Source organism: Agrobacterium sp. LAD9, assembly GCF_003031125.1.
GTDB classification, from domain to species: Bacteria; Pseudomonadota; Alphaproteobacteria; order Rhizobiales; family Rhizobiaceae; genus Agrobacterium; species Agrobacterium radiobacter.
Window position 1 is genome coordinate 1 of the sequence record NZ_PHGS01000031.1, and the last position, 115343, is coordinate 115343.

Here is a 115343-nt window from a genome sequence, read left to right on the forward strand (position 1 = left end):
TCGTTCTGAGCCGCGTCAGCGGCGTCGTGCTTGTCCCGCTCAGCGCAGTGGAAGGGGCGTCCCGGGCCGGCGATACGGCGCGTGTCCGCATACTGGACGCGGTGGGCGAGGTCCAGATCCGGGAGGTCCAGGTCGGTATCGACAACGGCGCGGACATCCAGATCCTTAGCGGTCTTCAGGCAGGCGAGACCATCGTCCTGGGAGCATCCACGGACGAACGCACGAATGGCCAGGCTCAACTGGCCGCGGCGAAGCGGTAGGGCGCGCCATGACGGAACCACTGATCCGCGTACGTGGGGTATCCCGCGCTTTCCCCGCAGGCGACGAGATGGTGCAGGTGCTGAAAGACGTCGACCTCGACATCGAGGCCGGCGAGATGATGGCCATCATCGGTGCTTCTGGCTCCGGTAAGTCGACGCTGATGAACATCCTTGGTTGCCTCGATCGTCCGACGGACGGCAGCTACTGGATCGAAGGACGCGAGACCTCGAAGATGTCCGTGGATGAACTCGCGGCACTACGCCGTGAGCGTTTTGGTTTCATCTTTCAGCGCTATCATCTGCTTGGCGATCTCAGCGCGGCCAGCAACGTCGAGGTGCCGGCCATCTATGCCGGACGCAGCCGATCCGACCGGCACAAGCGAGCGATCTCCTTGTTGACCCGGCTGGGCCTGGCCGACCGGACGGGCAATATCCCGGGCAAGCTTTCGGGCGGCCAGCAGCAGCGTGTGTCGATCGCCCGCGCCCTGATGAATGGCGGCGAGATAATTCTGGCCGACGAACCGACCGGAGCGCTGGATACCCACAGTGGCGCCGAAGTCATGAAGATCCTGCGCGAGCTTCACGCCGAGGGGCACACCATCATTCTCGTCACTCACGACAAGAAGATCGCCGAACACGCGGATCGGGTTGTGGAGATCAGCGACGGCGTAATCATTTCCGACGAGCGCAATATATCCAAATCCGCCGCGACGGCTCGGCCCATCCGCGAACACGCGCCGGGCGCTGGCTGGCGTGGCGCAATTGACCGGATGACTGAGGCCTTTCGTATGGCGGGCGCGGCAATATGGGCGCACAAGATGCGCTCGCTTCTGACCATGCTCGGTATCATCATCGGTATCGCCTCGGTAGCGGCAATCTCGGCACTGGGAGCCGGTTCGCAGCAACAAATCCTGAGTAGTATCAGTTCGCTCGGCACCAACACGATCGAGGTGCGGGCCGGTAAAGGCTTTGGCGACCTGGAAGCGGGCAAGATACGGACGCTGGTTCCCGCCGACGCCGAAGCGCTGGTGAACCAGCCCTATGTCGACAGCGTGACACCAACCGTCACGACGAGCGTAACCGTCAAGCGCGCCGCCGTGGCCGTCAATGTGTCAGTCTCCGGAGTTGGCGCCGACTTCTTTCGTGTACGGGGCCTTGAGTTGGCGTATGGACAACTGTTCGACGCCCAGGACGTTACCGCTTACAGCCAGAATGTGGTGATCGATGCAAACGCCGCGCGAGACCTGTTTCCAGACCGGGTAAACCCGGTGGGACAGGTCATCCTTCTGGGCACAATGCCGGCGAGGGTTGTGGGTGTGACGAAACGGGAAAACTCCTTCGGCCCGGCGGTTGATACGTTGACCGTTTATGCGCCTTACACAACCGTCATGGGCCGCATGCTGGGTCGTCCGAACGTCGACGGCATAACGGTCCGTATCAGAGACGATGTCGATCCGGGCAATGTCGAGGCCGCGGTTTCGCGCCTTCTCGAACGTCGGCATGGCGCGAAAGACTTCTTCCTCACCAACTCGGCGACCATTCGCGAGACTATCGAGACCACCACGCAAACCCTGACGCTGCTGATTTCGTCAGTCGCCGTGATCTCGCTGATTGTCGGCGGCATCGGCGTGATGAATATCATGCTGGTGTCCGTGACCGAACGTACCAAGGAGATCGGCGTTCGTGTGGCTGTCGGCGCGCGCCGCAGCGACATCCTTTCCCAGTTCCTGATCGAGGCCGTCATGGTCTGCCTTGTCGGCGGCTTCATGGGAGTGATGCTCGCCCTCGGGATCAGCGCTCTTTTCAATTTGCTGAGCCCCGACTTCAAAATGATCTTCTCTTCGGGCTCCATCATGGTGGCCTTCACCTGCTCGACCCTGATCGGAATCGTCTTCGGCTTCCTTCCCGCTCGCAATGCGGCAAAGCTGGACCCGATCGAGGCCCTAGCGCGTGACTAATGGCTGGAAAGCATGCGCGATGGCCTAGTGAAGGGAGTTCCGATTGGAAATCAGGCTCGCAAGTAGCTGGAGAACTGGCTGCTTCTGAGTTCATGGCCTGGTAATCGGCGGTGTTCACAGTATGGTCAAACGACACATCTGAATCGAGCCGCTGCCCCCGATTCATTTCCGTGATGAATGTCCGTTGGAGATTGCGAAGTGTTAGGCCGAACCGGCTGAAGCCGGCCGGTTGCTATTCGCTGTCGCTCACGGAGCTCGCAAGCGGTTTCTGCCTCCGGTTACGCCCCCTTTCGCAGGCCGATTAAGCCGGCATGCGGTCGCGCTTTTGGCGCAGGGGGCGGCCAGATTTGGTCGGCTCGTTATGTCAATCGAGCAAACATCAGTCGCCCTCCGGTGCGTTCTATCGCCAGCGAGGCCGTCTTCTACGAGCATTTCAGCAATGGAGCGATCGTTGCTTGCCACGGAGCTGAGTTTGCGGCCATTTCGACAGCTGTCCCGCCATCCCGACACCAGCGAGAACCATCTGCTGGCGGTTGATTGCCCTGGTCAGGCCCCTCCATGGTTGTCAGAGATTGGTGTTGACTAGGCGGGATAGGACAGACGCTGGCGATGACCCGTTTCACTGGCCTTTGTGATCGCCTCGAGCACCCGGTGACGATCGAGTGCGACCGCGAAGCCCGGCGCATCTGCGGTTCCGTCGCGGAGGTCCGCGGCGAGCTGGGCGTAGAGGCGGGCAACGCCGGCCGCAGGCGCTGCGAGTTGCAGGTCCGGAGCCGCATATGCGGGCGGGACCTGTAGCTGCTCGACAGGCTCGCTGCCGCGGCGCAATGTGATAGTCACATCGCCGAAGTGAATGTAACCCGACGCAGTCTCCACGTGTAGACTGCCTTCCGTGCCCTGGATTTCCCACACCAAGCCGGAGGACTGCCCGGCACTATAGTGCAGCGAAGTGACGATCCCGCCTTCGAGAACGCCGGCGACGATGATCTCGTCCGGCGCGTCCTTCAGGAGGGACGTAGCATCCGAGAGGCGGACGCCGTCGCCGCGCTGATTGGCCACGACGGCGGACAGGGTCTGGAACGCGCCGAGTACGTGCGCGAGCGGTTGGAGCGCGTGGCCGAGCATGATGCTTTGGAGCGTGGCGCCATTCTCTGCGCGGGCCATGTATTCGAATGGCGGGTCATATCGGCCGACCCACATTTCGTCGTTCAGATGTGCCCGAACGCTCGTGCTGAGCGGCATGCCGATCACGCCTTGCCGGACGAGGTCGCGGAGATAGCGGATCGGCGGGTGGAGGCCGCCCTGCAACCCGATAACTGTGCGCAGCCGCCGTTCGCGGGCGATCCCCTCCAGCGCTTCGGCTTCCGATAGGTTTCGCCCGAGCGGCCATTCGCAGTAGACCATCTTGCCAGCGGCGAGCGCGTCGGAAACGATCTGCTTGTGATCCGGCACCTTGACCGCAACCACCACCAAGTCGACCTCCGGTCGCAGGACCAGCGCCTGATGTGTGTCAAAGGCAAGATCGGCGCCCAGTCGGCTAGCGGTCGCGTTCGCACTCTCCATACGGGTCGTGCTGACGGCGCGGATCTGGAATGCATCGAGGGCCCGCAGCGCGGGGACGTGGGCAATTCCGCCCCAGCCTCGATCGGCACTGGCACCGATGATGCCGACGCCAACCCGGGTGTTTGCTGAGTTTGTCATGTAGGCGTGCTCCTTTCTGGTGCAGCCCCGGGGCAATGCTCGCCGTGCTGCTTCACCATGGTTTCGTTTTCGGACAAACGCGGTGCTTAGCGAGTGACCAAGCATCGCCGTTCGCGTTGCGGCTGCGTGGGTTTGAGCCCACGTGATGCAAGCGCAGGGAGTTAAACGTGAGTCCAATGGGCCTCGAGTTCGCGCGCGACATCGGCCGGGCGCTCTATCATCGGCCAATGCGAGGCGCGCAGCTTCACGACAGCGCGTGCGTGTGTGGCATTGCCGAGCTCGTCAGCGAAGCGGTGCGGCAGGAACGGATCGTTCAGGCCCCAGATCACCAGCGCTGGCGCAGTTATGCTACTCAAAGCCGGTTTCCACTCCGCCCCGACCTCGATTGCGGAACGGTAAAGTGCGAGAATGCTTGCCCGCATAGTGGCATCGAGATGCCGAACCGATTCATCCGCCGCATCTTTCGGCATCTGGGCCTCGACGAGTTTCGCCGCAAATTCCTCGAGGTCGAGATCCTTCATCCATTGCTCGCCCTCACCTGGGGTCTGCCAGATCTTGGCGAGATAGTGCCACGGATATTCCGGATCAATCGGCCCGCTGATGCCGGTCCAGGTCCGCACCAGATCCGGTCGGATTGACGTGAGACGGCCTGTCAGCAGGCAGCCCCAGTCATGACCGACCAGATCTACGGGCTCGCCGATCTCAGCGATCCGGTGGATAAGCCAGTCGAGATACTCTTCCTTTGTTGACCTGAAGTCCCGCGGCAACGGATTGCCAAAGCCGGGGAGATCGATCGTAACGATATCCTTGCGTTGAAGATGGGAGCGGACGGTGTCCCAGAGTCGGTGGGTGTCAGGTACGCCATGGACGAGTACTGCAGGCATGTCGGGATCTCCAAATAATCGATGTCAGGATGATACTGATACCCAGGTGTCGCAGAAGCCGACATTTGAGGAACCTTACGTTGCTATCTCAGGAACCCACCCAACATGCGTGTCACTCCCCGTGCGAGTTCATGTTCCAACATGACATATTGGGTCTGACCCATATGTGGAGCGGCATTTGATCCAATGCTCCAAAGCCACCACGTGGAAAGAGAGTGGAAAGCTAGTAGTTGATGATACCGGGCTAGCCCCCACTCTGAGACCTCCTACATTACAAGCCAGGATCCGTCGGCATGTCTTAGGTTAGCGTGCCGCCATCAACTGTCAGGATGGTTCCGGTGATTTGCCGGGCCGCACCAGATGCGAGGAATGCCACTGCAGCCGCGACATCCTGCGGCTCGCCGTACCGGCCGAGCGGAATCAGAGCACGCTGGAAATCTCCGAACTCGCCCTCGGCCGGGTTCATTTCCGTGTTGGTTGATCCCGGCTGAATGAGGTTGACGGTAATGTCACGGGGACCAAGTTCTCGCGCGAGACCGCGAGTAAATGATTGGAGTGCCGATTTAGTCATCGAATAAACCGTCGATGGTCCGACAATGCGTTCTGCGCCCGCGGAACCGATCGTGACGATGCGGCCACCTTTGCCAAGATACGGCATCGCGGCTTGCGATGCCAGGATCGGTGAGCGAGCGTTGACAGCAAAAAGGGCGTCGATCTCGGCGACGGTGAAATCCGCCACATCCTTGTAGATCGCGATAGCCGCATTGTTCACCAAGATGTCGAGGCCGCCCAACGCCTGCGCCGCCTCATCAACCGACCGCTTGACCGCATTGGGGTCCATGCTGTCAGCCTGGATAGCCAACGCCTTGCGCCCTTTGCCTTCGATCGTTGCCACAACTTGCGCTGCCCGATCAGCGGCGCGTTCGTATGTGATCGCTACATCAGCACCTTTTTCGGCCAGTGCGATTGCGATCGCGGCTCCAATGCCGCGGGACGCACCAGTCACAAGCGCACGTTTACCTGCTAGTTCACTCATCGATTTATTCCTTTCGTTATCGACAGGGGAAATGTCTCGCCCGGCCGCCTTGCGGCGGGCGTCCGTGCGGCCTGCCGCCGCACAATAATTTTCGGATTACGCGATCAGGACCGGCAGACCGCTCAAGCGGCGGTTGTCCATGTCGTCATGCGCGCGGGCTATCTCGTCGAACGGATAGCGGACGGTTTCGAGATCACTGAAGATGCCTGAGCGCAGCGCATCCCATAGCTGAGAGGTCGCGATCTCGACTGTCGGTCCCCGGACGTATTGCGGGGTGCCGCCGCTGCGGACATCAACGCCTCGTCGCACAAGATCGGGGGCCGGCGCTGGCTGACCCGTCGCGGCTCCGATCGCGGCAATTACACCACCATCTCGGACGCTTGACACGCCCAACGAGAAAGTCGCCCGGCCGACGAAATCATAAACGACGTCGACACCGTCAGGTGCGATCGCACGGATCTTGGCTGCGATATCTGGCTCGCCAGCGTGGAAGGCATGAGTAGCACCGGCCGCGACCTTGTCGAGCTTATCCGGCGATCCGGCGACGCCAATCACTGTAGCACCCAGCGACTTCGCCCAGCGAGACAGGATAGCACCCACGCTCCCCGATGCCCCAAGTACCAGCACTGTGTCGGTGGATTTGAGATTGTGGAGACCACGCATCCCCATCCAAGCTGTCCCGCCCTTTGCCAGGTAGGTCGCCGCGATCTCGTTCGAGATATCGGCGGGCAGGCGGATGAGCGGCCCGATCGGAATGATCCTCTCGGTGGCATACGCACCTTCCGAAAAGAAGTAAGCGACCCGATCGCCGACCGACAGCCCCTCGACGCCGGATCCGACCTCGGTGATCGTCCCGGCCGCTTCAAAACCGGGGACCGCTGGCAACGCCATCGGATACTCACCTTTTCGTACCATAGTATCGACGAAGTTGAGGCCGATCGCATCTTGAATGAGTCTGACCTCGCCGGCACGAGGCGCGCGCAGTTCTTTCTCGATGACTTGCAAGACCGACGGTCCGCCGGCCGACTGTATCTGAATGAATCTTGTCATGATCTTGTCTCCGTATTCCAGATGGCGCGCGGCGTTCCAATTGCAGAGGGAAGGAGCGCAGCGATGTTCAATCGAACTTGACGAGGTTGAGTGCGGGCAGCGGGCCGCCGGGAAACTGAACCAGCTGGCTGCCGACCGCGAGGCCGCCGAGATCGATCCCGAAGAAGCCGAGGCGATCAATGATGGCGGCGACCTCAGCCTTCGCCCTCATATCGTTGCCCGAGTAAAACAGGACTCGCCTGCCTCCTTCAGAGCGGGGGTCGCCCGACAGTTGCTTTGGCGTCAGGTGGTTGAACGCTTTGACGACGCGCGCGCCTGGCACGAGGGCGGTGAAGATATCCGTAGAGGTGCGGCCGCCAAGGTCCGCCGGCCGGTAAAGCGGCGCTTCGATAGAGTTGTTGGAATCAATTACGATCTTACCGTCGAACCTCAAACCGGCGAGCGCACCAGGTATCTTCGACCACGGGACCGCCACGAGAACGATGTCTTGCGCCGCGGCTTCTTGCAGGCTTCCAGCCCGGATCGTGCTGCCTAGCTTCGAAACAAGCGTCGTGAGGCTTTCCGGTCCTCGGCTGTTTGCGATCACGGCTTCGATTCCCGCCTTGGCGAGCGCAGTGGCAAATGCACCGCCTATATTGCCGGCTCCGATAATTCCTACGGTCATGACCCACCCCTTTGCGGTTCGTGAGAATTTTGTCTGCGACGGTCGGTTTTCCCGCTGCATCCTGGGCCTGATGCGGTTGGCGTTGCAGAAAACCGGTGCTGCTGTTGGCTGGAATATGGCTGGCAAATACACGCAGCATAAGTCATAAATGAATTGTTTTAGTTTCAATCAACGTTTGAAGGTTACGTTTATGGAGACACTGGCAAACCTCGAAGCCTTCGTTCGAAGTGCAGAAGCGAGCAGTTTTTCTGGGGCTGCACGGCGTCTCTCGATCACACCGGCCGCAGTCAGCCGGAATGTTGCAATGCTGGAAAGGAACCTCGGTATACGGCTGTTTCACCGCTCAACGCGGAAGCTGACCCTGACCGAGGCGGGAGAGTCGTTTCTGGTAAGCATCGGCGACAGCCTGAACCACCTTCAGGGGGCAATCGACGGGGCATCACAAACGAAGGGCGAGCCCGTCGGCGTTTTGAAGCTCAGCATGAGTTTGTCGTTCGCGATGGGATACGTTCTCCCCGCATTGCCCGACTTTCTGGCTCGTTATCCAGGCATCAGACCTGACTGGCATTTTGACAGCCGCAAGGTCGATCTTATAGCCGAGGGCTTTGACGCCGCGATCGGCGGTGGTTTTGAGCTCAATCCGGGCATCGTTTCCACAACGCTCGCACCGGTTCACGTTATCGCGGTCGCATCGCCCGCCTATTTTGCTGCACGTCGCCGGCCAATTAGCCCTGCTGATATGGCCGATCATGCCGGAATCTTGATGCGGTCCTCGAATTCGGGCCGGATACGGCAATGGATGATGCGTGACGCCCAAGGGCGCGAAGAGCGCGCGCTGCTCAACGAGACGATCGTGATGAGCGACGCGGCGGCCATGGCGCAGGCGGCGATCGCGGGGTTAGGCATCGCACTGTTAGCGGTACCCGACGTGCTGCCGCAAATGGAAAGTGGAGCGCTCGAACGCGTCCTTCCGAAGTGGTATGCCGATGCCGGGTCTATATCGCTGTACTATTCGGGCCGCGTGCTTCAACCGTTGAAGACGCGCGCATTCATCGATTTCTACACGGAGTATTTTCGTCGCGAGCGCCTAAGTGCTCGGCTTGCCGGAAGTCTTACGTAACGCTTACCGTCTTTGCCACTCGCGAAAAAAGATTGGCACCGGAATCGCATCAATTACTCAATATTCAACAGACGCTTGAATGTGATCCAACCGACTCGCCACTAGTGGTCTAGAAAGGGACTGCGCAAATATCACTCCGCAAAATACATGAATTGGACGGAGTGAATTATGACTGAAGAATCCTTTTCTCGAAACTTGCCATTAAGTGGCAGGGTCGCACTCGTTACCGGTGGCTCACGGTCGATTGGGGCATCAATCGTCCATCGTTTGGCAGCCGACGGCGCTCAGGTCGCCTTCACCTATCGCGGATCACATGCGAAGGCTGAGGAAGTCTCCCTCGCCATCGAGAAAGCGGGGGGACGCGCCCTGGCTATTGCAGCCGATGCCGCTAATCCGGATGCAATACGAGCCGCCGTCGCAGAGACTGTCGACAGGTTTGGAGGCCTCGACATTCTTGTAAATAATGCCGGGATCGCCTTCGCCGGCCCGATCGACGAAATCGCATTTAATGACTATCAGGCAATGCTCGCGGTCAACGTAACAGGCGTTTTCGTTGCTACGCAGGAAGCCGTACGTCATATGAAGGATGGCGGCCGGATCATACAGATCGGCAGTTCAATTACGAAATATGCCGGGGTTCCTGGGCTCTCAGCGTATGGCCTTACCAAGGGCGCTGTCGCCGGCTTCAACCGAAGCCTGGCTCATGACCTGGGGCCACGCGGCATTACAGTCAACACAGTACATCCGGGCCCAACCGACACTGACATGAATCCTGCCGATGGTGAGTTTGCCGCTATGCAAATCTCGCGCATCGCGGTGGGCCGCTACGGAAAGCCTCAGGAAATTGCGAGCGTTGTCGCATTCCTTGCAAGTCCAGAGGCTTCATTTGTAACGGGTGCCGACATCCGGGCTGATGGTGGTTTCACATCCTGAAATATCCCGGAGTAACGCGCAAACCGCGCTCCAACGACCCTTTTCAGTTCCAACACCTCACCAATCTACCGATATTCAGTATGGGCAATGACGGAACGGGCGCGAGGTGACGCTGCAGGGATCACAGTTCGGCGCGCCCCGAAAACAACCACCTTTGGGCCTTAATCCGGAGAAATTCCTTTGTCTGAGACAGCATATTCAAATGAGCGCGATGATTTGCCTACAGCGCCACCTGCTTCGTGGCTAGCCGTAGTATCGCTTGCGTTTGGGGCATTTGGTCTCGTCACCGCGGAATTTTTGCCGATCAGTCTGCTGACGCCGATTGCGGGCGAACTGGGAGTTTCAATGGGTGTGGTTGGCCAGGCTATCACAGCTACAGCCGCGGTGGCTGCGATCGCCGGGCCATTTCTCATTCTGGTGTCAGGCGAGCTGGACCGCCAGAAGATTGTTTTTGGCCTGACGGCGATGCTCATCATCTCCAACGTCCTTTCGGCCTATGCCCCCAGCATCACAATACTCCTGGCCGCTCGCGCGATTCTGGGCTTCGCTCTCGGTAGTTTTTGGGCCATGATGGCCGCGCTTGCTTTGCGTTTGGTCCCTGCCGACAAGGTGCCGCGGGCTATCTCGATCATCATCATGGGTATCTCCGTCGCTACAGTCTTTGCTGCACCGCTTGGCACTTTCCTTGGAGGACTGTGGGGATGGCGCGCCGCCTTCATTGCCGGGTCCGGCATTGGCTTGGTTGCGCTTGTGATCCAGATACTAACGCTTCCCAAGCTACCCCCCACCGCCGCGCCCGGCCTGAGCTCCTTTAAAGCGGCGCTGTCCCGCCGCTCGGTAGCCATCGGTTTTGGAACGGCATTCCTCGTCGTATCAGGCCACTTCGCCGGTTTCACTTTCGTCCGCCCATTTTTGGAAGAGGTTACGCGCCTCAACATTTCAACCGTCTCACTTGCTCTCCTGGTTTTCGGCCTTGCCGGCTTCCTGGGCAATTTCGCAGGGGGCGTCATCGCCGAGCGTAATCCTGGTTGGGCTGTCGCCTTGTCCGCATTCCTGATAGCGAGTGCCGCATTTGCGCTCACCCTTCTCGGCGCCGTCGCGGGTGTTGCGTTCGCGGCGACGGCTCTGTGGGGATTTGCTTTCGGCAGTTTCCCCGTTGCGATCTCGATCTGGAATGCCCGCGCGGCACCTGATCACGCCGAAAGTGCCGGGGCACTTCTGGCGTCGATTTTCCAGGTCGCGATTGCGACAGGATCAGGTCTTGGCGGCCTCATCATCGACGGCTTCGGCTCTACTGGTGTAACACTTTACGCGGCCTCGGCGGCCCTTACTGGCGCGTTGGTCATCCTCGGGTTCAAGGGGCAGTGAGTGACGAGGGTCGATCTACGGGTTAACAATTGGCAGATAAATTAAGAAGGCTCTTGAAAGCGAGAGCGCATGGAGAAGCCGGTTCCCCTTCAAGCACCTGCAGCACTTCGTTGCGATCCTGCTCCGATCCAAGTCCCTCGGATTCCGCTAGATCGAACTGTTTACGTCCCAAGATGCTTTTTAACTCGTCAATGATCCATCAGTTCGTGACATCAAGTAAGAACCGCGTTGCTCCGCTAAGAACTCGTGTTCGCGCGCGCACCGGAACCGGACAGTAATCACGTATCATCGACGGTGATCGAGGATGTCTTCTAGCCCTTTATCCCAGTAGGGTCGATTGCCGAACCGATTGACAAGCCAGTCGATGAACACTCTCACTTTCGGTGCCAGTTCGCGAGAACTTGGATACAACGCCCAAAGTGTCTGTGTGGAGATTAGCGGATATTCTGAAACGACTGGAACGAGTGCGCCAGATCGCAGCTCGTTCGACGCGCACCACGTCGCCATGAGAGCGATGCCAAGCCCGGCAGAAGCCGCGTCGCGCACTGCAGTGCCGTCATTGATGCGAAGGCTCGGCGTGACACGCCGCTCGATCACCTCCGAACCTTTTCCTCGAAACGTCCAGAGGTCGAGCGTGCCGACGACGAGGCAGGTATGTTCCGCTAGGTCGTCGGGAGTATTAGGTTGGCCGTGTTTCTCGAGATATTTGGGCGACGCGACCAGTACCCGATTGTCCGGAGCAAGCCGCCGCGCGACAAAGGATGAGTCGCTGAGTTCGGTATAACGAACCGCCACATCGAAGGCACCCTCGACCAGATCGACGATGCTGTCCGAGATGCGCAAATCAAGTGCCAGTTCGGGATATTGCCTGCAGAATTCATCCAGACCCGGCACAATATGCATTCGCGCGAACGAGGCGGGGGCGGCTACTCGCAAGGTGCCGCGAGGCGCAGCCTGCTCTCGACCAAGCGCCGCTCGAGCAGCTTCCGCTGCGAGCACAACATTTTCCGCATGTGGCAGGAAGGCGAGGCCGTCCTCGGTCAATGTCGCTTGCCGCGTGGTGCGATGGAGAAGCCTGGCGCTGAGTTTCCGCTCAAGAGCGGCGAGTTTGGCGCTCGCGCCAGCAGGCGTCAGACCCAAGTCGCGGGCTGCGGCACTGATGCTGTGCAGCTGGGCGATACGCACAAAGAGACTCAAATCGTCCACGTCCATGAGATGGCTTTCAAATTTTTGTTGAAACTGATCCTAAAACCGAGGCGCTACCGAAAGCAATCGTGAGAGATCAAATAGAACCCACCAAGACGGCGCCATGTATGGCGAGCCAGTCAAAGCCACCATCAAAGGGATCACCATGACCAAGACCATGAAAGCAGCCATCCTCACTCGCTTCGGTGGCCCGGAATCGTTCGAACTTTCCGACGTGCCGAAGCCAGGTCCCCAGGCGGGACAAGTCCTGGTTCGCGTCCATGCCACGTCCGTCAACCCCTTGGATTATCAGGTTCGGCGCGGCGACTATTGTGACTATGTGCCATTGCCGGCCATTACGGGGCATGACGTGTCGGGCGTTATCGAAGCCGTGGGAACGGGCGTGACGATGTTCTCGGTTGGAGACGAAGTTTGGTACACGCCGCAAATATTCGATGGTCCGGGAAGTTACGCCGAGTACCACGTTGCAAACGAGAATATCATTGGAAGGAAGCCCGGCGCGCTCAGCCATCTGGAAGCCGCCAGCCTCAGCCTGGTCGGCGGAACAGCCTGGGAAGCTCTTGTCTCGCGTGCTGCCCTCAGGGTGGGAGAAAGCATCCTGATCCATGGTGGCGCGGGAGGGGTAGGGCACGTGGCCATCCAGGTCGCGAAAGCCATCGGCGCGAAGGTCTTCACGACCGTGCGCGAAGAAAACTTCGAGTTTGCGCGAAGTGTCGGGGCAGATGTCGTTATCGACTACATGAAAGAGGATTATGTCGACGCCATCATGCGGGAAACCGAAGGCCTTGGGGTAGACGTCGTGTTTGACACACTCGGCGGCGACACATTGTCCCGCAGCCCGAAGGTGCTCGCGCAACTTGGTCGCGTTATCTCGATCGTGGACATTGCACAGCCGCAGAACCTCATTGAGGCATGGGGTAAGAACGCGAGCTACCACTTCGTCTTCACGAGGCAGAACCAAGGCAAGCTTGACGAGCTGAGCACACTGGTGGAACGCGGTCAGCTGCGGCCGCACGTAGGCGCCGTCTATTCGCTCGCCGACCTTCCGCGTGCCCATGCGCTGCTCGAGAAACCCAATAACGGTTTGCGGGGCAAGATCGCCATCGCCATTGGCCCGTCGGCCGACACAAAGGTGCAACCATGATTTATGAGATCGCCGTGCTGCCCGTCTATGAGGACAAGATCAGAGAGTTCAGGCAGGCGTTCGAGAGCGTTGTTCCTCTGCTCACGCGTGCGCAGGGTTACCGTGGTCACGTTCTGGCTCGGGGGATCGAAACGCCGAAGGTCTTCAACCTAATCGTGCTATGGCGCTCGCTTGAGGATCACACTCCAGCTTTCGAAGCGAGCGAGGACCATGAGGAGTTCATGAGAGGCATACAGGCATATTTCTCGGAGGAACCGACGGTCTATCATCTCGAGGGCGGCGCCCTAGCCGCAAACGATTAAGACAAAGGCGAGGTCGCTGCCTGACACGAGCGACCTCTGCCATGTCAAAAATATAGAGCGGGTGCCAGATAACCTATGCATCTCTGGCTTGATATCGCTCTGCGCGAACATCGCTGCCGGGATCCGGCCTATCTTTGACTTTTCGCGTATCAGTGGGGTGAATAGCATTGCTGGCGAGGCCCATTGAATGGTTGGAAGGTGTTGTCGAAGCTGCGGTAAGAGCGGTATCGCGCGAAACACCAGCTGACGTGCCGATCGCCGTGTAAGTCACGCTGAGGCAACGCGTAATGGGGTTGCTGGGACTGAGCGATAGCGCCACCAATTATGGCGCCAGCTGCAAGACCTCCGCGAACCGCTGCGGCATTGGAACTGTTGTGACGCCGGTGATGCTGCCAAGGGCGATGATAGCTTGGGCGTTGATGCCCATAATGGCCATTCCAATTGTGTCTGTTGGGCCGCCACCTTCGGTCGCCATTCCATTGAACGTTCTCGACGGTGTAGCGAGTGTCCGGGTTCGAGGGGACAAAAACCGGGGCCGCCTGACCGGGGATTGCAGTGGAGAAAGCAGTTATCACTGCGATCAAAAATGTCGCTATCTTCTTCATCTTCTAATCCTTTAATGAGGCGGAATATTTGTTCGAAACGGAGGCATACTCGGGCGAGGATGCGGTCGTCCGATGCGCGAACTCCGCGCGTCAATCGGCAAAGAACCCGGGGTCGAGTTTTCCGAGTATGGAATAAGCAGTTGCGATGCGAGCGGAGTTTGGCCAGAACCGATTCGCAAGGATTACAATTCCGGTCCCGCGCTCAGGCTGAAAGAGAGCATAAGCTCCGAACCCGCCCGTCGAGCCTGTTTTTGATACGGTGGCAACCATCTCCGCCGGCACATGCAAGCTGGGAGGTTCAATCTGATTGGCCTTCATGACGAAATCGGGATCGACCCCCTGAAGTAGGTCGACGCGTCGAGCTGGAGCGCGATAGAGTTCCCAACCCAAGCCCTGATACATCCGACGAACTTGGTAGACCGGCGAGCGAGCCGCGATCAAAGCGGCTTTTAACGAGCCTTCGAATCGATTGGGATTGCCCGACGCCTCAACAAAACCAAGCAGGTCGGCCGCGGTTGTCTTGATGCCGTAAGCCTCATCGTCGAATACGCCGGGATTGACCCGTACCGGTGCATTGGAGCTCGTGTAGCCTTGCGCATACGAGGTAAAGCGATTTTTAGGGACCGAAAGGAAGGTATGCGACAAGTTCAGCGGCTTAATCACCTTTTCATCAAGGAGCGAAGCAAAGGGAGCGCCGACGCTCTTTGCCGCGAGATAGCCAGACAGTCCGATGGAAGTATTCGAATAAAGGCGACTGGTGCCGATTTCGGTGGTCGGAATGAAGCTCTTATAGAAGCTTATGAAATTTTGCTCGTTGACTTCGGCAGGGAACTGGAGTGGCAGCCCTCCCGCCACGTAAGTGTGAAGTTCGAGGAGTGAAGCGGCTCCGGGATTCGATTAGATGCGGTTTCCGTGAAGTGGGCGCATCATTGGTGAGAGGCTTGAGGGCAAACGTCTCGAGACCGGCCTTCATCAGCCGGCGGCCGCTCCAGTAGATCGGTTTCGATCAGTTCAGCCTCCCACCGAACTCGAAACTAGTCCCGCCGTCTCTCTCTTTTCATGCGCTCATGCTGCCGGCGCGCATCTTCTGCCATGATCTGGCTTAGCCTGGCTTCCTCGAGGGTGCGCAATTGCGCGTCGTCACGACGCTGCTGCTGCTGTAACATGCATCCGGTATGAGATGATGATCCGTATCGCGCGCCCATTCCAGAGCAGGTGTCGAGGTCGGCGTAGCGCTCCTGTTCCGGCGTCTGGCAGCCGGTGAGAATAAGGAGGCCTGCGAACACCGTTGCGACTGATAAGCGTCGCATAAAAACGTGATCCGGGGAGGCTTTGCTCATTTGATGTACCTTCTTTCTCGATAAGTTCATTCGGTTGCGAGAGCGAAGCGCGTTCCCGCCGGACGCTTATGGATTTTCACAGTTACGCAGAAATTACGTGAGTGCCGGACCAAGCCGGCTCTCACCGTTGACTCCGACGTAACGTCATAGTTTAGGCAGTGTGTCGATATTGTCTCAGTGTGGGCGGCCCGTTAGGTATCGCGGTCCGTCGACGATGTGAGGTTCGACATGACTGCTCCTGATCTCATCCCGATTGAAACGCTGTTTGGAACGCCAGAATTTTCGCGCGCGCAGATTTCTCCCGATGGCCGGGTGGTGGCCTATCTAGCGCCCTGGCGTGGGCGGTTGAACATCTGGGTGCGGCCTATCGGACAAGGCGCGGCGCGGCGATTGACGGGTGATGACACGCGCAATATCGACGGCTTTAGTTGGACGCCTGATGCTCGCTACATTCTCTTCGTGCAGAACAGCCGGGGCGACGAGAACTGGCACCTTCATCGCGTAGAGGTGGACGGGGCAGAGACGGTTTGCGGGAAGGCGCGAACCGTCGACTTGACGCCCTTTCCAGGCGTGCGGGTGATGGGTCTTGACTTTTCCGCCGCGCTTCCAGGCAAGGCTTTCGTGCAGATGAACCTCAGAAGTCCGGGCCTGATCGACCTATACGAGGTCAATATCGAAAATGGCGAAATCAGGATCGCTGCAGAAAGTCCTAATCGCTTCGTACGCTGGATCGTTACACCGAACAGTCCGATGCATGCCTTCATCATCGACGACGCCGGTGACCACGAACTGGCTCGCTACGAGAATGGGGTTTTCATTACGTTGGCCAGACTTAAGGGGCGTGACCAGCCAATCGGGCCGATGCCGCTGATGGTTGCGGCGGATGGAAAGAGCATCTTCGTCGGCTGCAATACGGGGAGCGACCACACCTATCTTGCCGCCATCGACCTTGCGACGGGCAGGCAAAGGGTAATCGACAGCCAACCCGATTGCAGCCTCGATACGCCGCGACCTGAGGCCGATCCGCGCTTTCCGTCCAGCCTGATCACCAATCCTGTGACAGGCGAGCTGCTGGGACTACGGTACCTTGGCAAAAGACAGAAGATACGGCCGCTGAACCCGCATTTTGCCGCCGTGCTAGATAGCTTACAGCGGCTGTCAACCGGGGAAATAGGACACATTTCCTGCGATGTCGGTGGGGGAAAATGGGTGATCGAATTTTGGGATGACCGACATCCCGGCACGACATGGTTTTACGAACATGAGAGCGGCGAAGCGTATGTGCTTGGCGAGCGATTTTCAGAGCTCTCAGCCGAGCGGCTGGCGAGCGTACGACCCATCGATGTGACGTCGCGCGACGGATTGACGTTGCCGTGCCATGTCACTCTGCCCGTCGGGTTCGATGCCAGGAATGAGCCGTGTGCGCTGCCGACCGTGCTTCTGGTACATGGCGGGCCGTGGTATCGCGATGCCTGCATTTATGATCCGGAAGTGCAGTTCCTCGCCAACCGCGGCTATGCCGTGCTGCAGGTGAATTTTCGCGGCTCGACCGGCTACGGCAAAGCGTTCATGCAAGCCGCGATCGGGGAGTTCTCCGGCCGTATGCATGACGACCTGATCGACGGGCTCGACTGGCTAATTGGGCAGGGTATCGCTGACCCGGCGCGGGTGGCGATCTACGGTTGTTCCTATGGCGGTTATGCCGCGCTGGTGGGCGCCAGCTTTACGCCCGAGCGCTTCGCTGCCGCTATCGACTATTCCGGCATGTCCGATCTCCGCGTGCTTGTGGATGGGGCCGTCCCATTCGTGCGGCCTGCGCTGATCAACACCTACCTTACTTACATGGGCGATCCAGACATCGAGATGCAGAACCGCGACATGCTTGCGCGCTCGCCGGCAAGCCGGCTTAATTGCATCTATAAACCGCTTTTGGTGGTCCACGGCGCGAACGACGTACGTGTCGCACAGGCACAGGCGGATCTGGTGGTGGAAACGGTACGCGCCAATGGAGTGGAGGTTGACTATCTTCTGAACGAGCGCGAAGGGCACTGGTTCATCAATGAGGATAGCAATATTGAGCTTTACCAAAGGATCGAGCGCTTTCTGGCAAGGCATTTGAGGGGCGAGCACTGAGGGGGGCTCATGCACAGCAAGGAGATCGCAGGACTGGCGGGCGTGAGTATCCGCACGCTGCGGCACTACCACCAGATCGGACTTTTGCCGGAGCCGCCAAGGACGAATAATGGATATCGCATTTACGGCCTGCCGCATCTGATCCGGCTGCTGCGTATCGTTCGATTGACCGCGCTCGGTATTTCGCTCTCGCAAATCCCAACGCTTCTCGACGATCATACCGGGATGAGCATAGGCAGTTTAGAGGCTCTTCATGACGGGCTGACGCGGCAGATCGAACTTCTCGAGCATCAACGCCGAATTGTGGCAGCGTTGCGCGACGGCAAAGGACCGCCCGACATGGCGCCGGAATTCGCCGCGTCGTTGGTGGCGCTGGAGGCGGGACGAGAGCCTGTAGCCGTGCGAGCCGGTCGAGAGCAATTTGTACTCCTGTCACACCTTTTGGATAAAGAGCAGCGCGCAGAACTGGCCCGGCTCTACGACCAACTGGCAGATCTCGAACATGGTGCTACCGTAAGAGAGCTGGGGCATCGTTTCGATGCGTTGGGGCCAAGTAGCAGCGACAACGAGATTTCAGCGCTTGCCGACGATTACATCGCACATCTCGGGTCATGGATGAGAGACTTCGACAACGCTCTAAGCAGAAGTGGGAAACAGCAAGCAGCAGCGCTGCTCTGGCTTCATGCCCTCGATAGTACGAACAATCAGCAGAAACGATTACTGACGGAAATAAGAAGGGGGCTGGCATCCAGCCGCTGATCGCCGTTTTGGGCTGGTCAACTCGCAAGATGATTGACCGATTGCGGTGGGCAGGCGCACTAAATTTTGGCGGTTTGCCGTTCCCAAACATCATCACGCCATATTCTAAACTCTTGGTTATGGCCGGAGAAGATTATAACCAAGAGCAATATCATGGATATCAACGTTGCTTTGAAAGCTTTTATCCGCACCGTCGAGAAGGGTTCGATTACGGCTGCGGCACGGGACCTCGGGGTAACGCAGCCGGCGGTTACTAAGCATATCTCGAACCTGGAACGGCACGTCCAAGCCAGGCTTCTGGAGCGCTCGTCGAAAATCGTTCGCCCGACGGCGCATGGGCTCGAATTGTACGAGGCCAGCCGCGTTGCGATCGCATCGATTGACGCGGCGCTGGAGGGCGTTCGCATCAACACAGGTGAGATTGAAGGCAATCTGAGAATTCACGCCCCATCTTGCATTGGTGTTGGCCATCTCGAACGGATAGTCGGGGAATTTCAGGATGAGCATTGCGGGATTTCCGTCGAACTGGCTCTCGACGAGCGCACAATCGACTTGGTCTATGATAACTTCGATTTGTCGCTTCACTACGGAAAAATCGAGGATCAGGAGGTCATCGCACGCCGCATTGGGTGGGTGGAGCGATTTCTCGTCGCGTCCCCTCGTTACCTGAAACAGGTGGGGGGGATCGAAGACACACAACGGCTTTCGGAGCTTGACGTCATCGGTACCCCGAAGATGCTCGCTCAGCGCAGCACCATTTCCCTGTTGGGGCCAGGCGGGCGCGCTGAGGACGTCGTCGTCAGGCCAATACTCACAACGAACAATGCGCATGTCATGATTGCAGCACTTTTACGTGGTCGCGGCGTTGGACTGGTGCAGAAGAACCTCGTATCGGAGTTGCTGGCCGGCGGCGAACTTGTAAGGGTGCTGCCCGAATATTGGCTCCGATCTACCGAAGCTTTCCTTGCTTATCCGTCCACAAAGTTTATGCGACCGGTCGTTAGAGCATTTACGGACTTCGTCATGCCGCGCCTCAGAACCATTGAAGGAATCTCCGCGGAGCAGCGGTAGCGGTCACGACATAGCCAACGGTTATGAGGGCTATCACTCATGCAGATATGGAATGTTCGGTCGGCGGGGGGGTACTGTGCGATTCAAGCAATGTATGCCAGGCCCAACCCGAAGGTCAGTTTCCATAATGCAGAATCCAAATAGTTTCATATCTCGCCGTACGTTTGTACTCGGCTCTCTGGCGGCGCCGGGAATACTCGGCGGATGCACAACAGTGCAAGAAAGATCGGCCTCAAACTCGCCTCAGCGAATTACCGATCCAATGCCTTCACCGATCGACCCGGAACTCGCTTCCCGTTACGCTGCATTTGAAGACGGCGGACATTTCGTTCCCGCAGTTCCTTTTGAGCGAATGAACCCGGAATATCTCAGGCAGCGCGTTGCTGACCCGACCGGCGAAGCGCCGGGAACTGTTGTCGTCGATACGCCAAGGCGATTTCTCTATTTGGTGGAAAATGGCGGAAGCGCGTTGCGATACGGCGTTGGCATCGGGCGGGACGGATTTTCGTGGGAGGGGAACGGATATATCCACTGGCGTCAGCATTGGCCAAGATGGAAGCCGCCGAGCGAGATGATTGCCCGGCAACCCGAACTGGAAAAATACTCTGTTGCGAACGGAGGGATGGATCCTGGTCTCCGTAACCCGCTAGGCGCTCGCGCCCTTTATATTTTCCAGAACGGAGAGGATACGCTGTATCGTCTCCACGGCAACCCCGAATGGCAATCCATCGGCAAAGCTGTTTCATCCGGCTGCGTCCGCCTCATGAACCAGGACATCGTTGATCTTTACGACCGTGTTCCTTTCCATGCGCCAATCGTCGTGCATCAGACGCCGATGGCCGTGTGATGCCAAATTGAACGTTCCGCGTTCTGAGCTGCTTGGCGGCGATACGGATGGCCGCCTAATAGTACTGCCGGGCAAGATCGCTGCAGATGTTTTCTGAAGCGAGCCACACGTGGGGAAACGCGGCGAGCAGACCGTTTCTCAGCCATTGCTGTGCCGGGTGCCCGTCATTGCGACGATGCCAGGACAGCACGAATGGGATCGGGTTCAGGGGGAGCGGGAAATCGAAGACAGCGAGGCGCTTTGCAAAGCCTGAATGAGCAACCACGCTTTCGACGACGGTCGCAACCATGTCCGATGATGCAACCAATGCCGGCGCGGCATGCATATGGGGAATGGTCACGGCCGCGCGCCTCTTGAAATTCTTCGAAGCCAATGCGGCATCTGCAACATCCAGGCCCTCATTGTCGGGCGCGACCAGGATATGCGTCAGAGACAGAAACGTCTCGGGATCGAAAGGGCGGCCGACGATTGGATGATCCTTCCTCAGGATACAAACAAACCGCTCCTGGAAAAGACGGGCACTCAGGATCCGGCTCGTAGGCGTGGGAGGAATTCCGACGGTCAGATCGACGCCGCCGCTGTCAAGCAGGGAAATCGCGTCATCGCGGCTGCTATAATCCCTGACCTTGATATCAATGCCGGGGGCTTTTTCCTCAAGCAATGACAGGAGGCGCGGCAATATGACTGAACCTGCATGCGCCGAAACGGCAATGGAAAAAGACATGGTTGATTTGCCGGGATCAAAACCCTGCGTGAATTGCAAGGTCCGCTGAATTTCTCGCAGAGCAAGCGAGATAGGTTCGGCGAGTTCTACCGCTCGCGGTGTGGGTTGAAGGCCGGTCGGCCCGCGAACGAACAATTCGTCACGCAGCAGAAATCGCAATCTCGACAAAGCGGCGCTCATGGCCGGCTGGGTCCGGCCAATACGGCTTCCGGCGCGTGTGACATTGCGCTCGGAATTGAGAGCGTCAAAGGCAACGAGAAGATTGAGATCGATCCCATGTAAATTCATGGAATGGATCATTAAGCCCATCCTTCATCAATCTCAAGCATCTTTTCCGTGTCACCGCGAGTGTCCGTTTCCGTCATTCAGCAACCAGCCCGGATATTCGACGGGCAGACGACTGACCGCGTCGAGCTTCGCCATATCGTCATCGTCCAGGTCAATCGATGCGGACCGAACGTTTTCCTGCAATTGCTCGACGCGCTTCGCACCGATGATGACGGTCGAGACGACCCTTTGCTTCAGCAGCCAGGCGATCGCGATTTGCGCCGGGCTGGAGCGGTGTTTCTCCGCGACAGCTTTCAGGACCGCGATCAGGGGCTCTCCCCGGATGCGATCGATGGGTGGAAAATCCAATTCCGTCTGTCGGCCGCCTGCGGCATTGCCACCAGCAGAATACTTTCCGGTGAGATAGCCGCCGGCAAGCGGACTCCAGACCATGAGGCCAACACGTTCCGATGAGAGCAGCGGGCTGATCTCCCGCTCCAGATCGCGTCCGACAAGCGTATAGTATGCCTGCAGCGACGTGACAGGTGCGAGGGCTCTGGCGCGCGTTATCCCGATCGCCTTCATGACCTGCCACGCGGCCCAGTTCGAAAGACCGATGTAGCGAACATCGCCGGCCCGGACGAGTGTGTCGAGCGCCTCCAGCGTTTCCTCGATCGGTGTCGCGGAATCGAATGCGTGGATCTGGTATAGATCGATGTGGTCCAGACCCAGCCGGCCGAGGCTTGCCCGGCATTCGGAGATTATATGTCCCCGAGAAGCGCCGCGATGGTTTGGTCCGTCACCCATGGCGGAGGCGACTTTGGTGGCGATCACGGCATCGCTGCGCGACACTCCAAGGTTCTTCAGCGAACGTCCCAGTATTTCTTCGCTGCGTCCGTGCGCATAGACGTTTGCCGTATCGAACAGGTTTATGCCGGCGTCGAGAGCGGCCTTGACCAGTGCATCGGCATCCCCCTGTCCAAGTCTTCCCACCTTTCCCCATAGTCCGTCAGTTCCGCCGAATGTCATGGCGCCGAAACACAATTCCGACACGAACAACCCGCTTTCACCCAGCTTGCGCATTTGCATGATGTCGTCCTTCTTTTTGAAATTCTCGAGTTTGGCGGGCGGCGGTAGCTTTTGTTGAGCGTATTTCCGCACTGATTGCGTTCACGGCCGGCTCGACATTCGTTGCGAACGCCGAGCCTTTCTGCGGCGCCTTACACGATGTGCTGCCGTTCGCCAGTTCTTGCCGCAAGCTCGACGGCCGCGATCAAACGGCTGTTATGGCGGGCATGGTCGAAACCGGGAGTGGTGTATGTACCGTTCGTCAGATCGCGCCCCAGGGACGCATAGACCTCCCCGACATTGATAGCGGCGCCTGACCAGAATTCGGCCGCAGTCGGACCGACACCGTTGGCGACCGGCCTATCGGGCGCAGCGAATTCCACGCTCGATGAAAGTAAAATGTCTCCGACCTGTACGCCCGCCAGATGATTGCCGGTCAGCTTCAGCCAGCCCTGCGAACCACGGATCTCGAATACAAAACTCGCCTCATCTGCAGGCACGCCCGCCAGAATCTGTACGGATACAGGCGCACCGCTTGCCGTCTTGGCGATCAGATCGAGATGATCCGGAATTTCTCGCTGTGAAGTCTCGCCTGTATCGACGATCTCGATCTCCGGCCAGAGCAACTCCGTGCGCGCATCGACCTCCAAAATGTTGCCGAGCACAGCCTCGATGACGTCCAGCACGTGGCCTGCCGTGATCGTCATGAAGCTGGCGCCAGAAGCGGCCTTGTTGAAATAGTCGTACATGCTCGGAGATTGCGGACCGTAGCCGAATGTGGTTGCGCCGACACGGGCGGACATCAGGCGACCGAGCTTTCCTGACGCGACCAGTTCCGCCGCACGTCGGACGGCAGGATTATGCCGGCCTTGCAGGCCGATCGCGGTATGCAAAGACCCGACTGCTGCGGCCATCTCGTTTGTTTCCGCCAACGTTGCGCCCAGAGGCGCTTCGCAATAGACGGCTTTACCCGCCTGCAAGGCGGCCATCACGAGATCCTTGTGAGCCGGCACCTTCACGGCGACCGTGATGACGTCAATGGTTTCGTCGCTGATCATCGCGTAGGGATCGGCAAACCAGAGTTCTGCGCCGAATGCTTCGGCCGCCGCCTTGGCGCTTTCCTCGCGTCGGGTCGCGACTGCCGCCAGCGTCAGGTGAGTTTGTGACGCCAGGGCTGGCACATGCGATGCGCCTGCCCAACTTGCGTGAGTGTCTGCTCCAATAATACCCACACGAAATTTCTTATCCGACATCTGCAATGCTCCAAATCACGTTACGGAACGCTACCTGCGTCCTGAGCAAGATCTAATCGACCCCGGCACTGCGACGAAATCGATAAGTGGTATGAGCGAACATCCACGCCATGGATATCGGCTAGCGCCCCTGCGGGGACACTGCGACCAAAAGAAGTATTGCCCCGGCTGTAGCTATAGCGCTCAAGACAGCGCGTGCCTGAAACGAAAGGCTCGGAGGGTGCCAAGGCATTCCTGACTGCGGCTTGGTCGCACCGACCGGATCGAAAGGGGCTGCACCGCTAGTGGACACCTCTTTCTCCCGGCGGATTTCCATAAGCTTATGGCGGATACGAATTGCGAGGAGCACAGCCAGATAGGCCGCCGTTAAGAAAGCCAAGACCGCTGCCAAGCGCAAGGCGTTCTGATGGGCAAGGATCCAATCTCGCGAAACAGTCGCGATGCCGTCGATATAGGATCCGAACAAAGCCTGGCCGGTAAGGGCGCCAATCGAATTGATCGCCCCAAACAGCACGATAAAACTCAAGAGTTCTCGGCCGCCTTTCTGCAGCGCGCTCGTGATGCCTAACACCAGTGCCGGCCCGAGAAAGAACATGGCCGCGAATGAGATCACCGCTTGGGACAAATAAAACCAGGGCAGATGCTCAAGGCTCGTGGCGGAGCTGTCGGCAAGTGTCGCGGCAGCTATTGCAGTGACCGCCAGCATCATGGGCATCACCAGTTTTTCGACATTTACCGTGATAGCGCTCACGATCACGCCGGCAACAGCGCTGACAAAGGTGACGATCGAAAGTGCTCTGAGGTGTTCGTCGCTGCCTCCTAGCGCGTTCAGGAACTTGTTTGCAACATTCTGTTCGGCAAGGACGACCCTGGCCATGAGAATTGCAAAAGCAAAGCGGACGATATCAGCGCTCCCGAGCCAGCGCAGGTTGACGAGAGGTGCGGTCCGTACGTTCTCAAGTATCAGCGCGGTGATGATCATCGGAAGCGCGAGCGACAGAAACCAAATGATCCAAGGCGCCTCGAACCATCCTTCCAGTCGTCCGAGCCCCAACACTGCTGCAATTAGAGCGAGGCTACCCCCCAAAAGCAGGAAGGTGAGGAAATCCAAAGGTTCGAATACTCGCTCTCGCTCGGCGGGTGGCAGCCGGAATGTCCCGACGGCGGCGAAAGAGAAAAATGCGAGACTGGCTTCGAACAGAAATATCGACTGCCAATGCGAGCTGATAGACAGCCATGGCGAGATGACGGTCGCAAGAGAGAACGCGCATTGCGAGATGCCAAGGCCAAGTATCAGCCCCCTGACGCGCCAACGGCCCGGAAGGGCCTGCATCACGTAGAACAAAGACAACGGCGTTAACGCCGCCGCAACAAAGCCGCTTGCAGCTCTAACGGCGAGTGTGAGCCAGTGATCTGCGGTCAACAAATAGGTAATGGAGAGGAGAGCATACAGGCCGAGGGCAACCAGCGTGAATACACGCAGACCATACTGCTGGCGGAACTTTATCAGCAGCAGATTGGCAGAAATATTGGTCATGGCATAGGCCGTTGGCAGCCAGGCCGCCTGAACTGAGCTCAACGCCAAGCTCGTTTTTAGCTCCGTAACGTTGACCATGACGAGGGCGTTGCCCAGTCCCCCTGTCAGGCCGACCAGAATTGCGACGAGGGCATAGGCGATCCGCAGCGTCAGGACATGCTCTGGCGTCGCCGGCGACCCCGCGACCACGGGCCTTTCATGCTCGGGAAAGTCCCATGCTTCCTCACGGAAAAAGCTGCGAACACGTTGCGTCAGTCTCATCATCGTACTCTCGTCATTGGTTTGTCGGGATCAATCCGCAGCACCGTAACGCAACCTTGGTGGCCTGAGGCGTTGCTGGTTTTGCAACATAGGGTTCGGGGGATCGTGACTTGTTGCGAGCGGTGCCTCGTTCAAAATCACTGCACATCCGTTGACAGAGCGGACAGGTTTCACCTCTCAACTTCACGAGGGCAGCAAAGATGTTTCAAAGGTCCATCGACAGCATTACAATCACACCGCCTCTCGGCCCCGGCTTTGCGGGCGAGAGACACAAAGCAGCCCTCGTCGTTGCACCGGGAAATTTTTCCGCGACCGACCCGTTCTTCTTGATGGCGGACGATCACGTGACCGGCGAGGGGCAATTCGGTGAGGCCCACCCTCATGCCGGCCTGGAGACCGTCACGTTCATGCTTCACGGCACCATGGAGGATGCCGGCGGACGCCTGGTCGAAGGTGACGTGGAATGGATGACTGCCGGAAGCGGCATCGTGCATTCGGAAGATGCCCAGGTTTCGACAGGGATGCGTCTGTTTCAGCTATGGCTGGTTCTCCCTGAGCGGGACCGCAACATGGCGCCAAGGGTACAGATCCTGAGACGGGATGAAATGCCGGTACACCGCGGCGACGGTTTCGAGGCGACCGTCTACAGCGGTCGTTCGGCAGGGATCATCGCGCCAGCGAAGAACGCCGTGCCGGTGACCTTAGTCGATATCCGCCTTGAGACGGAAGCTGAGTTCGAGCAGGTGTTGCCGTCGTCCTACAATGGTTTCGTCGTGGTCATCGCCGGCGAGATTGAGGCGGGCGCAGGAAGGACAGTTCTCGCCGAGGACAAAGTCGGCTGGACCAGTCCGTTGGCGGTTCACGGCGACAGCTTTATGAGGCTGAAGGCGGGGAAGGACGGTGCTCGGGTGCTTTTGTATGCAGGCCAACCGCAAAACATCCATGTCGTGGCACAAGGCCCATTTATCGCAGGCTCCAAAGAGGAGCTTGCCGGCTACTATGCCACATACCGCCAAGGCAAATTCCCGAATGCCGGCGAGATGCGACCTGTCTGATCTGACTATCAAGCTGCCATGAAGCCACAAAGGGTTTCGTTATCAGCAACCCGACGTTCCGCCATTGCTGTCTTTAGCCGTTCGACAGCATGGATATGTTCGCAAAGAGCAGGCCCGCGAACGGGCTGAGAAAACAAGCCGCTTCACACCGCTCGTCCAAAACTCAAGCGGATCGGATCAAGCCTTTCCGAACATGGATCGCGTGGTCCGTGAGCGGGATCACTCGTCCCGGTATCCGAAATCAGCCCATGGAGGAAAAGATGACCCAATCCGCCACCGCAGCCGTACTGGAAGAAAAAAATGGGCCCTTCATTCTTCGTGAAGTGAAGCTTGAGGCGCCGCGCTCCGACGAAGTGCTCATTCGCATGGTTGCTACGGGTATTTGCGCGACCGATGCGCATGTCAGGCAACAGCTCATGCCAACTCCGCTGCCAGCGATCTTGGGCCATGAAGGCGCCGGCATCGTTGAACGTGTCGGATCGACCGTATCGCATCTCAAGCCCGGCGATCATGTCGTTCTTTCCTACCACTCCTGCGGCCACTGCAAGCCATGCATGTCTTCCCACGCGGCCTACTGCGACCACGTCTGGGAAACGAATTTCGCCGGCGCCAGGCTCGATGGAACGATCGGCGTTGCAGCGCCTGATGGGAACAGGCTCCATGCGCACTTCTTTGGTCAGTCCTCATTCTCCACTCATGCGCTCGCTCATCAGCGCAACGCCGTCAAGGTCCCGGACGATGTTCCGCTCGAACTGCTCGGGCCGCTCGGTTGCGGGTTCCAGACCGGAGCCGGCTCGGTCTTGAAAGCGTTGAAAGTGCCGGTCGGCGCTTCGATCGCGATCTTCGGAGTAGGGGCGGTGGGACTGGCTGCGATCATGGCTGCCAAGGTCGCCGATGCTGCAATCATCATCGCCATCGATGTCAATGCCGAACGGCTGAAGCTCGCTTGCGAACTCGGCGCGACGCATTGCGTCAACCCGCGTGAGCAAACCGATGTAGCCGCGGCGATCAGGGATATCACCTCTCGCGGCGTCGAATACGTCCTCGACACGAGCGGCCGGAAGGAGAACCTCGACGCCGGCATAGGTGCCCTTGCTCCGATGGGGCAGTTCGGTTTCGTCGCCTTCAACGACCATTCGGGCGCGGTTGTCGATGCATCCCGGCTCACGGTAGGGCAAAGCCTCATCGGGATTATCCAGGGCGATGCCATTTCCGGCCTGATGATTCCGGAACTGGTCGGTCTCTATCGAAACGGTCGTTTCCCGTTCGACAGGCTGCTCACCTTCTACGACTTCGCCGACATCAATGAGGCATTTGACGATGTCGCGGCAGGACGCGTGATCAAGGCCGTCCTGCGCTTTCCCCCGCAAGCCGCTTAGCCACCCACCCACTTTTCTTTCGATATCGCAAACATCATGGAGAATTTATCACATGTGCGACCGACACCAGAAGCTGATCAGAGCGACCGACGAGCCTAACTTTTTCGGGATCGACCATTACGGCTTTCCGGAGGCCGGGGAACACCCCGCTGATCCGCCGGGATACTATCCTGAGTATTTCTCTTCCGAACGCTTCCAGCGGCTCGGCTACCATGTCGAGGAGCTTCGGGGCGGTTTCTACTGGGTCACCAGCGGCGGCTATGACGCGGCCTTCGTCGTGACCAGCGACGGTGTCGTCGCCATCGACGCACCGCCGACGATCGGTGAAAACATGCTGGCCGCGATCGAAGACGTCACGGACAAACCGGTAACGCATTTGATCTACAGCCATTGGCACACCGATCACATCGGCGCCGCCTCTGTTTTCGGACCGAATGTCGAGATCGTCGCACACGAAATCACCAGGGAACTGCTCGAGCGGTTTCCCGATCCGAACCGACCAGTGCCTACCGTGACATTCGACAAGGATCATCTGCTTGTCGTCGGCGGGGTGACGCTCGAACTGTCCTACAAAGGCGAGAACCACTGCCCCGGCAACATCTTTATCTATGCGCCAGCCCAAAAGGTGCTGACCGTCATCGACATCGTCAGTCCCGGCAGCGCCACCTTCATGCATTGCGACGCATCGCAGAATATTACCGGCTGGTACGAAGCCCAGAAGCAACTGATGGAATATGACTTCGATTTCCTCGTGGCCGGCCATCACATGAAATACGGGACGCCGGAAACGGTCGCAGCTTCAATCGAGTATTTCCAGGACGTCCTCGACGGAGCACAGGCAGCCGTGGATCGATTCAGCCGGTCGGATGCGCTCGTCAGCATCCTGGAGGGCGCCGGCTGGGACCAGGTTTTTTCCGGGACCGAGAACTGGATCAATTCGATGGCCAATTTTGCCACGAAATATGTCCTCGAAAAGAAAAGTAGCAATGGCCAGCTCTGGTCCGAGCGGCTTGCGGGCGTGACGACCCAGACGAAATACCACGCCTATACCGTGCTGGAGTCGATCCGCCTGGAAAGGCCGCGGCCGAACTACCGCCTGAGGGGTGAAAATCCCCCACCGTTCCTGACCTGAACCGGGATCGTCCTCCGGCACAACTCGAAATCGAGTGGGCATCACCCCGTTGTGTCCGGAGGCCGCCGGTGAGTGCGGGCCGGATCTCGCGCGCCCATGCAACATCAGAAAGGCAAGTCAATGACGACGTTTTCCGCAAGCAACTGGATCGACGGCACCTTTGTCTCGTCTTCCAAACGCGGCCGCTCCATCGATCCGGCGACATATGAGACGATCGGAGATTATCCGGACGATGGCGGAGCGGCCGCGCACTCTGCCATCGAAGCCGCAAAACGCGCATTCCGCGGAACCGCTTGGCGCGACGATGCTGAGCTTCGGGCAAGGGTGCTCGATCAGATGGCATCGGCGATCGAGCGAAATCGCGTACGCCTGATCGACATCCTCTCGCTTGAAAACGGCAAACTGCACGGCGAGGCGGCGCTGGAGATCGACGGTAGTCCGAGCAAGCTTCGATACTGGGCTGCTATGGCGCGTACGGAGGCAGGGCGAGCGACATCGCCCAAGCCCGGCAGCCTCTCCGTGATTCTGCGCCAGCCGATGGGAGTGGCAGGGATCATCGTCCCTTGGAATTCTCCCGTCATATTGTCGGTTCGTTCATTCGCTCCAGCGCTCGCCGCCGGCTGCACGGTCGTCGTCAAGATGCCCGGTCAGACGGCGCAGATCGCCAGTGTTCTAACCAAGGTCCTGGCGGAAGCGACAGACCTGCCGGAAGGCGTCGTGAACATGTTCGTCGAGAGCGGCGCGGACGGCGCTGCCCTTCTGGTTGAAAGTCCCGATGTGCCGACGATCAGCTTCACTGGAAGCACACAAACCGGGCGAACCATCGGGGCTATTGGTGCGAAGAGAATGAAGCGGTTCGGGCTCGAACTCGGCGGCAAGACCCCAATGATCGTGTTTGACGATGCCGACATTGAAGCCATGCTGCCTGTTCTCGAAAAGGCTCTCACCATCTTTGCTGGTCAGTTCTGCATGACCGGCTCACGGCTACTGGTGCAGAGTTCAATCTATGAACTGGTGCGCGACGGCCTCGCCGAAAGGCTGCGTGCTGTCAAAGTCGGGCCGGCATCGGACCCAGCGAGCGATATGGGGCCACTCATTGACAAGGAGAACGTCGCCCGTGTCGACAACGTAGTGAAAGATGCGCTGTCAAATGGTGCAACTGTGGTCGTTCGAGGCGGTCCCGTGCCAGAAGGTCCTTTGGCGAAAGGTGCTTTTTTCCGTCCTTCGATGCTCGAGGTATTCGACAACAGCCTGCCGATCGTGCAGCAGGAAACATTCGGTCCCGTCATAACAATCCAGCGGTTCTCAGATGAGCGGGAAGCCGTCGTGCTGGCAAACGATAACGACTATGGCCTGTCGGCCTCGGTCTGGACGCGGGACCTGGATCGCTCGTTACGGGTCGCACAGGCGCTTGAAGTGGGAAGCGTGTTCGTCAACGACTGGGCCAAGGTGTACGACGGGACGGAGGAGGGTGGCTTCAAGCAATCCGGTCTCGGGAGGCTGAACGGCGTTGCCGCCATCGAGGACTTTATCGAGTATAAGCACATCGCTCTTAAGCCGGGTTTGTTGCGATAAAAGGAGCCAGTTGGTCTTAAGGTGTTCCTCGCGGCCGGGATTACTGGACGTTAAACGGAAATTTGCGTGCGGTCTTGGGACGTAATTCCCACTTAATGTTACCAATCCAGTCTGGCTGACCAATGGAGATATCCGATCAAACCGGTTGGCATCTCCTCGAGTTGGATGCAGCACCCTTCGAAAGGCTAGTAATTTGCAGGACAAGGTCGACGCCGTGAAGCAGGCGGAAAGAACTATGATGGATGCGATACATGCAGCTATCACCCAGGCGGCAAAGGAATCGGAGGCTGCATTTCAGTCACTTGGACCGCGCACCACCACCCACACTTACTTCGCGGACGTCGCCATGCGTCGGCTATTTTTGCACCTGTGTGGTGCTGATGCGGATACGGCCAAGGGTGGTGATCCAGAGCATGCCTGGGACATACTCTATGTGGGGCGCGGTACAGCCCGCTATTGGGAAAAAGAACAAGGAATTCGGTCGAGGCGCCGAAAGGCAGAGAGCCATGCGGAGCTCGAAAGGGAGAGACGCGAGAAATCTGCTCATACGCAAAGCGCTCAGAAGGTCGTAACCGAAACTGCCATTCGCGCGCTGATCGAACATGCGAGCATTTCCGACCCGGACCTGCGTGATCGCCTGCTGGCCACGATTGAAGAGCGGTTCAGCACCGCCGATCCACTTTCGCAAGTTGAGCAGGAATTCGCCGATTTGGCTAAGGTTTCGCTCGCCCGCCTTATCGGAAAAGTGACTTGAAAACCTTCTGCAATACGTTGCAGTTGGCCCCACTCTCCAATGACCGCATCTGGCCTTGCGGTTCTTATCGCAGGTCGTGACCTTTAGAGAACGGCGACAGGATCGCCGCCGGTCGCCTTCTGGGCAAATGACCGTAAAGGCGTGCTATCGTGGCCACTATTAGCAGCGAAACGCTCGGATCCATGGCAGCGCCAAACGCTTTCTGAGGCTCAGGCTCGTCGCTCGAAAGAGTGCCTCGTCTTTAGCATCCCGTCGCCATATCGACCTTGAAGGACCGCAAACGCATCAGATTTCACGTTCGAACTTCTCATACAAGAAGTTCACCAGCGCGCGCACTCGAGCGATACCCGCGCGGGCTGGCGGCATCAATATGTGCAAATCTGCTCCCGCGTGACTATAGCCAGGGACCACCTCTTCGAGGTCGCCGCTGGCGAGCGACTCTTGAACCATGAAGACGGGCAGGACCACGATACCAAGTCCGGCGCGCGCAGCGGAAAGCATCATTTGACCATTGTCTGAGCGGAATTGTGAGTTCACGCGGACTTGTTCCCATCCATCCGGACCTTGAAAACGCCAGCCGAGCGTATCAAAGGAGTAGAGGATCGCGTTATGCGTCGCCAGTTCAGCAGGCTTTGAGGGGCGCCCTCTTGCTTCCAGATAGGAAGGACTGGCGACGACAGCCCAGCGGACCTTTGCAAGCTTCCGCGTAATTAGCACGGAATCAGGGATACTTCCGATCCTTACCGCCAAGTCATACGCCTCGGCTACAAGATCCGGCTGACGATCTTCAAAGCGTACATCAAAGTGAATCCGCGGATGGAGCAGGGCGAACTCTGCCAGCAGTGGAGCGAGACAGAACTCCCCGAAAGCCACGGGAACGGAAACTCTGACCTGACCGGATGCTTCCGTCGTTGACCTCACAACCATTTCCTGCGCGGACTCTAACTCGGCCAGCCCAGAAGCTGCTCGCACATGATACTCGCGGCCAACATCTGTGAGAGCTGTTCCCTTTTGGGAACGTGTGAGGAGTGTTGCACCTAGAAAATTTTCTAGACGACTGATGCGGCGACTGACGATCGATTTGGCAATCCCCAAACGGCTGGCCGCACCCGCGATACTACCGGTTTCAACCACCCGAATGAAAGAGATTAGATCCAAGATCTCAACAGACTCGGGTTCCGCCATTAACAACACCCCCCTCCAGTAATTGCAGCTACTGCAACACTGGGCATGACATATTGTCAAGTTCCCAATTCGCTCTGCGGTCGCACTAATGAACTTCAGCAACATGAGAGGGCCGAGCTGAATTAACGGACCACGCAAGTCCCTGGTGAATATCACCCTCAACCGCCGCGATAGGAGACGAGGTTGATCCGGCATTATGGTCGACTTTGGGAAGGGAGGATGGCCCTCCGCCTCGGAACTCTGCCGCATTAGCCGCCCGAACTTTATCCACGCAGTAAGGGCGTGCCGACGTCGTTCGTAATTCCGCAACGACGGGTTTCACCTAGACGGGCTATTGCGTCGGCGATCCAGGCCTCATGCTTGTTTCGACAGAAAACTAGGAGATTAAATTGGAGCTGCCAAACGAAAAATCCGCTAGCAGCATTATGGTGGCGCAACTTCTTGCAAAACGTCGGACGCAGTATTCACTTGGCAAAAACATCGCGCTTCCCGACGAGGAGATCGATGCACTTATTCGCGAGGCGGTTCGCCTATCACCCTCGGCGTTTAACTCGCAGAGTTCGCGGGTTGTGATCCTGCATCGCGATGAAAATCAAAAACTCTGGGATATTGTGAAGTCGGAGTTAAGTCATATCGTCGAAGGAGAAGCTAAGAAGCACTCCTTTAGAAAGATCGACAGCTTCGCAGCTGGGGCAGGAGCTGTTCTTTTCTTCGAGGACCGGAATGTGATCAGGATCTTACAAGATCAGTGGCCCCTTTACGCTGATCACTTCCCAGATTGGTCAGAGCAAGCCTCTGGAATGGCTCAACTTTCGGTCTGGATCGCGCTCGCGGGCATCGGAATTGGAGCTAGTCTGCAGCATTATAACCCGCTGGTTGACGCAAAGATCAAAAGGCATTGGAACATACCTGAGACCTGGAGATTACGCGCGCAGATGCCGTTCGGCTCCAACGAGGCGCCTTTTCCCGCAAAGACAGTCATCTCCGATAATGACCGTTTTCGAAGCTTCTTTCGCTAGACCTGCGGAAGAAGGACGGATGCCTCTTAGTATATTCATTGGGTTAGGTAAATTGAAGCGTAGATCCAAGGTTCAAATTCCTTCAAGAGCCAATAACTGTTCACAATGGCCAGCGTACGACCGTTCAACTTCATTCTTTGAGATGCATTAGCGCTACTTCGGCAGAATTGATTCTTACTTTGGAGCTTGCGCGTCGCATAGCGAAGTTCCATAAAATGAGTTATGCAATCTAGGATTGCGTGCCCGGCTAGTTTCCCTTAGCAAGGAGCGCCTTTTGACCTGTCCCACCTGACAATTTACGGAGTAAAATATGCAACATTGGCTGGACAAGCTAATCGATCTTGCTGCGCTTCGGGGCGACGAGAATGTTCTCAAGGATGCTCTCACCCATCTTGCCCAACAAGCGGGCTTTTTCGGTTACGCCTATCTCTACATCCGTCCGGGGCACACGATCGCCTCATCAAACTACCCTCCCGAATGGCGGTCGATCTATTTCAAGCGAAAATTCGAGGCCATCGACCCGATCGTAAACCGCGCAAAGTCGCTGAAGCGGGTGTTTACATGGAGCGGAGAGGCTGAAAGGCGGTACCTTTCCAAGGAAGAACGGGCGTTCTTCAGCCAGGCAGCGGATTTCGGGATCCGTTCTGGAATCACCATACCCATCAGAGCTGCCAACGGATCGACTTCCATGTTCACGCTCGCCTCCGATAAACCCGCTGTTGACCTCAAACGCGATATCGATCCTGTCGCCGCCGCCGCCGCTGTTGGGCAGCTTCATACCCGCATGTCCTTATTGCCCCTCACGCCGATTGCACAGCACCCGGCATGGCTCGACCCAAAGGAGGCCGCCTATCTCAACTGGATCTCGGTCGGCAAGACGATGGAAGAAGCTGCCGATTTGGAAGGGGTTAAATACAATTCGGTGAAGAGCAAGCTCGAAGAGACCCGTAAGCGGTTAGAGATCCATACAATGCCGCACCTGGTGGCACTGGCCATCCGAGCCGGGCTCATCTAGGCGCAGTGCTCAGTTGACCGACACCTTCGGGATGTAGCCCAGAAGGCCGACCAGCGTGTTAACCACGCTCATCTGCGCATGCATCTCGATCATCGCTTCGATGTATTCGAGATGCTGCTTGCCACCGACAGATTTCCCCATCTGGTGATCCTCCGGCAACGCCTGGAACAGTTGATCCGCCTTTTCGACGAGCTGCCTGTGCAACCGAATGGCGTTCACCGTCAACGTGTCGATGTCCGAGCTTGGAAGTCCACGCGTGAGCCCTATCACCGGACGAAACTCACATGTGTCCGACACTGTCAAATCTTTCAAATCCATTTGGGATCCAACCCTTAGATATTGTCTGCGGTTCGCCCCCGCAAACGTTAATCCCTGATCCGAAGCCGGGGGTTGGAAACTGTGTCTAGACAGCCCTGCGACCTTTAGCACCGGAGCACCTGGACATACGTCGCAGGCCCACCGGCCAATGGCCAGAGGATTCTGATGCCGCATCGGCCGACACCAACCGCTAGACAGGAGTTTCCACACCCCCGGGCAGCGCGTACTGCCCTGCCCCGCCTTATAAAAGGTCCAGACTGTTTACGCTAGTGCGTTGGAAAAACAATCGCTTTGCAGATCTGCAAAGTGATCCCGATTAGGGCCTTGAACCGATCCCGGAAAGGTCGATCCTGATGCCTGCCGTGTTCGGATCGGTTGCTACCGCGTCGGTCGCGGTTTCCACCGCGCCACGGAGAGCCGAATTTTTATCGGAATTCTCGCGGTCGGTCGTTTCAGACCGAGTCGCCTCCTCCATCCTGCGATCCTCCGCGCGAAACACCGCGATCCCCTCGAAATACCCCGTCTGCCAGGCAATGATCGCATCATCGAAGACCTGTGGCAGGACTTCCTTCGCCGTGGGATTGCCATACCATTTCATGACGATGCGAAACACCTTGGCAAATAGCGCCGTCCCCATGCGGATATTCTCGCAAGGCTCGACCATATCCGACTTCAACTGACCTACCTCGACGATGCCGAGGCCGGCCGGATACTGTGTGATGCCAACGCGAACCGTGTTGCGACCAAGATTGTCGCGGATCAGAGCCAGTGCCTCTTCCGGCGATGTCGGCTTCGGCGCCAGCACCACGCGGCTGCCAGAGCGCACGGTGATGGCGAGAGGGTCCTGCGATCCCGCCTTCGCGATGAACTGCTCAACGATCGCGGGCTTCAGGGAAGGATCGGCGCATTGCTGAATAAGGACGGCATCTAGCATCGTAGGGATCTCTTATGTGTTGAAGGCTAGAACAATGGGCAGGCCGAAGAGCCTTGCCCAAGCTGCGACGCTCGCTTTCTGAATGGCGACGATCGAGGTGTTTTCGGTCCACCAGCCGTTGCCAACGGCAACGACCACCTCGGGCGAGTGCAGCATCGATTGCAGGACTGGCCAGAGAATGAGTTGCTCATAGCAGATCAGCAGCGCGATCCTTACTCCGTCAACCTCGACCACCGGATTGCCGAAGAAGTCGGCCCGTGCGCCGCCGCCTTGCCCGGTCCATCGCAACCATGGTTGCCACATGGAGCCTGGAACCGGCATGCGCTCGCGATAGAGGATGTTCGCTGCGGTGGCCGAGATCACCACCATCACATTGTCGTAGCCTTTGGGATCGATGACGGCGGCACCTGTGATAACGGTGAGACCGGAGCCCTGCAAACCTTCCCGCCAGACACGCGCGACCGTCGGCGTCCAGAAGCCGAGCGTGCTTTCCGGCAGCACCAGGACATGCGTGTCCAGATGCCCCGCAATGCTCCGGCGCGCTGTTGCGATCAAGTCACGGTGATACGGAAGCGATCCATGGCGGCCGAGGTTTTGTCCTTCGTGAAGGTCGACGCCTTTCCACGCATCGGGTAGATTCATTTCCGTCCACGTTGCGGCGGACCAGAGCCAGAATCCTGCGAGGATGATGGCGGCGGCCGGCCAAAGCCTCGTCGTCATGAGGGTGAGGCCGGTCGCCATCGCGAGCAGTCCCCACCATCCCCAGCCAGGAAACAGCACTCCGGCAGCTGTCAGTGGATGCGCCCAACCGGTGATGCCAAAGGGCGGCAGCCCGGTCAGCACCATGGCGAGCGGATAACGGATCGCCCTCACCGAATCCGCGCCCCCAGTCCCGGGTGCGAATTCGCCACGGTGCCTCATCCAGAGTGCGGCATGGACGCCAACGAATGACACTGAAGCCGTAACCCAAAGCAGAAGACCAGGCCAGAGATCGGAAGCGTAGAAGTTGGCCACGCCCTGCGGCAAACTGCGGGAGGCCGCCAGGAAATACCCTGCAGACACGAGTGCAGCGATCGAGCGTGACGGCGCCATTGCCCATAGAACAGGAAAGATCATGGCGGCCGGAAGAAGAAGCACCTGCCCGCTCCAGCCGATCCTCCCAGAGGCAATTGAAGCCATGATCAGGAAGATGGGTTTCCAGCGATCAGTCAGATGATCGTCACTGCGATCACGGGTCGAAGGTGAAGACGGGTCGCGCCAGACCGAGAAGACCGGAATCCGGAACCGGGCCAAAATATCGACTATCATAGGAGCTCGCGAAGGATGAGTGAAGGAACAGATGATGCGGCGGTACGATCCCGCCGGGGGAAGGTGTGAGCGTCCTGCCCTCGCCGTCCCTGCCCCGCACGGACGATGCGGGAAGCGGGCGACCATCGATGAGCACGTGATCGGTGATTTCGATACGCTGTCCAGTAAGAGCTGCGACCGTCTTGATCAGCGGCGCAACTCCGCCGGCGCAAGGCCCTCGCCGCAGATATCCACGCCGCCACCCCTCCGCGAACATCGATGTCGCGGGCGGGCAAAAAAATACCAGATCGCCGACGGCGACCGGACGCTGAAGCTCCTCGATACGCCAGAGTCCGAGCGGCTCGCTTGGGGTCAGGTTGAGTCGATAACCACCCGTGAACGCAGTCGCCGCCAGTGCAGACATGACGACGGCACCCGTCAGAAACAGGAGAACCCGTCTCCGCCTCATTGCTTCAGCACCGGCGTCTGGCGCTGGGCAAGACGTTGTTCCTCGGCTTGTCTCAGTGACTGTGCGGTGCGCTCATGGGCGGCAAGCTGTTGCGCCGTCCGCATGACCGGCCAGGCTTGTTTCAGCTCTTCCTTTTGCTCCGGCTTCATACCCTCGGAAAGCTTTTCGTACAGCGTTCCAGTGGGCTCACGGGCGGCGTTGCTCAACAGGGTGCGTTCCCCGAACCGCTCGGTAACGGCCTTGTTGAACCCGTCGATTTCGAGCTTCGTTTCGCGATTGCTGAGTGCGTAGGCCATCGCCGCTGGCAGATCGTTGCGGTCGATGGCGTCACGCACCCGCTCCAGCAAGACACGCGCCGCCGGCGACAGCGCCGGAATGTCGATCGAGACCCGCTGGCGTAGCGCTTGCTCATCCGCCTGGAGCCTCGTTATGGCGGTCTCGCGCGTCTTAAGATATTGCTCGAGATCCCGCTTCAAGGCCGGAACATTGACCTCGGCGACGCGACGGGCCTCACGCTCCGCCTTGGTGGTGAGAATGCCGGTCTTGCCCTTCAGCGCGCCGATCGATGCCGGCTCCGCCTCGAGTTTCTGGAGGATCTGTTTCGCCGTCTCCTTGTCCACGAGAACCGCATCGAAGTTCATCGCACGGAAGGCGGTTTCGGGATCGGCGAAGACGTAAGCAAAACGTGCCGAGACCTCCTCCCATTGCCGCTTCAGGGCGGGATCTGTGCCGAGCTTGTCACCGACCGTATCGGCAACCGAGCCGGAGAATATCTTGATTCCTGCGACCATGGGTGCGGCCTCCTTCATCGTTTGGGTTTTCGGGAAGTGGGTGAAGCCGAGGCGCGCGGCAAAGGCAGCAAGGCGCTGACTGAGATCGACAAGTTTTGCCTTCTGGCGCAGCGTCCAGTCGAGCCGGTCGCGTACCATCGTGCGAGCGACCTGGACGATGGACAGGCCACGGTTTTCTGCGAAACGTAGCGCCTCGCGATAGAGCTGACCGCGCTCGTAATCGAGCGTGGTCTCCTTGGCGTTCCTTCGGGAAAGAACCTTGGCCAGACCGCCGTTGAAGGAGAAGGATCTCGTCCCGTAATAGAGCTGGAGATCCTCCCGGTGACGGGTCATCGCCACGTAGGTAAGATGGCGATCGAGTGACAGCGACGCCAGCACCTTGACCCGGTCGACCGTGGCGCCTTGGGACTTGTGAATCGTCGTGGCGTAGCCGTGATCGAGATTGTTGTAGAACCGCTGTTCGACGATTACCTGTCGGCGTTGATCGCCATCTCCCACCGTTGCGACGATGCGGTTTGCTGCGGCCTCTACGACTTGACCGATCATGCCATTCTTGACGCCGAGCGATCCTTCGTTCTTAAGGAAGACGATCTGGTCGCCGGCATCGAAACGGCGTTCGCCATCGGCCGTTTTGAAGATCTTGCCCTCTCCGACAATGCCGCGCTCAACGAGTTTCTCGCGGGCCATGACATTGAGCATGCGCACGTCGCGACGCAGATGGGCTAGGATCAGCGTCGTCTTCGACTGGTCATAATCCTGGTCCCAGTCGGCGATCAGCCTCTCGATTGCTTCGGCCTTCAGGCGCGAGCCGAGCACCCTGCCCTCACCTTGATACGCAGCAAGGGCTTTGTCGACATTGCCTCGCGCAAGATCGAGCGACGCCTTCCGCATCCAGTCCTCGCGCTGGCGATAGATGGTTTCGAGCTCGGCATAGCCAGTGCGATCCACAATGGCGCGGAAGGCAGCACCCGCCTCGATAGGTTGAAGCTGTTCGGGATCGCCGACCAGCACGATCTTCGCACCGGCCTTGACCACGGCATCGACGAACCCGACCATCTGCTTCGACGCAACCATGCCGGCCTCGTCCATGACGAAGATCGTCTTGTCGTCCAGGACGTCACGGCCGCCCTTCCAGCGCAGCTCCCATGACGCAAGCGTCCGGCTTTCGATGCCCGCTTCCTTCTCCAGACCCTCAGCTGCCTTTCCCGCAAGGGCACCGCCAACAACACGATATCCGGCCAGTTCCCAAGCCTCACGGGCCGCCTTCATCATCGTGGTCTTGCCGGCCCCGGCGCGTCCGACCACCGCGGCGATACGGGCAGGTCCGGCAATGCGCTCGATCGCCGTTTTCTGCTCGTCGAACAGCCGCTCATGCCGTCGGAAAGTGGCATCAAGAGCGGCCTGTGAAACACCCCTTCCCTCCCGGTTCGACAACCACGTTGCCTGGCGCGCCATCGTCGCTTCCAGCCGGATCATCGACAGCGTCGAATAACGCGCCGGCACTTTCTCTCCGGTGGCAAAATCGATCGTGTCGCGCTGCAGCCGCAGCACCTCCGGGTTCAGGACGACCCTGATCATCAGCTGCTGGAAAACGGCGGGATCGTCGACATAGCGATGCAGGATTTTAGCGACATCGCGTTCATCGAAAACGCTCTTTTCTCGCGTGATTAGGTCGAGCACGATGGCGGGATTGCGCAGGATCCTGCGGGTGTTTTCGGATCGGCGCTCTTCGTTCAACCCGGTCCGCTCCAGCTCGGGGCGAACACCCTGTTGCTCCGCCTTGCGCTCGACCGCCTTGGTGCCGACGCCGAGATGGATGGTCGGCTCAAGATCGATACCCTGCTTTTCGTAGGAGCGGCCATCGACGCGGAGATCGATGCCGCCGAGCGCCAGATGATGGTTCAGCCGTTCGAACCATCCATCGCGTAGCGCATTGAAATAATCCGTCGAACCGGCCCATAGCTCGTAGAGAATTTTGCCGGACTTCGTTCGCACCGGCTGGCCATCCTCACCGATGACAGCAACCTTCTTCGAACCGAACCCGTCGTCGGAGAGCGGCCGCAACGTCGTCATCAGATGAATATGCGGATTGCCGAGATTGTCGTGGTAGACCCAATCAGCGACCATGCCTTTCGCCAGGATATGTTTCTCGACAAAATCCCGGACCAGGGCGATGTTCTGCTCCGCTGACAGTTCCAGGGGCAAGGCAATCGTCAGGTCACGGGCAAGCTGCGCATCGGCACGCTTCTCGAAAGCTTCGACCTTGTTCCAGAAGACTTCCGAGGCTCCGGCGACTGAACGATCAGCGGTCAGTGAGCTAACCCATTTCGGGGCGCCGGTGGGTAATACGAACTCCTCGTGCAGCAAGCCGTGCTTGCGGGTGTAATCAATTGTGCGGGCCTCACGCTCGTATTCCATCTTTGCACAGTGCCGGTAGGCCGCAGACAGCACGACGCTGCGGCCGGAGCCCCGGCTGACGATGCTGGCTGAGAAATGGGCGATGGCCAAGGCGAAGATTGCTCCCGGTTAGAACCAAGTTCGTCGGGAGTGGCGGCAGAGCTCGGTCGCACCGGACCGAAAAGCAAGCACGTCGCACCTCGACGTATAATTGCGCCCTTGGAGCCATTCCTTCGGAACGGCCGGGATCATTCACCAAAGCATCGCCATTGGCGATCTGCAGATCTGCAGATGTCATTTTGGGTTCATCCGGGAGAATCTGGGCGTCGCAAGTGCAACGCCCAGACCTCAAGGAGGACCCGGAGTGAAGAAGCCGTCATCGAAGATCAGAGAAGAAATCGCAAGATTGCAGGACCAGCTAAAGCAGGCCGAGACCCGTGAGGCCGAACGCATCGGACGTATCGCGCTTAGGGCGGGACTTGGCGAGATCGAAATCGACGAGGCAGAGCTTCAAGCGGCCTTCGAGGAAGTCGCCAAACGGTTTCGCGGAGGCAAGGGTGCTGCGACCGGAAAGAAGGATACCGGAGACGGTCGAAACGCAAGCGGGACCTCCGCGACGCAGCCGGCTGGCGCGGATGCGGGCGGGTCTGGTGAGGCTTGAGCGAATGGCGAAATCAACGACGACAGAGGCGCGCAAAAAGGACACGCGCGAAAAAATCGAACTCGGCGGCCTGATCGTCAAGGCAGGACTGCGCTACGAGAAGCGTTCTCTGCTGCTCGGCCTGCTGATCGAGGCCAACAGGCGGATCAGGGGTGACGAGACGGAGAAGGCCCGACTGGCGGCAATTGGCGCGGAGGCCTTTGGCAATGACGACGAATAGGTTGCTTCTGGCGATCCTGCCCGCGGCAATCATGGTCGCAGCCATAATCCTGACGTCAAGCATGGAACATCGGCTGGCGGCGCTTGGAACATCAGCGCAGGCTAAGCTGACGCTGGGTCGCGTCGGCCTCGCCCTGCCCTATGTCGCGGCAGCCGCCATCGGCGTCGTCGCGCTCTTTGCCGCCAATGGTTCGACGAATATCAAGGCTGCCGGTTTGAGCGTACTGGCTGGAAGTGCTGCGGTCATCATTATCGCCATAGCACGCGAGACTGTCCGCCTGGCCGGCATCGCGAGCAACGTACCGGCAGGACAATCCGTTCTCATCTATACCGATCCAACGACGATGGTCGGTGCGGGCGTCGCCTTCATCGGCGCAATGTTTGCGCTGCGCGTCGCGATCAAGGGCAACGCCGCTTTTGCTCAAACAGGACCAAAGCGGATCGGCGGAAAGCGGGCGGTGCACGGCGAAGCGGACTGGATGAAGTTGCAGGAGGCGGCAAAGCTTTTTCCCGACACGGGCGGCATCGTCATTGGCGAGCGATACCGGGTTGAAAAGGACAGCGTGGCCACCTTGCCTTTTCGTGCCGATGATCCGCAGAGCTGGGGTGCCGGAGGCAAGTCACCACTGCTCTGCTTCGATGGATCGTTCGGCTCGTCGCACGGGATCGTCTTCGCCGGTTCCGGTGGCTTCAAGACGACCTCGGTAACAATACCGACTGCGCTCAAATGGGGAGGCGGTCTCGTTGTGCTGGATCCGTCAAGCGAGGTTGCACCGATGGTCAGCGAGCACCGACGTCAGGCTGGCCGAAAGGTGATCGTGCTCGATCCGACCGCGTCGGCTGTCGGGTTCAACGCGCTGGACTGGATCGGTCGCCATGGCAATACCAAGGAAGAGGACATCGTCGCCCTCGCAACATGGATCATGACCGACAATGCGCGCACGGCGTCCGCTCGAGACGACTTCTTCAGAGCCTCGGCGATGCAGCTTTTGACGGCGCTGATCGCCGACGTCTGCCTGTCGGGGCACACGGCTGAAAAGGACCAGACTTTGCGCCGCGTCCGGGCCAATCTGTCCGAACCCGAGCCGCAGCTTCGGGCACGCCTGACGAAAATCTACGAAGGGTCAGAGTCCGACTTTGTGAAGGAAAATGTCGCCGTCTTCGTCAACATGACGCCGGAGACGTTTTCGGGTGTCTATGCCAATGCTGTCAAAGAAACACACTGGCTGTCTTATCCCAACTATGCCGGTCTGGTCTCCGGCGACAGTTTCTCGACTGACGATCTCGCGAACGGCGAGACCGACATTTTTATAGCGCTCGATCTGAAAGTGCTGGAAGCCCATCCGGGCTTCGCACGCGTCGTCATCGGTTCGCTCCTGAACGCAATCTATAATCACAAGGGCAATGTGAAGGGTCGCACCCTTTTCCTGCTCGACGAGGTGGCGCGCCTCGGCTATCTGCGCATCCTTGAAACCGCCCGAGACGCAGGCCGAAAGTACGGCATCACGCTGACGATGATCTTCCAGTCGCTCGGCCAGATGCGCGATGCGTATGGCGGGCGTGATGCGACGAGCAAATGGTTCGAATCCGTATCGTGGATTTCTTTCTCGGCGATCAATGATCCCGATACCGCCGACTACATCTCGAAGCGATGTGGCGACACGACGGTCGAGGTAGACCAAACCAATCGCTCGTCTGGAATGAAGGGATCGTCGCGATCACGATCGAAGCAGCTGAACCGCCGGCCGTTGATCCTTCCGCATGAGGTTCTGCGCATGCGCGCCGACGAGCAGATCGTCTTCACCTCGGGCAATGCACCCCTTCGATGCGGGCGAGCCGTCTGGTTCCGCCGCGAGGACATGAAGGCCTGTGTCGGCACGAACAGGTTTCATCGTAGTGAATAGTAGATGTAACGTGGCGTTGGACGCTTTGAACCTTTCCCGGCAACCACGGAGTCAGGAGGAACACTAAAGATGCAATGGAAAAATGACTGGTATTCCCTGATGGGACCGCTGAACATTTGGGCGGCATTCATGGCGTTGACGCCGATCATCGTTGTCGAAGCGATCATCAGCCTTGGGGTATTCCTACCTCATGGGGGTTTGATGCTGAGGATCGTTGCTTTGATCTGCACGGCCGGTTTTGTGCCCTTGGCGATCCTTGCCGAAATTGCACCGCCATTCGTGACAAAAGAAGAGGTGAGATGGCGCAATCGCAATACCGAGATGCTCTTCGAAGGTAATGGGGTATGGGAGGATGTTCCATTCCTGCCACCGATATTGAACAGGCTTCGTTCAAAAACCGGTAAGCGTAGGCAGCAGGACGACGAACGAGAAACTGCGGCAAATGCCAGAACGGTCAGTACCTGATGCATCGGGCGATGAGCGCTACGGTGGTCGTGGTTGGCGGTAAGTTGTCCTACGAGCGCGCCGTTGGGAGGGATCGAGCCGTCGCGCGCCTCCGCCACCGCAACCAGGCCATTCCTGCATTATCATCCGTCGGCATGGCCGGCCATGCGAGACAGAAACGCGACGGTCGAAACTGCGCAGCGGGTTTGGTGAGCGTAGCGAGAAGAGCCGGGCGGCGAAGTCGTCTCGCCCGAGCGGAGCATGATCGATCACCGATATCCATCACGAAAATGAATCGAAAGCGGCCCTTCGATTCAGAAGTGTCGTTGGACCATAGCGTGAACATCGACGATCATTGGGCATGAGTATTCACCACTACCAGCTCTATTGCCAGAGGATTGACGTCAGCCGGAACATGGCCCGATATTACTCGCTTGCGATCCAGCAAACCCTGTTCGGAGAAACCGCGTTGGTACGGACATGGGGACGGATCGGCAAGGCAGGTGGAGAGATGACAGAAGTGTTCGGTACGGAGAAGGAGGCGATTTCCCGTTTTCTCGAGCTGATGCTTCAGAAAAGAAAACGAGGTTATCGCCCCGTAAGAAGTTGTGGAAACACCGTCGGGGCCACCAATTCGGAGAGCATCGGCACGTGACAATCGCGGGGCCGGCTGAAAAGGTTTTCCGTCTTTAACGAGGAAACCATCATGACCACAACCAATGAAATCGCCGATAAGATCAACAGGGCCTGACCAAAGCGCAGGCGAAGACGATTGTCGAGACCGTCTTCGCATCCATCATGGCGACTGCTACATCCGGCGCGGAAACATCGATATCGGGGTTCGGCAAGTTTAAAATCAAGAACACGCCGGAGCGCGAGGCCCGCAATCCAGGAACGGGTGCGACCATCAAGGTTGCAGCTGCGCGGAAACTTACCTTCCAGCCCGCGAAGGCATTGAAGGATACGCTCAACAAATGAGCCGACGCAGAAGAAACGAATGCCAAGAAGTAGCCGCGTAAGCGGCTACCTGGGGCCATTATCGGCCTCGCTCGGGGCTACGTTCATAGCTGATCTCGATTTCGACGAAGAACGGGATCTTGATCGCGAGCTTCAGGCCGAGCTTGCCGTCCCGGAAGACGTGAGAGATGACTTTGCCCAGTATACGGAGCCGGCGACCTGTGCGGTTGAGGAATTGAGCGAGGCGTTTCATTGAAATCTCTCCTTGTCGATTGCGGTTATCCCGGGGAGCGAATGCGGACCGGAAAGTCCGGCTGCACCGTCAGGCCGGAGCAACGTGGAGGACCTTGCGCTGCCGGAATTTTGGACCGCGAGGAGCTGTTTACGGCGGGGAAAATTCTGGCCGCGAAAAGTTGCTGACTGACTGTGCGGGACGCACGATCCCCGATAGTCGATGACCGTCCTCAAAAGGAGAAGGTGAAAGCGTCGCGCCTCACCGCGACGGGAGCGGTGGCACGACGTTCTGCGACAACCGCCCTTAGAAGGGCGGCACGGCGTCAGTGGAACCTTCCTGCTCGGCCATGATGACAGCCAGCTCAGCCTGAGCAAGTTCGAGTTCGACGGCAATCTCGTGACGTTCGTCAGGATGGCAGTGATTCAGTTCGCGGCGCAGTTCTTCGATGTGTTGTTCCAGCAGCATCGTCGTCTCCTTGACGTTTGGGAAAGATGACGCCGCGGGGCGGGAGAAAATGGCGGGGTCAAGGATCGCGCCAGCGACCGCCGGAGGCGGCAAGCGGAGGAACCGATTTTCTGGTGGCGCCCTTCAGGGCGGCTCCTGAAAATTGGAGGGGGCCGCGAAGTTCTTGAAGCCGGTACTTCCTCACGGCACCATTGGTCATTCTGAGCAGACCCCACCTCTCCGTATCGCGACCGGAAGAAAAAAGCGGGCTCGATGCCCGGTTTCTTCTTTGTACTGAGCGCGGGGTAAGCCCCGCCGTTTCCGGCGGGGCGGTGTTTTCGATCAGGCGTCACGCTTCGGGCGGTTCCAGACCAGGGTGTGGTCGCCATCCTTCTCGGCAGGCCACAGGGCGGCGTTGATCGGAGCGTTGAAGCTCGGGTCATCGAGCTTGACGGAGATGTAGGGCTCGCCGTCGTTGGAGACCTGGCTCCAGCCTGCGCCGATTTCAACGCCGGGGCCGGCGGTGATGCGGAAGTCGGGAGCGTCGCGCGAGGTACGCTCGATCGGGTTCAGGCGGGCCTTCAGGGAGACGGTGAGGGTGCGGACGTTGCCAGTGATGGTGTTGCCGCTGGTGGTGAATTCGCCGATGACTGCCATTGTCGTGATCCTTTCGGGTTGATCGGGCCGCGACCATCGCGTCCTCGATGACTGTCGAATTGATCGGGGACGATCGGACCGCATCCCCAAGGGACCGGAATACAATGGAGGGCGGCACGAGACGGCTTTCTTGGACCGCGAGGAATGCGAACGCAGTTTGCAGGGGAAGAAAGTTGGCGATGCCGTTGCGGGAGGACGATCGAGGCGCAGCCGCTCTTCGATCAGACATGTCAAATCGAGGCCGCGTTGGCCGCGCCCGCGTGCTATGTCCGAATGGATGACACCAATGGCCACATCAATCGTCAGGGAATTTGCCGATCGAATGCGGCAAGTCCTGGAAATGTCGTCGGACTCTCTGCCTCGATGACGGCTTCCGGTGTCCGATCGGGCAGAAGTCATCCATGTTTGTTCTTGTTCGCCAAGAATGATCCGTTGTTGGCAGGACGCAGGGGGCCAGTCGCAGCAACACTGCTTAGTAGCCGCATGACGTAAGATCGCGTCCGCTGACACCGGACCGGACAAGCCGCACTGTCCGGTTCAGAATTCGCGAGCAGCATATTCTGACTTGCACTCAATCGCAGCTGATTGATCCCGCCCCCCCTCGGTCGACGGCGGGTGTCCACGCATCCCTGCCGCGGCCATAAGCGCCTCGGCCGAACGCCTGTCATGGAGAGCGGGCGCTCCGGACCGAGACACCGATTTTCTTCAGCGCGGGAACGAGGCCTGGGTGTCGAAGAAGCTCGATTGCCGGCGTCGTTGCGAGCTTGCGCGTCACCGCACGGTCGTAGACCGCCAGACAATGGGCGCCTGTCAACCGCGATGCGTATAATAACCCGTCGGCATCGAAGGTCCCGTAGACGGCCTCGCTCAGCGCCTGCCCATCGTTGTGGGCTTTCGCACGGGCAGCATCGGTGCTGACTCCTAGCTTGAGCAAACCGGTGGTTCTCAGGTCGAGGACGGCCAAGGGATCGACAGCGGAAACCTCGGCAATCGCCCAGTCTTCGAACTCTGTTTCATCAAGCACCCGGTCGGCGCTGCCCTCGAAGCGGTCACGCACGATCGTTTCCGCAATCGCCGTCGGCAGATCCTGTGCGATGTAGGCCAGGCGGAATCTCCTGTGAGGGCTGGAAAAGCGGCTATTGCCAAAGCCCATGCCGAGTGGCGTCGCCATGTGGGCGCGCGGCAAAACGCGCAGCCAGGCATTCGGCCGAAACGCTAGTGCGAGATCGGCAACTGTTTTGGGATCGAGCTTCACAGTATCAGCCGAAATCATGCTCGGCCGCAGCAAGGACCTCGTCCAGACGGCCATTTTTCATGAGATCCAACGGCGAGCCGCCGATATCGGGCTTCGTCCAGATTAACCATTGCCATGCGACACGAGGATTGGCGATGATCCGCGTCACCTGAGCCATGCCCTCTACCGGGCGTCCATCGACGAACTGCGCCAATGGAAAGACATGCTTGCGTTCGCCCTTCAGCAGACCAATCACCGCGCCACGCCTCTGCCAGTCGTGCAGGGTCGACCGTTTCGTGCCAAATGTCTTTTCGATCTCGGCCGGTCCCGCGACAGGACCGGCCCAGTCCTCGAGACGCGTCGGCTCTGCAAAAGCTGCAAGTCTGCGCCTTCCTTCATCGAGATCGATGGGCGCGGGAAGACCGGCGCCCTGACTGACCTCGACGGACTTGCCAACCGCAAGCGGCGCGAGGCGGACGTCCGCTTCCGCGACGAGGCCAGCGACCGCGACCTCGACGGCTTGCGCCAGCTCGCGTTCGTCGGCAACGAGCCGGCGTTGCTGGTCGGCGGCAAGACGTGCGGTTGCCGCGGTGACTGCGGCGACGACACGCCCCGTCGCGGCAAGCGCCGTCTTGGAAAGACGTGGATTATGACGGGCGAGGACCTCAACGACATCGGCGATGGCCGCCGGGTTCAACCCCGACAGGGAGGTTGCTGACGATTTTCTGACGGATGTGACCATGTTCCTGCTCCTATCATCTGCGACGATAGATAGTACAGATTGTCCGGAATGTCCAGATTGCAGGGCGCATTTACAATGTGGCGCATTGGTCCGCAGACGGCCATTGTTTTGCTCGAACCAAAGAACGCCCAAAAAGAGACGAGCGCGATCACGCTACCTTCCTCGTTTCGCGGGCGTCCGCCTGCGGCTGAAGACCGTGGAGATAATTGACCGCCCGCTGCGCATGGGCTGCCGCCTGAAAAATCGCCCGCTTGTCGTTGGCCAGGACCGAGAGCCACGACTGCAGATAGGAGGCGTGATCTGGCCGCGGCTCGAGCTCCGGCGCGATGCCAAGGTCGGCGCAGAGGAAGCAACTGCCAAGTTCTGCAATGAGTTCTTCCCGCGCCCGCTCTGTCCGGTCTTTCGCATAGCACGACAAGTCTCGTCCGACGCGATGCTCCGCCGCCGTCCAGTGAGTCGCCTCATAACTGAGGACGGCCGCGTACCCGGCGGCATCGCGAAACGCCTCGAAGGGTGGCATCTGGATATAGTCCATCACCGGGAAATAGTAGGCCTGGTTGCCACCATGCCGGATGACCGCGCCTGTATTGCGAAAGAAGCGATCAGCGCTTTCGATCCGCTCGATCGGATCAAGGACCTTGGCGGGCGGTGCATAATAGCTCTCGGGCAAACCGTCGATCTGCTCGACGTTGAACACTGAATAGGCCTTCAGGAACGGGATCTCCCGATCGACCTCGTTACCGTTCCCGTCCACCTCAGACCTGATGAAACGTCTGGCGATAACAACGGTCGAGCCGGTCTCGCCTTTGCGCACAGCCCCTCCCAATTCAAGCGCCTGCTTGAACGTCATCCACATTGACGAGACGAAGCCGCGCGATATCTGCTCCGACCACAGGAGCAGCACGTTCATGCCCGAATAGGGCTGACCGTTGTGGCGCACGGGCCGACTGATGCGACTGTGCGTGTTGGCGGCGCTCCACGGTCTCATCCAGGGACGCACTCCATATTCAAGCTCCTCGACGATCCGATCGGTGATCCGCGTGTAAATGTCGCTACGGTCCGATTCTAATTTCTTTGCCATGACTTCTATCTCCTTTTCTTAGGACCGCGCCGATCGCGGTCCGTCGCGGAGGTCCGAAGTCAGGAGCCGATGATGTGGCCATGCACCGGAACGGCCGCAACAGCGTGGAGGACGGCAAAGCCGTTGCTTGGGCGCCCGGCCCCTGCAGGACCGCCGAACGGGACGGGACGCGATGGCGCGTCTCCAGTTTTCCTTTTCGACATGAGCAAAGCCAGCGCTGCAGGCGCCGGCCTCGGTTCAGAAAAAGAAGGCGGGGTGCGACCCCGCCGAGTGTGTCATCCGAATGCAGCCATCTGAACGTCGGCCGCTTTGCGGTCGAGCGATGCGCCCGGGTTTTCGACCGGCCGGTCGAATGGCTTCCAGGTCTCGCCAACGACCTGTTCGTAGGCCGCCACCGTGCCTTCTGCGGCCATACGAAGTGCGTGGGACTGGACACCCATGTCAGCCGCGAATTCCCGCTTGCGCTGGGCGGCGCTATCGTAGCCGACAGGGCCGTCAAGATCCTCATCGCGGGCATCGTTTGATGCCTTCGCGGTTGCGTCGCGTGCCTCAGTGACGGCGCGCGAGTAAAACTGGCCGGCGCCGTGCGCCGATCCGACGAAGGCCCCGACGATGCGCTGCAGATGGATCTGCATGGCCCTCTCGCCCAAGCCCTCCGAAAGGCTGTCGGCGGTCTCGACGATCAGCCGCTCATGCAGGCTGCGGATGCCATCGCTGTCGACGACCGTGGTGCCGAAGCTTTCGGCGATCTTGAGTGCCTGGGCCGCATCGGGGCATGTGAGGCGCACCATTTCGAGGGTGGCTCTTTTGCGGAGTTGCGAGATCCGTGCGGTGGAGCGGTTGCGAGTTGCGGGCTTGGCCATGTCTGTTCCTTCCTTGGCTGCCGAAGCGGTTCCGGCCCGTGCCGGTCTGCCCTTCGATGCGGACGACCAGAACCGGCAAGGGACGGGCGGCTTCACAGGTCCGGTCCGGCTGAACCAGCAGGGCAGGTTTGCGGGCCAGCAGGTTCTGACCTGAGCAGACCGCGAGCCTGCCGTCGCGCAGTGAGGTTGGATCGGCCGCAATGCGGCGCGACAGCGGCCTTGAAACGACCGGTCGCCGGTTCAGACCGCAGCGAAGAAGAAGGGCAGTCCGGCACGGGCCGGATTTCTGTCTCGAGGGGCAAGAAACGGTTTATGGCCAAGCCCAGTAATGCCGATGACATCGAAGCCCGGCAAGTCCAGCACCAGCGCCTTCGTTTGAGGTCAGCCTATGTCGCCGGATGATGCACAGGCTCATGAACGCGAGGTTGGGAACCGCCGCTGACCGTCTCATTCATCGCCAGCCTGCAAGCGATCATGTCAAGCTCAGCCCAATGCGCGAAGGTGAGGCGGTCGACGAACTCCTGATGGTAATTGCGAGGACCCGATCGGCGCCGCGCCCGGCTCCAGACCCGCACCGTTGTCGCCTGTCTTCCGGAGGCGGTGCGCGCGATGAGGGCGCCGTGTTGAATCGCACGAATTTGATCCACTTTTTAATTTCGGACGGATCCGCCCACACTGCGAGAAAACGTCTTCGATCAACATCATAAATGCAATTAGTCGGCACGACGCGAAATGAAAAAGCGGCGCAAATCTACCTGAAACTCCACAGCGAAACCGCCACTACTAAACTGATCGGCATATATGCACGCCTTGAAAGGATTACCTGCGCATCGATTGGCGCCAACGCCCTCCACTTCGGTCCGGCCGGTTGAGGCACTGGCCGTTGCGTCGCCTCATTGCTCACTGATGGCGTGGCGGGGGATGGAGAGGCGGATCGCCAGACCATTCGACATCCACTGGCGCGAGATATCGACCCCGAGGCTCCGACTAACGATATGCTCGAGCCTGCTTCCAAAACCGATCGAACGTGTCTCCGGCGCCGCCTGTCGCGGGCCGCTACTCTCGAGCCAGACGATCTCTAAGACCTCGCCCGTCACCTTCGCTGCGATATCCAGCTTCCCCTCTTCGACAGAGAGGGCGCCATATTTTGCGGCATTGGTCGCGAATTCATGGAACAACAGCGCGAGATTTGTGATCTTGTTGCCATTGACGTCGATGTCATCTCCAACGAGCTGCCACCGATCGGAGCCCTCCCGCTCATAGGGCGCGAGAATGGTCGACAGAAGCTGAAACAGCTTGGTCCGTGGACCGCCGGTCGCAGCCTCGCCATTCAGATTTGGCAATGTCATCTCATGTGCCCGCGAGAGGGCCATCAGCCTATCCTTCACTCCCGCAGCCAGATCGCTAGTCGTCTTTGCCGTCTTCGCGGCAAGGGTGATTATGCTGCTGGTGATGGCGAACAGGTTTTTTACTCGATGATGCATTTCCCGGAGCAGAAGGTCTTGACGCTCGGCGGCTCGCTTGCGCTCCGAGATGTCGCGGGCGATTTTCGATGCGCCAATGATCTTTCCGTTGGCGTCCCGAATAGGCGAGATGGTCAGCGAAATATCGACCAAGGACCCGTCTTTACGTCGTCGTATTGTTTCGAAGTGATCGACGCGCTCACCGGCCTGGATGCGGGCGAGGATGGCCGGTTCCTCGTCGAGGCGATCAGGTGGAATGAGGATCGTGATCGGGTTGCCGATAGCCTCATCTGCGGTATAGCCGAAAAGGCGCTCAGCGCCCTTGTTCCAGGTCGTAATGACTCCGCTGAGGCTCTTGCTGACAATCGCATCGTCGGAGGATTCGACGATTGCGGCCAGAAATGCTGCTGCACTATGCCCGTGCTGCGCAGCTTCTATGTCGGCCTCCAGTTGCGGAAAGCGGAGCTCGGCTTGGCCCTCGTGTTGCTCCTTATCAGTGTTTGACATCTACCCCCCTCAATCAATGCATTTTTCAACAAATCGAGACGGCCGAGACCGCTAATGCACCACCGATCATATTCGCTAAACACCGCCAACGACAGTCAGAATGATATTTGGGGTCGCAAACTCCTGTGACGCCGTCCGACATTGAGATCGCTGTCAAATGCCCTTTTTGCTGTTGAAGGGACCTGAACCGGTGGCGCTCAACGCAGATAAGCTAGGTCCCCGACACACCGCAATCACGGCATATCAGCGACATTCACATATATGGGCAGCCCCGATTCCGGGGCGCGGCCCAAGTGTTGCGTGAGACTTTCGTATCTCCGATCTCGAAATTCCACCCGAGATATGACACGGCCACTATCGACACTTCTGACATCTGAAACACCGACGGTGGATCAGATAACACCGCCCATGGCGATGCTGAACGGGGCGGTCGCGAAGATAATCAGTATTGCCTAGCGCGTATGAATGCCAAAAACCGGTCATCTTCGCCACGCAGCACGATATCTTTGCCGCTGGCCAGCCGACGGAAGCCGACTTTGATGCCCTCTCCCGGTTCAACATTGCCCATATACACAACATGTCGCGATGCCGTGGTGTGCGCCGTCTCACCTGCTTCGAACAGTGCGCGCTCCGCAAGCGCACTGAAACTGGGGAAATACAAAAGCCCGGCGGCATTGAAATCAACCGAAGGGCAAGGCAAGATTCTGCGAATGCCCTCCTGATCCGGCCAATCAAAGGTTTCGTTCATAGCACACCGCGTAACGACCCCAGCCCAGTGCGCCATACGCTTTACCGAAAAAGGAGCTTCCGGCGGTATTGCCAGCACAGTGGGCGCACGCCGAACGATCGACCGGTTGCTACCTGACTTCAAGCGTCCCACAAAAGTCGAGATCAAAACCACGCGTCCGATTTCCTGGGCCCCCACAGCAATCCGCTGGAGAGATGCCAGCCGGCCGTGTCCCATCCGGTAAAGGTCTGCTCCAAGGGTGAGCATGGCACCAAGCTGCGGAAGCTCCGGTCTGCTAAAACTCAGGCTCGTCGCGCAAAATGCGGCGTAGAGAGGCTCCCCAGCTGCGCAGGTGAAAACGGCATCTTTTTGGCCCATTGCGCGGGCAATGAGCCGCCAGTGCAGGTCACCTGCCCGGCGCAGTAGCCATTGCTCGGAGAGGCCACGGTAGCCCATCTCGGCCATCCCAAGGCGATGGTGCTCGATCAACGCTGGTTCAACGATAGCAGACAAGGCGAACTGGCTCATGCGGCGAGAACATTCTTTTGTCGCGAAACGATCTGTTCGACCAGATAGCGGCTATCTTCGTCGATGCCGAGGAAACGCCCTGAACCCCACGTATTCAGCCAGCCGAGCCCGATGAAATACAATCCAGGAACATCGGTTACGCCGCGGCGGAATTTGGGCTTTCCGCGTTCATCAAGGCAATCGACCTCCAGCCATGAGTAGTCTGGACGAAACCCGATGGCCCAGATGATCGAGGAGATGCCAGCCGATACCAGGTCCACTTCCGTGATCACCTCTCCGGGTTTCCAGACCTTCTCAAAGGGAGGCTCATCCGGCGCGTCGATCTCCTGCGCAGCAATCCATGTGTCTATCTGCTTCCGAATGCCCAGATAGCTTCGGTCGGCATCATCAAGATTTTTTTCCAGATCCGGTAGGAAGCTCATTGTGGTTCCGTCGCCCCCAGCCACAGACCCATAAAGCTGGACGCCTTCCAGTGCGTATTTGCGCAGGTCGATCTCCTTACCACCGTCGCGTCCCGACATGTAGTGATTGGTCTGGGTGAGCGCCTTCGCCGGATCAGGATGGCGATCAATCGTCACCGCGTAGGTGCCCGCGTCGTACAGCCAGTCCGTTGCGTCGCGACCACGATACTTGCGTGGGCTGCGGGGAGCCGGGCCAACAGCGAGATGCACAGGCCGCCCTTCCAGATGGAAGTCATCCATGATCTGAACACCTGATTGTCCGGTTCCCACGATCAACGCGCCACCTTCGGGCAATTGCGATGGGCGTCGATACTCTCGCGAATGGATCTGTACAATGGAAGGATCGAGATTGGCTGCATAAGACGGAACGATCGGGTTGTCGTAGCCCCCGGTGGCGATTACCACCTGATCCGCTATCCAGCTTCCGGCCGTCGTTTCGATCCGGTATCCGCCCTCGTCAGACGGTGAAACACGGGTGACATCCACACCTTCGCGTAGAGGCGGACTGAAACTCTGAGCGAACCCGTCGAGATAATCGACGATTTCGTCCTTCAACATGAAGCCGTCAGGATCATTTCCCTTATAAGTCCAGCCAGGCAGACGGCACTGCCAGTTTGGCGTGACCAGACAGAAACTGTCCCAGCGATTATTGCGCCAGCTTTCGAACCGGCGATGGCGCTCGAGCACGACATGCTCGACGCCCTCGCGCATCAGGTACCAGCTCACGGAAAGTCCGGCTTGGCCTCCTCCAATGATCAGGACAGGAATATGAGGAATAGCGGTGTCGTTCATGACAGACCCTTTCAAGACAAAGACAGGCAGGCAACCTGCCCGTCGGAGGGTTGGCTTCGTGCTGTGGCCTCGATCCGCGCCAGTTGGTCCATCGCGGAAGAACAAGTGAAACCAAACTTGGCCGTCACTCTGTCTGATGCCTCGTTAAGTCCGGCGCGGGCTCGTTCCAGAAAATCTGGGAGCGAATAGGTCTGACCCGCTTCAAAATGGCGCCGGATTGCCGTTGAAGGTGAGTAGCAGCTTTCTTCAGCGCCATCGGGCCAGCGAATGGTAAAACGAACCTCAGGCATAAGTGATTTCCTTGGATAATGAGAGATAGGGGACGGCGGCGTAGTCCCAGAACGTTGCCCGTGCACCGCCGAGTATCAGATCGACTTTCGGCCTCGAGGTAACTGCCCCGCAAACAGCCGCACTGATACCGCGCTGCGCAAACAACGCGCACACTTTGGCCGCGCGCTCTGGCCGAACCGAAAGAAGAAAACCGAAACTTGGGAAGCTCCTCAACCAACGCACAAGATCAACACCGGGCGGTACCGGTATGGCCGAAAGATCGAGATCAAAACCGCAACGTGAGCATTCAGCGAGCATCAGGGCTGTGCCAACGATGCCACCCTGACTGATGTCCTTGCCCGCGTCGACGAGACCGCTTTCCGCCAGCTCCGGCAAGAGTTCGTAGTCCCCTCGCAAACGAGCATGGGGGGCATCAAGTGCTGCACACCAGTTGTCGAAACGTGGTCGGTAGTGCCCGCGGTGATCGACCGCAGCAATGAGCACGTCACCGGGCTCTGCCACAAAGCTTGAGATCAGCCGCGTTGCTCGCCCTGTGACCGAAACGGAAAGATTCAGCTCGGGGCTACGGAGATTGGTATGACCACCAACTATGGGGACGCCATACGCCGCTGCAGCGTCCCGTATGCCTGTGAGCACGGCACTCGCGGCGGCGGCATCTGGAGCCCAGATCGCATCCAGCAATGCGACGGCACGTCCTCCCATTGCAGCAATGTCGGATAAATTGACCATTACTCCGCACCAACCCGCAAACCAGGGATCGTCCTGCACGAACTGGGGCATGAACCCCTCTCCTGCAAACAGATCCCAGCCACCCTCTGGACGCTTGATCGCTGCAGCATCGTCGCCCGGTTGCCCGGTCGCTCTGGCGGACAATTGAAGGACAGCGGTTGACGCTGCAATGTCGAGTTTGCCACGAATGGAGGGATGCGCTGCAAGTGCGGTTGCGATAGCGTGCAGATTCATCATCCCCTCCGCGCTCTGGACGACCAGCCGGTAGCGGGATCGTATATAGCTGGGTAGTGAGCGAGGGATGCCTGCATATGCATATGCGGTACGCCATGGAGCTCTATCTCTGCCATCGGATCCCAATGCAGCCGGCGGAAGAGAGGAACGTTTTGAAGCTGCACATGGGCATTGAACTCATGGCATCCGCAGCCATTGGCTGTCCTGACGGCAAGCCGGATCAATTCAGCTCCCAGTTGTCCGACCTTGCGATATGCCGGAGCAACGGCAAGCCGGGACCCCCACCAGACACCCGGCGACGGTTGATGAATCCGGACTGTGCCGACGACATCGGCCGGTTCCGCGACCAATGTGGCGATTGCGACGAGGGAGATTGCCGCCTTGTCGATCAAATCGCGGTCGTTGTCGTTGAAGATGTTTTGCTCCTCCACGAAAACCTGATGGCGAAGCTGCGCCGCCCCCGCCAATTCCCAATTTTCGGTGGCGGCCCGGATGATGAATTCGGGGCTGACAAACGAAGACTGTTCCATAAGGCTCATCCCGGAACCCTCAGCTTCTCGTAGGTTGACAGCGCCGAGCAGGCTCCGCACTTGCCGCAACCCGCCTTGATGTCGGAAGCCTTGAGCCCGCCATCGATGACAATCCTTGACAGGGGTTGCAGGATGCCAGCCATGAATTCCGACGTCGGCGCAGGATGGCTTTCCAGAGGTGTTCCCGAAATCGGCACGAAGGGCACGACGAATGGGTAGACCCCCATCGCCACAAGGCGCTCGGACATCTCAAGTACCGCCTCTCGAGTATCGCCAAGGCCGGCCAGAATGTAGGTCGAAACCTGCCCGCGTCCGAACACCCTCACCGCAGCCTCGAAGCTGGAGAAGTATTTTTCCAGCGGAACACTTGCCTTGCCTGGCATGATTCTCTCACGCACCTGCGGCGTAACTGCCTCAAGATGCATGCCAAGCGCATCTGCTCCCGCCTCCTTCATGCGCTGATGCCAGATATCGTCTTCCGGCGGTTCGCACTGAACCTGGATCGGCAAGTCGACAGCCGACTTCACAGCACGAGCACTCTCGACGAGAACAGAAGCGCCACGATCGCTGCCCGCTGGTGTTCCGGTGGTCATCACCATATGCCTGACGCCGTCAAGCTCGACAGCCGCTTTGGCAACCTCCGCAAGTTGCTCGGGCGTCTTGTGTGCAATTGTCCGGCCGGCGGCAAGGCTCTGCCCAATCGAACAGAACTGACAGGTTTTCTTGCGGCTCTCATAGCGGATGCAGGTTTGCAGGATCGTGGTGGCGAGAACGTCGCGTGAGTGCAGTACGGCGATCTTGTTGTAAGGTATGCCGTCCGCCGTCGTCAGATCGTAGAATTTCGGGCGGCTGGGGAAACGGATGCGGGCAACCTCAGTCCCTTCCTTTGTGATGCGTGCACGACCATCAGTGTCAGGTGCTTCCACCAGATACGGGCTATCGAAGGCAGGGGCCGTATGAACGGGAACCATCACCGTCGTATCGCCAAAACTGACGGCCTTGTGATCAGAGGGACCGGCTCCGCCGCGCCGGCTTTCATGACCCGCACGCGGATCGACAAGCCGCATGCCTTTTGTCTGAAGATCGTTGATGAGGTCGGGATTGGCCACTGGCTGCAATTCAAGCATCATGAGCCTCCTGGGCGAGGGCGTTTTCGGCCTCTTCACTTGTGGGATGATACCCGCCCACTCGTTCGTGCGGCTGGGCGGGACGTGCGTCATGGACGAGATGCAGAAGCTCAGGCCGTGCATAATGACCGACAGAATCCATCATCCTCTTGCGTTTGGCGATGAGCCTCATGTCCAGATCGCCGATCAAAATCCCCTCGCCTGACGTCAGCGGCGGGACGACATGGCGGCCTTCCGGGGTGATGATGCAGGTCATGCAGCCGTCCCGCAGACCTTTTTGCAGCGCTGGATCGGGGTGGATCGAGGCAATCTGCTCTTCACTCAGCCAGCCCGTTGCATTTACGATGAAACATCCCGATTCCAACGCGTGATGGCGCATTGTAACCTCGATCTGCTCCCCGAAGATCGGACCGACAAGAGATCCGGGAAAATGCGACGCGTGAATTTCTTCGTGTTGCGCCATCAGTGCATAACGGGCGAGCGGATTGTAATGCTCCCAGCAAGCGAGTGCGCCCACTCGGCCCACAGCCGTCTCCACCACTTTCAGTCCGGCACCATCGCCCTGTCCCCAGATCATGCGCTCATGATAGGTTGGTGTAATCTTGCGGCGCTTGAGCTTCAAACTGCCATCGGCGTCGAAAATCAGTTGTGTGTTATAGAGAGAACCGTGATCGCGTTCATTCACGCCAAGCACAATCACGACGTTGCGCTTGCGCGCCGCTTCGGACACCGCTCGAGTTTCCGCCGAGGGAACAGTGACGGCTTCCTCATACAGGCGCAGATGCTCTGGCCCCTGCTGGACAGGTGGCAGCACGAAACTGAAATAAGGATACCAAGGCACAAAGGTCTCTGGAAAGACAATCAGCTCAGCGCCTTTTTCGGCGGCCTCTGCGATCGCATTCAGCACCCGCTCGACAGTCCCCGCGCGCGAACTGAGGTCGGGCGCGATCTGGACGGCGGCGGCACGGATGGTTCTGGACATGGTAAGCTTCCTTGCAACGACCTGGAACTGGGCGCCCCGGCAAAGTGACCTGCCGGAGCACCCGGGGCGGATCAGACCGTCCAGGTATCAATGATCAGTGCGTTGGCTTTCTTGTGCAGCAGCACACAGTCCAACACGTCCTGCGGTAGAATCGGAATAATGCCGGGAATGAGCGATGGCTCGCCGTGGCCGTAGAGCGCCTGCAGGGCAAAGCGACAAGCATAGACCTTGCCGCCTTCCTTCATGAAGCGCTCGAGGTTCTTGTTGAAATTCAGATGACCCGGAAATGCTTCATCGCCGAGCTTGGGAAAGCCTCGCTGGATGCCGAGCGTCACGCCGGGGCCGTAAAGCAGAATGGACGTCTCGTAGCCTTTGCGCTGCAAACGGATGGCGTTGAGAATGTTGACCAGACCGATAGAGCCTTCGAATGCGACGGTATGAAACGTCACCAGGGCTTTCTCGCCAGGGTCGGCTTTCACGTCCTCGAAAACCTTTGATTCGTAATCAACGAAGAAGTCGCCATCCTTGTGGGGTTCCTGCATGACTTGGGGCATTTCCGTCGCTCCTATTGCGGTTGGGATGGCCAAGCGTACGATAGAAATTGTATGAATCAATAGCAAGTGTAATCTACATACAATAAAAACTCGAATCGTCAAAAAAATGGATAAAGATGCACTATTTCTCACCAGAATGCCTTGGGAAAGGCAAGCGAAGCTCGAATTTTGGCATTTTTCGATTATAGGATGCACCCGAAGAACGGGCTTGCGCACGGCAGAATGAATCCATACAATATGAAACAATCTACAATTTCCAGGAATCAAAACGACATGACGAAATGGCTTCCGGTACTCAAGCCCGACGGCAAACCGCGCTACCTTCAGATCGCGGATGCGATCGAGACAGCCATCAAGAGCGGAGAGATCGCAACGGGAGAAAGATTGCCGCCCCAACGCAAACTCGCTGAGCGTCTTGGCATCGATTTCACAACGGTCAGTCGCGCCTACACAGAAGCTCATGCACGTCGCCTGGTCGAAAGCCATGTCGGACGCGGAACCTTCGCCAACGCCCCCGCACATACCCGTCACGAAATTGATCCTCGCCGCGCCCGCGATGAGGATCTTTCAATGAACATGCCGCCCGAACCTCAGGATCCCGATCTCCTGGAGCGAATGCAGGAAGGCTTACGGACTGTATCGGCAAATCTCATATCGTTGCTTCGCTATCAATCGACCACGGGTGGGGTACAGGACAAGACAGCCGCATCATCCTGGCTCTCCAAACGTGGAATGGTGCCGAGCCTTGAGCGTATCGCGATCACTCCTGGGGCTCATGCAACAATCACGGCAATATTGTCGACGATGACCCGACAGGGCGATGTGGTTTTATGCGAGGGGGTCACCTATCCCGGCCTGCGCGCCATTGCGGCGCGCATGGGGCTTCAACTGATTGGCCTGCCAATGGATGGCTCCGGCGTTTTGCCCGATGCTCTTGATGCCGCAATCCATCTATATCAGCCCAAGGCCCTATATCTTAATCCAACGGTTCAGAACCCGACAACACTCACGATCCCGCAGGCGCGCCGGATGGAAATCGCAGAGGTGCTTATCCGCCATAGACTGCCGCTTATCGAGGACGACGCCTACGGGTTCATTCCGGCTGTCGCGCCCGCGCCATTCGCAACACTGGCACCAAACCTGACCTGGCACATCGGCGGGCTCGCGAAATGCCTTGGCGCAGGTCTTCGTCTCGCATACACCGTTGCTCCGAACGCCAGAGCGGCATATTCGCTGGCGCAGGCGCTACGCGCAACTAATGTCATGCCCTCACCTATCTGCATGGCGCTCGCCACACGATGGATTGAGGACGGGACAGCTGACGCCATCCGCCATTTTGTCCGGACGGAGAGCGCAGCCCGCCAGAAAATCGTGGCTGACACACTGGTGGGTCATGACTTTCGCGGCGAACCCGAGGCATTCAATATCTGGCTGAAGCTGCCGATCGGAGCAAGCAGGGCCGAGCTTATGGGACGCATGGCCGGGCGACATGTGGGACTAATGCCTTCTGATGCGTTTACGGTATTGGGAACGCCCGACGAACACGTTCGGGTATGCCTTGGCGGTATTATTCAGCGTGAGGAGTTGCGTGCCGGCCTGCTGTTTATGGCGAACTCACTTTCGGATGCAGGGTGGATGGGATGACCTAGGTGCGGGGTTATCGGGGACAGATCGCCAGCAGGTTCATTCATCCCGACCATATCTGGCTCGGAAAAGTGTCTGCTAATCCACAGAAAGGATCCACGGGACTTTTGCCCGAGAATGGAATTTCTCCGGTCAATGCCGCAACAGCCGCACGTTGTATCGACAGTATTGGAGAATAGGCATTCACGAAGGTCTCACATTCCGGCATGTGGTAAAGGAGAAATGGAGAGCCGAACGAGACGTAAATCGTGGGAAGATAGTACCATAACCTCTCCATGGAAGCAGGAAACGGCCCGTGCAAATCCCCCCAACGCGGGCCAAGATGCTCCCGAGCGGACATACCTTCATCAGCCAGGACATACATGCCAATATCGTATCGCGTTGGTTCAACCTCTCCACCAGGCCGAAGAATCGTCACCTCGAATCCCGCCTCTCTTAAAAGCCGGTCGAACTGAAGTTGTGGCATCGGACCGGAAGGCGTTGCCCTGTTTTCCAGCCACGACAGGAGAATTCTACGATGCCTCTCAGGCTTCAAGGGCAGGATATGCTGTGTATCCTTGACCAACGTCACGGCATCTCGTGCGGCTTCTTCAGCCCACGCGGCATGTTGGCCGGAGGCAAGCAAGTTTGCTTTCCACTCCTCGTCCGGCACGGCACCGCAGTCGAGATGAAGTCCGAGCGATGCCTTTAAGCCAAGGATACGGAGCACGGCTTCGTCGAGACGATTGTGGCTGAGTGTTCCATCGTCCAGTCCCGCCATCAGGAAGCGAAAGTCGTCGGCAAGGTTGGTCGGAAACAGGAGAACATCACATCCGTTTTCAATACAGAGCGGAACGATCTTGTTCCGTTTTCCCTGAGACCCGAAGCCCACCATGCCTGTTGCGTCGGAGACGATCAGTCCGTTGAATCCCAACTCGCCGCGCAGCAGTCCGACATTGAGGTCGCGGTTGAGGGAGGCGGGCACGGAGCCTTTACACGAAGCCCGAGCGCCCAATTCAGCGGCGTAGGCAGGTAAGGTGATGTGGCCTGCCATGATGGTTTGGACGCCGTTGGCAACAGCCTCGGCGAAAATTCGGCCGAAGCTGTTCCGCCAACAGCCCATATCCATGGTATTGTCCGTCGTCACGAAATGCTGGTCACGCTCATCTACGCCATCACCAGGCCAGTGTTTCAGGCAGGTTGCCAACCCCGCCGCCCGCACACCTTCATGATAGGCACGGACATACGAGTTGACCGCATCAGCATCGTCACTAAAAGCGCGGGTATTAACGACGCTCGAACGAAAATTAATCGCGAGGTCACCCACCGGGGTCCAACTGATGTTGAACCCCAGATACGAGCCCTCCCTGGCGGCAATGGTTCCCATTCGGTGCGCGTGAATAGCATCTCCGGTTGCACCCACCGCCATCTGGTTTGGGAATGCCGTACCCGCGGCGGGACTGCTTTTTTCCGAGAATTCGATGTCGCCCGCCATGAGAAGCGGCACTTTGGTCCGTGACTGGGCATATTGCGCGCTGCGGCGCAAATCTCCCTCTTCGCGCCTAATCATGCGATGAAGCCCGCCGACGTTATGGGCAAGGAGACCATCAAGCGCTGGTTCAGAAAGATCCCGGCTGACCGGAAGGAGGATTTGCCCGACTTTTTCCTCCTTGCTTAACGACAAAAAGGTCTCTTCAACCCAGGCAAGCCCAGCCGTGTCGAGATAAAAGGGCTTCTCGCGCAGCTTTCCCAAGAGGGTTGTTACGTCGTTCGCCATTCATGTCCTCGCCGTTACATCGGTGCGTATCCGCCTTCTGGTTTCCCAAGATCGCGATTACGGAATGTTCGTCAGAATATCCGCTACCGCGTCTGGCCGATCCACCATTGGGTCGTGGCCACATCCTTCCATGATTACGGTTTGCCAGCTGGGATCCTTTTCGCAACGAAGAAGGGCATCGTCGAACAGCGGTTGCGGGAAAAGCGGCGTCCTCACGTATATTTTCGTTGCCACGCGATCGCGGGCGCCGGTCAGGTGAAGCGGTTCCAGCGAGACACCGATCGGCTGCCGCGTGATCTTGGAATCGACCCAGGCCGCATTCGCTTTATCCTGAATTTTCAGCGCGGTGGAGGTTGGACCCGGACGCGAAATCTCCCCGCTCTCCTGCGCGGACAGAAACGCAGCTTTCTGCTGTTCATTCAAGAAATCAAACCCGCGCTGGCCATCGTCAGGCAGGAAAGCATCCAGATAAACGAGACCGCTGACACGCCCTTCAAGCTTCTCCATCGCACCGGAAACAACCCAACCGGCATAGGAGTGGCCTACCAGGACAACGTCGTCCAGGTCTTCCCACTCAAACACATTCACAACATCGTCGATATGTGTCGAAAGGGTGATCGAGCCGCTGATCAGATGGGAGCGTTCGCCCAGCCCCGTCAGCGTTGGTGTGAAGACACGGTGTCCTGCAGCGACAAGCAAGGCCACCAGATCCCGCCATACCCAGCCACCATGGCCGGCGCCGGGAACCAGAACGAAAGATCGGGATAATTTTTGCGTCATGACAATTTCCTGTAGCATCATTGTTTGGAGTTCCTGAAGAGAACCGGATTATCGGGCCTCACCCCGGAAAGTCGGGATGTACTCCCTCGGGGAGAGGGAGTTCGAATGTGTTGACCGTCATTGCCACCAGCGAATAATAGCCGATGATCCCGACCAGATCGACGACACCATCGCTTCCGAGGGCTTCAAGCGCAGCCGCGTAGGTTTTGTCCGAAACCTTGCGCTCATTGATGATTTCCACCGCAAAGCGATAGACGGCCCGGCCCGCGGCATCGGCGATCTGCGGCTCCCGACCCAGGCGAATAGCCTCGATCACCTCGGGCTCGACCCCGGCCTTGAGAGCATCTGCCTTGTGGGCATACCAGGGAAGCTCCGCATTCCACAAGCGGACGAGTGCGAGGATGGCGATCTCCGACAGACGTGGTGCTACAGAAGAGTCATAGCGACAATATTGCCCCATGCTCTGTGCGGCTTCAGCCAGGAGAGGCCTGTGCAGCCAAAGGGCAAGAGGCCCCCGCACACGGCCACGCGGGCCACCGGCGATAAGGTCGTAAACCCGCTTCTGTTCAGTATCCAGATTGTCCAGATCAGGTCCGGCAAGGCGCATTCCGGATCCTCCCTTTACAGTCGCTGTTCAGTGTCGAAGTCGAAAAGAGACGCCCGTTGCAGGTAAAAACCGACGGGCATTGTCGCTCCACGGGAAACTTCAGCCTGTCCGTCCATGCGGAACCTTAAGGTCTGGCCGGCAAAGTTAGCCCAGACGAGCGTATCGGCTCCCATCGGTTCTACCAGTTCAATGACGGTGTCGAACCGGACATCCGCACCATCAGAGGCAGCACCAACGGTGAAGTGCTCCGGGCGAACACCGAGCCAGGCACTTTTCGGCCGCAGATCGCTACAGAATGAGTAGCCATCGAGCGGAACGCGTAAGCCACCGAAATGCAGGGCCGTTCCATCAAGAGTGACCTGGAAGAAATTCATCGACGGCGAACCAATGAAATCTGCCACGTATTTGTTGGCTGGCGCATTGTAAATTTCCTGCGGACTTGCGAGTTGCATCACCGAGCCGCCCTTCATCACAGCAATACGGTCAGCAAGCGTCATCGCTTCCACCTGGTCATGCGTGACGTAGATCATTGTGTTACCCAGCTTTTGGTGGAGACGTTTGATTTCCACTCGCAGATCCGCACGCAGTTTTGCGTCCAGGTTGGATAAGGGCTCATCGAACAGGAAAACGTCGACGTCTCTGACAAGGGCGCGGCCGATCGCGACGCGCTGACGCTGGCCTCCCGAGAGTGCGGATGGCTTGCGGTCAAGTAGAGGTTCGATCTGCAAGACTGACGCTGCGCTTTTGACCCGCTCTGCGATAATGTCCTTCGCGACACCGGCATTTTTCAGGCCAAAGGACAGATTTCCGGCAACGGTCATTTGCGGATAAAGCGCGTATGACTGGAATACCATGCCGATACCCCGCTTGCTGGGCTCCTCCCAGGTCACGTTGCGACCGTTAATGAAGATTTGCCCATCGGTCGGCTCAATGAGGCCTGCAATGCAGTTGAGAAGAGTCGACTTTCCGCAGCCAGATGAGCCAAGAAGGACAAGAAATTCCCCTTCACCGATATCGAGATCGAGGTTCTTCAGAACCTCGACGGTGCCGTAGTTAAGCTTGAGTTCGCGAATTGAGATGCTCTGGTTCATGGCTTTATCCCTTGACTGCGCCTGCTGCGATCCCGCGAACGAACAGTTTTCCCGAGAGAAAGTAGATCGACAAAGGAACAAGCCCTGTGAGGAGGGTTGCAGCCATATTGATGTTGTATTCCTTGACGCCCTGCACCGAGTTGACGATGTTATTCAACTGAACGGTCATGGGATAATTCTCGGGCCGGGTGAATATCACGCCGAAGAGGAAGTCATTCCAGATGCCGGTCACCTGGAGAATAACCGCGACCGTGAAGATGGGCAGTGCCATCGGCAGCATGATTTTCAGATAGATCCCCCAGAAGCCGGCGCCATCAACGCGGGCGGCCTTAAAAAGTTCTTCGGGAATGGCGCTGAAGTAATTCCGGAAAAGAAGTGTGAGGATCGGCATCCCGAAGACGGTGTGGACAAGCGTCAGGCCCGTCAGAGAACCATAGAGACCGATCTCCCTCAGCAGGATCACGATCGGATAGATCATCACCTGATAGGGAATGAATGCACCGACTATCAGGATCGTAAAGAAGACGTCCGCTCCTTTGATACGCCAGTTGGCCAGAGCGTAACCATTGATGGAAGCGACCAGGATCGAAAGGATCACCGACGGGATGGTGATTTTCAACGAGTTGAAAAATCCTCTTGAAAGACCTTCGCAGGTTAGACCCGTACAAGTTGACGACCAGGCCTCGACCCAAGGCTGAAACGTGATTTCGACAGGCGGGGCAAAGATGTTCCCAAGCCGGATTTCGGGCATTCCCTTCAAGGATGTGACGACCATCACATAGAGAGGAAGAAGATAGTAAATGGCGAAGACAATCAGGGCACCATAAAGCAATACCTTGTCTTTCGAAATAAACCGCTGTGGCCTGGGTCCGCGAGGCTCAACGCGCGAAATCGGATAGTCAGGCACGTTTTTTTCCTCCAAATTCGAGAATGGCCCAGGGTATGATCACAAAAGTGACGGCGACCAGCATCATCGTGGAAGCTGCGAATGCCTGTCCGAGATTTTGCGACTGGAAAAGATAGTCGAAAACGTATTTCGCGGGCACTTCAGACGAAAGGCCGGGACCTCCCCCCGTTTGGGCAATGATGAGGTCGTAGAGTTTGATGATACCCGAGGTAATGAGAACGAGTGCGGTGACGAAGACGTTACGCATCATCGGCAGAACAACGAAAAGATAGGTCTTCCAGGTGGGAATTCCGTCCACCCGCGTCGCCTTCCAGATATCTTCATCGATGCCGCGTAGGCCTGCCAGCATCAGGCACATTACCAGCCCGACACCATGCCAGAGTGCAGCGGCAATGACGCCGAACAGCACCAGTTGCGGGTCATAAAGCGGATCGAAGGAGAAGTTCGGGAAACCAAGCTCCCGGACAAAGCGCTGCATGCCGAATTCCGGATTGAGCAGCCATTGCCACACAAGTCCGGTAACGATGAAGCTAAGTGCATAGGGATAGAGAAAGATGGCCCGAAAGGTATTCTCGAAACGGATTTTTCGATCCAGCATCGCCGCCAGTGCAAAACCCAGCACCAGCGAAAGAACGAGCATCATCGCGCCGTAGATGGCGAGATTTTCGATCGATATTAACCAGCGGCGCGAGTTCCAGAGCCTTTGATACTGGCTAAGCCCCACCCATTCTGCATTGGGAAGAAGTCTCGAATTTGTAAATGAATAACCGATGGTCCACAGCGTACAGCCGAGGTACACGACCAAAGCCGTTAACACCATGGGAATTGAAGCGGCGAGAGCGCTCGCGTTGCCGAGCCGCCATCGCCTGAAAGCAACCTTGGACATAATTCTTCTCATAATTTGGAGCGAATGCAGGTGCCGTGGAGACCCACGGCTAGATCCCGTCAGTCGGCGTCTGCGATGATTGCAACGAACTCGCTTTGCGCCCGTTCTGCTGTAAAGCTGTCATCACTGAAGAACTCCACGACAAGGTCAGTGATGCGTCCCACCGAGTCCGGCGAGAGCAGACTATTGACGCTGCGGATAACCTGCCCCTTCGCCAAGATGTCCAGTCCCTTCTTCATACAGACGCTGGCATCCTTGACCTCTACGTCACCGCGCACTGGCAGGGCGCCCTTGATCAGGCTGAATTTCACCTGGACGGCAGCGTCGACAATCGTGGACGCCAGCGCCTCTTGAGCCGCCTCAATATCCTTGCTCTTCACCTTGGGGAAATAAAACGCATCGCCTGCCGTCGTGATGTAGGGATGAACGCCCAGTCCTGCGAGGCAATCATAATCCTTCCCAGCCGTCAGCCCGGCCTGCTCAAATTCGCCCTGAACCCAGTCGCCCATAATCTGTCCAGCCGCACGGCCATCAATAACCATCTGCGCCGCCGTGTTCCATTCCTGAACATTCGACTTTTTCGACAAGCGTCGTGCATCCGCAGCGGCCGCAAAGACCTTCGCAACATCCGGACCGGCAGCGATGCCGGTGTCCTTATCCCCGTAAACCTTTTCGAAGAGTTCGGGACCGCCAATCGAAACCATCAGCACATTGAAGAGAAGCTGAATCTGCCAGGGCTGCCGCCCCGTTGCGAGAGGAACGATTCCCTTTTCTTCAAGGGCGGGCGCGGCCGCGACGAACTCGTTCCAGTCCCTGGGCACCGGGATTCCCGCCGTTTCGAACGCCTTGTGTCCGAGCCAAAGCCACTGCTGTGAATGGATATTGGACGGCACGCAATAGACGCGCCCCTCATAGGTGCAATCTTCCAGCAGCGACTGCGGGCGAATTTTATCGAGCCAGCCTTCGCGTTTTGCGAGATCGGTGACATCACGCATCAAGCCGGCCTGAACCAGCTCCTTCATGGCTTTGCCATGCGTGAACTGTGTTGCACCCATCGGATCTCCGCCGGTGATGCGGCTGGTGATGAGCGGTCTGGCGACACCGCCCGCTCCGGCGATCGCGCCATCCTTCCAGACATTACCCGTTGCGTTGAATGCCTCTGCAAGCACCCGAACGGCCGCGGCTTCACTACCGGACGTCCACCAGTGCGTTACCTCCAGCTCGGTAGCCTCAGCAGCGGTAGCAGTGACCAGCCCCCATGCGGCAACCGTTGCGTACAACCAGTGTTTCACATGCACCTCCTTTGCATCATCCTAGCAATAAGAATTAAAACGATTAATACAGACATCTTCACTGGCGTTGATGGAGACTCTTGGTTGGCCTTTGGCTAATCTGACATTGGGCCTGTCGCAACCAGTCGTGGTCCACGATAATCATGATGGTATGGCCAGCAGCCCATGATGAGGTTGACAAAGAAAATGGCGTCCAGTTACCGGGCAAGCGTCGGTTCACCCCAATAAGGCTCTCACGATCTTGGCGGGCAAAGAAGGGGCATCCGAAGGATGGACACCGCCACCCTATGACCCTCGGTCCAAAGAAGAGCGGACGAATTTTCATAGTTGAAGCATGGTTGACGCCCAAGCTCTGAACGTTCGCCAGATCGGACCTTCGATATGCTGATCCTTCCCCCAGAATCAGCCGGTTCGTCGCCTGCAACAGCAGCAATCCCGCGTCAGGGTCAAAATAGAGGATCAACATTGAGCGCCATTTCAGCTCATCATAGCGATGCGCCAGAACCGAAGTCTCTGCGACTTTGCTGGATGCTTAAACACATCGCCGTGTCGGTTTAGGTTTCGGAAAATTCCAATTTCGTGTCCAATGCGGGTTTTGGTCGATCAGACTACGAGCGCCGCCTCCATTTGGGCGGAAAGAACGCGTACCTCGTGTGCATTCCACCAAATGCACACCGGATCGTTTTCCAAGAAAACACAATCCTTGGCAGAAGCCTGCACCGAAACAACCCTGCCTCCGGAAAGGCTGACGCGATACCGCACGGTCGAACCTAGATAAACGCTGCCGATGACGACACCCGACAGGGAGCCCGGCTGGCCCGGAGGGCCGATCGCAATGCTCTCGGGCCGTAACATCACTTCCATCGACTTGCCGGCAGCAGCTCCGGGTTTGATGATGGCTATGTCAAATCCATCCTCGGATGTCAGCACAGTCTTGCCGCATCGAAGCATTACAGTTCCACTAAATATATTGTTGGAGCCGAAGAAGTTGGCGATGAATTCGTTTGCGGGCCGCATGTAGATGTCTCGCGGCTCTCCCACCTGTTCGATCCTTCCGGATTTGAAGACTGCGATCCTGTCCGAGAGCGACATTGCTTCTTCCTGATCGTGCGTCACCATGATCGTCGTGATTCCGATCGACTTTTGCAATTGGCGCAGTTCGAACTGAAGCTCCTCACGGAGATTCTTGTCCAGCGCTCCCAACGGCTCATCGAGAAGGAGTATGGACGGCTGGAAGACGATCGCTCGCGCAAGCGCTACGCGCTGCTGCTGGCCACCCGACAGTTCGGAAGGCTTGCGCGCTGCAAAATCTTGCAGCTTCACCCGCTTCAGGACAGTTTCCACCTCGCTGCGAATAACCTCCGCGGGCTTGCGGCGCACCCGAAGCGGGAATGCGACGTTATCAAAGACAGTCATGTGTGGGAAAAGGGCATAGCTTTGAAACACGATCCCGATGTTACGATTCGAGCTTGCGACATGGGTAATGTCCGAGCCTCCAATGAGGATGCGTCCAGTATCTGGTGTGCCGAGACCCGCAATCATATTCAAAAGGGTCGTCTTCCCCGAGCCGCTTGGCCCGAGCAGTGTCAGGAATTCGCCTTCTGACACTGTCAGATTGATATCATCCAAGGCCACCACGTTGCTATAATTCTTGGTGATCGATTTGATTTCCACTTGTGCCATTTTTTTGTTCCTGTGAGGTACGCAGACGTCACCCGCGGTTTTCCGACGCCAGGCGTACCGAAAGTCGCGCGGTGGCAAGCAACAACAGCAGGCTGCCGGCGATCAGCAACGAGGAGACTGCGGTAATGGTCGGATCAACCTGCTCTTGAAGTTGGGTGAACATTTCCTTGGGGATCGTCACATATGTCCCGGAGAGGAAGTATGTCAGAATAACTTCGTCGAAACTGATGACGAAGGAAAATATCCAGGCGACGAAGAGGGCCGGATAGATATTGGGAATGACAATCGACAGCAGGATTCGAGGCCATTTGGCGCCAAGCGATCGTGCGCTTTGCTCGATACGTACATCGAAGGCGCGTAACGCTCCGGTCACAACCGTTATGACGAAGGGAATTGCAACCAGGGCATGAGCGATCACCAGTCCTGCGAACGTGCCCAGCATGTCCAGCTTGGCGAAAGCAAAATACAAGGCGATCGCCGTTATGATGTTGGGGATGATCATCGGGGCCATAAAATGGGCTTCCAGGCCGATCGAACCGACGAGATTGCCCCTCACAAGACCGTAGGCGGCCAGCGAGCCAAGAGTAAGGGCAATCACGCTGGACACCGCTGCGAGCTGCAAGGAAGTGGACATTGCCTGTACCCAGACCGGGCTTTGGACAAAATTCTCATACCACCGCAGTGAAAACCCGGAAGGCGGAAACTGCAATGTGTCGGAGTCCGAAAAGGACATGGGCAAGGTGATCAAGATCGGCATGCAAAGAAACAAGAAGATCAGAGCGCCGCAAAGCGGAACGAGAATCCTTGTCTTGCCACGGGGATTGTTCATAGTTTTCCAGCTTTCGCCTGTGTCGCTGAAAGGTCCAGCAGCTTCTTGTAAACGAGATAAAGCACAACCGTAACAAGGAGCAGGACGCTTGATAATGCGGCGGCAAGCTGCCAGTCCGATACGACGTTGATCAGGCTGTCGAGAACAGTCGCCACCATGGGAACGCGGTTACCTCCGAGGATGGCCGGTGTGACAAAGAAGCCAAGTGTCAAGATGAAGACGAGCATCGAGCCGGCGGCGAGGGCTGGGACAGTCAATGGAAAGAATATCTGCCAGAATATGCGTAACTCGCTCGCACCAAGGCTGCGCGCGGCGGACATAAGACGAATATCGACATTGTTCATTGCCGCATACAACGGGAGAACCGCGATAGGAAGAAGTACGTTGACGGTGCCAACCAGAATTCCCAACTCGTTGTAGATCATCGAAACAGGCTGGTCCACGAATCGAAGGTCAAGAAGAATACGGTTGACGATACCGTTGTTACCCAGAACGACGATCCAGGCGTAAGTCCTCGCCAGGATGCTGATCCAGAAGGTCATGCCCACTGTGCCCAGCAGGAACATGCGCCATCTGGCTGACCTGATCGTGTATATCCAGTAGGCCAGAATATAGCCCAAAACCCCGGTCAGAACGGCGGTTGCAAAGGCGATTTCGAAGGTTACCAGGACAACGCCGAGGTAGACAGGCGTTTCCAGCAACTCCCGGAACGCCCTCAGTCGATCGTCGGGATTTTCGAAGCTCACCAGGAGCATTCGCACGACCGGCAGGTCGAAGGCGAACAGGATGAAGGCGACAAGCGGCAGGAGATACCCCCACCGCCTCGTCCATGTTGGAAAGATCAACAAGATCACAGACCCAGCTTGAATTGTTGCCAGCGCTTTTCCGCTGAGGAAGCGACCTTCTGCCACTCGTCGCGGTTGGCGGTCCACTGCAGGCTGGCGTTGCCTGCGGTGGTCGGATAGTCGGCGCGCTTGTCGGCCGGCAACAGTTCATCGAGCATGGTGCTCGCGCCGGAATAGGGGACCATCTTCATGAATACCGCTTCGTTTTCGGGAACGGAGATTTCATGGAAGAACTTCATGGCCGCAGCCTTGCGTTCGGGCGATGTTCCTTTGGGCACGCCCCACCACGACAGCTCAAGATAGGCCTCGTTGAAGGTGAAATCTATACCCGGCTTGCCGTAGACGCGTCCGTTATAGGTAACGCCGTATGTCACTTCCTTGTCGATCAGGAGCTGGGCCGATTGCCCTGTCGAGGTCCACCAGACTGATATCGCCGGACGGATCTCCTTCAGTTTCTTGAACGCCCGGTCGAGATCGAGAGGATAAAGCTTGTCCTTCGCAACGCCGTCGGCAAGCAGTGCGGCGGGAATGACGATCGAAGGGTTGTCCGGAAGGCTGCGCTTGCCGGGGAAGTCCTTGACGTTCCAGAAGTCGGCCCAGGTCTTGAGCGGCTTGGCTTCCTTGTTCCACGCCATGACCGCCGAGGCGTAGGACCAGCCGATGGCGTAATCGTCCCGCGCACCGGGCATGATCGGTTGCGGATCGATTGCCTTCCAGTCGAGCGGTTCCAGCAGCCCCTCCTGCTTGGCTTGGGCGAGCCAGCCGTCGGTCACCAGTACCATGTCGCTCGTCGGCTTGCCTGAGCTCACCATTGCCTTGATCTTTCCCAGGGAGGCAGGGTTTTCGCGGACAACCTGGATTCCTGTCTTCCGGGTGAACGGTTCGATATAGGCTGCCTGAACGGCATCGCCGGAGATGCCTCCCATTTCGAGAAGCCGGACTTCCTTGACCTCCTGGGCCGATGCAACCGTGCTCCCTGCAAACGCAAGCGCCGCTGCCAAACTGATCTTTTGAAGCTTCTGATGATAAGACATGGGTGGTTCCCTTTTTATGTTATTGATCTTCGCTGGTATTGTCTGGCTCATGAGACCGTTTGGCAGAGCCGGTGTCCGCAGCCGACCGCTCGCCATCTGTCCGCGTCAACGCGATGCGAATTTCGGCGTGCCGATACTTGTCCGCACCGAGATGTCAGCGCGGGTGTCGAATGTTGGCTGTGAGCGAGCCGCCTCCGCTGCTGCAACTGAGTCGAAATCATAGACCTCGAGATATCTGTTTTCGGGCCTGAACGAATTTGCGGGAGGCATCTGAGCAAATGCGCGGTAGCGCAGGCAGCCGAGTGGCCGCACGCGTTCGAATGCGCTCTCGGCGGGAGCATCCTGCGCCTGGACCACGAGGAGCGCGGCGGGAGCCTTGGCGTCTCCCTCGACCTTTAGCCTGCGGTAATTGCCGCGTCGCCTTTGCTCGCCGAAGAGCTTTCTGATCCGCCGGGTCCACGGGGTCGCGTTCTCCACCATGGCCTGAAAGCCGGCCTCGGTCTCGACGAACTCGTCGGCGCATTCGAACATTGCCATGAAGCGCAGGGGGTGCGATGCATCGAAGAAACGCTGGACGTTGTGAATGCGATTGATGCCGGCAACCTCCGCGACATGTTCGCCTTCATACCAGTCGTTCAGTTCTTCGTCGTGCTGCGCAGCTACGTTCATCCACACGACGATCAGTCCGTCACACGTTTCCACATTCTGCTCCCGGTCATTGAATTACGGTTCCCTGTTGAACGTCTCGCAGGCTGGTGTGCGAGTGGATCTTGCTGTTTCGAGCGATAATTCGCGCCGTCACGAATGGCTGAAAGCTAGTCTTCCGGCCCTGCGACCTGTGTTCCGCTCGGCGATCCTTATGGTCAAACAGTGTATGGGCGGGGTCGAAATCGTCAAATTGGCAAGCATTATGGGCGTCATCACCCGGGGTTATGGTTGGCGAGATAGTTAGGCGACGGGATTGGGCAAACACAACAATGCGCAAGCGCGTGCCATTTGGAGACCACATCTTTGCGCGCGCTTGGGCGCTTTAAATGTCCGGATGGCCGGACCGTTTTCAGCGAGACAGGTTTCCTAACGGAGCAATGAAAAGGCGGTCGGCTTCAAAATCTTGTTTTCCTGCTCGACAAACGTTCCGCGGTTGCTGACCAGAAAGGCCTGCCACTCCGGATCGGCGGCCATGGCGGCCCTTCGGGCCTCCCTGTCGCCGATATCCTCGTATGCCCAGAGGTGTATGACCTGGTTCTGCGGGCCGATATCCGACTTGAAGGTGCCGATGTAGCGGCCGAGGTGGCGCAATTGCACGGGCAATGCGTCCCGTTCGAAGCGCATCAGATAGTCTTCCATGAGTCCATGTTTGACGGTGTAGGTGCGATGGTCGATGATCATGTCGTGGTCCACCGAAACGGGGTTGCATCAGGGTGAAGACTTTCGTCTTCGGTCGTGAAATGAGGTAACATGGGCCTAAGGCTGGTGATGGCCGGAATCCTTGAAATCTGCAGACTGCAGTTCGATCGGATGACCGTGCCTAGTGCGCTGCGCCGCGTCACGCCAGGCGCTCCTGTATCGAACCTGATCTCCCTGGGGTGCGAGGTTCAGGCTGGCGGTGAGCGTTTCCAGGGCGTCCAGCCAGTCTTCGTAGTAGGTCTGGCTAGTGTCCGGTTTGCCCGAAGCGCTGCTGGCGCGGCGTCGGGCCGAAAAGACATCGGTCCACGCGCTCCAGCTGAAGAGGCCGGCTTCGTGGAGGGCGACCGTCATGCTGAAGATCTGGGCCTGCCAAGGCGCGCCGAAAACCACCTGACCTTCGTTGTCCCAAACGATAGGTTTCACCGCAGCTTCCGCTGCCTTGCAGTCTTTACCGGGCATTTGACGCGCTCCTGTCCGTCGTTGTGTTGGAAGGCTTCCCTGGGGGCCGCGCCCGGCGGACGCCGATCATAGAATCCCTGATGACGAGCTCTTCCAGCTGTTCCGGGCTCCAGCCCTCGGTTCCAACTGGCCGCATGGGGATGACGATGTAGCGCATCTCAGCAGTTGAGTCCCAAACGCGGACCTTGGTCTCCTCGGGAAGGGTCAAGCCGAATTCGGCTAGCACATTTCTGGGTTCGATCACGACCCGCGAGCGGTAAGCTGCGGATTTGTACCAAGCGGGAGGCAGGCCGAGGATCGGCCACGGATAGCAGGAGCACAAGGTACAGACGACGACATTGTGCACCTCCGGCGTGTTGAGCAAAGCGACTATATGCTCTCCCTGTCTGCCCGTGTAACCCATCGATGCGATGGCCGCAGTGCTGTCCCGCAGCAACCATTCCATGAACTCCGGATCCGACCATGCGCGGGCCACAACGCGGGCGCCGTTTCTCGGCCCGATCTTTTCTTCGTAGGTCTGAAGGATCGCCTCGAGGGTCTGCGGATCGACGTAACCCTTTTCGACCAGAATGCTCTCCAGCGCGCGGACACGAAGCTCTGTCTCGGAAAGATGCGAATGATCGTCGTCGTGGTTATGGTGGTACTCGTCATCGTGGTCGGTCATGTCGCTCGTCTCGGTCAGGGTGAGATTTCAAATGGAGGGCGTCTGTGTCCCCGGTTCAGGCTGGTTCCAGATAGGGTTCGAATGCATCAACGACGATTTCGAGGCCCGGCGCGGCATCCTTGCCCCAGACGTCGACGCCGTCGAAAAGAACTGAGTAGAGCCATTGCTGATCCTGGTTGCCCAGGGCGCTGGCATCGGGAAAGACATGGACGCCCTGCATGAGCTTGATCACACCTTCGCAACCGCGAATGTAGCGTGGCAAGCGGGTATGCGTTGCCGGATTGATCCGCAGCGCGCGGACGCGATCCCCCACTTGGAACCTGGCTTGCCGCGTGGATGGCCGCATCGAGGAACTACCGTTGCGGACCATTGTCTCAACCTGCTGGGGCCTAAGGGTGTTCAATCCTGTCCGGGCTGGCTCCCTTTCTAAACCCGCAGTCAGTTCCTCTTGCGACACCAACGCGTGCTTGACCACGAGCCTCTCGAGCCGGAGAAGGAACCTCCGGAAATAATCGTCGCCCGCAAGATATTCTTCCGGCGGTGTTGCCTCCATTTCTGCTCGGGACATATCGATGTTCCAAAGGCCTAGGCCACCAACTGCGAAATTGAGGGCAAACATCCGGCGTTCCCAATCATGATGGAATGGCTCTGGTCCATCAATGCCCGGGATTTTTCCGAAGCCGTGCATACCTCCCATATCGTGGATACCGTTCATCGATTCATCTCCATCATGGCGGCGATTGCTTCTGATCTTCCAACGCCGGCAATTCCGTCGTGCGCCATCCTGACAAACGTTCCACAGCGTTTGCCACCTGAAGGAGACTTGCCTCGCCGAACAGCCGCCCGACCAATTGTACGGCCAAGGGAAGGCCCTTAATGTCCAGTCCAATCGGGACACTGATCGCCGGATTGCCCATGACATTTTGAGGGTTAGTCATCGAGGGGGTCAAGGGATCGAAAGGAGTTGCCGTCTGCGTCAGGGCAGGCGCTGTACCCGGCGTCGTCGCGCACAACAACACATCGCATTTTCGCATGACCGACGAGATTGCTTCGGCGAGAAGGCGGCGGGCTTTCAGGACGGCCAAATAGTCCGCGGCCGTATAGCCGGCCGCAAGCGCCAGCCGGCGCGCCGAAAGGGGGCCGAAATCGTCTATGCGACCGCGCATCCTCTGTTCATGAACGTGAAATCCTTCGATGATCAGCAGCGCGCGGACGACGGAGCCAAATTGCAGCAGCGTTGGTGTCTCGACCTCGAAAATCTCCGCGCCTTCGGATTGTAGGAGCATTGCCGTTCTCTCGACGCCCGCAAGCGTTTCCTGGGACGCGGTCTCTAGAAGTTGGCGGGCAATCCCGATACGTAGCCCCGAAACCGGCTTGTCCAGCCCGCTGATATAGTCGGCAACCGGACCGTCATGACAGTCGGGGTCGGCCGGATCGTGTCCTGCCAGGACCAGAAGGGCTATCGCGGCGTCAGAGACACTGCGAGCCAGAGGACCGCAGTGATCGAGCGAGCCAGACAGAGGAAAGCAGCCGCGTCTTGTCACTCTGCCGAAAGTCGGCTTCAAGCCCACGGTCCCGCACCAGGAAGAAGGGGTGCGGATAGAGCCTCCCGTATCGGTGCCCAGCGCCATCCTGAGCACGCCGCCTGCAATTGCCGCCGCGGACCCGCTCGAGGAGCCTCCGGTATAGTGCATGAGGTTCCATGGATTTCTGGCCAGAGGAAATGGCAGTTCCGGATCTGGTCCGTAGAGCGCATATTCGAAGGTCGCCGTCTTACCGATAAGGACTGCGCCGCCATTCTGCAACCGTTCGATGGCGCCGGCGTCAGCATCCGCGACGGCGCCCAGCCCGAATTTGGAATGGCAGGTGGTCGCAACGTTCCGGACATCGAACAGGTCCTTGGCGGCGTAGGGGATTCCCTGCATGGGGCCAAGATCTATCCCGGCAGCAAACGCCCGGTCCGCCTTTACGGCGTCCATTAAGGCTTTTTCCGGCAGGATTCGGATGAAAGCATGGATGCTTCCGTCAACTTTGTCTGCCTTTTCCAGCGTCCACCGCGTCAGTTCAACCGAGGAGAATTCCCGCCGGCGAAGCCGTGCACCGAGTTCCGAGATAGAAAGCGCCGAAAAATTCATTCCTCAACCCTGCCGAAGGTTATTGGCTGCCGAATGTTCACCGGATCCGGGCATGAATTTGCAAGCTCGTGAATGACGTTCATGTTCATCCGCAGTTGAGCGTATTCGATCAACATTTGCGGCTGCCATTCTGGTCGGATTTTTAGGCCTGCGCGCTCCAGCAGTGCATCCAGCTCCGCTGCGCTCACGGCAGGGATTTCCGCGACCCCGCTCATGTTCAGCGCTTTTCCACAGATCCCTCGCCCGGGATAAATTCCCGCTCGCGAAGGACCAGCGTGCGGGCGCGGCCGATGAATTTCGCTCCATCGGCCAGAAGCGCTTTGCCTTCCGGAGATTGGCGCGCCTCCCACATGCTCTCGATACTGTCATACCAGACCTCAGCTATGCCATCGACTGACAGGTCGATCTCCTCGATATCCTTGCGGATCACCTCTTCCAGGAATTCGGACTGCACATACCGCCTGATCTGCTTGACGTCGCGTGCGATAGGACCGTGGATCTCTTGCCAGTATTCGGCAAACTCCTCATGAGTCCAATCGTCACGCCTCGCTAGAATTGTCAGTGTCTTGATCATCTTGCCCTACCTGTGCCACGGCGACACGACGCCGAATTGGTTCCACCTGCCTGCCGCCTCATTTCCATCAATACCGGCCCGACGATGCAGAGCCACTTTGGGAAACTCCCGCACTGACGTCAAATTTGCGTACGGCATACCCGACATCATTCTGGGTTATGGGGAGCATTACGGCTTTGAAATTGCCACGCCGAACCGAAAGTGTAGCTTCCGCAAGCATACACGTTGCCTGTCGAGTCAACGTTTCTTCAGCCCGAGAAGGCTTTGCGAGGAGAACAAGTGGCTGCAATCAGTATAAATTGTATTATTAACGGCGGAAACAAGCTCGGTGAGAGTCCTGTCTGGAGCGCGCGAGAGCAAAAGCTCTATTGGGTCGATAGCCGCGCTCCTGCCACCTTTCGTCATGATCCTGTGACGGGCCTGACCGAAACGCGCGCAATGCCGAGTCTCGTTGGTAGCATCGGCTTACGGAGCGCAGGCGCCGGAAAGCTGATTGTTGCCTTGCGCAACGGGCTTCACAAGTTTGATTTCGATACCGGCGCACTGACGTTCCTGTCGGATCCGGAGGAAGATGAATCGGAAAACCGGTTCAATGATGGACGTTGTGACCGCCGTGGCAGATTCTGGAGCGGCACGATGAACGACGTCCGGCGCGATCCGACCGGATCTCTTTACCGTTTCGATCCGGATGGACAGGCCACGAAGATGCTGGGCGATATCATCGTTCCGAACAGCATTTGCTGGAGTCCCGATGATCGGATCATGTATTTCGCTGATACTTATCGCATGCAAATCCGGTCATTCAAATTCGACGCAAACAACGGCAGGATCTCAGACGAGACACTCTTCGCCGAAACGCGCGACCGCAAGGGCCGGCCAGATGGCTCCACCGTCGATGCCGAGGGATTCTTATGGAACGCGGAATATGATGGCTGGCGCGTCGTGCGCTATACGCCGGACGGACGCGTGGATCGGGTCATTGAGTTGCCGGTGTCGTCGCCTACGAGTTGTTCGTTTGGCGGCCCAAACCTCGACATTCTGTATGTTACATCGGCCACGCAGCGACTGGGCGAAGCTGATCTCGCTGCGCAGCCTTATGCCGGAGGTGTCTTTGCAATTCACGCCGGCGTCGTCGGCCTGCCCGAGCCCGAGTTCCTCGGGTGACGCCGACGGGTATGTTCGAAAGCGTACTCGCCGATCTCGGTTGCCACCCGTTCGTTCGCCGTCTAACGCCGAGCCCGATTTTAGGCTAAAAAGGTAAATTATGAAGACTGATCAGAAACTTCCCGGAGTCGTCAAGACGACGCTTGGCCGGCTTCCGGCTGAAGCATTCGGTACTATGACACTGCCGCCGATCAAGCCGGAACTGCTTGCTGGGTTCCGTTCTCTGCCTGATTTGACAGGCATGACTTCCGACGCCATGGACGAGCTTTGTATTTTCGGTGCGGTGGCTGGCGGTTTTCTCAAACCCACGACCCCGGGCGCGCGAATGGTCGGGCGTGCCCTTACCGTTCTCAACGTACCGCGCGACGATACGCCCGCTGTGGCTGTCGGCATGGGCATTTCCATGCTTGCCGACGTGGAGGCACATAATTTGGCAGAACCCGGCGACGTGCTGGTACTGCAAGGCGTGGATACGATTTCCAATATGGGAGGCCTTCTTGCCAGCATCGCCAAACGACAGGGTGAGCTCGGCGCTATCGTTGATGGCGCAGTGCGCGACATCAATCACTCCCGCGAAATCGGTTATCCTATTTGGTCGCGCAGCGTCAGCCCGATTACCGGCAAATGGCGCATCCGAACAATCGGCATAAATGTGCCCGTTACTATTTGCGGTGTAGCTGTCAATCCAGGCGATCTTGTCCTGGCGGATGATGTAGGTGTGTGCTTCGTCCCAATCGAACGGGCCGAGCAGGTGCTTAGCCATGCACGCAAGATTGCCGACAGCGAGGCCCTCCGCCAAACGGCGATCAATGCGGGCGCTCCGATCCCTGAGGTGATGTTGCGCAAGAAGTGATATATCACTAATGATCAGCCCTTCTGGACAGGGCAAGAGGCCGGCCTTAAGCTTGGATCAACGAAGCCCAAGAGGTGTACCTCCACAGTTCTTTCGAAGGCAGAGTCGCTACGATCCCGGAAGAACTCGACAACCGAGATAAACGGAGACGATGAATTCTGACAGCCACCGCGGGGCACAAGGGCGAAATGATGCGATGAAGCCGCCAGCCCCAGAGACACGAATTGACCTCAATCTGATGAACGTGCTTTACACCGTGCTTGCGGAAGGCAGCGTCACCAGAGCGGCCCAGCGCCTTTCCATGAGCCAGCCTGCAGTATCCAACGCCTTGGGCAGGTTGCGCTATATCATGAAGGATGAGCTTTTCATTAAGGTCTCCGGCGGGTTCAGGCCAACCGAAAGGGCGCTGGAGATTTGGCCGGATCTGCAACAAGCCATGGAGCAGATCCGGGCGATCGCCTTGCCACTTGAATTTCAGGCGAGTCAGACGAACCTCACCTTCAATGTCGCGATAACAGACACACTGGTCTCTCGCGTTGCGTCTGCCTTGGCCGTCAGGTTCGTAGAGGAGGCTCCTTTCGCCAAGTTACAGTTTCATCTGCATTCCAACCCGACATCGATCGACGCTCTGCAAAGAGGCGGACTCGATTGTGCGGTCGGGATGTTTCCGAATGTGGAGGCCGACTTGCAGTTGGAGGGAGTTTTCTCCGACAGGTATGTCTGCGTCTTCCGGCGCGGTCACGGCTCGCTGACCACGCCGCTTTCATTGAAAGCGTTCATTGACGCCGAACATATCCTTGTCAAACAAGCAACCCGGCAGCTTGGCATCGTCGATAATTGGCTGAGCCTCAAAGGTTACAAGCGCACCGTCAGGCTCGTCGTCAACCGCGCGGAGGAGGCGATCAGCATCGTCAGGGAAACTGACCTTGTAGCGGCCGTACCCTTCAGTTTTGCTCAAAGTACTCTCGGCGCTAAGACCCTTGAAATCGCCGATCTTCCGTTCGAGCACGAAAAGATTCTTTACAAATTGGCCTGGCATAGGCGGAGTTATCGGGACCCGGCACGTTCCTGGCTCCGATCGCTAGTCCGCGAAACCATCATCAATACCTGTGTATCGGAATAGGCTCAGAGCATACCGGGCGGATTCGGACCTATGTCAGGGACGATCGGCCTTCGGCGGAACGTCGCCGCCGGCCACTCTGCTATTCCTCCCTCGATCGACGGCAGGAACATCCCGAGCGCGCCATCTCAAGACCTTCACCGGCATTCTGCAGGCTGACGCCTATGGCGGCTACAACCCGCTGTTCAAGGCGGATCGTCAGACGGGGCCGCTGGTCCAAGCTCTCTGCTGGGCACACTCGCGTCGGAAGTTTTTCGTGCTTGCCGGCATAGCCACGAACGCAAAACGTGGAAAGAACTCCACACCGATCTCGCCGGCGGCGCTCGAGGCGGTAAAGCGGATCAATGCGCTGTTCGACATCGAGCGTGACATCAATGGTCTCGCTGCAAGAGAAAGACTGGCGCGATACCAGCGGGACAGCCTTCCTCTCGTCGATGAGCTGAGGCCTGGACGCGGGCCGAACGGTCAAAACTGTCACGCGGTTCTCCAGTCACCGAACCTCTCGACTACATTCTAAAGCGCTGGGATGACTTCACGACCTTCTTCGACGACGGCAGGATTTGCCTGACGAACAACGCAGCCGGGCGGGCCTTGCGCGGTTTTGCCCTTGGCAGAAAGTCGTGGTTGTTTGCGGGTTCGGATCGTGGTGCCGATCGCGCCGCCTTCAAGCAACGCTGATCATGAGCGCCAAGCTCAACGGTATCGATCCGGAGGGGCTGGCCGATGTACTTGCCGGCATCGCTGACACACAATCACAAAGCTGGAGCAATTGCTCCCGTGGAACTGGACGCCGAAGGCGCAGCTTTCAATCCAAATCTCCCAATCCGGCTCAACAGCGCGTTCGCTGAACGTGGGCATTCTATCACGCGAAATGATAGCGGCCTTTACCGGATGACTACGAAACGGGGCACTCCGGTTACAGACATAACCAATCGTTGGGCAACCATGCCCGTATTAATAGTGGTTCTCGTCGAGACGAACTCCTACCCTGATATCGGGAGCAAAATGGCAAGGGACCGTTGGCGAAGAGCGCAGGCCCGGAGGATATCAAGTGACTGCAGTGATGCAGTCAGGTCTGCCGCCGCACAAGGATCATGCAAACAAGCTTCCAAAGGGTCGGAGGAACCTCAGGTCTCAGACAGCCCTGTCATTTTTCGCAACGCCTGAGACAGGCCAAGCGGGCGGTCGGTTTGAAGATCTGACGGTAAAGCCGTTCACAATTGAACGATGGAGGATCGTCAAATGGAATTATTTAGCTACCTACCCGGGGCTCTGTCCTACTGGAAGGCCCGGCAGGCGAACGTGGGGCGCTCGTTGTTGAAAGGCGCAGCGGTTGCTCTGGTAGGTCTTGCGAGCCTCACGACTTTGCCCTCAATTGCATTCGCGGAGTATCCCAACAAGGTGATCGAGATTGTCGTTCCCTTCGCGCCGGGCGGTGGCACCGACACCATTTCGCGTATCCTTGCCCAGGAAATGTCGAAGGATCTTGGCCAATCACTTATCATTGACAACCGCCCCGGCGCTAGCACGATGATTGGCTCGAAGATTGTCGCCGACAGTGCGCCCGACGGCTACAAGCTGCTGATGGCGAGCTTTGCTCATGCCGTCAACCCGTATATGAACGCGAATATCAAATATGATACGGCGACAGCGTTCGCCCCCGTCGCCTTGGTCGCCAAATCGTACAACATTCTGGTCGTCAAAGCGGACTCGCCGTTCAAAACGGTACAGGACCTGGTCACCTACGCCAAGGCGAATCCGGGTGTGCTCAATTACGGCTCATTCGGAAACGGCACCTCGGCGCATCTCTCTGCCGAACTGTTCAAGTACCTGACGCGGTCGGATATCACCCACATTTCCTACAAGGGTGCGGCCCCCGCGCTAACGGATTTGCTCGCCGGACAGGTCCAGATGGTCTTCACCAGTGTGGCGAGCGTCACCGGCCATATAGCGGCAGGTACCCTGCGTCCGCTCGCGGTTACTTCTTTCGAGCGGTCTGCCGCATTCCCCGACATCCCGACTCTCGCTGAAGCGGGCGTGCCAGGCTACGTCTCTGACGCTTGGTATGGCCTCTACGCGCCAGTTGGCACTCCACCCGAGGTAATTTCCAAGCTCAATATATCCGTCGAAAAAGCCATTCGGTCCGAGGCCTTCAAAAAGCTGGAGAAGATGGAAGGGCTTGTCTTCGTTCCAGGTACCCCGGAGGACCTCAAGGCCTTCGTTGACAGCCAGGGGGCCCGTTGGAAAGAGGTGATCAGCGCCCAAGGCATAAAGGCCGATTGATCTCACTCGTCGCCAGCGAATGGAAAACTGGCGACGTAAAAAGTGGCACCCAACGCAAATCCCACGAACATAATCGCGCGGCCTCCACCGGCGCGCCAGGGTCAACTGCGAGGCAGCCTAAGGTCCCGCTCAAGATTTGATATGTCCAGCAAAAAAACACTGTGCGTGTCTGTAGCATAGCATCCAGGCATGCAACCTAAAAAGAAGGAGGAGGAACATTGAACACCCATATTGAAAAGCCGAGGGATCTTGTCGCCGGGATGGTGATCTTCGCCCTCGGGGCTGGGTTCTTCTTATCCTCACAAAGCCTTGCGTTTGGGACAGCGATCCGCATGGGGCCAGGATACTTCCCGACCATACTCAGTGTCCTATTGATGCTGCTAGGCATTGGCATCACCCTGCTCGCCCTTCGTCATCCATACAACGGAAATGCGTTTGGCAAGGTCGCTTGGCGAGGGGTCTTGCTTGTCTTGGGTTCCACCATCCTCTTCGGTCTGACGATACGCGGCCTGGGCATCGCCCCAACTGTCGCGATCATCATCCTCATATCCGCCTCAGCTAGCCACTATGCTCGCGTCCGGACGGCACTCCCCCTGGCGATTTGTCTGGCTGCTTTCTGTTGTCTGGTGTTCATCAAGGGTCTTGGTCTGCCGCTTCCAGTGGCAGGCCCTTGGCTCACCGTCGAATTCTGGTGGTCCGCAACTTCCACCCATAGCCGCTAGGACACCCATCATGGATCTGCTCAGCGACCTCTCAATTGGGTTTTCCACGGCCCTTGATCCCTTCAATTTGCTCTACTGCTTTGTGGGCGTGCTACTCGGCACCGCGATCGGCGTGCTGCCCGGACTTGGCCCAGTGGCAACGATCGCCATGCTGCTGCCGCTTACCTTCGGGCTCGACCCGGTCTCAGCGCTTATTATGCTCGCCGGTATCTATTATGGGGCGCAATACGGTGGCTCTACCACCGCGATTCTTATCAACCTGCCGGGAGAGAGTTCTTCGGTGGTCACCGCCATCGATGGGTACCAAATGGCAAAAAAGGGCCGGGCTGGCGCCGCTCTCGCCACCGCTGCTCTCGGCTCGTTTTTCGCCGGTACCGCTGCAACCATCTTGCTCGCAATAGCCGCACCGCCATTGGCTTCCGTCGCGCTGCAGTTCGGACCCGCGGAATACTTCTCCCTCATGGTTTTAGGCCTTGTCGCCTCAGTCGCTCTCGCAAGCGGATCGCTTCTCAAGGCGATCGCCATGATCGTCGTCGGCCTGCTCCTTGGCCTCGTGGGCACCGACGTTGAGAGCGGTGCGCAGCGCTTTACCTTTGATACCCCTGAACTTATGGACGGGATGAATTTCGTCGCGCTCAGCATGGGCGTTTTCGGCATTGGAGAAATTCTGCGCAATATCGAGCACGAACGTACTCGCAGCGTCATGGTGAAGCGGGTGAGTGGGCTTATGCTAACCAAGGAGGAGTTCAAAAGAATAGTTGGGCCTATATTGCGGGGTACCGGGCTCGGCTCCATCCTGGGTATTCTTCCCGGTGGCGGCGCAATGCTTTCTTCATTTGCTGCCTATGCACTTGAGAAGCGTGTCTCCCCAAACAGCGCGGAGTTCGGTCAAGGAGCAATCGAGGGCGTAGCGGCGCCGGAATCGGCGAACAATGCAGGCGCGCAAACCTCGTTCATCCCAATGCTGACACTCGGTATCCCGTCGAACCCCGTGATGGCTCTGATGATCGGCGCAATGATTATCCAGGGCATCACCCCTGGGCCGAATGTAGTGACAGACGAACCTGAATTATTCTGGGGCATGATCGCGTCGATGTGGATCGGTAATGTAATGCTCGTTCTGTTGAACCTGCCGTTAATTGGGTTATGGGTGCGAGTTCTTGCGATCCCCTACCACCTGCTATTCCCAGCAATCATCGCTTTCTGCTGCATCGGCGCTTACAGCGTCAGCAACAGTAATTTCGACGTCTACATCATGGCTATGTTCGGCTTTGTGGGCTATCTGCTCATCAAACTCGACTTTGAGCCGGCGCCACTGCTGCTTGGTTTTGTACTTGGGCCGATGCTGGAGGAAAATCTGCGCAGGGCGATGCTTCTTAGTCGCGGCGACCCCCTTGTCTTCGTTACACATCCACTTAGCTTGACACTCCTGGTCGCTGCCCTCGCGCTCATTGTTGTGGTGGTGTTGCCTGGCATCCGCGCGAAGCGGGAAGAAGCATTCAGCGAATAGCTGCGCACTAAGGACTTGTGGTAGGCACCGATATGCGGGAACCGAAGCAGGAGTGTCTCGGCTTCCGTTTCCGCATCAGCTTAATCTTCATGAATGGTAGCCTGCTGCCGGTGTTTTGGACGCTGAGTTAAGCCAATCCACCTTGTTTTCAAATGCATCAGGGGCTGAGATATGCCAGCGTGGAGTGACGATGCTTCAGGACGATACTCTAGTTTCTGGCCACTTCGCTCATGTTGCCTCCCTTGAAAACGCTGTCCAGCTCACGATAAATCTGAAATGAAAATCCCACGCGGCGATAGCCTGACCAAACGGCATGTCGCAGTGTAAACTCGTCAACAGCGACATTTTCACCTTTTGCGGCGCTTGCCTCGGCAAGTCTATCTTCCTTGGAATCCTAAGCCAACTCCATCACGTAGCGATTTCCCTGAATTCTGCGATCATGCGTGGTAGGGCGATACGTCGGGCACAACGATGATCTGCGCCTCGCATACCGCTACCGGACGGTTGAGACTATGGAGCGCAATGATGGTCGCGATCGGCAGAACACAGACGAGGCACGTCAGCCCGATTTGATGTTGGATGTCGAGATGGCTGATTGGCTCGCCGAGTGTAAGTTCTTTCGGCCTCAGTGCGATGACGCGGGCCCGCTGTTTTCATCGTCTGGGAGGCCTTGCCAACACTCGCCGCACTTGGCCGTCATCTAGGCACGTTCAAGTGCCTCTTCCACTGCCTCGCTGTCGGCGCACGTCCAGTCGGAAAACATAAAATCGATGCGGAAACGGGCCGAGTTTCACAACATCTATGACCCGCAGACTGTAGCTTGTCGTTCCGCTGGACAATTCCGCCCCAAAACATTCAAGTCAGAAAGGAGTATAGTAGATTGGTTCAACATCTACTGGACGTTATCCTCATCGTTGATCTGCTGGCGCATCCAGACCAGAAATTTCTGAAGTGGTAATGACGGTGCTATATTTTTAGGCCACGTCAAATAGTAGCCTTCACCACTGTAGCAAGTCATACCAAAAGGTGCCACGAAGCTCCCGGTCTGGAGATGCCGGTTTACGAAGACTTTGGTCGCAATAGCAATGCCAATATCTAAAGAGGCGGCCTCGTATGCAAGTGCGGAGCTTTCGAAGCGAATCCCTGGGCCGGGATCAACTGTTGATCCAACACGTTTCAGCCAAGCAGACCAGTCGGTGGGACGCGCCATGGAATGCAACAGCCTGACACGGCTCAGATCATCCGGGCTCTTGAGTTTGTGCGTCGCCTGAAAGGCTGGCGAACAGACCGGAATGAGTTCAACATCGACCAGTTTTTCACTATGGAGATCCGGCCAGTTTCCCTTCCCTGCCCGAATGGCGGCATCCAGATTTTGCGTTTCAAAATCGACCGGCGCGATGGAAGAACTCAGACGTACCTCGATCCGAGGAAAAGTCTCATGAAATTGCGTCAATCGCGGAATGAGCCAGCGTTGCGAGAACGTTGTATAGGATTGGATAGCGAGGATATCACGCCTCCCGCGCCGGGACACCCTTCTTGCGGCATTGCCGATCTCGACAAAGGCGCGGGTTACGCCATCGTAGAGTTGCCGACCCTCTTCAGTCAGCTCGATACCACGGTGTAGGCGCTTGAACAGCACTACACCAAGATAGTCCTCCAAGACTTTCACTTGCCTGCTGACAGCAACTTGCGACACATTCAATTCTTGTGCAGCATGTGTAAGGCTCAAGAGACGAGCGGCGGCCTCGAAGGTCCGCAGCGGATTGAGAGGAGGGATAGGATTACTCATGACTTGATCATACGGCATTGTCTTCCGTGCACAAAACGGTCAAAATCACGCAATAGTCGGTTTTTTAGTCGCGACAATGATAGCGCACGAGATTTCTGTGCAAAGCTGGTCAAAGCAGCCCAGAGGCCCCTCATGCCCGCGCCATTGCGACGGCAATTCCTTGCCCTACACCGACGCACATGGTGGCCGCCGCATACCGACCTCGCGTCTTTGCAAGCTCAAGGGCGGCCGTTCCCGCGATGCGCACACCGGACATTCCAAGCGGATGGCCAAGGGCGATCGCGCCCCCGTTCGGATTCACACGTGGGTCATCGTCATCAATGCCCAGTTCCCGCAAACACGCGAGGCCTTGGCTTGCAAAGGCCTCGTTCAGTTCGATGATGTCGAAGGCAGTCTGCTTCAGCCCCAGACGTGTCATCAGCTTTTTACAAGCGGGGACCGGGCCGATACCCATGATACGCGGCGCGACGCCCGCCGCGGCGCCGCCCAAAATACGTGCGATAGGCGTCAGGCCATGCCGTTTCACCGCCTCATCACCGGCAAGTATCAGTGCAGCCGCTCCGTCATTCACGCCACTGGCATTGCCCGCTGTCACGCTGCCGCCCAGCCGGAAGGGTGCCTTGAGATTGCCGAGAATTTCGAGCGTTGTCTCGCGCGGATGTTCGTCCCGGCTGAATAGGATGGGCTGACCTTTGCGTTGCGGAACCTCGACAGGGACAATCTCCTCGGAAAACCGTCCGCTGGCCTGCGCAGCTGCAGCCTTCTGTTGCGAACGGTAGGCGAATGTGTCCTGATCAAGCCTGGAAACGCCGAACGCCTCCGCCACATTCTCGGCCGTCTCCGGCATGGAATCGACACCGTATTGTGCCTTCATCAGCGGATTGATGAACCGCCAGCCGATGGTCGTGTCTTCAATAGACGCTTCGCGGCTGAAGGCGGATTCAGCCTTCGGCATCACAAAAGGGGCGCGGCTCATGCTTTCGACGCCGCCGGCAATGATCAGGTCAACCTCGCCTGCCTTGATGGCGCGTGCACCGGCGATGACTGCATCCATGCCCGAGCCACAAAGCCTGTTGATTGTCGTGCCCGGTACTTCCTCAGGAAGTCCGGCCAGAAGTAGAGACATGCGCGCAACGTTTCGATTGTCCTCTCCCGCCTGATTGGCACAGCCAAATACCACTTCATCGACTGCCTGCCAATCCAGCGAAGAATGACGCACCATAAGCGCTTTCAGGACCACCGCGCCGAGATCGTCGGGGCGGATTGAAGCAAGTGTTCCACCAAACCGGCCAATAGGGGTTCGAATATAGTCGCAAAGGTAGACATTAGACATCGTTAAACGTCTCCAGAATACGAGGACAGTGACAATCGATCGCCCCGGCAAAGACCTGATCTGAGCGGACCCATTGTGGCGCTAGCTGAGCACCACGAGGGCATCTCCCGCACGGACGCCTTCACCCTTTGGAAGCACGAAAACCGGATTGATTTCGGCCTCCTCTAACCGGCTGTCCAGCGCCGATACCATATCGGCGAAAGAAAGGACCGCGTCGATCAGAGCCTCGGTATCGGCGGCCGGACGACCTCGAAACCCGTCCAGCAGGGCCGAGCACTTGAGTTCGCCAATCATGTCCCGCACCTCGCCTCGCGTCACGGGTAGCAGGCGCATTGCCACGTCTTGATAAAGCTCGGTCGTCACTCCACCGGCGCCCAGCAGAATGCCCGGACCAAGCTGCGGATCGCGGTTGCAGCCGAGGATGAACTCAATGCCGCCGTGGATGAGTTCCTGGATCAGGAAACCGTCGATTTTTGCCTGTGTCGACGCCGTTACCCGAGCCATCATCTGCTCGCAAGCCGCCTCGACGTCGCTCGGAAGAACTCCCACGGCAACACCACCGACTTCGGACTTGTGCAGAATCTCGTTGGACAGAATCTTGATGACTACAGGCCCGCCGAAGTCTGCCGCCCGGCCAGCGGCCTCCGATGCCGTCTTCGCTGTCACTTCCCTTGTGATCGGGAAACCGAACCGCGCGCAGAGACGTTTTGCATCTGCCTCGTTCAACGCCCCCACAGGCATGTCCGAAATATCGGCGACCCGCTTGGAACGATCTTCGATTGCAGGTGTGTTCGGGCGTTGCTGAAGCGCTTTCAGCGCCGCGGCGCAGCTTTCCGGCGCCGCATAAGCCGGTATCCCACTGGCGTTCAAATGTTGAACGATGCCCGGCGCATCCGGGCTGACATACGCCATGATCGGCTTGTTGCTGATGTTCATAGAATCCAGGAGCGGTCGCGCCACTACGTCGGGCTGTCCGATGGAGGAGGAGCCAACCACAACCACAATGGCGTCGTAGCTCGGACTTTCGGCGAGAATCTTCAGGATGAATCGGAACAGGTCAGGTCGCAGGCCGGCCAACGTGACGTCGATCGGATTTCGGTCGAGCACAGCCTCCTTGAGGTCGAGAGCCAATAATTTCCGTGCGGTTTCGGGATCCGGACTCGGCATTTCAAGACCGGCGAGACCGACATTGTCTGCGACGATGGTCGCCGCGCCACCCGTCGAGGTGACGATGGCCACCCGCTGACCGGCAAGAACGCGTCCATGCGACAGGGCCGCCGGAATATCAAGTAGATCGGCAAAGGTCTGGGCACGGATGATGCCGAGTTGCTTGAACAGCGCGTCATAGACCTTGTCGGCGCCCGCCAGAGCACCCGTGTGCGAGACCGCGGACTGCGCACCCGTCTCCGACCGGCCGACCTTGTAGACAACGATCGATTTCCCGGCTGCGATAACTCTTGTGGCCGCGCGGCGGAATTTTTCCACGTTGCGGACGGTCTCGAGGTAAAGGGCAACCACGGTGGTGGCCGCATCGTCGGCCATCGCCTCGAGCAAGTCCGCCACTTCGATGTCGGCCTCATTGCCTGTCGCGATGAGCTTGGAAAAGCCGACGCCCCGAGCAACGCCGCGGGACAGGAGCGATCCCAGGATTCCACCGCTCTGCGATAAGAGCGCGATGCCTCCGGCCCGGAAATCGTTCATTTCCATTGCCCCGCTTGCCGTCAGCATGATGCCGTCGCTGAGGTTGACCAGACCGATAGTATTGGGACCGAGGATACGCATCGAGCCGGCTGCCTCGCGCAGCTCTGCCTGGAGACGTTGTCCTTCCTCACCGGCTTCCCCGAAACCGCTGGCAAGAACAACAGCCGCTTTTGTCCCCGCTTCGGCGAGCTCACGAACAGATTCGACCACCCGGTTTGCACCGACGAGCACCAGGCCGAGATCCGGCGCCTCCGGGAGAGAGCGCGCATCGGCGTAGCACTTCAGGTCGCCGATCATCTCGGAGCGTGGGTTGATCGGATAGATTCGCCCCCGATATCCATGTTGCTGGAGATAGGCTATTGGCCGCCCGGTGAGTTTTGTCGGATCAGACGAGGCGCCAACGACGACGACGCTGGCGGGGTTCAAGAGTGCTTGTATGAATGTCATCGTACTCACCTTACTCGTTCGTCTTGTTGAGGAATGCTTCAACCGACGCACGGTGTTCGGCGGTCGTATAGCAGATCGCCTGCGCCTCACGACCAAGTGCGAAAATCGCCTCATCCGAACTTTCGAATGTCTTGTCCAGAATTGACTTGGTCAGCGCGACGGCGGCCGGCGAGCCGATGCTCAGCGCTTCGGCCCATGTCTGCGCTTCTTCAAGCAGCGCCTCCGGCGCAGCAACGCGGTCAATCATGCCGATCTGCAGAGCTTCCGGAGTTTCCACGACCCTTGCGGTGAGGATCAACTCCTTGGCGCGCGAAAGACCGACCCGGCGCGGCAGGAAATACATGCCACCGCCGTCCGAAACGAGGCCACGCTTGATGAAGCTCATCGACATCTTCGCACCTTCCGACGCTATGATGAAATCACAGGCGAGTGCCATGTCGAGGCCAAGGCCAAATGCTGCGCCGTTGACTGCGGCGATCACCGGCTTGGTTATACCATGAATAACCGCCACACCTTTGTGCGTGCTCCGTTGACGGGTCCAGCCATTGAATGCAACCTCGCCAGGTGCAGCATCCAGCCGGGCTCGCATCCCGGACACATCCCCCCCAGAGCAAAAGCCCTTACCTGCCCCTGTCAGAATGACCGCCCGCACAGATTTATCGACAGCCAGATGCTCGAACACATCGATCAACTCCGCGCGCATCTGGTCGTTGATAGCGTTGCGAACATCCGGCCGATTCAATGTGACAGTCGCGATGCCATTTTTGTACGATAGCGCGATAAATTCGTGTTCACGAACATTGATTGCCATCGATCTCGTTCCTTCCTGTGTCTTTGCAGGCCTGACTGAGGCCTGTGTGATATTCCGATGTCTGGACGAATGAATGTCTTTGCAATTGTCGTTGGGCAACCCACAATTGGGCCGGTCTTGCCCAACCTTTTCTTGGGGTGAACCTATCGTGTCAGCCGTCGATCCAGCCTCAATTTTCCCGGCAAGTCATTTCCGTAGAGAATGGTCGCAACAATGCTCTCGGCATCCTGCGACGCGACAATACCAGAGGAGAGCTCGCGGAATTTCGCCAGAAGATCACCATCGTCGATTGGGTCTTCCGGATCCCCTCGCCGTGTCATTTGAAAATGTTCGAGTACGCGCCCGTCGCCTAGGTGAACACGCAGGCGCGCCTGACGGCGGCGCGGATAGCCCGCCGATAGAACAGGATCTTCGCTGAGACCGATTCTCGTCATGAGTGCCCGGATGTCCGGCCGTGCCAATGTTTCCTGCTCGAACGCCAATAGCCTGACGCCTCCTAAAAACAGATAGGCAGCCAGGCAATATTGAAGACTGAAACGTGCGTCCTGGGCCGAGACGGGATCTGGACGGTCACACATCGCCTGGGTGGCGTGATACCCCCATACTTCGATCCGCTCGATGTCAGCGGGACCAAATCCATGCTTATCGCGCATCACGCCAATGGCGTCGAGCGCGGGGAAGATATGGCCGCAACACCCGTGCGCCTTGACCGTCATACGGGTGATCGGCGTCCATGTGCCAAGACCGTCAAGGGCGCTCGCCCAGTTGCCGGTGGTATCGCTTGTGACGGCGGCAAAACCATTTGCGGCATGTAAGCTGTCCGGTGAACCTCTCACGCCGGCGGAGGCGGCTATGGCCGCAATAAGCCCCGCATCGGCTGCGTGTCCCGGATGCAGTGCTTTCGCCATACCCTCACCCTGGAGGTTCTGCTGATGCCCGCCTGCGAAGCTGGTGGACAGGGCAATAGCGTTGGCAATGCTCACCTTGTCACAGCCGAGCAACATTGCTCCAGCAACGGCTGAGCCGATCGTGCCGACGGTAGATGTTGTGTGCCAAAATTTGTAGTGGCTGGGCTGGATCGCTAGAGAAATTCGGCAACCGACTTCGTAACCGGCGACGATCGCCCGGTGGAGGTCTTCGAGATTCGAGTCTAGATGCTGGGCAAGGGCAAGGGCGGCCGCGATCGTCGGGCTGCCAGGATGATAGCCCCCATCCTTGTAAATGTCGTCAAACTCCACCGTATGGCTTGCCACGGCGTTGAGGAAAGCGGCACGTCGGGGGCTGGATGCGCGCGCATCGACATAAGACCAGGCACCGCCGCTTCCTTCCACCTCTGCCATCGCCGGCGCCAGCATCGTCGCTGGCGCCCGGACGCAACCGGGAACCGTGGTTGCGAACCAGTCCAGCACGGCGCGCCGCGTTGCCCAACGGACGTCGTCCTCGAGCGGATGGTTTCGCCAATCGTGTGCGACCTCTGCCAATGTCAGCAGCGGGTTGATCATTTGCCTGCCTCTTTCATGCGGTGCGAATTTTCTCCGGCGCAGATCTCCCTGGAACCGGAACGGGCTGTCAGATTTCTCCGATTCATGCTGCAACCCCTCGATCGATTGCCTTCTCGTCGCGAAGTCGCTCGAGAGCAGCATCATCGAAACCGAGGTCCCGTAGAAGCTCTTCAGTCTGAGCACCCACTGCCTGTGGTGGAAAAGTTATCCCGGGTGGACTGTCCGACATGGTGAAGCCGGCGACCGGGACGACAAGACCGTCCACGGGGTTTCCGGGTGCAACATGCTTGTGCAGAACCGGCCTGGTTTCGATCTGCGGATCGGCGAGTGCTTCTTTCAGATGACGGACACGCGCTGCAGGAATGCGCCGCTCGCGCAGGAAGCTTTCCCAATAGTCGGCGGGCATGGTCGCGATGATCTGGGCGAGTGCGCGTTCTTCTTCTGCATGGTGGTCAAGGCGCTGATCATTGTTGGCCTTGATAAGGTCCTCGCGGCCAAGCGCAATCCACAGGCGGCGTTGCTGTTCAAGGTTGGAGGCGGCGATCATCAAATCCGCGTCAGATGCTTGATAGAGACCGATAGTGGCAAATGGAAAGCGATTGCCTTTGGCCTTGGGATGACTGCCATTCCACAGATAACCGGTGACAGATGGGCTGCACAGCATAAGGGCGACGTCGAGCATGGAAACATCGACAAATTGTCCCTTGCCGTCGTTACGCTCGCGTTGCAAAAGTGCCGCCGTGATCGCGTAGGCTGCCGTCGTTCCCGTCGCATAGTCTACCACAGGCGCCCCGCACTTCAGCGGATCGCTTTCCTGGTCGCCTGTCATCGCCATCATTCCGGAAAAGGCCTGAAGCACGGAGTCATACCCTGTTTGCTCGCGTCGTGGGCCCGTGGATCCGAACGCGGAAATGGAACAGTAAATGAGGCCGGGGTTGAGTGTCCGCATGTCCTCGTAGCCAAGTCCTAGGCTGTCAAAGGCTCCCGGTCGGTAGTTTTCGACGAATACGTCTGCGGTCTGGATCAGCCGCTTCAGCGCCTCGCGCCCGCCCTCTGCCTTCAGGTTCAACGCCATAGCCTTCTTGTTGGAGGCTTGGGACATGAACGCAGTTCCCATGCCTGCATTGCTCAGCGCTCGATCGGCCCCCTGAAGGCGGGCTTGATCCGGATCGGAGGGGTCCTCGATTTTAATGACTTCCGCGCCGAGGACAGCCATCTGATAGCTGGCGAACGGTCCGGCAAGAACATGAGTGGTGTCGATGACACGCAATCCGGCGAGCGCTTTCGTCATGAGTTCTCCTTTTCCGATTTTGGTACAATCTCTCCGGCGACCCGATCGCCACCGGATGATTCGCAAGCCCATGCGCTAATGCAGGAGGCCTGCGGCCTGCAATTGCTTCACGGCCGTATCGCTGACAGCGCGAACGAAGGCGTTGTATTCTTTCGGCCCTTTCCAGGAATCGATCACGCCTGTGCTACGGGCATAGTCCTGATAACTCTTGGCTTTCATTGCCTCATGGAAGGCATCGGCAATCTGCTGCTGCAACTCGACCGGCATCTCCTTTGGACCAAAGAGGCCGCGAACCTGCACCCAGCTGGTATCGACCTCGACGCCCTGTTCACCAAGGGTCGGCAAATTTGGAAGCCCCTCAAGCCGCTTTTCACCAAGGACACCAAGACCTATGATCCGGTTGGATTCGAAGAACGGAGCCGTCGGGCCGAGGTTGGCCACGCCGATATCGACGTGTCCTCCAAGGAGCGCTGTCATAATATCGGGCGTTGAATCGAAGCCGACCCAATTGAACTTTACGCCGGCAGCATTTTCGAGCATTGACGTGCCCAGGTGTTGCATCGATCCGATGGGGCCAAAACCGCCGATATTGATCCTGCCCGAATTCTCCTTCGCCTTGGCGACCAGATCGCCAATCGTCTTGACGTCCGAGTCTGCCCGCGCGAAGTAAATGATCGGATCCTCCTGCGTCGATGCAATCCAGGAGAAATCATCCACGGAAAACGTCCCCTTGAGGTTCGTCAGCATGCTCGTGAAATGGCTCATGGTATTGATCCCGAGCGTCAGGCCATCCGGTTTGGCGTGAGCCACACGCGCCATCTGCGTGGCTCCTCCTGCACCGGCGGCATTCACCACCACGATGGTCTGGCCGATAAGAGGTTCAAGTGATTGTGCGAGCGTGCGGATAAAGATGTCCGCGGTGCCACCGGGCTTGGTGTGCATCAACACATTTACTGGACCGGATGGTTTCCAGGCGGTCTCTGCAGCTGCGGGGGCGGCGGCAAGCGCGACGGTGATCGTCACGCACACGGCAGCGCTATATTTGCGGACTGCTTTGAACAAATTAAGGGACATGTTTCCTCCAAGGTTAATGATGAAGACCCCGGCTCCTCCCCGGTAACTGTATATTGTGCTTATTGTGCAGGCAGACTGAACTGAGATTTGGTCAGCTCATATGCACCTAAACATTGGCCTGTCTCGTTGGAGAGCAGCCGTCGGCTCTCCCGGATCTGTATCAGCTTGAAGCCACCTCGTCGGCGACGGGCGCCGGACGTCCCCGGCGTCGGACAAAGCCGATAGCAGGCAATACGAATGCAAGTGCCGCGATCAGCAGTAGACCGAGCGTGAGCGGCGAGGTGTAGAAGATATCCAGGCTTCCTTGCGACGTTATCAACGCTCGTCGAAAGTTGGTTTCCATCAGGTCACCCAGTACGAGCGCGAGGATGACCGGTGCAAGTGGTATCTGGAGCTTGCGCAGGAGGTAGCCGAGGATGCCGAAGGCAGTCATGACGTAGACCGGAAACATTCCACCTTCGGACGAATAGGCGCCCACCAGGGAAATTGCCGAGACAATGGCAGCAATGGCAGGACGCGGAATATCCGCAACTTTCACCCAGCCTCGTGCGCCGGCAAGGCCGATGAAAATCATGATCGGGACGCCAATCCAGAGCGACACGAAAATAGCGTAAGGGATCTCGGGATTACGGGTGAACAGCAATGGTCCAGGTTGAATGCCGTGGATCATAAGCGCTCCGATCATAACCGCAGTTGTCGCAGAGCCCGGAATCCCCAGTGCCAGCAGTGGCGCCAGCGCTCCCGAAACAGCTGCATTGTTCGCTGTCTCGGAGGCCGCAACACCCTCGATCGAGCCTTTGCCAAACTTTTCCGGGTGTTTCGACGTCCTTTTCGCAACGGCATAGGCGATAAATGAGGCGACCGACGCGCCGGCTCCGGGGATGACGCCGATGACATAACCGAGAACCGAACTCTGCAAGATGACACCCTTAAGCGGCCACAAGCCCTTCCAGTTCCACGAACGAAACCCGCCTACCGGCGCGCTCTTGACCTTGGCGGTCGCTCCTTCTTCAATCATGAACAGGACTTCCGAGAGCGCATAAAGTCCCAGCAGAACCGGCACGATGGGAATCCCCTCGAAGAACTCGGTCGTTACGGCAAAGCGCGGCACGCCGGTCTGGGTATCCAGGCCAACCGACGCCACTGCCAGTCCAATGCCCATGGCGAGCGCACCCTTGACGATCGATCCTTCGGAAAGGCCGACGACGAGGCTCAATCCCACCAGTGCCAGAGCAAAGTACTCGCCAGGACCGAAGCGAAGGGCGAATTCCGACAAGGGAACTGCTGTAAACAGCAAAAACAGCCCGCTGACGAAAATGCCTATCCCCGACGTCACGATCGAGACCATTAGGGCTTCGCCTGCCCTGCCTTGCTGGCTCAGCGGATACCCGTCCCAAGCTGTTGCGACGGCCGCCGAGCCCCCGGGTGTGTTGATGAGAATGGCGGTAATCGCGCCGCCATATTCCGCCGCGGCATAAAGGGAAACCAGTCCGACGATCGAGACAAGAGGATCGAGGCCATATGTGAAAGGAATGATAAGCGCCACCCCGAGGCTCGGACCTATCCCCGGAATGGCTCCGATGAGATAACCCGCGAGTGCGCCAAGGATGAGGCTGAGCCACACCATGGGATCACCAAACGCCGAAAAGCCTAAAAGCAGATTTTCAGTCATTTGGGATCCTCACGGGAAAACGACGTTCAGCGCAAGCGCGAACACCACATAGATGAACGCGGCCACCGCCAGCGGCACACCTAGGATATGTAGTGGGCGGCGCTCTCCGGCGGCGAGCATGATTGCAGCGGAAAAAAGTCCCACAGAAATGTAGACGCCCAGAGTCTCGAGCAGTGCGGCCTGCGCAATGAAGATGAGACTGGTGATTATTATGAAGAACGGGCGATACCACCGGGTCACAGTCTGGTTTGTTTTGCCCATCAGGCCTGCTACACCAACAGCGATCATGATCACAGTAGGAACAATGGTGGCTGTGGCGATCAGCAGTGGGAAGCCTCCCGCGCCGATATCAGTCGGGTTAAACGGCTGCGGCAACTTAAGCGCGTCCAGCACATACCAGATCAAGGCCGCAAGGAGCATTAGTCCGCCTATGACCTCAAGTACAGGCATCGGCAAGCGGATACAGTCGGGAATGCGTTGTGTTCCCTCATCGACAGACTCGTTTTCCATGATCTCCTCCTTGATGCCGCGCGAGATCGATCTCCCGAGCCGCTCCCCTCCTCAGGGACTGCAAAACTCCCGCGACACGCTTGCGAGACAGAGGTCTACGGAAGACTTGCATGCCGTTATCGGCGATCACGATGGCAAGTTGAACTGAGTTTTGATTTGGTCAGAATGCTCAATTTCTTGGCCAACCGCCGCAATCGGGCGAACGCACTCTGCTTTGACCTTCACTCGTTAGGCCCAGCGGCGCGCGGATATCTCTTCTCGTATCGGTGAATTAAACCGATAATCCAGTGGATATTGGGAACGAAAATGAAGATGCGCGTTAGGTGGAATGCGGTGATGAGGGCCACGTCCTGGCCCAGGAATTTGGCCGTCAGAGCCATTTCGGTTACGCCGCCCGGTGCGGCACTGAGGACCATCAGTTCCCATTCCAGACCCAAAGCTGCCGCTATCACGACGGCGACTGCGCAAGTCATCGCCAGCAATAAGAGAGTTGACAGGATAGACGTTATAACCAGCCGTCCTGCTGTCTTGAACAATGATCTACGGAATGTCGACCCCAGCCAGACCCCCAGCACGACCTGCCCACCTGACAGGATGACGGCAGGATAGAAGTACGGGCCAAAGCCGAAGGCCGCGAGCACCGACGAGGCCGCGAGTGGCCCAAGGAAATAGGGATTGGGAACGCGCAGCGCAAAAAACAGCAACGCGCCGGCTATCCCGACGGCCAATAACAGGGCAGTCCCCTGATAATCAAAGGCGGCGGACATACGCACCGCTGCAGCATCCGGCCACCCATCGATGGCATAGATGATGATGGGGACCAACACGACGACAGCGGCGATGCGAACGGTCTGCGAGAGAATAACCGGCCCTGGATTGCACTGGAACCGCTCCGCCATGATCGCCGCCTCGACGGGGCTGGTGGGAAGAGAAGCGAGGAAGGCGGCTGTCAGGTTCAGCCGGGCCGCACGCGCTAACAATAGTGCCACAACGAAAGCACAGACTGCCGTTGCCAAAGCCATTCCCACCAAAAGGGGCGCGAGCGTCAGCACCATAGCGAATGCGGCTGGGGAGAAATAAACCCCCACCTGCGATGCAATTATGATCTGGCCGACAGGCCGCGTCTTCACCGGGATGACGATGTCGGCTAGACCAGTTAGATAAAGTACGGCGGTCACGAGCAACGGACCGATCATCCAGGGAAGAGGCGAACCCATGAAAGCGGCAAGCGCGCCACCGAGTGCGCCAATTGAATAGACGAATGCGAAACGTCCAATGCGGTCGGTCTTGCTCATGTCAAATCAATCGCGCACTCAGTACCTTCCGCCGATGGCTGAAGGTCGGATGGAATGCCGACATTGTGTCCGGGCCTGTGCTCATTGGTGCGCCAGAAGGAATTTCGTTACAGCGGCATCAAATCCGTTTGCGCATTCAATGTTGATGGAATGGCCACCATCAAGATCCCGAACAACGATGTGCGGATGTGCTTGGGATAGCCATATCCTGACGGGTTGGAATTGCTTCTCCCAACGCCCGTTGATAAGCAAGGTCGCCACCCGCAGTTCGCCCAGCCTGTCACGAACCGACAATCGCGGGGTTGCCTCCGCCATAAGCAAGGCGATACCGTCGACGTCTGTCGCATCAGCATCCCGACTTAACGTCTCACGTAGCGCCGGCGGAAATCGCTTGGCATGGCACGGATGATAGGGCAGCCGTCGCATTGCAGCGTGACCCTCCCGCAAAATATCGGTGATTTGACTGAGGTTGCGGTCCTGTTGCAACGGCCCCCACTGCTCTCGTAACGCGCCATTGGCGTTGGTGAAGACCTGAGCAATGACCCGATCGGGAAAGGTCAGCGCATAACGCAGCGTCAAGGCGGCACCGAAGCTCTGTCCGCAAATATGCCATCTGTGGATTTGCAGTTGATCGCGCACAGCCTCGATCGCTTCCACGAGCGCCTCGGGCGCAGCGCCCGAAACGTCTCTTGGCGGTGGCGAAAGACCGTGCGCGGGCAGGTCAATACGAACCACGCGAAATCTCTCCGAAAGGCTCTTATTCGGCAGCCAGTGGTTTCGGCTGGATAGCATGCCGTGAACCAACAGCAGCGGCGGTTGTCCCTGCTCGGCATCCGCTTCGAAATATAATTTCATTGGTTTTCAACGCCCTCACTCCGACAAGGAGCTTATCAGAGTGGGCCTACAATTTTGAACCTACCTATCGGCAAGGCTTTCTCAAACCTTTGGTTATGTTACTGTCCTCGCGTTCCCCGTTATAGACAGCATACAACTGGGCTCTGCGCCGCCGACCGTTCGGGGTCCGCGCAATGAGCAGGCCGGCCATTGCACGGAGGATAACATGGCATCTCTGGTAAGCTGCGAAAACCGCGATCGAATCGCCATTGTCACGATCGACAACCCCCCAGTAAATGCCCTTAGCCAAGCTGTTCGCGCTGAGCTCCTCGCCATCGTGCGCGACCTCGAACAGAATTCCGATATCACCGCAGCGGTGCTCCGGTGCGCTGGACGCACATTCGTAGCCGGCGCTGATATCAACGAACTTGGCAAACCGCCGCTTGCTCCCGCCCTGCCGGAGGTGGCGGAAGAAATTGAAAGCAGCCGCGTGCCCTGGGTCGCAGCCATTCATGGCACGGCATTGGGTGGGGGACTGGAGTTGTCGCTGGCGTGCACAGCGCGAGTCGCCGACAGCAAGGCCAGGTTTGGTCTGCCTGAGGTGACACTGGGCATCATACCTGGAGCGGGTGGAACCGTGCGCTTGCCACGCCTTATCCCCGTGTCTGACGCCGTCGAGATAGTGACGGGCGGCAAGCCCGTGTCCGTCGCGAAAGCGCTGGCGCTTGGTCTTGTCGATCGAAGATGCGAAACGGACCTTCTGTCCGAAGCAATTGCTTTTGCCGAGGACCTTACGGCCATACCAAAGCCGCCCATCCTCATCGACCGTCCCTGCCGCGACGCCGAAGATTTGGACTGGCAAAGCAAGGCTGAGGCCATCAAAGCGAAGGCGCGCGGTGCGGCAGCGCCAATTGAGGCTCTGGAGGCATTGATGGACAGCGCCCGGCTGCCAGCGCGAGACGCACTGAAGCAGGAAAGGGAACGGTTTCTTCGTCTGTCCCTATCCGAGCAGGCTGCCGCGCTGCGCTACGCCTTTTTTTCCGAGCGGAGCGCAGGCCGGAGCCTGGCATCTATAGACAGTGAGCCGGCCGATCTGGCGCGTATCGGTGTCGTCGGCGGGGGCACGATGGGTGCAGGCATTGCGACGGCGCTGCTTCTGTCAGGCTCCGAGGTCCGGCTTCTGGAGCGCGATGAAATTTCTGCTGAAACGGCTCGCAGCCGGGTTCGCGAAATGCTGGATGCAAGCGTCGCACGCGGCGCCGTTGCCCGCGAGACTGCGGATCAAGCGTTCCATCGGCTGACCCCGAGCTCTGACGTTGCCGTCCTTGTCTCCTGTGGTCTGGTAATTGAGGCGGTATTCGAGGACATGAACGTCAAGCGCGACGTTTTCTCACGCCTTGACGCCATCATGCGACCCGAGGCGGTGCTCGCGACCAACACGTCCTATCTCAACGTGGATCGGCTTGCCGAAATGACCGTCGATCCTGCGCGGGTGCTCGGCCTTCATTTTTTCGCTCCGGCGCATGTAATGAAACTCTTGGAAATCGTGCGTGGCCAACACACGGGAGACCGGGCGCTGGCCACGGGTGCAGCGCTTGCTCGACGGCTAAAAAAGACGGCCGTTGTGTCCGGCGTCTGCCATGGCTTCATTGGCAACCGCATCATGGCTGCATATCGGCGCGACTGCGAATTCATGCTGCTCGAAGGAGCTTTGCCGGCTCAGATCGATGCGGCCATGCGGGATTTCGGTTTCGCCATGGGTATTTTCGAGGTGCAAGACCTGAGTGGATTGGACATCGCCTGGGCTCAACGCAAGAACATGGAATCGACGCGCGACCCAACGGCGCCCTATTGCCATATCGCTGATAGGCTCTGCGAAAGCGGCCGTCTCGGACGAAAAACCAAGAAGGGATGGTATGATTACAGCGCGGGCGGCCCAGTGGTCGATCGCGAGGTGACCCGTGTCATCGAGGAGGAAAGAGCAAGGGCCGGCGTAAACGCGCATGTCTTTTCATCCGCGGAAATCATGCAGCGGATTCTTGGCGTCATGCAAAGTGAAGGGAATGCGCTCCTTGCTGAGGGAGTTTCCGAAAACGCCTCCGACATCGACGTGGTGATGTTGACCGGCTACGGCTTTCCCCGGCATCGCGGTGGGCCCATGTATTTGGCCGAGCAGGAGAAGCGGTGAGTCTTCCCGTTGGCAGGAGAGCGTCCAGAGGATAACCGATGTCTGACGCAAGCAAGGGATACTTCCGAGGCGACCTCTACAAATAGCGAAGTATCGCGGCATGGACGTGACATCGGGCCAGACCAATAAATACAGAGTCGCGTACTCTCGGCAGCGTTATCTTGTCGAGAACATGTTCGGGTGGACCAAAGTTTGGAGACGCATCAATATCGGAGCGGTCGTCGCCTGGCTCGGCGGCACCATTACAGGTGTCCTCGCCCTAGCCTACTCGAGCCCGGAGGTCATCGCCAAATTCGCTCGCTTCGATCTTACTGAGAGCCATACGGATCATCTATTGTTTCACGGACCGGAGAGCCGGTAGAGCAAGGAAGCCTACTTTAACCTATGACCAAACGGGCTGTGCCAACGGTTGGTCCGCACTTGACTGTAAACAATTTTCGGTCGACTTAACCTCTCAGCTCTGGTTTGGCACTCATTCATGAGAGATCCAACAACACAAAGATCGCGATATCAATCGCCCTGCATTCAAGAAGCAAGTGGAATGCTACATGCAGCCCAAGATAAGTCTACCTAACTCCTCATCCGCAAAACACGAGACGAGGTTGCAGCCGTGTTTGACATACTATGCGCCTCGGAGGGAACAACGGTCTCGCCGCTATACACCACAGGCGGCGCAAGGGCTTCTACTTGCCATCCAAGCCTACTTAAACGCCTTACCCATAGCGGGTTGGCCTGAGCAACAAGACTCCGGAGACCCAATTCTGCCGGGAGGAGATCGCCAAACGTCGGTTGGGCAACGCGAGTGCCGGCAGGTTGTGGAAGTTGGCAACGGTTTGACGGGGTGTGCGACGTTTTCCTAAGCTTGCTCTGCGAGTTCACTGCGAGAGAGCGTCAAAAATGATGCGTGGTTTTACTGGTATGCCCTTGTACTGCCGCTTGTAAAATCGCTACCAAACATTTTGGCTGGTGACTGGTCACGTCTTGTCGTACACGCGCGATGGGTTTCATTTCGTCAACCCGTTAAGCTGTCACTGAAACTATAATTTAGGTTGGGCAAGGTCCGATTTTGCAGCGAATAGTTCTTGGCGAAGTACGACCTGTCAGCTTGCCCGCAATTCTATTCCGATCGCTTTGTTTTATGTGGTCGAAATGGCGATGGGATTCATAGATACTGCTGTTGCTGGGCGGCTTGGCACAGTTGAGCTCGGCGCGGTCGGGCTGGCCACCGGGCTGATGTTCGCATTTCTCTATGCTGCGTTCGCAATGATCTCAACGACAGCGATTTTCGTTGCCGATGGGCACGAGCAAGCGCGGACGGATTCCGTGAAGAGTTCTTTCGTCACCGGCCTCCTCGTAGCGGCGCTCCTCTCACCGCTCATCATTGTGATCGCGATTTCCATTCCAGAGTTCATGCGTCTGACGGGGCAGGATGGAGCAGTCGTGACGTCCGCATCCTTATTCCTTCAGGGCGCCGTGGCCTCTGTTCCGCTGGCCTTGGTTTTCAATGTCTACCGCGCGCTTCTCTCAGCAGTTGGCTCTGGTGCAGTTGTTGTTTGGGCCAGTGCAATCAGGATTGTAGTGAATCTTGTAGCGAGTCCTGTCTTGGCCTTCGGAACAGGATGGTCCCCAGCGTTGTGCGTCTTTGGCATTGGTCTCGGCACAACAATCGCACATGCAACAATGGTCTTGGTTGCGGTGGCCGCTACTTGGAAACGGCATCGAATCGCGCCACTTAGGATTTGGCGAACTCACCTTAATACGTCTTTAATCCACGAGTTCCTGGCGATGGGATGGCCCGGCCTTGTTCTCGGCCTGTTTGAAAGCGGGTTCTTTGCGGCCATGCAGGTTGTCGCGGGCATGTATGGAGTTGCTAGCCTCTCAGCAACCACGGTCAGTATTCAGCTCGCAGACATAATCTCTGTGATTGGCCTCAGTATAGGCGAGGCAACGATGATTTCTGTGGCGGCGAACAAATCCAGGACATCCGATACGCGTGTGGCCAACTCCATTATTGTCACGGGCTCGGCAATTGCCGCACTCCTGATGATCTCGGCCGGCTTCGGCGTCGCCTTTAATCCGCGGATAGCCGAAGTTGTATTTCTGGGAGAAAGCGAGAGCAGTAGTGTCGTCTTTAGGGAACAGCTGTTGATTGTTCTTGCGATCCTTCCTCTCGCTCTCGCGGCAAACGCGGTTCAGCTTGCTCTCGTGAGAGGTCTCAAGGCGTTGCGGGACACGCGAGGGCCAATGGTGGTTGCTGCAGTCGGCTATTGGATTGTTGGTATCGGTGGGGGATATTTGCTCGCGACAGTTGGACAGCTCGGTATGGAAGGAATCTGGATTGGCTTCGCAGCCGGCCTGACGTTTGTAAGCGTCGTATTGACGTTCCGTCTGTTTTTGCGCAAGCCAATCTCCTGAAATTTCGGCGGGAAGACACGCAATTCGAAAGGGAGATGCCTAGCTAGAATGAGTCTGGAACCAGGTAGGCAGCCCATGCGCCAGATCGTCCAGCTGAAGTAAAGGCCCGCGCCAACGGCACTCCAGAACTTTCAGTCACCCAGCGATTTTCCAGTCGCCTTGGCGGCCTCATCAGCCGTCGTACCAGCATGGATTCCGAGTTTTTCCGAAAGCTGTTTCAGGAAGATTAGACGGGTACGACGCTTTCTGCCATTCCTGACCTTCACAATATAACTAGGCTGTAGGCTCATAAACTCATAGCCACAGGCGTATTGAGGCGATCTGGACCATAGCCAGGAAGTTGACGGCGAGCTTGCCGTATCGAGTGGCAACCGCGCGAAAGTGCTTCAGCTTGGAGAAGAAGTGTTCGATCAGGTTTCGCTCACGGTATAGCCATGTGCTGAAGTATGGTTTCGATCGTCGGTTGGCCTTGGGCGGGATATTGGCGAACGCTCACTTCGCGCGGAGAGATGCCCGCATGCGATCAGCATCGTAGGCCTTGTCCGCCAGCACGATTGTTCCAGGTCCAACATGGTCGAGCAGATGGTCGGCAGCTTGTCCGTAATGGTTTGCCCAGCGGTCAGGTCCAGCTGGACCGGAAGGCCTTGCCCGTCCACGACCGCATGAATTTTGGTCGTGAGCCCGCCGCGGGAGCGACCGAGACAATATCTCGATCCCCCTTTTTACCGTCGCGCCTGTTGGTGCGCGCGAATGGAGGTGCTGTCGATCATTTGGATATCGCCGTCGTGGGCGACGATTATGGTGTCCATCATCCGATCCCACGCCTGCCTTCCGCCATCGCCCAAAGCGATTGTAGCAGATGGTGCGTGGGCCATAGCGACCAGGCAGATCACGCCACGGCGCACCAGATCGCAGGACCCGACCGCGGCACCCCCGTGGCTTGTTGGGTAGCAGCGGCTTAATCACGCGCCATTCAAAGTCTGTCAGGTCATATCGGCTCATGCTGAGCCCTGAACCAGAAATCGGCGCGATGTGAAAGCATAAAGTGCCAAGCGCCAGACGACCTAGCATTGGAGGCAGCCCAATGCTATTGTTAGTGCAATAGAAAACGGGGCAAAACAATCATGGATTTGGCAATTCCCAGTGCAGCGAATCTCAGCCTGTTCGTCAGCGCTACACTGGTGCTGCTTCTCGTGCCGGGACCGGCAGTTCTTTACATCTTCGCGCGCTCGGTCGAGCAGGGCCGCTCTGCCGGGCTCGTTTCGATCCTTGGCATCCATACGGCCACGCTTGTTCATGTCGCCGCCGCCGCTGTGGGGTTGTCGGCGCTCCTGGCGTCATCCGCCCTCGCCTTCAGTGTCGTGAAGTATGCCGGCGCGGCCTATCTGATCTGGCTAGGCCTCAAAAAGCTTTTTGGCCCCTCCGACATTCCCAACGTTGAGGGCGGTTTACCGACACGGAGCCGCATGCGCATCTTTCGTGAGGGCTTTATCGTTAATCTCCTCAATCCGAAGACAGCACTGTTCTTTCTGGCTTTCTTGCCGCAGTTCGTTGAGGTCAACCGTGGCCATGTGGCTATGCAGATCGCTTTTCTCGGGCTTGTTTACACAGCGATTGGCGTCCTAACGGACAGCTCCTACGCACTTGCCGCCGGCACGGCCGGCAAGTGGCTGAAGCGCAGTCCCGTGTACCTAAAGGCTGAACGCTGGGTCAGTGGTTTCGTGTATATAGGCCTGGGCTTGACGGCCGCTTTTGCTGGCAATCAAAAGAAATAGACCACCTGTCGTACCCTGGGAGTCGCCCTAAACAGCGAGCCTATCGGAGACAATCTGGAATCGACGGTGCGTCATTGTAGAAATCAGATCACCGTTCGCGTATATGGGTTCGGCCTGGGCGGGGTTTCGTTGCTTCCGCAGCCTGCCACCAAATTTCCTAGGTAGTCAGCCAGAGGCTCCTCGTTCGTGATATGATCATTGTTTATCAGCAGGGGCCCGGTGGCAAGCTTCGCACTCGGATTGGCTCCAGTGGCAATTGACCATGCGGCCTTCCCCATCTCGTGTTCCGAACTCAGAAGACCAGTCAGCGCTATAAGCACCGCCCAGCATCCCAATGCGCTTCTGCGACGTAGCGAAGATTCGATGGGCTGAGGTAGTTGGCGCGTCGAGCAAGCAATCGAGCACCATGTCGCTGGCCATGGCGTTTACGAACGAAAGCTCCACCGGACCATAAAGCTGGAAATGCGCTCCGCACGCCGGCTCTTTCCTGTTTTGGACCAAGACCGTCCAGCCAATCCACCACCTTGAAATCCGGGGTACCCGTGCGGCCAAGATTGAATTGCATGCATCCGCCGTGTTCGGCTATGCCACGGCATGTCCTGCGCACGCGTGCGCTTCGGTCCAGCAATAGAGGACTGGCTTTAAACCATTCGTCAGTTGATCATGCGTCATCGCCTGGAGTTTGCTCGCCACCAAACCGTACAAGTTCTCTCCCATGCCCCGTTCATGCCCTCCGCCAAAAACAACATCACCGCATCGAATGGCTCAAATACGGCTTGTAACAAGTAGTTACCCGGAACCTCCAGGTTGCTTTAACGACGATGTCTTCTTCGACGCCGATATTACTTCGTTGGCGGAGACCGCGCCGTGAGTTTGTTTCCGTCCGGATCGCGAAGATAGGCTACGAATGCCCCGTTCGGACGCTCCGTAGGCGGGTTCTCGATCGTCGTGCCGCCATGCATGACACCAGCCTCGTGCCACGCCAGCACACGATCGGGGCTCGCAGCGGCTATACCGATAGTCCCCCCGTTAGCTGCGGTCGCCGGCTCGCCGTCGATCGGCTTCGTGATCATCAGCCGACCACCCTCGTGGGCATAGATCAGCCTTCCTCTCGCATCCATCTCCCCGGGCTTGCCTCCCAATGCTGCGAACGTGGCATCGTAGAAGCCTCTCGCCCGCTCCAAATCGTTGCTTCCAATCATGACGTGCGTGAACATGCTTCATCTCCAGTAAAATATCGATAGCCACCAAACGCGCTATCAAATAGAAACCTGTTTTCCAGGGCTTTTGCGACATCACACAATAGGATGTCTTGCACTGGCCGCAATCTCCGGTGTTGGCGGTTTGCCGAGGCAGGGAAGCAGACGGCTGCTTTCAGGAGATTATACGGTTAGCAGCCATGATAGACATGAGGGCGCTGGGCTCTCGCTCAGCGAGCGTCTCGACCGGTACAACAATAGAAGAGCTTTCAAGCTCTTGATGCAAATCGAACCGGCGACACTACTGTTAGCGGAGGCTCCAATCCAACGATATGCCGCCCCTCCGCCATCATGGACATGCGGCGAAACAGTCCTCATAGTGCGGAAAAATATCGGCGCGCCAGACCAACTCTCAATAGCATTGCGGGCGAACCAGCGAACGGGGCTGAAATACGGGTGAGGGCCGAGCCTTGCGGGAACGAAGGAAGCGTCCGAAAACCATCCGCGCTAGGGTCATTACGGGTTGAACCCGCCTGCTCAACTTAATTAGCTAAGTCTCTGATTACATGCTGGTGCCCGCCATAAGACTCTATTATGGAAACCAGTCACCAATGGTTTCCGGAGCAGGCGTGGCAGGCTTTAGAACAACTAAACTCCTAGCGAAGATCGAAGGCCGATACGGGTGGTGCGAGTGATCATATCTTCGGGCTCTTCGCCTTGATCGGAAAGCGGTTCTCACCGCGACTGCGCAATCTCAAAGACCGGAAGTTCCACACCTTAGAAAAGAGCGGTGCATATCCTGCGCTGTCGAATCACATCGGGGCACCGATCAATACCAGTCTGATCCTCGATCATTGGGACGATCTGCTCCATCTCGCGGCGTCGATCACGACGCGGTCCGTGGTGCCGCCTACGATACTCAAGAGGCTGTCTGCGTCTCCGAAGCAAAGCCATCTTGCGAGGGCGCTCCGCGAGCTCGGCCGTATTGAAAGGTCACTCTTCATGATCGAATGGTACTCAAGCCCGGCACTACGGCGCAGATGCCAAGCCGGTCTCAACAAGGGCGAGGCCGCCCATAAGATGAAACGAGCTGTGTTCTTCCACGAGCGCGGCGAGATCCACGACCGGCCGTTCGAGAGCCAAGCATTCCGCGCCTCAGAGCTCAATCTCGTCGTCAGTGCAATTGTTCACTGGAATACCGTCTATCTTGATCGCGCGGTCACACAGCTGAAACGAGCGGGACGAGACATTCCTGATACTCTGTTGAAGCACATGATAGGTATTGCTTTTCGAAGTTTTGAAATTTTCATGAAAAGACGTGCTGGTGAGATCACTCGCCGCCCCTAAGTATTGTGGCCGTGCTGGAGGAGGTCATAACCGCCCTTCGTGGGGTAGTGAACCGTAATTCGCCGAAGCGTGTGAGACAAGTTAATTCCAGACGTAGTACCACCAGCTTCTCAAAAATGTTCCTCTAGCCGAAATGCTCATTCGGCCTGCCACTTCTCGACTGGGCTGCTTGACCAGATTTGCGAGGTACCAACGCCCCGCCTCTTTTATCCACAATGATGTCGCCTGGTTCAGTGATCGAGATGATGGCGGACTTATGGGTTCTCGGGCATGCGGGCGGTAAGCATACGGTAAGCTTGCAACTACCCACATCTGAGCGTCACCGCAATTTCGGCTCCGAGGCGAATGTCTGTTCGCCGGCTGAGGCCGTGCCAGACGACCGTATTTCCCGGTAGTGAATCTGAAGTTCTTGCAAGCTTCACCGTGGGCTTACAACATGCCGGCATATTTTTTCTTCCAGTCGAAGCAGGTTGTCTGGGTGCTCCCTGCCTTCAGGCGGATCTCAGCGATCAGTCTACCTTTATCATCCTCTTTCAGAATAAACGACTTCTGAGCGTCCGAAGACTGTTATGCATTCATCTTCTTCGGTTCCTTTCCCGACCACGAATCCCGATTGACCGCAATTTTAGCGAGTGTATTATGCCCTATTATTGTTGAGGGGTGGCATGTACTGTCGATTTTTTGGTGTATCCCTTGCCGGGCTCGTTACATTGAGCGCATGCGCAATACCTCCAGATGTCCGGGATTTCGCGCATGTCGACACTTACGATATAACTAGACGTGTCCGTTGTGAGATGCGGGACGCAGTGCGCCAAAAAGCCAAGGAAGCGATCGCTAGGCGCCAACCTGAAATTGCGGCGAAGCTGGTTGATGATGAAGATTTCTTGAAATTCGATTTTGCAGTCCTCGGTCGCGACGCTCAAAGCATTGTCAACGTTTATAAAGATACGCTTATCGGTTATGATTGGAACTTTGACATCACTGAAAAGAACGACGCTACCGCGGGCGTGGACGTTCTGCACACCTTTACGCGGGGGACCTTCGGTCTTGGTGCAAAGGTTACCAACAACCGAGAGCGCAACAATGTCGAGACCTTCCGGGAACTTGATAGTTTCGTGAAGTTAGCGACCATGGTCAGCAACGCAGACTATTGCAAGCCGGATGTCTACAAGCCCAAAAACTACATGTATCCGATCACCGGCAATCTAAACCTGATCAGTTACGTCAAAAAATATCTCGACCACAATCAGTCGGGAAACCTCGCAGGCGCTACGGGCAGCAAAGATTTGGCGACCTACAGTGTAAAGCTCAAGTTCACGACCCTGTGGAATTCCACGTTGACGCCAGACCTCAACTTACCCTCACGAGGACTGACCTGGGAGGTGGTTGGTGTAGATGGATCCGCTGAAAATAGCCGCACGGACGTGCATCAGGTATCAATCGTCATGGTGTTGCCCGCGGGCGGGGATCAAAGATCTATGACAATTGCCGAAGAGCGCGTACGCGCCGAACTGGAATATCTGCGTTTGCGAGATGATCTGCGTTCCTTTGCCAATCGTTGAGGAGAAACCACTATGGCAGAACAGGAAATCAAACCGGTCCTTTCGAAGGTTGAACGGAAGCTGGTTCCAGCGGCTACCATTTTCATGGCGGTGGACACTATCCGAAAGGCCGGCCTGGAAGAGGCGTTCCTTGCCGAATGCGCTAAGGACGGTCGCGGCATGGTCATCTCGAAGGCTGACCTGGATTTCGTCAAAACCTTCCTTACCGACTTCGCCAATCGCAGTCTGCTTACAGTAGACGTAGACGCTCTGCTGCCCAACATCAAGCGGATCGCGAAATCACGGCCCCAGTGCTGAGGTTTGTGGTGGGCCTAGCCAGTTCGCCGTATTGGACCACTGATTATAGTTAGCAAAACCTGGGGCGGGAGCGGCCGTGAAAATAGGGATGTTGATGGCGAACTCTGGTGCAGTAGTTGAAAAACGCCGGCAAAGTGGCTGTTGGGAAGCCTCCGCGCCACGTTTGGGCTCGTTTTTCTGATCGAAATGCTAGAAATTACGGCTGGTAGAGTGGACAATCTAAATCTCTCAAGACAAGCATATACTTAAGTGATGACGAAGACGAAGCTAGCAGCGCATGTTGTGTCGCGTGATGATTGCAACGACGCATATCCAGGCGTTGAGCGAGTGCCAAATCCCGAAGCTCTATCAGACCCCGCTGATCCTCAACGCTCAAGCGGCTTGACCTGCGGCACCGGAGGCGACGAACGCCGACGCCGAACTGGTGTCGACGTTTGTCATCGCAGCTTTCTCTGTGAAATCGTGCAATCCGCCGGACTGTTGATTTGCACGGAGAGTTAACCCAGGTAGTTGTGAAGAGACGTGACTTGCCTTTAGGTTCGTCTGTCTTTGCGGTTTTGGTCAAGCTCCCGCTTCTCTTCTTAGTTTTCGGATATATGGGCTGAACTGATATTTAAGCGCTATCCGTTTCCGGTGTCCAAGACGGGCAGTGATGGCCAATCACCCACGGGTCGATAGCTGTAAGCAAGATTGGCATTAACGAAGACGGCTATACTTTCGGCCTAGCGCAGGTAGAGGTGTAGACTTTCCACAAGGCTGCATTCAATTTCAAGTTGACGAAATCTTGCATGGTGATATCGGTGAATTCGCGGGTGACTTTCGGGGGCGAAATGGGTCAGCACGAATTTTTTGGCGGGATGGGTGCCACTGCGCAGTCGTTGCGTGTTTGTGGGCGGTTTGTGAGGGCGTATGAGCCATTCGGCGATATTATGGCGTCCAATTCGCCAGAATCATACGAAGGGCGCCGCGGATGACCCTCCCCGACCACAACCTTGCTGAAAATAGTCCCCAGGCAAATCCGCAAAGAAAAGGCCTGAAAGTTCGTCTTCTCGAAAAGGAAGACACGCCCGCCGTTCGCGAAATCATGAAGCAACATCATGCTTCGACGGTGTTTCGTGACCAAGAATTCTCCGACTGGAAACTTAACGAACACTTCAACCTCATTCTGTCTCGACCGCCACGCATGGTGTGTCCTGTCGCAATTTTGGACGGGAAGCCTGCCGGAGTCACTTGGGCAATCGCTGATTCCTACATGCTGAGCGACGGCCCACTGTTCGTAACTGTCCATGTGATCGCGGTCGATTTATCGTTGCCGCCTGTGCGCCGTGCCAAGGTGTTTCTATCTTTGGTCGCAGCCATCAAGAAATGGGCAGCCTCTCTCAACGCCAGCCACTCATTCGTTCATGTGACCACCGGTTCTCGTATAGAGGCCACGGAACGATTGATGAAGGCCTCGGGAGCAACCTTCGTCGGCGGAGCATTTATGTTATGAGGTTTAGTTGCCCCAGTGCGGCCCGATAAAGATCTGTAGCGAGTAAAAGAAAGTACGGGAACAATGATAACGGAAAGAAGGAAAGGCTACATATCTCCAATACTGGCCCACGGAGATGATAAGTACTTTGATAAAAATTTGTTCCGAACGTTGAAGATTTTAAATTATGTATTGTTGCCTCTATGCATGGCAATTTACTATATTCCAGGACTCCACGTCTATCTGCAAGAATCAATTTCCTTTACGGATCATAATTGGCTTCCGGCGAGTTTTACCAAAAATATATACCAGCAACTGGAATTGAGAACAACCGGTAATGGAATGCGTTTTTTTCTTATCAACGCACTGCTTCAAGTTTCAACCTTTTTTATCGGAATATTTATTCTTGTTACCTTTAAAAGGTTTCACGGTACTCCGCCAAAACAATTAGATATTAGACAGTTCGCAGTTATTCCCCTGTTCGTCGTCCTACTCTACATGATGTTCGATTTTATTTTCACAACAGATATATCGGGAAATGAGGATAGGGATATTGCTTATACTGTACTAAATTCTCCTTTGATTATAGTTGTAACCGTTGGATTTTACTATGGTATTCAGGAATTATTAGTGCAGATTTTTTCATTCTTGTTCTTTTTCGTTCTCAAAAGAGGCTAAATAAATGGACTCCGGTGACTCTCGTTCAAAAGATACTCCCCCCTCATATCGGGATATGCCTGAGTGGGGGAACGTTGGCTTCGGTCTAACCGCAGAGGCCGCAAATTACGCAGTTGAACAATCGGCCGGACGTAACTTTGCTCTAGCCAGGGGTACCGCGCTGGCGATTGGATTAACTGTCGCTGATCTAGTGGCGGCGGCTAAACAGGGCGATTGGGAGCGGGTAACTGTCAAGACGGCGGGGATTGCCGGTGGTGTTCTTGGAGGGCTTTTGGGCGGCCTAATTAGCTCGCGGATGAAAGTTAGCGCACCTTTCGGAATTGGAATAACCTTCACGACCTCGTACAGAGGGCAAAAAGCCGCTGAACAAATCACGCAAAAAACGATCTCCGCCAGTCAAAAAGTACTCCGTGAGCTCGAAAAAATATCTGCAGGAATTTCGCACCGGATTAACCCGGCGAATTCCATTGGAATAGCGGAATGCTTCGAAGCGTCAACGAAAATTCTTCTCGCCGACGGCACGGAGAAACCCATATCGGAGGTCGAGGTTGGTGACACCGTCCTCGCCTTTGACGGGTCGGCGAATCTCGGGCGAGGAGCTTTGTGCCCGCGGCGGGTAAAGAAAGTATTTAGCAATACAACAAGCGAATTTGTCCGGCTTTCTTGGATAGCGGAAGGAAAACAAAGGGACCTCGTTGCCACCCCAGGCCATCATTTCCTAGCAGTTTCCGGTGATTTTCCTGAACTCGGAAACATGATTAAGGGTGGAAGGGCGGCGCTCCTCTCTCGGGCGGGAGAAATCCTGGAGGTTCTAGCTGAAACAATCACGTACTGCGCGGAAACTGCCCACTATTTTGAACGCGCGGAAGCGGTCAATATATCCAGCGGCAGCAGTGCGTTGGTAAAAGTTTCCCCTGCGGCCTGGAAAACGTACAATTTCGAGGTTGAAGACCTTCACACTTACGTTGCAGAAGGTATTCGTGTTCATAATATATCGGCGCCGTGGGCGCACACGACGGAAATCGGCATAGCCGCCGCTGTGCATGCGAGATATGTTGCCAATGTTCCACTAGATTACGCGATCAGTCTTGGCAGATCAGCCATGGCTTTTAACGACCCGAGCTATGGGAAGAGTGACCCAGTCGGCTACACGTCTGCAGGACGTGCAATTTCAATCGATAAGACGGCATTCAACACCTTCCTCGCTGAGAAAGGCGGGTCCTCTGCCAGCGCGAAGGATAGAGCCGCGGCCGCAGCGGTAGGGGCGATGGCAAATGGGCATAGCAGGACCGACGCGTTTGCAGTTGCCTATAACATAGCGCAAAAGAACGGTGTGGAGACGGACGGGGTATTCGACTCGTATGTTCGCCGCCAGATGGAGCAGCCCACAGGAGGAAGCGGTAAAGGCGGCGGTGCCGAAGCGATTTCCACCCCATCGCGTTCGGGATCGATTTCGGGCACCTCTGCCGGTGCTGGAAAAACATCAAGTCGTGACTCAGCATCAGGTTCGTCCGGCTCTTCGGGGAAATCAGGAGGAGGTGATTCCACACCAGCGAACAGTGGAAAAAGCTCTTCCAGCAAATCCTCCGGCAATAACAATTCGTCCAGCAGCTCTTCGGGTAAACCTGTCCTGCTTGATCTGAACGGAGACGGCCGTCTTGATCTGAGCGATCAAGCAAACTCGGATATCTTCCTCGATATCGGCGGAGACGGTTACAAGCGCAGAACATCCTGGGTGGGCGCCGGCGATGGCGTTCTGATGATCGACGCCGATAATGACGGGACCATTTCATCCCGCAAGGAGATCGTCTTTACCGAGTGGAGCCCGTCGGCCGGGTCGGACATGCAGGCGCTCCGCCAGGTGTTCGACACGAACCAGAACGGCAAGCTCGATGCCGGTGACGCGCAATGGTCGCAGTTCAAGATCATGCTGACCAACGCCGATGGCACTGTTACGCAAAAGAGCCTCGCGGAACTGGGTATCGAATCCATTGATCTTTCGATCGACGAAACCAGGATCGATTTTGATGGTGGTTCCTCGATTGACGGGCAGACGACGTTTACCCGAACAAATGGTCAGACGGGTACTGCGGCAACCGCGACGCTGAAACATGACGACAACGGTTTTGCGGTCTCAGAGACCAGGACCGTTGATGCATCCGGTAGTGTCACTGTCGTGACGAAAGCCCATGACAAGGATGGGCGTCTCGCTTCGGAGACGACGAAAACAACGAGCGCCAGCGGCCTCGATGTGACGATGCGGTTCGATGACAATGGCGACGGTGTCGTTGATCGTGTCCTGACCGACGTTACAACCATCGGGCAGGATGGTGCACGCACACGGACTGAAACAATGCGAAACGGCGGCGGAACCCTGCTTTGGTCGAGAACGTCAGACCTCAGCGCCGATGGCAAGACCACTGTTATTAACCGTGACGAGCTCGGTGGCGGCTATACCACAGAACGGGAAACGCGCGTCATCGGTAGCGACAACAGCCTGACGACGACGATTGCCCAACTCGCTCAGAACGGCGATATGATCAGCCAGACATCCAGCGCTCTCAGCGCTGACAGGCTGAGCCGTACGTTTTACATCGACGCAAACGGCAATGGTCAGAACGAACGTATAACCGAGCACCAGACAATCCGGTACGCGGATGGCGGCCGTTTCGAGCGCGACCTGACATGGGGCGCGGACTGGTCGTTGTTGCGCAAGGAAGAAGTCGCGATCTCCGCCGAC

The 115343-nt window shown here is 57.7% G+C and carries 103 protein-coding genes and 6 pseudogenes (1 of these 109 running past the window's edge); 42 read left to right on the top strand and 67 right to left on the bottom strand.

Features of this window, described 5'->3' with window-relative positions:
- Together DA915_RS27285 and DA915_RS27290 are read left to right on the top strand one after the other, a co-directional pair.
- Positions 1–260: pseudogene (locus DA915_RS27285) on the top strand (efflux transporter periplasmic adaptor subunit); the annotation flags it as partial.
- 8 nt (positions 261–268) lie between these two features.
- A complete protein-coding gene (locus DA915_RS27290; protein ID WP_107677878.1) occupies positions 269–2218 on the top strand; it encodes a MacB family efflux pump subunit in 1950 nt (649 codons plus the stop codon).
- Positions 2219–2800: 582 nt separating this feature from the next.
- On the opposite strand, the gene DA915_RS27295 is transcribed toward DA915_RS27290, so the two are convergent.
- The 5 genes from DA915_RS27295 to DA915_RS27315 form a co-directional block, all read right to left on the bottom strand.
- Entirely contained in the window at positions 2801–3919 is a 1119-nt protein-coding gene (locus DA915_RS27295) for a Gfo/Idh/MocA family protein (protein ID WP_107677879.1), read from the bottom strand.
- A 161-nt stretch (positions 3920–4080) separates the two neighbouring features.
- A complete protein-coding gene (locus tag DA915_RS27300) occupies positions 4081–4803 on the bottom strand; it encodes an alpha/beta fold hydrolase (protein WP_107677880.1) in 723 nt (240 codons plus the stop codon).
- Between the two features lie 298 nt (positions 4804–5101).
- Positions 5102–5839: an SDR family NAD(P)-dependent oxidoreductase gene (locus DA915_RS27305; RefSeq protein ID WP_046801770.1), complete on the bottom strand. Its 738-nt coding sequence runs from the start codon at positions 5837–5839 to the stop codon at positions 5102–5104.
- A gap of 96 nt (positions 5840–5935) precedes the next feature.
- Positions 5936–6889 carry a zinc-binding dehydrogenase gene (locus DA915_RS27310; RefSeq protein ID WP_192886678.1) on the bottom strand — a complete coding sequence of 318 codons (954 nt, stop codon included), beginning with the start codon at positions 6887–6889 and terminating at the stop codon, positions 5936–5938.
- 67 nt (positions 6890–6956) lie between these two features.
- Positions 6957–7553 (bottom strand): NADPH-dependent F420 reductase, encoded by a 597-nt coding sequence (locus tag DA915_RS27315; protein ID WP_107677881.1) that lies wholly within the window; start codon positions 7551–7553, stop codon positions 6957–6959.
- A 190-nt stretch (positions 7554–7743) separates the two neighbouring features.
- Between DA915_RS27315 and DA915_RS27320 the strand changes: the two genes are divergently transcribed.
- The 3 genes from DA915_RS27320 to DA915_RS27330 all read left to right on the top strand — a co-directional run bounded on the left by DA915_RS27320 (position 7744) and on the right by DA915_RS27330 (position 10974).
- Positions 7744–8673 carry a LysR family transcriptional regulator gene (locus DA915_RS27320; RefSeq protein ID WP_093002195.1) on the top strand — a complete coding sequence of 310 codons (930 nt, stop codon included), beginning with the start codon at positions 7744–7746 and terminating at the stop codon, positions 8671–8673.
- A 168-nt stretch (positions 8674–8841) separates the two neighbouring features.
- Positions 8842–9606 carry a 3-oxoacyl-ACP reductase family protein gene (locus DA915_RS27325; protein WP_107677882.1) on the top strand — a complete coding sequence of 255 codons (765 nt, stop codon included), beginning with the start codon at positions 8842–8844 and terminating at the stop codon, positions 9604–9606.
- Positions 9607–9786: 180 nt separating this feature from the next.
- A complete protein-coding gene (locus DA915_RS27330; protein WP_192886679.1) occupies positions 9787–10974 on the top strand; it encodes an MFS transporter in 1188 nt (395 codons plus the stop codon).
- Positions 10975–11259: 285 nt separating this feature from the next.
- Here DA915_RS27330 and DA915_RS27335 read toward each other — a convergent pair whose 3' ends face one another.
- Positions 11260–12186, bottom strand: coding sequence for a LysR family transcriptional regulator (locus DA915_RS27335; RefSeq protein WP_046801774.1), 927 nt, complete (start codon positions 12184–12186; stop codon positions 11260–11262).
- A 151-nt stretch (positions 12187–12337) separates the two neighbouring features.
- On the opposite strand from DA915_RS27335, the gene DA915_RS27340 reads away from it, so the two are divergent.
- Positions 12338–13324: a zinc-dependent alcohol dehydrogenase family protein gene (locus DA915_RS27340; RefSeq protein ID WP_107677959.1), complete on the top strand. Its 987-nt coding sequence runs from the start codon at positions 12338–12340 to the stop codon at positions 13322–13324.
- Positions 13321–13626 carry an antibiotic biosynthesis monooxygenase gene (locus DA915_RS27345; RefSeq protein WP_107677883.1) on the top strand — a complete coding sequence of 102 codons (306 nt, stop codon included), beginning with the start codon at positions 13321–13323 and terminating at the stop codon, positions 13624–13626. Before DA915_RS27340 ends, DA915_RS27345 begins: the two co-directional genes overlap by 4 nt.
- A gap of 149 nt (positions 13627–13775) precedes the next feature.
- Here the strand turns inward: DA915_RS27345 and DA915_RS27350 are convergent, their stop codons facing one another.
- The 3 genes and pseudogenes from DA915_RS27350 to DA915_RS27360 form a co-directional block, all read right to left on the bottom strand.
- On the bottom strand, positions 13776–14231 hold the full coding sequence (locus tag DA915_RS27350) for a BA14K family protein (RefSeq protein ID WP_107677884.1): 456 nt from the start codon (positions 14229–14231) through the stop codon (positions 13776–13778).
- Between the two features lie 90 nt (positions 14232–14321).
- Positions 14322–15101, bottom strand: a pseudogene (locus tag DA915_RS27355) (serine hydrolase); the annotation flags it as partial.
- A 164-nt stretch (positions 15102–15265) separates the two neighbouring features.
- Positions 15266–15571 (bottom strand): hypothetical protein, encoded by a 306-nt coding sequence (locus DA915_RS27360; protein ID WP_107677886.1) that lies wholly within the window; start codon positions 15569–15571, stop codon positions 15266–15268.
- Between the two features lie 228 nt (positions 15572–15799).
- On the opposite strand from DA915_RS27360, the gene DA915_RS27365 reads away from it, so the two are divergent.
- The 4 genes from DA915_RS27365 (at position 15800) to DA915_RS27380 (ending at position 20381) form a co-directional block, all read left to right on the top strand.
- The gene (locus DA915_RS27365; protein ID WP_107677887.1) at positions 15800–17704 is read left to right on the top strand and encodes a S9 family peptidase; all 1905 of its coding nucleotides are present in this window, start codon (positions 15800–15802) and stop codon (positions 17702–17704) included.
- A gap of 9 nt (positions 17705–17713) precedes the next feature.
- Positions 17714–18463, top strand: a complete 750-nt coding sequence (locus DA915_RS27370; protein ID WP_107677888.1) for a MerR family transcriptional regulator — start codon at positions 17714–17716, stop codon at positions 18461–18463.
- Between the two features lie 153 nt (positions 18464–18616).
- Positions 18617–19534, top strand: coding sequence for a LysR family transcriptional regulator (locus DA915_RS27375; protein ID WP_107677889.1), 918 nt, complete (start codon positions 18617–18619; stop codon positions 19532–19534).
- Between the two features lie 127 nt (positions 19535–19661).
- Positions 19662–20381 carry a L,D-transpeptidase gene (locus tag DA915_RS27380; protein WP_162743684.1) on the top strand — a complete coding sequence of 240 codons (720 nt, stop codon included), beginning with the start codon at positions 19662–19664 and terminating at the stop codon, positions 20379–20381.
- Positions 20382–20436: 55 nt separating this feature from the next.
- Here DA915_RS27380 and DA915_RS27385 read toward each other — a convergent pair whose 3' ends face one another.
- The 4 genes from DA915_RS27385 to DA915_RS27400 form a co-directional block, all read right to left on the bottom strand.
- On the bottom strand, positions 20437–21414 hold the full coding sequence (locus tag DA915_RS27385; protein WP_107677890.1) for a LysR family transcriptional regulator: 978 nt from the start codon (positions 21412–21414) through the stop codon (positions 20437–20439).
- Positions 21415–21444: 30 nt separating this feature from the next.
- Positions 21445–22461, bottom strand: a complete 1017-nt coding sequence (locus DA915_RS27390; protein ID WP_107677961.1) for an aldo/keto reductase — start codon at positions 22459–22461, stop codon at positions 21445–21447.
- A 131-nt stretch (positions 22462–22592) separates the two neighbouring features.
- Positions 22593–23693 (bottom strand): Gfo/Idh/MocA family protein, encoded by a 1101-nt coding sequence (locus DA915_RS27395; RefSeq protein WP_107677891.1) that lies wholly within the window; start codon positions 23691–23693, stop codon positions 22593–22595.
- Positions 23694–23814: 121 nt separating this feature from the next.
- On the bottom strand, positions 23815–25494 hold the full coding sequence (locus DA915_RS27400; RefSeq protein ID WP_192886680.1) for an MFS transporter: 1680 nt from the start codon (positions 25492–25494) through the stop codon (positions 23815–23817).
- A 197-nt stretch (positions 25495–25691) separates the two neighbouring features.
- Here DA915_RS27400 and DA915_RS27405 point away from each other — a divergent pair, with 197 nt between their 5' ends.
- The 5 genes from DA915_RS27405 (at position 25692) to DA915_RS27425 (ending at position 31386) form a co-directional block, all read left to right on the top strand.
- Positions 25692–26546 (top strand): pirin family protein, encoded by an 855-nt coding sequence (locus tag DA915_RS27405; RefSeq protein ID WP_107677892.1) that lies wholly within the window; start codon positions 25692–25694, stop codon positions 26544–26546.
- A gap of 248 nt (positions 26547–26794) precedes the next feature.
- A complete protein-coding gene (locus DA915_RS27410) occupies positions 26795–27925 on the top strand; it encodes an NAD(P)-dependent alcohol dehydrogenase (RefSeq protein ID WP_305765034.1) in 1131 nt (376 codons plus the stop codon).
- 52 nt (positions 27926–27977) lie between these two features.
- Positions 27978–29057: an MBL fold metallo-hydrolase gene (locus tag DA915_RS27415; protein ID WP_107677893.1), complete on the top strand. Its 1080-nt coding sequence runs from the start codon at positions 27978–27980 to the stop codon at positions 29055–29057.
- A gap of 120 nt (positions 29058–29177) precedes the next feature.
- Complete coding sequence (locus DA915_RS27420; RefSeq protein ID WP_107677894.1) at positions 29178–30632, top strand: aldehyde dehydrogenase family protein; 1455 nt, start codon at positions 29178–29180, stop codon at positions 30630–30632.
- Between the two features lie 193 nt (positions 30633–30825).
- Entirely contained in the window at positions 30826–31386 is a 561-nt protein-coding gene (locus tag DA915_RS27425; protein ID WP_244600798.1) for a hypothetical protein, read from the top strand.
- A 285-nt stretch (positions 31387–31671) separates the two neighbouring features.
- Here DA915_RS27425 and DA915_RS27430 read toward each other — a convergent pair whose 3' ends face one another.
- Positions 31672–32571: a LysR family transcriptional regulator gene (locus tag DA915_RS27430; RefSeq protein WP_107677964.1), complete on the bottom strand. Its 900-nt coding sequence runs from the start codon at positions 32569–32571 to the stop codon at positions 31672–31674.
- Positions 32572–32996: 425 nt separating this feature from the next.
- Here DA915_RS27430 and DA915_RS27435 point away from each other — a divergent pair, with 425 nt between their 5' ends.
- On the top strand, positions 32997–33590 hold the full coding sequence (locus DA915_RS27435; RefSeq protein ID WP_107677965.1) for a nitroreductase family protein: 594 nt from the start codon (positions 32997–32999) through the stop codon (positions 33588–33590).
- A 310-nt stretch (positions 33591–33900) separates the two neighbouring features.
- On the top strand, positions 33901–34605 hold the full coding sequence (gene traR / locus DA915_RS27440) for a transcriptional regulator TraR (protein ID WP_003508828.1): 705 nt from the start codon (positions 33901–33903) through the stop codon (positions 34603–34605).
- A gap of 9 nt (positions 34606–34614) precedes the next feature.
- Here the strand turns inward: traR and DA915_RS27445 are convergent, their stop codons facing one another.
- The 5 genes from DA915_RS27445 to traA form a co-directional block, all read right to left on the bottom strand.
- On the bottom strand, positions 34615–34923 hold the full coding sequence (locus DA915_RS27445) for a transcriptional repressor TraM (RefSeq protein ID WP_003508826.1): 309 nt from the start codon (positions 34921–34923) through the stop codon (positions 34615–34617).
- A gap of 316 nt (positions 34924–35239) precedes the next feature.
- On the bottom strand, positions 35240–35857 hold the full coding sequence (locus tag DA915_RS27450) for a TraH family protein (protein ID WP_107677895.1): 618 nt from the start codon (positions 35855–35857) through the stop codon (positions 35240–35242).
- Between the two features lie 12 nt (positions 35858–35869).
- On the bottom strand, positions 35870–37165 hold the full coding sequence (locus tag DA915_RS27455) for a conjugal transfer protein TraB (protein ID WP_107677896.1): 1296 nt from the start codon (positions 37163–37165) through the stop codon (positions 35870–35872).
- The gene (traF, locus tag DA915_RS27460; RefSeq protein WP_003508820.1) at positions 37086–37613 is read right to left on the bottom strand and encodes a conjugative transfer signal peptidase TraF; all 528 of its coding nucleotides are present in this window, start codon (positions 37611–37613) and stop codon (positions 37086–37088) included. The genes DA915_RS27455 and traF overlap by 80 nt, the downstream gene beginning before the upstream one ends.
- Positions 37610–40912, bottom strand: coding sequence for a Ti-type conjugative transfer relaxase TraA (gene traA / locus DA915_RS27465; RefSeq protein WP_107677897.1), 3303 nt, complete (start codon positions 40910–40912; stop codon positions 37610–37612). Before traA ends, traF begins: the two co-directional genes overlap by 4 nt.
- Before the next feature lie 253 nt (positions 40913–41165).
- On the opposite strand from traA, the gene traC reads away from it, so the two are divergent.
- The 6 genes and pseudogenes from traC to DA915_RS27495 all read left to right on the top strand — a co-directional run bounded on the left by traC (position 41166) and on the right by DA915_RS27495 (position 45007).
- The gene (traC, locus tag DA915_RS27470) at positions 41166–41462 is read left to right on the top strand and encodes a conjugal transfer protein TraC (RefSeq protein ID WP_003508816.1); all 297 of its coding nucleotides are present in this window, start codon (positions 41166–41168) and stop codon (positions 41460–41462) included.
- Between the two features lie 4 nt (positions 41463–41466).
- Complete coding sequence (gene traD / locus DA915_RS27475) at positions 41467–41682, top strand: type IV conjugative transfer system coupling protein TraD (protein WP_003508814.1); 216 nt, start codon at positions 41467–41469, stop codon at positions 41680–41682.
- A complete protein-coding gene (gene traG, locus DA915_RS27480; protein WP_107677898.1) occupies positions 41669–43585 on the top strand; it encodes a Ti-type conjugative transfer system protein TraG in 1917 nt (638 codons plus the stop codon). Before traD ends, traG begins: the two co-directional genes overlap by 14 nt.
- A gap of 69 nt (positions 43586–43654) precedes the next feature.
- Positions 43655–44050: a hypothetical protein gene (locus DA915_RS27485; RefSeq protein ID WP_107677899.1), complete on the top strand. Its 396-nt coding sequence runs from the start codon at positions 43655–43657 to the stop codon at positions 44048–44050.
- A 340-nt stretch (positions 44051–44390) separates the two neighbouring features.
- Complete coding sequence (locus DA915_RS27490; RefSeq protein ID WP_107677900.1) at positions 44391–44684, top strand: WGR domain-containing protein; 294 nt, start codon at positions 44391–44393, stop codon at positions 44682–44684.
- Positions 44685–44735: 51 nt separating this feature from the next.
- Positions 44736–45007, top strand: a pseudogene (locus tag DA915_RS27495) (HU family DNA-binding protein).
- Positions 45008–45065: 58 nt separating this feature from the next.
- On the opposite strand, the gene DA915_RS29070 reads toward DA915_RS27495, so the two are convergent.
- The 7 genes from DA915_RS29070 to DA915_RS27525 form a co-directional block, all read right to left on the bottom strand.
- Positions 45066–45239: a hypothetical protein gene (locus tag DA915_RS29070; RefSeq protein ID WP_192886681.1), complete on the bottom strand. Its 174-nt coding sequence runs from the start codon at positions 45237–45239 to the stop codon at positions 45066–45068.
- Positions 45240–45524: 285 nt separating this feature from the next.
- The gene (locus DA915_RS29075; RefSeq protein ID WP_003508801.1) at positions 45525–45686 is read right to left on the bottom strand and encodes a hypothetical protein; all 162 of its coding nucleotides are present in this window, start codon (positions 45684–45686) and stop codon (positions 45525–45527) included.
- A 321-nt stretch (positions 45687–46007) separates the two neighbouring features.
- Entirely contained in the window at positions 46008–46322 is a 315-nt protein-coding gene (locus DA915_RS29080; RefSeq protein ID WP_192886682.1) for a DUF736 domain-containing protein, read from the bottom strand.
- 664 nt (positions 46323–46986) lie between these two features.
- The gene (locus DA915_RS27510) at positions 46987–47595 is read right to left on the bottom strand and encodes an RES family NAD+ phosphorylase (protein WP_244600799.1); all 609 of its coding nucleotides are present in this window, start codon (positions 47593–47595) and stop codon (positions 46987–46989) included.
- Positions 47582–48298, bottom strand: coding sequence for a hypothetical protein (locus DA915_RS27515; protein ID WP_107677902.1), 717 nt, complete (start codon positions 48296–48298; stop codon positions 47582–47584). The genes DA915_RS27510 and DA915_RS27515 overlap by 14 nt, the downstream gene beginning before the upstream one ends.
- Before the next feature lie 148 nt (positions 48299–48446).
- Positions 48447–49379 (bottom strand): ArdC family protein, encoded by a 933-nt coding sequence (locus DA915_RS27520; RefSeq protein WP_107677903.1) that lies wholly within the window; start codon positions 49377–49379, stop codon positions 48447–48449.
- A gap of 275 nt (positions 49380–49654) precedes the next feature.
- Positions 49655–50242, bottom strand: a complete 588-nt coding sequence (locus tag DA915_RS27525; RefSeq protein ID WP_107677904.1) for a hypothetical protein — start codon at positions 50240–50242, stop codon at positions 49655–49657.
- Here DA915_RS27525 and DA915_RS29085 point away from each other — a divergent pair.
- Positions 50241–50396, top strand: a complete 156-nt coding sequence (locus DA915_RS29085) for a hypothetical protein (protein ID WP_192886683.1) — start codon at positions 50241–50243, stop codon at positions 50394–50396. The two genes, DA915_RS27525 and DA915_RS29085, sit on opposite strands and share 2 nt — an antisense overlap.
- A 739-nt stretch (positions 50397–51135) precedes the next feature.
- Here the strand turns inward: DA915_RS29085 and DA915_RS27540 are convergent.
- The 9 genes from DA915_RS27540 to DA915_RS27580 all read right to left on the bottom strand — a co-directional run bounded on the left by DA915_RS27540 (position 51136) and on the right by DA915_RS27580 (position 59167).
- On the bottom strand, positions 51136–52212 hold the full coding sequence (locus DA915_RS27540; protein ID WP_107677906.1) for a PAS domain S-box protein: 1077 nt from the start codon (positions 52210–52212) through the stop codon (positions 51136–51138).
- A 442-nt stretch (positions 52213–52654) separates the two neighbouring features.
- On the bottom strand, positions 52655–53467 hold the full coding sequence (locus tag DA915_RS27545; protein WP_244600800.1) for a Pnap_2097 family protein: 813 nt from the start codon (positions 53465–53467) through the stop codon (positions 52655–52657).
- Positions 53464–54720 carry an MSMEG_0569 family flavin-dependent oxidoreductase gene (locus DA915_RS27550; protein ID WP_107677907.1) on the bottom strand — a complete coding sequence of 419 codons (1257 nt, stop codon included), beginning with the start codon at positions 54718–54720 and terminating at the stop codon, positions 53464–53466. The genes DA915_RS27545 and DA915_RS27550 overlap by 4 nt, the downstream gene beginning before the upstream one ends.
- Before the next feature lie 11 nt (positions 54721–54731).
- Entirely contained in the window at positions 54732–55010 is a 279-nt protein-coding gene (locus tag DA915_RS27555; protein ID WP_107677908.1) for an MSMEG_0570 family nitrogen starvation response protein, read from the bottom strand.
- A complete protein-coding gene (locus tag DA915_RS27560; RefSeq protein WP_107677909.1) occupies positions 55003–55974 on the bottom strand; it encodes a sll0787 family AIR synthase-like protein in 972 nt (323 codons plus the stop codon). The genes DA915_RS27555 and DA915_RS27560 overlap by 8 nt, the downstream gene beginning before the upstream one ends.
- The gene (locus DA915_RS27565) at positions 55974–56513 is read right to left on the bottom strand and encodes an MSMEG_0567/Sll0786 family nitrogen starvation N-acetyltransferase (RefSeq protein ID WP_107677910.1); all 540 of its coding nucleotides are present in this window, start codon (positions 56511–56513) and stop codon (positions 55974–55976) included. The genes DA915_RS27560 and DA915_RS27565 overlap by 1 nt, the downstream gene beginning before the upstream one ends.
- Positions 56510–57631 (bottom strand): MSMEG_0568 family radical SAM protein, encoded by a 1122-nt coding sequence (locus DA915_RS27570; RefSeq protein WP_107677968.1) that lies wholly within the window; start codon positions 57629–57631, stop codon positions 56510–56512. Before DA915_RS27570 ends, DA915_RS27565 begins: the two co-directional genes overlap by 4 nt.
- Positions 57624–58613, bottom strand: a complete 990-nt coding sequence (locus DA915_RS27575; protein ID WP_107677911.1) for a Nit6803 family nitrilase — start codon at positions 58611–58613, stop codon at positions 57624–57626. Before DA915_RS27575 ends, DA915_RS27570 begins: the two co-directional genes overlap by 8 nt.
- Before the next feature lie 71 nt (positions 58614–58684).
- Complete coding sequence (locus DA915_RS27580) at positions 58685–59167, bottom strand: MSMEG_0572/Sll0783 family nitrogen starvation response protein (protein WP_107677912.1); 483 nt, start codon at positions 59165–59167, stop codon at positions 58685–58687.
- A 273-nt stretch (positions 59168–59440) separates the two neighbouring features.
- On the opposite strand from DA915_RS27580, the gene DA915_RS27585 reads away from it, so the two are divergent.
- Positions 59441–60811 (top strand): PLP-dependent aminotransferase family protein, encoded by a 1371-nt coding sequence (locus DA915_RS27585; RefSeq protein WP_107677913.1) that lies wholly within the window; start codon positions 59441–59443, stop codon positions 60809–60811.
- A gap of 43 nt (positions 60812–60854) precedes the next feature.
- Here DA915_RS27585 and DA915_RS27590 read toward each other — a convergent pair whose 3' ends face one another.
- The 19 genes from DA915_RS27590 to DA915_RS27685 form a co-directional block, all read right to left on the bottom strand.
- Complete coding sequence (locus DA915_RS27590; protein ID WP_107677914.1) at positions 60855–62567, bottom strand: glycoside hydrolase family 3 protein; 1713 nt, start codon at positions 62565–62567, stop codon at positions 60855–60857.
- Between the two features lie 57 nt (positions 62568–62624).
- The gene (locus DA915_RS27595; RefSeq protein ID WP_371412731.1) at positions 62625–63368 is read right to left on the bottom strand and encodes an alpha/beta fold hydrolase; all 744 of its coding nucleotides are present in this window, start codon (positions 63366–63368) and stop codon (positions 62625–62627) included.
- A 37-nt stretch (positions 63369–63405) separates the two neighbouring features.
- Positions 63406–63954, bottom strand: coding sequence for a carboxymuconolactone decarboxylase family protein (locus DA915_RS27600; protein ID WP_107677915.1), 549 nt, complete (start codon positions 63952–63954; stop codon positions 63406–63408).
- 14 nt (positions 63955–63968) lie between these two features.
- Positions 63969–65045: an ABC transporter ATP-binding protein gene (locus DA915_RS27605; protein WP_107677916.1), complete on the bottom strand. Its 1077-nt coding sequence runs from the start codon at positions 65043–65045 to the stop codon at positions 63969–63971.
- A gap of 4 nt (positions 65046–65049) precedes the next feature.
- Positions 65050–65895, bottom strand: coding sequence for a carbohydrate ABC transporter permease (locus tag DA915_RS27610; RefSeq protein ID WP_371412732.1), 846 nt, complete (start codon positions 65893–65895; stop codon positions 65050–65052).
- Between the two features lie 49 nt (positions 65896–65944).
- Entirely contained in the window at positions 65945–66901 is a 957-nt protein-coding gene (locus tag DA915_RS27615) for a carbohydrate ABC transporter permease (protein WP_371412733.1), read from the bottom strand.
- Positions 66898–68130 carry an ABC transporter substrate-binding protein gene (locus DA915_RS27620; RefSeq protein ID WP_371412734.1) on the bottom strand — a complete coding sequence of 411 codons (1233 nt, stop codon included), beginning with the start codon at positions 68128–68130 and terminating at the stop codon, positions 66898–66900. The genes DA915_RS27615 and DA915_RS27620 overlap by 4 nt, the downstream gene beginning before the upstream one ends.
- A gap of 603 nt (positions 68131–68733) precedes the next feature.
- Positions 68734–69813: an ABC transporter ATP-binding protein gene (locus DA915_RS27630; RefSeq protein WP_107677920.1), complete on the bottom strand. Its 1080-nt coding sequence runs from the start codon at positions 69811–69813 to the stop codon at positions 68734–68736.
- A 28-nt stretch (positions 69814–69841) separates the two neighbouring features.
- Complete coding sequence (locus DA915_RS27635; RefSeq protein WP_107677921.1) at positions 69842–70642, bottom strand: ABC transporter permease; 801 nt, start codon at positions 70640–70642, stop codon at positions 69842–69844.
- Positions 70639–71490 (bottom strand): ABC transporter permease, encoded by an 852-nt coding sequence (locus DA915_RS27640; protein ID WP_153064605.1) that lies wholly within the window; start codon positions 71488–71490, stop codon positions 70639–70641. The genes DA915_RS27635 and DA915_RS27640 overlap by 4 nt, the downstream gene beginning before the upstream one ends.
- 2 nt (positions 71491–71492) lie before the next feature.
- Positions 71493–72521 (bottom strand): ABC transporter substrate-binding protein, encoded by a 1029-nt coding sequence (locus tag DA915_RS27645; RefSeq protein WP_192886684.1) that lies wholly within the window; start codon positions 72519–72521, stop codon positions 71493–71495.
- Between the two features lie 105 nt (positions 72522–72626).
- Positions 72627–73223 (bottom strand): hypothetical protein, encoded by a 597-nt coding sequence (locus tag DA915_RS27650; protein WP_153064606.1) that lies wholly within the window; start codon positions 73221–73223, stop codon positions 72627–72629.
- 372 nt (positions 73224–73595) lie between these two features.
- Positions 73596–73910, bottom strand: a complete 315-nt coding sequence (locus DA915_RS27655; protein WP_107677925.1) for an NIPSNAP family protein — start codon at positions 73908–73910, stop codon at positions 73596–73598.
- A gap of 75 nt (positions 73911–73985) precedes the next feature.
- Positions 73986–74351, bottom strand: coding sequence for a nitrile hydratase accessory protein (locus tag DA915_RS27660; RefSeq protein ID WP_202864257.1), 366 nt, complete (start codon positions 74349–74351; stop codon positions 73986–73988).
- Positions 74352–74376: 25 nt separating this feature from the next.
- Positions 74377–75051 (bottom strand): nitrile hydratase subunit alpha, encoded by a 675-nt coding sequence (nthA, locus tag DA915_RS27665; RefSeq protein ID WP_107677927.1) that lies wholly within the window; start codon positions 75049–75051, stop codon positions 74377–74379.
- Positions 75052–75106: 55 nt separating this feature from the next.
- Positions 75107–75766, bottom strand: coding sequence for a nitrile hydratase subunit beta (gene nthB / locus DA915_RS27670; RefSeq protein WP_107677928.1), 660 nt, complete (start codon positions 75764–75766; stop codon positions 75107–75109).
- Between the two features lie 13 nt (positions 75767–75779).
- On the bottom strand, positions 75780–77186 hold the full coding sequence (locus DA915_RS27675) for an amidase (protein ID WP_107677929.1): 1407 nt from the start codon (positions 77184–77186) through the stop codon (positions 75780–75782).
- Positions 77183–77401 (bottom strand): hypothetical protein, encoded by a 219-nt coding sequence (locus tag DA915_RS27680; protein WP_107677930.1) that lies wholly within the window; start codon positions 77399–77401, stop codon positions 77183–77185. Before DA915_RS27680 ends, DA915_RS27675 begins: the two co-directional genes overlap by 4 nt.
- 2 nt (positions 77402–77403) lie before the next feature.
- The gene (locus tag DA915_RS27685) at positions 77404–77760 is read right to left on the bottom strand and encodes an EthD domain-containing protein (RefSeq protein WP_107677931.1); all 357 of its coding nucleotides are present in this window, start codon (positions 77758–77760) and stop codon (positions 77404–77406) included.
- 279 nt (positions 77761–78039) lie between these two features.
- Here DA915_RS27685 and DA915_RS27690 point away from each other — a divergent pair, with 279 nt between their 5' ends.
- The 7 genes and pseudogenes from DA915_RS27690 (at position 78040) to DA915_RS27720 (ending at position 85412) form a co-directional block, all read left to right on the top strand.
- Positions 78040–78924, top strand: coding sequence for an SMP-30/gluconolactonase/LRE family protein (locus DA915_RS27690; RefSeq protein ID WP_202864258.1), 885 nt, complete (start codon positions 78040–78042; stop codon positions 78922–78924).
- A gap of 100 nt (positions 78925–79024) precedes the next feature.
- A complete protein-coding gene (locus DA915_RS27695) occupies positions 79025–79777 on the top strand; it encodes an RraA family protein (RefSeq protein ID WP_107677932.1) in 753 nt (250 codons plus the stop codon).
- A gap of 196 nt (positions 79778–79973) precedes the next feature.
- A complete protein-coding gene (locus DA915_RS27700; RefSeq protein ID WP_192886685.1) occupies positions 79974–80900 on the top strand; it encodes a LysR family transcriptional regulator in 927 nt (308 codons plus the stop codon).
- A pseudogene (locus tag DA915_RS27705) lies at positions 80900–81792 on the top strand (IS66 family transposase); the annotation flags it as partial. The gene DA915_RS27700 and the pseudogene DA915_RS27705, both read left to right, overlap by 1 nt.
- Before the next feature lie 347 nt (positions 81793–82139).
- The gene (locus DA915_RS27710; RefSeq protein WP_107677972.1) at positions 82140–83180 is read left to right on the top strand and encodes a tripartite tricarboxylate transporter substrate binding protein; all 1041 of its coding nucleotides are present in this window, start codon (positions 82140–82142) and stop codon (positions 83178–83180) included.
- 218 nt (positions 83181–83398) lie between these two features.
- Positions 83399–83902 carry a tripartite tricarboxylate transporter TctB family protein gene (locus DA915_RS27715; protein ID WP_244600804.1) on the top strand — a complete coding sequence of 168 codons (504 nt, stop codon included), beginning with the start codon at positions 83399–83401 and terminating at the stop codon, positions 83900–83902.
- A 10-nt stretch (positions 83903–83912) separates the two neighbouring features.
- Entirely contained in the window at positions 83913–85412 is a 1500-nt protein-coding gene (locus DA915_RS27720) for a tripartite tricarboxylate transporter permease (protein ID WP_107677934.1), read from the top strand.
- Between the two features lie 892 nt (positions 85413–86304).
- Here the strand turns inward: DA915_RS27720 and gcvA are convergent.
- The 11 genes from gcvA to DA915_RS27780 form a co-directional block, all read right to left on the bottom strand.
- Complete coding sequence (gene gcvA / locus DA915_RS27730; protein WP_107677974.1) at positions 86305–87201, bottom strand: transcriptional regulator GcvA; 897 nt, start codon at positions 87199–87201, stop codon at positions 86305–86307.
- 130 nt (positions 87202–87331) lie between these two features.
- Positions 87332–88534 (bottom strand): 3-oxoadipyl-CoA thiolase, encoded by a 1203-nt coding sequence (gene pcaF / locus DA915_RS27735; RefSeq protein WP_107677936.1) that lies wholly within the window; start codon positions 88532–88534, stop codon positions 87332–87334.
- 81 nt (positions 88535–88615) lie between these two features.
- Complete coding sequence (locus DA915_RS27740; RefSeq protein ID WP_107677937.1) at positions 88616–90682, bottom strand: acetate--CoA ligase family protein; 2067 nt, start codon at positions 90680–90682, stop codon at positions 88616–88618.
- 10 nt (positions 90683–90692) lie between these two features.
- A complete protein-coding gene (locus tag DA915_RS27745; RefSeq protein ID WP_107677938.1) occupies positions 90693–91493 on the bottom strand; it encodes an enoyl-CoA hydratase/isomerase family protein in 801 nt (266 codons plus the stop codon).
- A 143-nt stretch (positions 91494–91636) separates the two neighbouring features.
- Positions 91637–93139, bottom strand: coding sequence for an MmgE/PrpD family protein (locus DA915_RS27750; protein WP_244600805.1), 1503 nt, complete (start codon positions 93137–93139; stop codon positions 91637–91639).
- Positions 93078–94286 (bottom strand): CaiB/BaiF CoA-transferase family protein, encoded by a 1209-nt coding sequence (locus DA915_RS27755; protein WP_107677940.1) that lies wholly within the window; start codon positions 94284–94286, stop codon positions 93078–93080. Before DA915_RS27755 ends, DA915_RS27750 begins: the two co-directional genes overlap by 62 nt.
- A gap of 75 nt (positions 94287–94361) precedes the next feature.
- Positions 94362–95309 carry a tripartite tricarboxylate transporter substrate binding protein gene (locus tag DA915_RS27760; protein WP_202864259.1) on the bottom strand — a complete coding sequence of 316 codons (948 nt, stop codon included), beginning with the start codon at positions 95307–95309 and terminating at the stop codon, positions 94362–94364.
- A 211-nt stretch (positions 95310–95520) separates the two neighbouring features.
- The gene (locus tag DA915_RS27765) at positions 95521–97032 is read right to left on the bottom strand and encodes a tripartite tricarboxylate transporter permease (RefSeq protein ID WP_107677942.1); all 1512 of its coding nucleotides are present in this window, start codon (positions 97030–97032) and stop codon (positions 95521–95523) included.
- A gap of 9 nt (positions 97033–97041) precedes the next feature.
- The gene (locus DA915_RS27770) at positions 97042–97542 is read right to left on the bottom strand and encodes a tripartite tricarboxylate transporter TctB family protein (RefSeq protein WP_107677943.1); all 501 of its coding nucleotides are present in this window, start codon (positions 97540–97542) and stop codon (positions 97042–97044) included.
- A 221-nt stretch (positions 97543–97763) separates the two neighbouring features.
- Positions 97764–98837 (bottom strand): AbrB family transcriptional regulator, encoded by a 1074-nt coding sequence (locus tag DA915_RS27775; protein ID WP_107677944.1) that lies wholly within the window; start codon positions 98835–98837, stop codon positions 97764–97766.
- Positions 98838–98918: 81 nt separating this feature from the next.
- Positions 98919–99692: an alpha/beta fold hydrolase gene (locus DA915_RS27780; protein ID WP_107677945.1), complete on the bottom strand. Its 774-nt coding sequence runs from the start codon at positions 99690–99692 to the stop codon at positions 98919–98921.
- 205 nt (positions 99693–99897) lie between these two features.
- Between DA915_RS27780 and DA915_RS27785 the strand changes: the two genes are divergently transcribed.
- Both DA915_RS27785 and DA915_RS27795 read left to right on the top strand, forming a co-directional pair.
- On the top strand, positions 99898–101859 hold the full coding sequence (locus DA915_RS27785; protein WP_107677946.1) for a 3-hydroxyacyl-CoA dehydrogenase NAD-binding domain-containing protein: 1962 nt from the start codon (positions 99898–99900) through the stop codon (positions 101857–101859).
- 1131 nt (positions 101860–102990) lie between these two features.
- Positions 102991–104274 carry an MATE family efflux transporter gene (locus tag DA915_RS27795; protein ID WP_256387742.1) on the top strand — a complete coding sequence of 428 codons (1284 nt, stop codon included), beginning with the start codon at positions 102991–102993 and terminating at the stop codon, positions 104272–104274.
- Between the two features lie 294 nt (positions 104275–104568).
- Here the strand turns inward: DA915_RS27795 and DA915_RS27800 are convergent.
- Positions 104569–105276 (bottom strand): annotated as a pseudogene (locus tag DA915_RS27800) (IS5 family transposase).
- Between the two features lie 122 nt (positions 105277–105398).
- Here DA915_RS27800 and DA915_RS27805 point away from each other — a divergent pair.
- Positions 105399–106049 carry a LysE family translocator gene (locus DA915_RS27805; RefSeq protein WP_107677949.1) on the top strand — a complete coding sequence of 217 codons (651 nt, stop codon included), beginning with the start codon at positions 105399–105401 and terminating at the stop codon, positions 106047–106049.
- Positions 106050–106891: 842 nt separating this feature from the next.
- On the opposite strand, the gene DA915_RS27810 is transcribed toward DA915_RS27805, so the two are convergent.
- Positions 106892–107266: a VOC family protein gene (locus DA915_RS27810; RefSeq protein WP_107677950.1), complete on the bottom strand. Its 375-nt coding sequence runs from the start codon at positions 107264–107266 to the stop codon at positions 106892–106894.
- Between the two features lie 657 nt (positions 107267–107923).
- Here DA915_RS27810 and DA915_RS27815 point away from each other — a divergent pair.
- The 6 genes and pseudogenes from DA915_RS27815 to DA915_RS27840 form a co-directional block, all read left to right on the top strand.
- Positions 107924–108553 (top strand): annotated as a pseudogene (locus DA915_RS27815) (Tn3 family transposase); the annotation flags it as partial.
- An 836-nt stretch (positions 108554–109389) separates the two neighbouring features.
- Entirely contained in the window at positions 109390–110157 is a 768-nt protein-coding gene (locus DA915_RS27820) for a hypothetical protein (protein ID WP_153064607.1), read from the top strand.
- 12 nt (positions 110158–110169) lie between these two features.
- Positions 110170–110454, top strand: a complete 285-nt coding sequence (locus tag DA915_RS27825) for a hypothetical protein (protein WP_107677952.1) — start codon at positions 110170–110172, stop codon at positions 110452–110454.
- Between the two features lie 970 nt (positions 110455–111424).
- Complete coding sequence (locus DA915_RS27830; RefSeq protein WP_107677953.1) at positions 111425–111946, top strand: hypothetical protein; 522 nt, start codon at positions 111425–111427, stop codon at positions 111944–111946.
- A 63-nt stretch (positions 111947–112009) separates the two neighbouring features.
- Positions 112010–112603 carry a hypothetical protein gene (locus DA915_RS27835; protein ID WP_107677954.1) on the top strand — a complete coding sequence of 198 codons (594 nt, stop codon included), beginning with the start codon at positions 112010–112012 and terminating at the stop codon, positions 112601–112603.
- 4 nt (positions 112604–112607) lie between these two features.
- A protein-coding gene (locus DA915_RS27840) for a Hint domain-containing protein (RefSeq protein WP_107677955.1) crosses the window boundary here: on the top strand, positions 112608–115343 show its beginning. The gene runs 5337 nt beyond the window's last position; 2736 of the gene's 8073 nt are visible here — the first part of the coding sequence; the start codon lies at positions 112608–112610; its stop codon lies beyond the right edge, outside the window.

What these genes read in the sequence shown, in the direction of transcription:
- DA915_RS27315 (WP_107677881.1), bottom strand. Translation starts at nt 7,553, where the DNA reads ATGACCGTAGGAATTATCGGAGCCGGCAATATAGGCGGTGCATTTGCC.
- DA915_RS27450 (WP_107677895.1), bottom strand. Translation starts at nt 35,857, where the DNA reads ATGCTAGATGCCGTCCTTATTCAGCAATGCGCCGATCCTTCCCTGAAG.
- DA915_RS27585 (WP_107677913.1), top strand. Translation starts at nt 59,441, where the DNA reads ATGACGAAATGGCTTCCGGTACTCAAGCCCGACGGCAAACCGCGCTAC.
- DA915_RS27655 (WP_107677925.1), bottom strand. Translation starts at nt 73,910, where the DNA reads ATGATCATCGACCATCGCACCTACACCGTCAAACATGGACTCATGGAA.
- DA915_RS27775 (WP_107677944.1), bottom strand. Translation starts at nt 98,837, where the DNA reads ATGAGCAAGACCGACCGCATTGGACGTTTCGCATTCGTCTATTCAATT.
- DA915_RS27575 (WP_107677911.1), bottom strand. Translation starts at nt 58,613, where the DNA reads ATGTCCAGAACCATCCGTGCCGCCGCCGTCCAGATCGCGCCCGACCTC.
- DA915_RS27595 (WP_371412731.1), bottom strand. Translation starts at nt 63,368, where the DNA reads ATGATGCTACAGGAAATTGTCATGACGCAAAAATTATCCCGATCTTTC.
- DA915_RS27405 (WP_107677892.1), top strand. Translation starts at nt 25,692, where the DNA reads ATGTTTCAAAGGTCCATCGACAGCATTACAATCACACCGCCTCTCGGC.
- DA915_RS27310 (WP_192886678.1), bottom strand. Translation starts at nt 6,889, where the DNA reads ATGACAAGATTCATTCAGATACAGTCGGCCGGCGGACCGTCGGTCTTG.
- pcaF (WP_107677936.1), bottom strand. Translation starts at nt 88,534, where the DNA reads ATGTCTAATGTCTACCTTTGCGACTATATTCGAACCCCTATTGGCCGG.
- DA915_RS29070 (WP_192886681.1), bottom strand. Translation starts at nt 45,239, where the DNA reads ATGAAACGCCTCGCTCAATTCCTCAACCGCACAGGTCGCCGGCTCCGT.
- DA915_RS27820 (WP_153064607.1), top strand. Translation starts at nt 109,390, where the DNA reads ATGCGGGACGCAGTGCGCCAAAAAGCCAAGGAAGCGATCGCTAGGCGC.
- DA915_RS27510 (WP_244600799.1), bottom strand. Translation starts at nt 47,595, where the DNA reads ATGATTTCGGCTGATACTGTGAAGCTCGATCCCAAAACAGTTGCCGAT.
- DA915_RS27400 (WP_192886680.1), bottom strand. Translation starts at nt 25,494, where the DNA reads ATGATGAGACTGACGCAACGTGTTCGCAGCTTTTTCCGTGAGGAAGCA.
- DA915_RS27365 (WP_107677887.1), top strand. Translation starts at nt 15,800, where the DNA reads ATGACTGCTCCTGATCTCATCCCGATTGAAACGCTGTTTGGAACGCCA.
- DA915_RS27360 (WP_107677886.1), bottom strand. Translation starts at nt 15,571, where the DNA reads ATGAGCAAAGCCTCCCCGGATCACGTTTTTATGCGACGCTTATCAGTC.
- DA915_RS27415 (WP_107677893.1), top strand. Translation starts at nt 27,978, where the DNA reads ATGTGCGACCGACACCAGAAGCTGATCAGAGCGACCGACGAGCCTAAC.
- DA915_RS27390 (WP_107677961.1), bottom strand. Translation starts at nt 22,461, where the DNA reads ATGCAAATGCGCAAGCTGGGTGAAAGCGGGTTGTTCGTGTCGGAATTG.
- DA915_RS27455 (WP_107677896.1), bottom strand. Translation starts at nt 37,165, where the DNA reads ATGATAGTCGATATTTTGGCCCGGTTCCGGATTCCGGTCTTCTCGGTC.
- DA915_RS27770 (WP_107677943.1), bottom strand. Translation starts at nt 97,542, where the DNA reads ATGGAAAACGAGTCTGTCGATGAGGGAACACAACGCATTCCCGACTGT.
- nthB (WP_107677928.1), bottom strand. Translation starts at nt 75,766, where the DNA reads ATGAACGGTATCCACGATATGGGAGGTATGCACGGCTTCGGAAAAATC.
- DA915_RS27410 (WP_305765034.1), top strand. Translation starts at nt 26,795, where the DNA reads ATGGAGGAAAAGATGACCCAATCCGCCACCGCAGCCGTACTGGAAGAA.
- DA915_RS27605 (WP_107677916.1), bottom strand. Translation starts at nt 65,045, where the DNA reads ATGAACCAGAGCATCTCAATTCGCGAACTCAAGCTTAACTACGGCACC.
- DA915_RS27645 (WP_192886684.1), bottom strand. Translation starts at nt 72,521, where the DNA reads ATGTCTTATCATCAGAAGCTTCAAAAGATCAGTTTGGCAGCGGCGCTT.
- DA915_RS27710 (WP_107677972.1), top strand. Translation starts at nt 82,140, where the DNA reads ATGGAATTATTTAGCTACCTACCCGGGGCTCTGTCCTACTGGAAGGCC.
- DA915_RS27370 (WP_107677888.1), top strand. Translation starts at nt 17,714, where the DNA reads ATGCACAGCAAGGAGATCGCAGGACTGGCGGGCGTGAGTATCCGCACG.
- DA915_RS27545 (WP_244600800.1), bottom strand. Translation starts at nt 53,467, where the DNA reads ATGAGCCAGTTCGCCTTGTCTGCTATCGTTGAACCAGCGTTGATCGAG.
- DA915_RS27375 (WP_107677889.1), top strand. Translation starts at nt 18,617, where the DNA reads ATGGATATCAACGTTGCTTTGAAAGCTTTTATCCGCACCGTCGAGAAG.
- traF (WP_003508820.1), bottom strand. Translation starts at nt 37,613, where the DNA reads ATGAGGCGGAGACGGGTTCTCCTGTTTCTGACGGGTGCCGTCGTCATG.
- DA915_RS27485 (WP_107677899.1), top strand. Translation starts at nt 43,655, where the DNA reads ATGCAATGGAAAAATGACTGGTATTCCCTGATGGGACCGCTGAACATT.
- DA915_RS27560 (WP_107677909.1), bottom strand. Translation starts at nt 55,974, where the DNA reads ATGAATCTGCACGCTATCGCAACCGCACTTGCAGCGCATCCCTCCATT.
- DA915_RS27345 (WP_107677883.1), top strand. Translation starts at nt 13,321, where the DNA reads ATGATTTATGAGATCGCCGTGCTGCCCGTCTATGAGGACAAGATCAGA.
- DA915_RS27750 (WP_244600805.1), bottom strand. Translation starts at nt 93,139, where the DNA reads ATGATGCTGCTCTCGAGCGACTTCGCGACGAGAAGGCAATCGATCGAG.
- DA915_RS27680 (WP_107677930.1), bottom strand. Translation starts at nt 77,401, where the DNA reads ATGAGCGGGGTCGCGGAAATCCCTGCCGTGAGCGCAGCGGAGCTGGAT.
- DA915_RS27835 (WP_107677954.1), top strand. Translation starts at nt 112,010, where the DNA reads ATGATAACGGAAAGAAGGAAAGGCTACATATCTCCAATACTGGCCCAC.
- DA915_RS27430 (WP_107677964.1), bottom strand. Translation starts at nt 32,571, where the DNA reads ATGGCGGAACCCGAGTCTGTTGAGATCTTGGATCTAATCTCTTTCATT.
- DA915_RS29075 (WP_003508801.1), bottom strand. Translation starts at nt 45,686, where the DNA reads ATGCTGCTGGAACAACACATCGAAGAACTGCGCCGCGAACTGAATCAC.
- DA915_RS27565 (WP_107677910.1), bottom strand. Translation starts at nt 56,513, where the DNA reads ATGAGCCTTATGGAACAGTCTTCGTTTGTCAGCCCCGAATTCATCATC.
- DA915_RS27570 (WP_107677968.1), bottom strand. Translation starts at nt 57,631, where the DNA reads ATGCTTGAATTGCAGCCAGTGGCCAATCCCGACCTCATCAACGATCTT.
- DA915_RS29080 (WP_192886682.1), bottom strand. Translation starts at nt 46,322, where the DNA reads ATGGCAGTCATCGGCGAATTCACCACCAGCGGCAACACCATCACTGGC.
- DA915_RS27555 (WP_107677908.1), bottom strand. Translation starts at nt 55,010, where the DNA reads ATGCCTGAGGTTCGTTTTACCATTCGCTGGCCCGATGGCGCTGAAGAA.
- traG (WP_107677898.1), top strand. Translation starts at nt 41,669, where the DNA reads ATGACGACGAATAGGTTGCTTCTGGCGATCCTGCCCGCGGCAATCATG.
- DA915_RS27305 (WP_046801770.1), bottom strand. Translation starts at nt 5,839, where the DNA reads ATGAGTGAACTAGCAGGTAAACGTGCGCTTGTGACTGGTGCGTCCCGC.
- DA915_RS27780 (WP_107677945.1), bottom strand. Translation starts at nt 99,692, where the DNA reads ATGAAATTATATTTCGAAGCGGATGCCGAGCAGGGACAACCGCCGCTG.
- DA915_RS27420 (WP_107677894.1), top strand. Translation starts at nt 29,178, where the DNA reads ATGACGACGTTTTCCGCAAGCAACTGGATCGACGGCACCTTTGTCTCG.
- DA915_RS27340 (WP_107677959.1), top strand. Translation starts at nt 12,338, where the DNA reads ATGAAAGCAGCCATCCTCACTCGCTTCGGTGGCCCGGAATCGTTCGAA.
- DA915_RS27720 (WP_107677934.1), top strand. Translation starts at nt 83,913, where the DNA reads ATGGATCTGCTCAGCGACCTCTCAATTGGGTTTTCCACGGCCCTTGAT.
- traR (WP_003508828.1), top strand. Translation starts at nt 33,901, where the DNA reads ATGCAACATTGGCTGGACAAGCTAATCGATCTTGCTGCGCTTCGGGGC.
- DA915_RS27520 (WP_107677903.1), bottom strand. Translation starts at nt 49,379, where the DNA reads ATGGCAAAGAAATTAGAATCGGACCGTAGCGACATTTACACGCGGATC.
- DA915_RS27295 (WP_107677879.1), bottom strand. Translation starts at nt 3,919, where the DNA reads ATGACAAACTCAGCAAACACCCGGGTTGGCGTCGGCATCATCGGTGCC.
- DA915_RS27580 (WP_107677912.1), bottom strand. Translation starts at nt 59,167, where the DNA reads ATGCCCCAAGTCATGCAGGAACCCCACAAGGATGGCGACTTCTTCGTT.
- DA915_RS27525 (WP_107677904.1), bottom strand. Translation starts at nt 50,242, where the DNA reads ATGGCCAAGCCCGCAACTCGCAACCGCTCCACCGCACGGATCTCGCAA.
- DA915_RS27435 (WP_107677965.1), top strand. Translation starts at nt 32,997, where the DNA reads ATGGTGGCGCAACTTCTTGCAAAACGTCGGACGCAGTATTCACTTGGC.
- DA915_RS27290 (WP_107677878.1), top strand. Translation starts at nt 269, where the DNA reads ATGACGGAACCACTGATCCGCGTACGTGGGGTATCCCGCGCTTTCCCC.
- DA915_RS27740 (WP_107677937.1), bottom strand. Translation starts at nt 90,682, where the DNA reads ATGACATTCATACAAGCACTCTTGAACCCCGCCAGCGTCGTCGTCGTT.
- DA915_RS27395 (WP_107677891.1), bottom strand. Translation starts at nt 23,693, where the DNA reads ATGTCGGATAAGAAATTTCGTGTGGGTATTATTGGAGCAGACACTCAC.
- DA915_RS27785 (WP_107677946.1), top strand. Translation starts at nt 99,898, where the DNA reads ATGGCATCTCTGGTAAGCTGCGAAAACCGCGATCGAATCGCCATTGTC.
- DA915_RS27635 (WP_107677921.1), bottom strand. Translation starts at nt 70,642, where the DNA reads ATGAACAATCCCCGTGGCAAGACAAGGATTCTCGTTCCGCTTTGCGGC.
- DA915_RS27385 (WP_107677890.1), bottom strand. Translation starts at nt 21,414, where the DNA reads ATGGGCTTAATGATCCATTCCATGAATTTACATGGGATCGATCTCAAT.
- DA915_RS27550 (WP_107677907.1), bottom strand. Translation starts at nt 54,720, where the DNA reads ATGAACGACACCGCTATTCCTCATATTCCTGTCCTGATCATTGGAGGA.
- DA915_RS27830 (WP_107677953.1), top strand. Translation starts at nt 111,425, where the DNA reads ATGACCCTCCCCGACCACAACCTTGCTGAAAATAGTCCCCAGGCAAAT.
- DA915_RS27695 (WP_107677932.1), top strand. Translation starts at nt 79,025, where the DNA reads ATGAAGACTGATCAGAAACTTCCCGGAGTCGTCAAGACGACGCTTGGC.
- DA915_RS27320 (WP_093002195.1), top strand. Translation starts at nt 7,744, where the DNA reads ATGGAGACACTGGCAAACCTCGAAGCCTTCGTTCGAAGTGCAGAAGCG.
- DA915_RS27380 (WP_162743684.1), top strand. Translation starts at nt 19,662, where the DNA reads ATGCAGAATCCAAATAGTTTCATATCTCGCCGTACGTTTGTACTCGGC.
- DA915_RS27825 (WP_107677952.1), top strand. Translation starts at nt 110,170, where the DNA reads ATGGCAGAACAGGAAATCAAACCGGTCCTTTCGAAGGTTGAACGGAAG.
- DA915_RS27745 (WP_107677938.1), bottom strand. Translation starts at nt 91,493, where the DNA reads ATGGCAATCAATGTTCGTGAACACGAATTTATCGCGCTATCGTACAAA.
- traD (WP_003508814.1), top strand. Translation starts at nt 41,467, where the DNA reads ATGGCGAAATCAACGACGACAGAGGCGCGCAAAAAGGACACGCGCGAA.
- DA915_RS27675 (WP_107677929.1), bottom strand. Translation starts at nt 77,186, where the DNA reads ATGAATTTTTCGGCGCTTTCTATCTCGGAACTCGGTGCACGGCTTCGC.
- DA915_RS29085 (WP_192886683.1), top strand. Translation starts at nt 50,241, where the DNA reads ATGTCTGTTCCTTCCTTGGCTGCCGAAGCGGTTCCGGCCCGTGCCGGT.
- DA915_RS27350 (WP_107677884.1), bottom strand. Translation starts at nt 14,231, where the DNA reads ATGAAGAAGATAGCGACATTTTTGATCGCAGTGATAACTGCTTTCTCC.
- DA915_RS27515 (WP_107677902.1), bottom strand. Translation starts at nt 48,298, where the DNA reads ATGGTCACATCCGTCAGAAAATCGTCAGCAACCTCCCTGTCGGGGTTG.
- DA915_RS27765 (WP_107677942.1), bottom strand. Translation starts at nt 97,032, where the DNA reads ATGACTGAAAATCTGCTTTTAGGCTTTTCGGCGTTTGGTGATCCCATG.
- DA915_RS27810 (WP_107677950.1), bottom strand. Translation starts at nt 107,266, where the DNA reads ATGTTCACGCACGTCATGATTGGAAGCAACGATTTGGAGCGGGCGAGA.
- DA915_RS27490 (WP_107677900.1), top strand. Translation starts at nt 44,391, where the DNA reads ATGAGTATTCACCACTACCAGCTCTATTGCCAGAGGATTGACGTCAGC.
- DA915_RS27325 (WP_107677882.1), top strand. Translation starts at nt 8,842, where the DNA reads ATGACTGAAGAATCCTTTTCTCGAAACTTGCCATTAAGTGGCAGGGTC.
- DA915_RS27445 (WP_003508826.1), bottom strand. Translation starts at nt 34,923, where the DNA reads ATGGATTTGAAAGATTTGACAGTGTCGGACACATGTGAGTTTCGTCCG.
- DA915_RS27540 (WP_107677906.1), bottom strand. Translation starts at nt 52,212, where the DNA reads ATGTCAAACACTGATAAGGAGCAACACGAGGGCCAAGCCGAGCTCCGC.
- DA915_RS27590 (WP_107677914.1), bottom strand. Translation starts at nt 62,567, where the DNA reads ATGGCGAACGACGTAACAACCCTCTTGGGAAAGCTGCGCGAGAAGCCC.
- nthA (WP_107677927.1), bottom strand. Translation starts at nt 75,051, where the DNA reads ATGACCGACCACGATGACGAGTACCACCATAACCACGACGACGATCAT.
- DA915_RS27700 (WP_192886685.1), top strand. Translation starts at nt 79,974, where the DNA reads ATGAAGCCGCCAGCCCCAGAGACACGAATTGACCTCAATCTGATGAAC.
- DA915_RS27600 (WP_107677915.1), bottom strand. Translation starts at nt 63,954, where the DNA reads ATGCGCCTTGCCGGACCTGATCTGGACAATCTGGATACTGAACAGAAG.
- DA915_RS27805 (WP_107677949.1), top strand. Translation starts at nt 105,399, where the DNA reads ATGGATTTGGCAATTCCCAGTGCAGCGAATCTCAGCCTGTTCGTCAGC.
- DA915_RS27630 (WP_107677920.1), bottom strand. Translation starts at nt 69,813, where the DNA reads ATGGCACAAGTGGAAATCAAATCGATCACCAAGAATTATAGCAACGTG.
- DA915_RS27755 (WP_107677940.1), bottom strand. Translation starts at nt 94,286, where the DNA reads ATGACGAAAGCGCTCGCCGGATTGCGTGTCATCGACACCACTCATGTT.
- gcvA (WP_107677974.1), bottom strand. Translation starts at nt 87,201, where the DNA reads ATGAGTAATCCTATCCCTCCTCTCAATCCGCTGCGGACCTTCGAGGCC.
- DA915_RS27335 (WP_046801774.1), bottom strand. Translation starts at nt 12,186, where the DNA reads ATGGACGTGGACGATTTGAGTCTCTTTGTGCGTATCGCCCAGCTGCAC.
- DA915_RS27685 (WP_107677931.1), bottom strand. Translation starts at nt 77,760, where the DNA reads ATGATCAAGACACTGACAATTCTAGCGAGGCGTGACGATTGGACTCAT.
- DA915_RS27300 (WP_107677880.1), bottom strand. Translation starts at nt 4,803, where the DNA reads ATGCCTGCAGTACTCGTCCATGGCGTACCTGACACCCACCGACTCTGG.